Here is a 112,929-nt window from a genome sequence, read left to right on the forward strand (position 1 = left end):
GCCTTGGCGACCGGTTCGGGCGCCGGGGGCGGGGCGGCCGGCGCGACGGGCTGGGGCTTAGGCTCGATCGGTTTGAAGCGTGCGGGCTCGGCGGCGATGATTTCGGGCTTCACCGGTTCGAGCGGTTTCGCGGGTTTCGCCGGTTCGACGACGGTCGGTGCGATGTCTTCGGGTTTCGAGCGTCCGAACAGCCACCACAGCAGCACGACAGCAACGACGAGGCCGACGACCGCGATAATCCAGTTTTCCTGAAGCCAAATCATGATCTTCTCCCAATGTTGCGGATAGCCTATTCGGCCGTACGGACTTGGTCGACCTATATTTATTCGTCATTCCCGCGAAAGCGGGAACGCAGTTGCAACGTCGGCTCGCTGGGTTACCGCTTTCGCGGGAATGACGAGGTCCGTGTTCACTTCGCTTCGCGCGCGACCTCGCGCCAGCCGATATCGCGGCGGCAGAAGCCGGTCTTGAAATCGAGCTTGTCGACGGCGGCGTAGGCGTGCGCCTGCGCCTCGGTCACGGTGCGCCCCGTCGCGGTGACGCCCAGCACGCGTCCGCCCGCCGCGACGATCTGGCCGTCGTCGCGTGCCGTGCCGGCGTGGAAAACGCGCACGCCGCCCGCTTCGGCGTCGGCGATGCCGTGGATCGCGCCGCCCTTTTCGGGGGTGGCGGGATAGCCGTTCGCCGCCATCACGACGGTCAGCGCATAATCGCTGGCGAAAGCGGGCGCGGCGGCGCCGGCGAGCGCGCCGGTCGAGGCCGCGTGGAGCAGCGCGGCGAGGTCGCCGACGTAGCGCATCATCAGCACCTGGCATTCGGGATCGCCGAAGCGGGCGTTATATTCGATCAGCTTGGGGCCTTCGGTGGTGAGCATGAGGCCCGCGAACAGCACGCCAACATAGGGCGTGCCCTCGGCGGCGAGCGTCGCCACGGTCGGCCGGATGATGCGATCCATCACCTGGGCTTCGAGATCGGGGGTGAGCACGGGGGCGGGGCTGTACGCGCCCATGCCGCCGGTGTTCGGCCCGACGTCGCCGTCGCCGACGCGCTTGTGATCCTGCGCGCTGCCGAACGCCATCACGTCGGTGCCGTCGGAGAGCGCGAAGAAGCTCGCCTCCTCGCCGGTCATGAATTCCTCGATCACCACCTCGGCGCCCGCGCCGCCGAAGGCGCCGCCCATCATATCGTCGATCGCCGCTTCGGCTTCGGCCTGCGTTTCGGCGATGATCACGCCCTTGCCCGCGGCGAGGCCGTCGGCCTTGATCACGACGGGGATTGCAAAGCCTTCGAGCATCGCGCGCGCTTCGTCGGCGGAGGTAGCACGGACATAGGCGGCGGTCGGGATCGAAGCGCGGGCGCAGAGATCCTTGGTGAAGCCCTTCGAGCCTTCGAGCCGCGCCGCGGCGGCGCCGGGGCCGAAGACCGCGACGCCGAGGTCGCGCAGCCGGTCGGCGAGGCCCGCGACGAGCGGGGCTTCGGGGCCGACGACTACGAAATCGATCGCATGCGCTTTGACGAAGGCGATGAGGCCGTCGAGATCGTCGGCGGTTATCGCGACGCATTCGGCATGCGCTTCGATCCCCGGGTTACCCGGTGCGGCATAGAGCTTGGCGCAGCTTGGCGATTGTGCCAACTGCCAGCTGAGCGCATGTTCGCGGCCCCCCGATCCGACCAGCAGGATATTCATGTCAGTCCCTTTTCCCGATACGGCGTCCGACGATGGCACCGAAGCGCGGCTGTTAGCCGAGGCGGCGCCGGGGGACAATGCACCGGCACTGTCGGTCAGCCAATTGTCGGCGGCGATCAAGCGCACGGTCGAGGACGGCTTCGCGCGCGTGCGCGTGCGGGGTGAATTGTCGGGGACGAAACGCGCGGCGTCGGGGCATTTCTATGCGGCGCTGAAGGACGATAATGCGCTGATCGATATGGTGATGTGGAAGGGGCAGGCAGCGCGCCTCGCGTTCCGGCCCGAGGACGGGATCGAGGTGATCGCGACGGGCAAGCTCACCACCTATCCGGGGCGCTCCAAATATCAGCTCGTCGTCGATACGCTCGAGGTCGCGGGCGAAGGCGCGCTGATGCTGCTCTTCGAGAAATTGAAGGCGCGGCTCGGTGCCGAAGGCCTGTTCGACCGCGAGCGCAAATATGACCGGCTTCCCTATCTGCCGCGCACGATCGGGGTCGTGACCTCGCCGACCGGGGCGGTGATCCGCGACATTCTTCATCGGTTGGCCGATCGCTGCCCGACGCATGTGATCGTCTGGCCGGTGCTGGTGCAGGGCGACGGCGCGGCGGCGCAGGTGGCGAATGCGATCCGCGGATTCGATGCGATCGCGCCCGGCGGATCGGTGCCGCGTCCTGATCTGGTCATCGTCGCGCGCGGCGGCGGGTCGATCGAGGATCTGTGGGCGTTCAACGAGGAGGTGGTCGTGCGCGCGATCGCCGATTGCCGCATCCCGACGATTAGCGCGGTGGGGCACGAAACCGACGTGACGCTCGCCGATTATGCCGCCGACGTGCGCGCGCCGACCCCGACCGCGGCGGCCGAGATGGCCGTGCCGGTGCGCGCCGAACTGCAGGCGCAGCTGGCAACGTGGAACGGCCGAATCATCGGGGCGGCGAACCGACATCAGGCACTGGCTAGCGAGCGGCTGACCGCGCTCGCGCGCCACCTGCCGAAGCGCGACGCGCTCTACGCGCCGCAGCGCCAGCGGCTCGACGATGCCGGCGACCGGCTCGACCGCAGCCAGCGCCACCGGCTGACGGTGATTTCGGAGCGGCTTGCGATGCGCGGTGCCGCGCTGCGTCCCGCGCTGCTCGCGCGGCGCTGGGATCGCGACCGGGCGCTGCTCGAAGGGCTGGGGCGGTTGCTCGACAGCCTCGACCCGCGTGCGCTGTTGTCGCGCGGCTATGCGATGGTGCGCGATGATGGCGGTGCGATCGTCACGACGGCGGCGAAGGCGCGCGGCGCCGGGCATCTGCAGCTGCAGTTTGCCGACGGCGAGGTGCCGGTCGCGGTCGGCGGCGATGGTGCGTCGCCTCCTGCGACGCCGAAGCCGGCGCGCAAGGCGCCGCCCGCGGAGCCCAGGCGGGGGCAGGGCGAGCTCTTCTGAGCTTGGCCAAGGGACCGGGGGGGTGGCCGCGCGCCGCGATACTGTTATAGTTGCGCCCTGACTTGCCCGCTAAATGGATAGAGAATCATGTTGATCGCCAGCCGCAACCGCCTTGCCCGCCTGCAATATGGACCGAACGGGTTTCGCGTCCTTGCGCCCGGCGACCATGTGCTGTGCGCGGTGAGCGGCGCGCCGATCGGGCTCGACGAGCTGCGCTATTGGTCGGTCGCGCGGCAGGAGCCCTATGCCAGTGCCGAGATATCGGTGCAGGCCGAACTGGACGCCGCGCGCAAGGCATGAGGGTCGGGGGCGACGGGCTGCGGTGCGGGGCGGCGTTGGCGCTCCTGATCGTTGCCGCGGGTTGTGTTCCGGCGGCCGAGACCGAAACCAGGCCCGCGCCGCGGGCCGCCGTTCAGCCCGTCGCCACCCCGCCATCCCCGCCCGCGCCGCCGCGCGCGCCGGTGCGCGCAGACTTCGCGCTCGCCGGGCTCGCCGAACAGGGTGCGGTGATGATCGGGCAGGCGCCAAGCGACACGCGCACGCTCAGCCTCGACGGCAAGGCGGTCCCGCTCGCCAGCGACGGACGCTTCCTGATCGCGTTCGACCGCGATGCCGGGGCAAGCGCGCGGCTGGTCGCGACGCTGACCGGCGGGCGCGAGGTCGAGCGCGTCATCGCGGTCGCCGCCGGCAGCTGGCGGCTCGAGCATATCAACGCGCCCTATCGCGGCGGCGCGGCGAGCGACGCCGATTTCGAGCGCCGCCGCCCCGCCGAACTCGCTGAGATCGCGGCGGCGCGGAACATGCAGGTCGATTCGGACGGCTGGCGGCAGACGTTCCGCTGGCCGGTGATGGGGCGCCTGTCGGGTTTTTTCGGGTCGCAGCGTGTCTATCAGGGCAAGCCCGGCAGCTATCACAGCGGCACCGATGTCGCGGTGCCGGCCGGAACGCCGTTCGTCGCGCCCGCCGACGGTGTGGTCGTGCTCGCCGCGAGCGCCCCCTTCACGCTCGAGGGCAATCTGCTGATCGTCGATCATGGCATGGGGCTGTCGAGCGCCTTCCTCCATTGTCAGCGGCTCGATGTCAGGGTCGGCGACCGGGTCGTGCAGGGGCAGCGGCTGGGCACGGTGGGGCGAACCGGGCGCGCAACGGGGCCGCATATGCACTGGGGGCTGAAATGGCGTGGCGCGCGGCTCGACGCCGGCAAGCTGGCGGGGCCGATCGGCGGCTGAGCCCTGACCGGCTGCCCCGCGAATTCGTAACCAGTGAAACAATATGTCGCGGAATGCCGCGCTGCAGCATATAGTATTTCGCGGATTCCCGCGTTTGTTGCAAATACGTCACAATGGCTCGCGAAACCGCCGATTGCGCCGGGAATTCGCTTTACTCGACATGAACGAAGTTACATCCCGCACGCTATCGGGGCATCTGTGCGCGTCGGCTTTGGCCTGCCGCGGGGGCGTCCGGGTAATTCAATCCACCAGTAGCAAGGGACTGCACTGTGAAGAAAACCCAATATTCCAAGCTGAGGCTAGGCGCTGCGCCGCTCGTATTGAGTGTCGCCCTGGTTTCGGCTCCTGCCTTTGCGCAGGACGCCGCCGAAGAGACTGCCGCGCAGTCGGAAATCGTCGTCACCGGCTCGCTGATCCGTAACCCGAACCTCGAACAGTCGACCCCGGTCAACGTTACGACCTCGGACACGATCGAACTGAAGCAGTCGAACGTCGCTGAAGAAGTTCTGCGCGAAATGCCCGGCGTCGTCCCCAGCATGGGTTCGGCCGTCAACAACGGCAACACCGGCGGTTCGTACGTCGATCTTCGCGGCCTCGGCTCGACCCGTAACATCGTCCTGTTGAACGGCAACCGCGTCGCTCCGTCGGACGTGAACGGCCGCGTCGACCTTAACAACATCCCGCTGGCCCTGATCGAGCGCGTCGACGCGCTGACCGGCGCCGCCGTGACCACCTATGGTGCCGACGCCATCACCGGCGTGGTGAACTTCGTGACCAAGCGCGATTTCGCCGGTCTGGAAGTCACCGCTTCGAACCAGATCACCGAGCAGGGCGACGGCAACGTCTTCCGCGTCGACGCCACGATCGGTGCGAACTTCGACGATGGCCGCGGTAACGCCGTGCTGAGCATCGGCTATCAGTCGGCCGACGCCGTCTATCAGGGCGACCGCGACTTCTCCTTCTTCCAGGTCGACAGCTACACCGGCGGCAACGGCGGTTCGGGCACCGCGGTTCCGTCGCGCTTCTCGGGCACCCGCCCGCTGATCGCCGGCACCAACACGCCGAACCTCGATCCGACCGTTGTCAATGGCGGCGTCCGCCAGGTCAACGCCGCGGGTCAGGCCGTTGCGCCGTTCGCATCGTTCAACTTCAACCCGGACAACATCTTCCAGACGCCGTTCGAACGCTATAACATCTATGGCCAGGCGAACTACGAAGTGTCGGACGCGATCGAAGTCTACACGCGCGGCATGTTCTCGAAGAACAAGGTCTCGACGATCATCGCACCGTCGGGCTCGTTCGGCGGCACGGTCACGATCAACCTGAACAACCCGTTCCTGCCGGCAACGCTGCGCAATCAGTTCTGCGCATTCAATACCGCAACTCCGGCTTCGGGTCTTTACACCCCGCGCTTCACCCCGGGTGAATGCGCCGCGGCTGCCGCCGCGCCGGGCCGCACCAACGCCGACGGCACGACCAACGCCGACTATCGTGAAGTCACGGTCACGCTGAACCGTCGTACCCCGGAAGTCGGTCCGCGCATCAGCGATTATCAGACGACCTTCTTCGACTATCGCGTCGGCGCACGTGGCGGCATCACCGACACGATCGACTGGAACCTCGAAGGCGCCTATGGCGAATCGGAGAATATCCAGAACATCCAGGGCTATACGCTGCAGTCGCGCTGGCGGCAGGGTTCGCTGGTCAACGGCACGCTCGCCGCTCCGGTCTGCCAGGACGCGTCGAACGGCTGCGTGCCGATCAACCTGTTCGGCCCCGAAGGCTCGATCACCCCGGACATGGCTGGCTTCCTCCAGGAAAACAGCACCTCGACCAACCGCACGACGCTGTCGCAGGTTCGCGCGATCGTTTCGGGTGACGTTGGCTTCGCGTCGCCGCTCGCAGTGCAGCCGATCGGCTTCGCTCTCGGTGGCGAATATCGCAAATACACCGCGCAGCAGGCGTCGGATCTTCTCGCCAAGACCCCGGGTGAACTCGGCGGTGCTGGCGGTGCGGCTCCCGACATCGACGGCGCGTACGACGTTTATGAAGCTTATGCCGAAATCGTCGCTCCGCTGGTCGAAGACAAGCCGTTCTTCGAAAGCCTGACCCTCGAAGCCGGTATCCGTTATTCGGATTACAGCATCAAGGGCGCCGGTGGCTATGACACCTGGACCTGGAAAGCCGGCGGTAGCTGGGAACCGGGCGCGGGCGTCAAGTTCCGCGGTAACTACAGCCGTGCGGTTCGCGCCCCGAACATCGGCGAGCTGTTCACGCCGACCTCGGTCGGCCTGACCAACCTCGGTCTCGACCCCTGCGCGGGCGCCGCGCCGACGGCTAACGCCAACCTGCGCGCGATCTGTATCGCACAGGGCGCTCCGGTCGGCACGATCGGTTCGATCACCAACCCGACCGCGGCTCAGGCGAACATCACCACCGGTGGTAACCTGAACCTGCAGCCGGAAACGGCGAACACCTGGACGCTCGGTGTGGTCTTCCAGCCCGACTTCCTGCCGCGGTTCAACCTGTCGGTCGACTATTACAACATCAAGATCGACGACGTTCTGGGCGTGCCGCTTCCGGGCGACATCATCAACGCCTGCTTCGGCGCCGTCACGGCGGCGAGCGCAAGCGATCCCGCCTGTACGTCGATCCGTCGTAACCCGATCACCGGCGGTCTCGACGGCGATCCGGCGACCACCGCGGGCCTGTTCGGTACGACGAACAACCTCGGCCGCCTGTTCACCGACGGTGTCGACTTGCTGATGAACTACAACGCGGATCTGGGCTTCGCGAGCCTCGACTGGTCGTTCGTCGGTAACTGGACGCGTAGCTCGAAGTTCAACGCGAACGCGGCGGACCCCGACTCGATCAACCGCGAATGCGTCGGCTTCTACAGCGTGAACTGCTCGTTCACGGGCTCGATCCAGCCCGAGTTCCAGTTCTCGAACCGCTTCACGTTCGGCTTCGACAAGGTCGACCTGTCGCTGCTGTGGCGTTGGCAGGACAGCGTTCAGTTCGAACCGCTGCAGCTGCAGGCCGATCTCGATGCCGCTCTGGCCTCGCCGGCTGACTGCCCCGATCCGAACGGCGCCGATACCGGCGGTTGCATGGTCAATCCGGAGTTCCGCAAGATCAAGGCGGCACACTATTTCGACCTGACGGGCCGCTTCAGCGTCAGCGACAATCTGACCGTGACGCTGACGGTGCAGAACCTGCTGAACAAGAAGCCGCCGATCGTCGGCAACTCGATCGGTTCGACCACCTACAACAGCGGTAACACCTACCCGTCGTCGTACGACGCGCTGGGTCGCCGTTACGCTGTGTCGGCAAAGCTGAAGTTCTAGTCACTTCACGCTTCGGCAAGAATTGGGGGCGGGCAGCAATGTCCGCCCCTTTTTCTATGGCGTAAGAGCGCCAGATCGAATGGCGGCTTTGGGGTGGTGAGCGGACGTTATAGCAGCGAGCTGATCACCCCTCCCGCTTGCGGGAGGGGCAGCGAGGCTTGCCAGCTTGCTGGCTAGCCGCAGCGGGGAGGGTATCGCACCGTCACAGGCCCTCCCCCGACCCCTCCCGCAAGCGGGAGGGGAGAAGAAGGTCCCCTTCCGGTCGTTAGCTACCGAAAGCGCCGGCAAAAGAGATCGACCGCCAACCCGGCGGACGTCAGCGTGTCAGAAGCGGTGCGGGCAGGGCGAGCGGAATGCCGGCCTGATCGGCGACGGCTTCGGCCCAGCCGGCGACTTGCGCAATCTCTTCGCCATAGGCGGCTTCGGCCGCGGCCAGATCGCGCTGCCGTTCACCCGTCGCGAAGGGCGCGCCCGATTTGCTGTTGCGGCCGAGCGCGGGGTGATCGGCGATCGCGGTGCGATCACCGGCGAGCCCCAGATGATCCATTGCCGCCGCGATCGCAGCGACGGGGTCCTGTGTCAGCACCTCGCTGTCGAGCGAGGCAATCCGGCCCGGCGCCCATGCGAGCAGCGCCGCGAAGGCTTGTTGCTGGGCGAGCCAGCCCACCGCGGCGACCTGCAGATCCGACTGGCGGAAATAGTCGCGCGCTTCGAAACCGAGCTGCACATACCCCTCGGCCAGATAGCTCTCGAGCAGTTCGCGGCACCACAGCCGGCACCACATGCCCTTGCGCGCGACCGACAGCAGGAAATCGCGCAGCGGGGCGTGGAGCAGGATCGCACGCGCCTGCGGCCGCAGCGTCAACGCGCCGCGCGCGAGCGGATTGAAAATGTTCGACGGCTTGACGATCACCGCCTCGCTTGCGGCGAAGCCGCGACCGAGCAGCGCCAGCGCATCGTCCATCGCCGCCGCATGGTCGCGCGGGCTGGCACCGCGGCGGCGCCAGCCAACCATGTCGTTGAGCAGCACCGGCTCGGACAGGCTGGTCGCGGCCCCGGGCTGGTCGAGCGCCTGCGCGAGCATCGTCGATGCGCAATAGGCCGAATGGAACAGGAAATGGATCGGCGATCGCTGTCCTTCCATCGCTGCGCGGCAATCGGTCCGCCGCAACACGACGGGCGAATTTTCCTCGCCCAGATGAAGATCGGTGAGGAAGGGAACATCGGCGCGCGCGGCGCGATCGACGCGGCGAAAATGAAAGGCATCGTGGCCCGGATCATAACGGTGCGCGAGCCATTCGGCGTCGTCGACAATGGCGGTCACGGAAGGCGCAGCGGTCATCAATCGACCTTGCCGATTGCCCCCGTCGATGGCAAGCATGGGAGGGTCAGGACCTAGCCAGCGTGCGCTCGAGGTTTGAAGCGATTTTGTTCAGGGCAAGGAAGCGGGACGCAGGCATATGAGTATATTCCAAGGCTCGCTGACGCAGCCATGGACAAAATCGGTCAAATCCCGAAGGGACGTCGAAATGGCTTCGATATCGTCTCCGCGCGGCCTTGCAGATGGAATCACCATCCGCGGCGGCCACACGAAGCCGATATCTTCGCCATTTCGACGCCTCGAGCGCACGCTGGCTAGGTCCTGACCCTTATGACCAGCGCACCTCCGCTCGCCTCAGCCGTTGAGGCCAACCGGCTTGGGATCGTAGCCCTTCAGGGCGGCGATCCCGCGGCCGCCGCCCAACATTTTAGCGTAGCGATCGCGGGTGACCCACAATCGGGGGCCCTGCAGCGCAATCTCGCCTCCGCGTGGCGCGCGCTCGGCGACGACGAGCGCGAACTCGCGGCACTCGAGGCCGCGCTGGCGATCGATCGGCGCGATCTGATGGCGTGGATTCGCAAGGGCGAGCGGCACGAAGCACGGGGCGACAAGGGCGCCGCGCTCGCGGCATGGAGCGCGGCGATCGCGCTCGGCGGACAGCTCAATCCGGTGCCGCCGCCGCTCGAAGCGCTGCTCGCGCACGGGCGGGTTTTTGTCGCGGCGGCGACCGAGACGATGTTTACTGCGGCATCGGACGCACTCGACGGGATGCGTGGCGACCTGTCGGAAATCGAGGCGCGGCGCGGCGACGCCTTCATCGCGAGCGCGCTCGGCCGCCGCCGCATCTATCAGAATGAGTGCGCGGGCATTTATTACCCCTTCCTGCCCGCCGACGAATTTTTCGATCGCGGCCATTTCCCATGGTTCGCCGAAATCGAGGCGCAAACCGATGCGATCCGTGCCGAGCTGCAGGCATTGCTCGACGATCCGGGCGAGTCGCTGCGGCCCTATGTGAAGATGGACCCAGGGACGCCCGAATCGATCTGGTCGGGGCTCGACAACCGGCTCGACTGGGGGGCTTGCTTCCTGTGGGAATATGGCGAGCCCAACCAGGCGGTGCTCGATCGCTGCCCCGCGACGGCGGCTGCGCTCGCCGGTATCCCGGGCGCGCGCATCGCGGGGCGCGCACCGAGCGCTTTTTTCTCGATGCTAAAACCGCATACGCGCATCCCGCCGCACACCGGCGTCACCAATACCCGCGCGATCGTCCATCTGCCGCTGATCGTCCCGCCGGGCTGCGGGTTTCGCGTCGGCGGTGAAACCCGGGAATGGAAGGAAGGCACGGCGTTCGCCTTCGACGACACGATCGAGCATGAGGCGTGGAACGACAGCGACGATTTGCGTGCGGTGCTGATCTTCGACGTCTGGAATCCGCATCTGACGAGCAGCGAACATGAACTGCTGCGGCGTTATTTCGCGTCGGCCGACGGATCGGGTTATGCGGTTCCGCGCTGACCGCGCGCCGGACTGTCCTTCCTTTGCGAAATTCAGCTTTGCGAAAGCCCGTGCGACCAATATGATGCGCCATCGAGGCTGCGGGCGGGGGCCCGCGGTAGGAGGATTGCCATGAAGACCAGCTTGTCCGCTTTTGTCGCGGCCGCCCTGATCGCCGCACCCGCGGCCTTTGCTGCCGAAGCGACGCCAGCCGATCGCGCACCGCCGGAAAAGGCGCCGTCGGCGATGACGCCGACCGAGATAAAGGCGTATAATGAAGGGCTGCCGCAGACCCATCCCTATTATATCAAATGCCGCAAATCGGTCGAAATCGGCTCGCTGGTGAAGAAGAACCGCGTCTGCCACACCAATGAGCAATGGAAGGTCGCGCTCGAGAAGGGCAGCACCAGCGCGCGCGAGACCGCCGAAGCAATGCAGAGCAAGGCCGGCAACAGCTCCAACTGAACGCTGCCTGGAACCCTTTATGGGAGGATCGGATGCGTAAGATCGCGAGTTTGGGAATTCTTATAGGCCTGTCGGCGGCTTCGGCCGCGGTTGCGAGCGAGACCGAAGCGCCGTTCGCGCGCGTACCGTCGGAAATGACGGGCGAGGAGATCGACGCCTATAATATGGGGCGCGCCGCGAATGCTCCCGACTATATCCGCTGCCGCCGCATCGAGCAGATCGGCTCGCTGGTGAAGAAGCTGCGCGTCTGCAACACCAATGCCGAATGGCGGCGCATCACCGACAAGGGCAATCAGGATGCGCGCGATACGCTGGAAGCCGTTTCGCGCAGTTTCAACAACGGACAGGAACCGCGCGATCAGGCGGAGCCGCTGATCGGCCGACCGCGATAGGGAAAGGGCGGCATTTCTGCCGCCCTTTTGTTTATGCCGGCGCGAGTTTCAGCGCCCCGTCGCCCTCGTCGACCTTGATCGCCTGTCCGTCCTTGACCTCGCCCTTCAGGATCAGGTCGGCGAGCGGGTCCTGCAGATATTTCTGCACCGCGCGCTTCAGAGGCCTTGCGCCATACACCGGATCATAACCGACGCGGCCGAGCCACGCACGCGCGGCATCGGTCAGGTTTAGCGTGACTTTGCGATCGGCGAGCAGCTTCTGGACGCGCGCGACCTGGATATCGACGATGCCGCCCATATGCTGCTGCGCGAGGCGGTTGAAGAGCACGATCTCGTCGAGCCGGTTCAGGAACTCGGGCCGGAAATGTGCGCGCACGACTTCCATGACGGCGGGTTCGGCCTGTTCGACCGGCGCGTCGTCGGGGAGCGCCGCGATCGCCTGGCTGCCGAGGTTCGAGGTCAGGATGATCAGCGTGTTGGTGAAATCGACCGTGCGGCCCTGCCCGTCGGTCAGGCGCCCGTCGTCGAGCACCTGGAGCAGGATGTTGAACACGTCGGGGTGCGCTTTCTCGACCTCGTCGAACAATACGACCTGATAGGGCCGGCGGCGCACCGCTTCGGTGAGCGTGCCGCCCTCTTCATAGCCGACATAGCCCGGGGGCGCGCCGACGAGCCGCGCGACGCTGTGCTTTTCCATGAATTCGGACATGTCGATGCGGACCATCGCATTGTCGTCGTCGAACAGGAAACGCGCGAGCGCCTTGGTGAGTTCGGTCTTGCCGACACCCGTGGGGCCGAGGAAGAGGAAGCTGCCGAGCGGGCGGTTCGGATCCTGAAGCCCGGCGCGCGCGCGGCGGACAGCGGTCGACACCGCGCGGACGGCTTCGTCCTGCCCGATGACGCGCTGTTCGAGCGTGCTCTCCATGCCAAGCAATTTCTCGCGCTCGCCTTCCATCATCCGGTCGACGGGAATGCCGGTCCATTTGCTGACCACCGCGGCGATATCGTCGGCGGTGACTTCCTCGCGCAGCATCGCGTTGCCCGCGGCGGCTTCGGCGTCGGCGAGCCTCTTTTCGAGGCCGGGGATGGTGCCGTAGCTGAGCTCGCCCGCCTTCGCGAGATCGCCCGCGCGCTGCGCCTGGTCGAGCGCCGAACGCGCGGCGTCGAGCTCTTCCTTGATCTTCGCCTCGGCATGGATCTTGTCTTTTTCGGCCTGCCATTTCTGGGTGAGGCCCGCCGACTGCTGCTCGAGGTTCGCGAGTTCGGCCTGCAGGCTTGCGAGCCGGTCCTTCGACGCGGCGTCGGTTTCCTTCGAAAGCGCCGATTCCTCGATCTTCATCTGGATGATGCGGCGGTCGAGCGTCTCGATTTCCTCGGGCTTCGATTCGACCTCCATCCGGATGCGGCTCGCGGCCTCGTCCATCAGGTCGATCGCCTTGTCGGGCAGAAAGCGGTCGGAGATATAGCGGTTCGACAAGGTCGCGGCGGCGACGATCGCGCCGTCGGTGATCCGCACGCCGTGGTGCAGCTCGTATTTTTCCTTGAGGCCGCGGAGGATCGAGATCGAATCCTCGACCGTCGGTTCGCCGACGAACACCGGCTGGAAGCGCCGCTGGAGCGCGGGGTCCTTTTCGACATGCTTGCGATATTCGTCGAGCGTCGTCGCGCCGATGCAGTGAAGTTCGCCGCGCGCGAGCGCGGGCTTCAAGAGGTTCGACGCGTCCATCGCGCCCTCGCCCTTGCCCGCGCCGACGAGCGTGTGCATCTCGTCGATGAACAGGATGATCTCGCCCTCGGCGGCTTTCACATCGTCGAGCACGCCCTTCAGGCGCTCTTCGAACTCGCCGCGATATTTGGCGCCCGCGATCAGCGCGCCCATGTCGAGCGAGAGGAGGCGGCGGTCCTTCAAACTGTCGGGGACGTCGCCGTTGGTGATGCGCAGCGCAAGGCCCTCGGCGATCGCGGTCTTGCCGACGCCGGGTTCGCCGATCAGCACGGGGTTGTTCTTGGTGCGGCGCGCGAGGATCTGGATCGTGCGGCGAATTTCCTCGTCGCGGCCGATCACCGGATCGAGCTTGCCCTCGCGTGCGACTTCGGTGAGGTCGCGGGCGAATTTCTTGAGCGCTTCGTAGCGGTCTTCGCTGCTCGCAGTGTCGGCAGTGCGTCCGCCGCGCAGGTCGTTGATCGCGCTATTGAGCGCGTCGGCCTTCACGCCGGCATCGGCGAACGCCTTGCCCACCGGGGTAGTGGCCGAAAGCACCATCGCGAGGAGGAGCCGTTCGACGGTGACATAGCCGTCACCCGCCTTGGTCGCCACTTGCTCCGCCTGATCGAGCAGGCGGACCGCGTCATTATCGAGCCCCGGCGTTTGCTGCGCGCCCGATCCCGACACGGCGGGGACCTTGGCAAGCAGCGCGTCGATGCCGGCGACCGCGCGCTTTGCGTCGCCGCCGCTCTTCGCGATCAGGCCCGCGGCCATGCCTTCATTGTCTTCGAGCAGCGCCTTGGCGATATGCTCGGGCGAGATCCGCTGGTGGTTCATGCGGATCGCGATCGTCTGCGCCGCCTGCAGGAAGCCTTTGGCGCGGTCGGTAAATTTTTCGAGGTTCATTCAGAAAGCCCCTTTCTTGCCGAGCAAGATAGTGTTGCTATTTGGCAACACAAGGGGCTTGCTACCAGTTCCGTTCGCATCGAGCGAAGTCGCGATGCCCATCGTGGCACACGCCTTCACGGTGTCTCGACTTCGCTCGACACGAACGGGAATGAGGGCGTCACTCCCCGCTACGCGCAAGCTGGTCGAGCAGCCGCACGCCGAAGCCCGTCATTCCCTTGGGGACGAGCGAGGTCGCCTTTTCGGAGCGGTTGACCCCGGCGATGTCGAGATGCGCCCACGGCGTCGCCTCGTCGACGAAGAAGCCGATGAAATGCGCGCCGAGGCTCGCGCCCGGTCCCTGCCCGGTCGCGGAGTTGCGGATGTCGGCGATGTCGGACTTCATCCGCTCGGCATAATCCTTGTGGAGCGGCAGGCGCCACAATTCCTCGCCGCTCGCGGTGCCGGCGGCGATCAGGCGCGCCGCGAGCGCCTCGTCGCGCGCGAAGAGGCCCGCATAGCTGTTGTCGAGCGCGCCGACGACCGCACCGGTGAGCGTCGCGATGTTGACGATCGCGATGGGCCGATAGGCTTTGGCGACATATTCATTGGCATCGGCAAGGACGAGGCGCCCTTCGGCGTCGGCGTTGACCATCTCGATCGTCTTGCCCGACATGGTGCGGGTCACGTCGCCCGGACGCTGCGCATTGCCGTCGGGCATATTCTCGGCGAGCGCCGCGACGCCGACGACATGCACCGGTGCGCGCGATTTGGCGAGCGAGACAACCGCGCCCATCACCGATGCGGCGCCCGACATATCGCCCTTCATATTGCCCATTCCGGCGCCGGGTTTCAGCGACAGGCCGCCCGAATCGAAGGTGATGCCCTTGCCGACGAAGGCCGTCGGCGCGTCGGGCGAACCGGCGCCGCGATAGCGGATAAGCAGCAGCCGCGACCCGCGCGGGCTGCCCTGGCCGACGCCGACGAGCGTTCCCATGCCGAGTTTGCGCATCGCGGCTTCGTCGAGCACCTCGATGCTGACGCCCGGCGTGCCCGCCAGCGTTTCGCGCACGCGCGCGACGAAGCTTTCGGGATAGATGACGTTCGCGGGCTCGTTGGCGAGATCGCGCGACAGGCGCACGCCTTCGACGAGTGGTTTCCAGCGATTGGCGAACGCGGTTTCGGCGCCCGACGGATTGGCGCCGACAAACGTCACCGCGCCCGTCGGCGGTGCCTTTTTGTCGACGGTCTTGTAGCGGTCGAAGCGATATTGGCCGAGCGCGAAGCCATAGGCGACATCGGCGGCCGAGACGTCGCCGAAGGCACCCGCGATGGCCACGGGCTGCGCTTCGCTCTTGAGTTCCTGCGCGGCCTTGCCGCCCGCTTCGGCGAGCGCGAGCGAAGAGGGGGTGGCACCCGCGCCGACGAGCAGGATGCGCGGGTACGCGCCGATACCGCGCAGCGACAATGTCGTGCCCGCCTTACCGTCGAAGCTCGCTGCAGCGATCGCGGCGGTGATCGCCGTGCGCTCGGCAGCGCCCAGCGCGATTCCGTCGAGCGGCGGCAGGGCGGCGTCGGTCATCACGATGACGAGCGCAGCGCCTGCCGGAGCGTTGGGTGCGAAGCCGATCGCGCGCTCGGCACTATTGCCGACGGTTGCCGGAACGACGCCCGATCCGGCGGTAGTCTGCGCCATCGCGGCGGGCGCGAGGGTGAGCGACAGGCAAGCGGAAAGGAGCAGGCATTTCATGCGCATGGTTCGATAATCCCCGTTGTTCAATGACCTGCACCCTACATAGCCGTGTGCGGCGTGCCCGCAAATCCGCCTCGACGAACGACAGTCGCTTGCCATCGGACGACATGGCCGCCACAGATGCGCCGGACCAGGTGCGAAGAGGACCAGAGATGCTGCGACGGATTTTGCTGGGATTCCTGCTGCTGCTGGTGCTCACCGCCGCGTCGCTCGCGCTCTGGGAGCCGCTGACCGCCGAAGCGCCCGCCGCGCCCGCATTCAAGCCCGCCGACGTTCGGATTGCGCGCGACAAATTCGGTGTGCCGCATATCTTCGGCAAGACCGACGCCGACGTCGCTTATGGCGTTGCCTACGCGCACGCCGAGGATGATTTCTCGACCTTGCAGGAAGTGCTTGCGATGACGCGCGGCCGCGCGGGCGCGATGCTGGGCGAGGATGGCGCGAAGATCGACTATGCCGAAGCGCTTCTCGGCGTCCGCGCGACGACGGCGCGCGACTGGCCGCGGCTGCCCCAGGATGTAAGGGCGCTGTTCACGGCCTATGCCGCGGGGCTCAATCATTATGCAGAGAAGCATCCCGGCGAGGTGCGCCTGTCGGGGCTGTTCCCCGCGACCGGCGAGGATGTCGTTGCGGGTTTCGTGCTGCGCTCGCCCTTTTTCTTCGGGCTCGATTCGGTGCTGGGGTCGCTCGTCGAAGGCAAGGCGATCGGGCGCGAGGGCGGGCCGGCACTCGATGCGACGGGCAAGCTGGTCCCGCGCGAACTGACCCCGGTCGGCACCGATCCCGCCGACAATGGATCGAACGGCATGGCGGTTGCGCCGGCGCGCTCGACCGACGGCGCGACGCGGCTTGTGTCGAACTCGCACCAGCCGTGGACGGGCGGCGTTGCATGGTACGAATTGGTCGTCCATTCGGAGGAAGGCTGGGATTTCGCCGGCGCGAACTTCCCCGGCTCGCCCTATCCGTTCCTCGGCCACAATAAATATCTCGGCTGGACGAATACGGTGAACCGGCCCGATCTGATCGATGTCTACAAGCTGGTGCTCGACGACAGCGGCGAAAATTATCGCTTCGACGGCCAATGGCGGCCGCTCGAAAAGAAGCGCATCTGGCTGAAGGTCAAAGTCGGCCCGTTCGTGCTGCCGATCCCGCGCACCACCTGGCGCTCGGTCCACGGGCCGGTGGTGAAGAATGAAAAGGGCGCGTTCGCGATCCGCTATGCGGGGATCGATCAGGCGAATATGGTCACCCAATATTACCGGCTGAACAAGGCGAAGAGCTTCGCCGAGTGGCGCGCCGCGATGGCGGGGCAGGGCGTGCCCGCGACCAATTTCATCTACGCCGATGCGAAGGGCAATATCGGGCTTTTCTATAATGCGATGTTCCCCGACCGGCAGCCGGGGTTCAACTGGCGCGGCGTGCTGCCCGGTGACACGTCGGCGGATCTGTGGACGCAGACGCTGCCGTTCGACCGCGTGCCCGCGCTGGTCAATCCGCGCTCGGGCTATGTGATGAACGCGAACAACACGCCGTGGGTCGCGGCGGGGCCGGGCGACGAGCTCGACGCCGCGGCCTTTTCGCCACTGCTCGGCATCGAGGACGATATGACCAACCGCGCGACGCGGCTGATCGAGCTGTTCGAGGCGTCGGGGCAGATCGACGAGGCGCGGCTGAAGGCGATCAAATATGACACCGCCTATGCAAAGACGGGCTATGCGAAGGCGTGGATGAACCGCGTGCTCGCGCTCGACACGAAAGGCGACCCGGCGCTTCGCGAGGCCCAGAACCTGCTCCGCCGCTGGGACTGGAACCTCGACGGCAGGGGGAAGGGCGACGCGCTGGCGTTGATGGTTCTGCGCCCGGCGAACGGCAGCCATTACCAGCGCCGCGCCGCGCCCGATCCGCGCACGATATTGAAAGAGACGGTCGCGCATCTGCAGGATCATTTCGACGGGCTCGATCCGAAGCTCGGGACCGTATTGCGCCTCCGGCATGGCGAGGGAGCGAACCGCGTCGACCTGCCGCTCGATGGCGGCAACGACACGGTGCGCGCGTCGACCTTGTGGGATGCCGAACCCGACGGGCGGCTGAAGGTGCGCCACGGCGACAGCTTCATCATGTTCGTGACGTGGGATGCCGAGGGCCGGGTCCGGTCCGAATCGATCCAGCCTTTCGGGTCGGCGACGACGCGGCCGGGCAGCCCGCACTATAATGATCAGGCGCCGCTGTTCGTGGCGCACAAGCTCAAGCCCGTGCTGTTCGATCCGGCGGCGCTGAAAGCGAGCGGGGCGCGCTTCTATCGACCTTGAAAGCCCGATGCTGCTGTCCTAAACCATTGATACAGTGCCGTCCGGCATCCGGTCGCACGCGGGCATAGAGCCTGCGCCCGAACAAGAGGATTTTCATGCCCCGTTTCCATCGTTTCGCGCTCGCTCTGGCGGTCACCACGTCGCTTGTCGCCGCGGGCCCCGCGCTCGCCAAGGCGAAGGCCGCCAACCCCGCACCGATCGCGGATCTCGTGAAGGCGGTCGATATTCCGTACGAGGCGTTCACGCTCGACAATGGCCTGCGCGTGATCGTGCACGAGGACCGCAAGGCGCCCGTCGTCGCGGTGTCGGTGTGGTATCGCGTCGGGTCGAAGCATGAGCCGAAGGGCAAAACGGGCTTTGCGCATCTGTTCGAACATCTGATGTTCAACGGGTCGGAAAATTCGCCGGGCGACTTTTTCGAACCGCTGCAACAGGTCGGCGCGACCGACAGCAACGGCACGACCAACGTCGACCGCACCAATTATTTCGAGACGGTGCCGACCGGCGCGCTCGACCGCGCGCTGTTCCTCGAAAGCGACCGCATGGGGCATCTGCTCGGCGCGGTGACGCAGGAAAAGCTCGATAACCAGCGCGGCGTCGTCCAGAATGAGAAGCGCCAGGGCGACAACAACCCCTATGGCCTGCTGCGCTACGAGATTTTCGAGAATCTCTTCCCGACCGGACACCCCTATCACCACAGCACGATCGGTTCGATGGGCGACCTCAATTCGGCGAGCCTCGGCGACGTGAAAAAGTGGTTCACCGACAATTACGGCCCGAACAACGCCGTGCTCGTGCTCGCGGGCGACGTGAACGTCGCCACTGCAAAAGCCAAGGTGCAGGAATGGTTCGGCGACATCCCGCGCGGCCCCGAAATCGCGGCGCCCAAAACGTCGATCCCGACGCTGCCCGCGCCGCTGGCGAAAGAGGTCAAGGACCTCGTTCCCACGACGCGCATCTATCGCATGTGGGCGATCCCCGGCCTCAACGATCCCGAGGCGGTGCCGCTGCAGATGGCGATGGGGGTGCTCGGCGGCCTGTCATCGTCGCGGCTCGACAATGCGCTGGTGCGCAAGGACCCGGTCGCGGTGAGCGTTTCGGCGGCGGCGCAGCCGTTCGAAGATGCCGGCATATTGCTGGTGCAGGCCGATGTGAAGCCGGGCGTCGACCCCCAGCTCGTCGCATCGCGGCTCGACGCCGAAATCGCGAGCTTCCTCGCCAGCGGGCCGACCGCGGACGAGTTGCAGCGCACCGCGGCGAGCTATCTGGCGGGCACCATCTCCGGGCTCGAATCGGTCGGCGGTTTCGGCGGCAAGGCGGTGACGCTGGCCGAGGGCGCGCTCTATTCGAACAATCCCGCCTATTATAAGGTCGAGCTCGACCGGATGGCGAAGGCGACCCCCGAACAGGTCAAGGCAGTCGCCAACAAATGGCTTTCGCGCCCGGCTTTCTCGCTGACCTATACCCCAGGCGAGCGCACCGAGGGCGGGGAGAATCGCGGCGGCGCCGTGACGGGCGGCAAGGTGGCCGCACCGGTCCAGCCCGACCGTTACTGGAACGAGGCGCTGGGCGACGTCGGCCCCGATACGGGCGGTGTTTCGTCGTTCGCCGACCGTTCGCAGCTGCCCGCGGTCGCCGACCTCAAGGCGCTCGACTTCCCGGCGATCGAACGCACCAAGCTCAAGAACGGCGTCGAAGTCGTTTTCGCGCGGCGCACGACGGTGCCGACGGTCAATGTCGCGGTCAGCTTCGACGCGGGCTATGCCGCCGATCCGCACAATGCATTGGGCACCCAGTCGCTGATGCTCAGCCTGATGGACGAGGGCACGACGAGCCTCGATTCGATCGCCTTTGCCGAAGCGAAGGAGCGGCTGGGCGCGCAGATCGACGGAACCGCCAATGCCGACGAAACGGTGTTCAGCCTGTTCGCGCTGAAACCGAACCTCGGCGCCTCGCTGAGCCTGCTCGCCGACTATATTCGCAACCCGGCGTTCGACTCCAAGGAACTCGAGCGCGTTCGGGCGCAGCAGCTCAACCGGCTGAAGGCCGAACTCAACAATCCGAACGCAATCGCGTCGCGCATTTTGACGCCGGTGCTGTACGGCGCCGACCATCCTTATGGCATCCCGCCGTCGGGACTTGGCAACGCGAAATCGGTGGCGGCGGTGACGCAGGGCCAGCTTGCGGCGTTCCATTCGGCGTGGATCCGTCCCGACAATGCGCGCGTGTTCGTCGTTGGCGACACGACGCTCGCCGAAGTGAAGAAACAGCTCGATACGACGCTCGGCCAGTGGCAGGCGCCCGCGACCGCGAAACCGGTCAAGCATTTCGAGATCGCGATCCCGGCGCCACGCCCACGCATCCTGCTGTTCGACCGGCCGAAGTCGCCGCAGTCGGTGATCCTCGCGGGCAAGGTGCTCGACGCCAAGGGCGGCGACGATCTTGAGATTTTGCGGTCGGCGAACGATATTTTCGGCGGCAATTTCCTGTCGCGCTTCAACACCAATTTGCGCGAGACCAAGGGCTGGTCCTATGGCGTGCGCAGCCGCATTTCGGGCGATCAGGACCGGCTCACCTGGGTCGCCGCGGCGCCGGTGCAGGCCGATCGCACGGGCGATTCGATCAAGGAGCTGCAGAGCGACCTCAAGAGTTTCCTCGGCGACAAGGGCGTGACGAAGGAAGAGCTCGAACGCACGATCAACGGCAGCGTCCGCGAACTGCCCGGCAGCTTCGAAACCTCGGGCGACGTGCTCGGCGGAATCCGGCAGATCGTCAAGTTCGGCCGCCCCGACAATTATTACGAGACGCTGCCCGCCACCTATGAAGCGATGACCGCGGCCGAAATCGACGCGGCGGCGCGCAAGGCGCTCAGCACCGACGGTCTGGTCTATGTCGTCGTCGGCGATGCCGCGGTGGTAAAACCGCAGCTTGACGGATTGGGTCTGCCGGTGGAAACGGTGTCCCTCGATAACTAACATCAGTTTCAGTAAGGAGAGCCCATATGTCCCAAGTCGATGGCAGCTATGATTGCGTAACCAAGTCGCCGATGGGCGACCAGAAGTCGGTCTTTACCGTGAACAGCGACGGCGGCGGCTTCACCGGCCAGAACGCCGGCGCGATGGGCGCGCTCGACGTCGAAAATGGCAAGGTCGACGGCAACAAGCTGACCTGGACCATGAACATGAAGGTGCCGATGCCGATGACGCTCGAATGCGAAGCGACGATCGACGGCGACGCGCTGACCGGCACGATCAAGGCCGGTGCGTTCGGTTCGATGGCGATGACCGGCACCCGCCAGGGCTGAGCCACGCCTCACGAAAAGCGAAGGGCCGTCCACTCCTGCGAAGGGAGCGGGCGGCCCTTTTGCTTTGCATAGCAATGCCCTTTGGCTCTGTGGACCATTGGGGGCTATCCAAAGCGGCGGCATGGGCGCATAGGCTGCCGCCATGCACAAGCCGGCCCAATCCCCCCAACGGAGCCTGCCGGGCGACCGTGAGATGGTGGTCATGATGGCGATGGTCATGGCGCTCAACGCGCTCGCCATCGATTCGATGCTGCCCGCGCTGCCCGCGATCGGCGAGGCGCTGGGCGTCACCGTCGCCAATGATCGTCAGCATGTCATCTCGGTCTACCTGCTCGGTATCGGCTTCGGTTCGCTGCTGTACGGCCCGCTGTCGGACCGGTTCGGGCGCAAGGGCGTGCTCGTCCCCGCGCTGTTCGCCTATCTCGCACTCTCGATCGGTTGCGGCCTCGCGACCAGTTTCGCGATGCTGCTCGTGCTGCGTTTCATCCACGGGCTGGTCAGCGCGGCGCTTGGCGTCATCGTCGTCGCGGTGATCCGCGACCTGTTCGCGGGCGATGCGATGGCGAAGCGGCTGTCGCTGATCTTCCTCGTCTTCATGATCGTACCGATCATCGCGCCGACGATCGGCGCCGGGATCGCGGCGGTGGCGGGCTGGCGCGCGATCTTCGTCGTGCTGGCGGTGATGTCGATCGTCATGCTGTTTTGGCTCCGCCGGCTTCCCGAGACGCTCGACCCCGCCGATGTCCGCCCGCTCGACCTCAAGACGATGGTCGCGGGCTGGGCGACGGTGACGCGGCATCGCCGCGCCGCGGGCTATATGATCGCCTCGGGGATGATGCAGGGCGCACTCTATGGCTATCTCAACAGCAGCGAGCAGATCATTGCCGAAGTGTTCGGCGCGCAGGCGATGTTCCCGCTGATCTTCGCGTGCGTCGCGGTGGGTATTGCGATCGCCAATTTCTCGAACGCCGCGATCGTCGAGCGTTTCGGTGCGCGCCGCGTATCGCAGGCGGCGGTCTTCGCCTTCATGGCGACCTCGATCCTGCAGATCGTCGCGGCGCTGAGCGGGGTCGAGACGCTTTGGATGTTCACCGCGTTGATGATGGTCAACGTCGGCCTCGTCGGCTTTATCGGCAGCAATTTCGGGTCGATCGCGATGGAGGATTTCGGCCATATGGCCGGCGTCGCGTCGTCGTATCAGAGCTTTGCCAAGACTTTGCTCGCGGCGACCGTCGGTGCGACGATCGGCCAGCAATATGACGGATCGACACTGCCGCTGGCCTATGCCTTCCTGATCAGCGCGGTCGTCGGTCTCGCGCTCGTCTTCTGGGCCGAGCGCGGCAAGCTGTTCACCCGGCCGGGAACGGCGCCGAAAAGTCCGTACTGACGATTATGTTGGCTAGCAGCCGGCGACCGTCCGTTTTGGGGCAAAAAGCGGACGTTCAGCCGTAGTCGCGCGTTTCCGCCCTCACTCGTTCCATCAGTCCATCGTAGATACGGTTCATGAAGTTTCGGGCATCGATCGGCTCGTCGAACCAGATGGCAACCGAAAATCCGTCATGCAAGGACGGACGAATATCGTTCACGGCCCCCTCAGAAGCGTTCCAATCGCGCCATTCTTTAAGAACGGCGCGCCTATGTTCAAGTGAGCCGTCATGTAACGCCGCATTAATGGCGCCCGTCAAAGAGCCGTGGATGATGTCGAAATCTTGATTGAAATAGCAGGTCATAAGATTCGAGAGCAGCGGCCACTGCTCCTCCGCAAACTTGCGTCGTTCCTGTCTTGCCCTACCCATGAAAACGAAGTTGCCACGCTTCCATGGTGTCTGCAATCGGTCGTTTCCAGTCCTTCGTCATCCCGGACTTGATCCGGGATCCACCGCAGTGCTCAAGTCATGGACCCCGAGTCAGCCCTGTTGGAGAGTTCGTAATCGGTGGTTAGCAGCTGTGGATCTGTTCGATGCACTCGCCAAAAAAGAAAGGGGGCCGAAGCCCCCTTTCCCTTTAGGTTCGAACCGTCAGTTGAACGACGGGGCCGGAGGGACCGGCGGCGGCGGTGCGTCGGGGTCGTCCTCGTGCACCTCGATATGGCCCTGACCCACATGGCTGCGCGAGCGGCTGTAGGCGAAGTAGACGACGAGGCCGATACCCGCCCAGATCAGGAAGAGGTTGATGCTCTTCTGGTCGAGGTTGAAGAAGAGATACAGACAGCCCGCGATCGCGATCGGTGCCGTGATATAGATCAGCGGCGTCTTGAACGGACGGTGGCGGCCGGGATCGGTCCGGCGGATCACCATCACCGCGATCGACACCGCGGCAAAGGCGAAGAGCGTGCCCGAGTTCGAGATGTTCGCCAGCTGCCCGACAGGGAAGAAGGCGGCGAACAGCGCGACCGCGATGCCCGTGATGATCGTGATCACGTGCGGCGTGTTGAACTTCGGATGGATCTTAGAGAAGGCTTTCGGCAACAGGCCGTCGCGGCTCATCACGAAGAAGATGCGGGTCTGGCCGAACATCATCATCAGGATGACCGACGGCAGCGCGAGACCGGCAGCGAGGCCGATCAGATTGCCGACCTGCGGCCAGCCGATTTCACGCAGTGTCCACGCCAGCGCTTCCTTCGAACAGACCACCGCCTGATCGCCCATCGCGGCGCAGGCAGCGGCGAGTTCGCGGCTGCCTGGTTCGAGCGCATGGGCGCCTGCCGCATCGATGCCGACCGGCTGTGCGCCGACCGAGCCGATGACGCCGGCGGCGACGAGCAGGTAGAAGATGGTGCAGATCGCGAGGCTGCCGATCAGGCCGATCGGCATGTTGCGCTGTGGATTTTTGGTTTCCTCGGCGGCGGTCGAGACCGCGTCGAAGCCCACATAAGCGAAGAAGATCGACGCCGCGGCGGCGCCGATACCGCCGAAGCCGAGCGGCGCGAAGGGTTCGAAATTCTCCATATTCATCACGGGAACCGCGAGGACGACGAACAGCGTCAGCGCCGCAACCTTGATGACCACGAGAAACGCATTGACCGTCGCCGATTCGCGGGTGCCGATGACCAGAAGCATGGTGACGAGGCCGGCGATGAACATCGCGGGCAGGTTAATCATGCCGCCGTCATATGGCCCGAGCACCAAGGTAGAAGGTATGTCTATGTTGAAGGCATTTTCAATCAAGCCGACAACATAGCCCGACCAGCCGACCGAAACGGCGCCCGCGGCGACCGCATATTCGAGGATCAGCGCCCAGCCGACCATCCATGCGATCAGTTCGCCCATCACGGCGTAGCTATAGGTGTAAGCCGAGCCCGACACGGGGACCATCGAGGCCATTTCGGCGTAGCAGAGCGCCGCGAAAGCGCAGACGAAGCCGGCGATGATGAAGCTGATCATCATGCCCGGGCCGGCTTTTTGCGCGGCCTCGGCGGTCAAAACGAAAATCCCGGTCCCGATGACGGCGCCGATCCCCAGCATGGTGAGCTGAAAGGCCCCGAGCGTGCGCGTAAGCGACTTTTTCTCCGCTGTCGCCAAAATGGCATCCAACGACTTTACGCGGTCAAATAGCATAATCTTCCCCTTGGGAGCGGCTGAACTGCCGCCCGTCTCATGGCGGGGCAGACTAGCCGCTCCGCACGCCAGCGCAACTTAATTTCATGGGGTCAACGCTGCATTCGACGGGGACCAAGGCCGCTTACCGTACGGTAAAGCGCACTCGGTCAATCATTCGGCCGCCTGGATCAACCAGCGTCAGCATATGGGCGCCGGGGCGCGGCAGGATTTGCTGCCCCGCATCGGCATCACCGAGCGGTGTCTTGTCGAGGATCAGCCGGTATCCGGCGACCGATCCGCTGACGATGACCGCGAGCCGCTGACGGTCGATCGGGATGTCGGGATCGAGCGCATAAACGCTGCCGCTGACCGGGCTGGTGATGCGCGGGCGGCGCGCCGCCTGCGGCGCGGCCGCCATTTCGGTCTGCGCGGTGCCGGCGAGGAAATATTCGCGGCGCGGGGGCTCGCGCGTGCCGGGGAGGCTGATCCGGCGCGCCTCGACGCCTTCGGGCATCGCGGGCGGCTTTCCGGGGCGGCCGGCGTGGAGCGCCATCATCACGTCGCGCCACACCGGCGCGGCGCCCGAGGTGCCCGAGACGGCGCGCATCGAATCGCCCTCGAGATTGCCGACCCAGACAGCGACGGTGAAGCGGTCGGACCAGCCGATGCACCAATTGTCGCGCATGCCTTTTGACGTGCCGGTCTTGGCCGCGGCCCAGAAGGGGAGGCGAAGCGCGCTATCGGCGCCGAAAGCGTCGGTGCGGGCGGCGGCGTCGGCGAGGATGTCGCCGACGATGAAGGCGGCGGCAGGGCTGACGATCTGGCGCGCCTCTTCCGCTTTTTCGCCGCGCAGGAAATGGACGGGGGCATAGCGGCCAAGGTTGGCGAAGGTGCGGAAGGCGTTCGCTTGTTCGACGAGCGACACTTCGGCCGAGCCGAGTGCGAGGCTGAAGCCGTAATATTCGCCGTCCTCGACAAGGCCGTGGTAGCCCAAGGCCCAGAGGCGGTCGCGGAACTGCTGGACGTCGTCGATGACGAGTGCGCGGACCGCGGGGACGTTGAGTGAGCTGGCTAGGGCGTGGCGGACGCTGACTGGGCCCTTGAAGCTGTGGTCATAATTCTTGGGGACGTAGAGGCCCGAGGCGGTGTCGAGCTGGACCGGGCTGTCGTCGAGGATCGACGCGGCGGTGAGCCAGCCATGTTCGATCACCTGCGCATAGAGATGCGGCTTCAATGTCGAACCCGCTTGCCGCCGCGCATTCGCGCCGTCGACCGACGCCGCGGTCGATTTGAGCCCGACGCCGCCGACATAGGCGAGCACTTCGCCGGTGGCATTGTCGAGCACGACGACCGCGCCGTCGCGCACACGGTCCGAGCCGAGCCCCGCGAGCTGGCGGCGCAGCGCGACGATCGCGGCGGCCTGGATGCCGCGGTCGATCGTCGTGGTGACGCGCTTGCCGGGCTTGTCGAGCAGGCGGACGGCAAGATGTGGCGCGAGCGCGGGGTCGAAGCGCGCGGCATGTTCGCCCGAAACAAGCGTCGCGGCGGCGGCGCGGATTGCGGTGCAGTCCTTTGTCTGCGCGATGCGGCACGCGCGGCGACCGAGTGCTTCGGCGCTGGCGGCGGGGTTGGGGAGGAGGCCCGCGAACAAGGCGGCATCGGTGCGGTTCAGCTCGGCGGGTTTCTTGCCGAACAGGCTTTGCGCGCCCGCGCCGATACCCTGCGCCTCGCCGCGCAGGGGGAGGAGGTTGAAATAGGCCTCGAGCATCTGTTCGTGCGACCAGTTTGCCGCGAGCGCCTGCCCCGCGCGCATCTGGCGGAGCTTGGTCCCCCAGTCGCGCTTGCCGGGCTGCGCGAGGCTGGGATCGAGGAAGGCGGCGAGCTGCATCGGCAGCGTCGAGGCGCCGCGCGAGCGGTCGCCGGGGCCCCCCATCGTGAGGCGCGCGCGGGCGGCGCTGGCGATGGCGAGCCAGTCGACCCCGCCGTGCGACCAGAAGCGGCGGTCTTCGCTTTGTACGACGGCGGTGCGGACCGCGGGGCTGATCTGGTTCAGCGGCACCCATGCGAGGCGGCGGCGTTCGAAATTGACGCGCTCGCTGTCGAGCAACTGGCCGTCGCGGTCGTAAAGCCACGCTTCGCTTGGGCGCCAGTCGGCGCGGACTGCGTCGAAGGCGGGCATTGCCGGGGGACGGGTGAGGAGGTGAGCAGCGGTGACGAGGACGAGCAGGGCGAGGGCCGTCCACGCCAGAGCATCAAACCAGCGACGTTTGCGGGGCGTCATTTATCGAAAGGCCCAAAAAATCCTCCTCGTGCCGAAGGCATGGGGAGGGGGACCATCCGGAGGATGGTGGAGGGGCTGCAACGGTGCGCCAAAAGCCCCTCCGTCAGCGCTGCGCGCTGCCACCTCCCCATGCCTTCGGCACGGGGAGGATATTGTTGGTGCGCCGTCCGATCACTGCCCGACGCTCGCCACCGTGATCGGTGCGTTCGGCCACTGGCCGCGGATGGCGGGCGAATACATCGCCTCGACGCGCGTCGGCGGCAGGGTGAAGCGGCCCGATCCGTTGAGCCGCACGACATATTCGACCGCGTGGGTGCCCGCGGGCATCCAGCCGAAATAGCCGCGCCAGCTGTCCTTGCCGCGTTCGACATAGCTTGGCTGCGCGCCCGATCCGCCCGCCTGCTGGCCAAGCATTTCGGACTGGCCGCCGAGGTTGCCGACGATCGTCGCGCCGGGGGCGATCGGATCGTTGATCACGACCCAGGTCCGGCCCGCGGCCGCGACGACCTCGATCCGTACCTTGATCACATCGCCGCGCGTCAGCCGGTCCTTGTTCGCCGCCTTGACGATGCTGACCGAGCGCTTGATCCGGTAACCCGCGTTGAGCGGTTCCTTCAATGGCACCGCGGCCTTGACGCTGACGGTCGCCCATGGCGTGCCGGTGCCCTCATGCTTGAGGCTCATCGTCGCAGCGTTCAGCGCGACGCGGAGCGGCGAGACCGGCTCGGCAGGAAGCGGCCAGCTTTGCGAAGCCGTGGCGCCCGCAAGGCCGATCTTGGTGAAGCCGGTGATCGCATTCGCCGGATAGAGTTCGGCGAAGCGGCGGACGGTGACCGCGCCCCACGCGTTGGCGGGGGTGGTGTCCCAATGGCCCTTGCGCTGGCGCTGTGCGACGCCGACCATCAGCTTGCCCGCGTCATCCTCCCAGCCCTTGCGGCCGAGCACGGCTTCGAGCGCCTTGATCGCCATTTCGTCGCCGCTGGTCATCATCCACCACGGTGCTTTCGCATCGTCGACGAGGTCGAGGCGCGTGCCTTCGTAGACGAGGCGTTTGCGAAGTTCGGCTTCGGCCGCGGTGCGCAGCGCGGGTGCGCCCCGCACACCCGGCGTCTTTTCGATCGCGACGAGCCAGTCGGCGAGCGTGCCCGTCGCCATGTCGACCGGCGCGACGTCGATCGCGGCGACGAGGCTCGCGCTCGAGGCATTGTTGCGCGCGAGCGCCGCCAAGGCCGCGATGCGCACGGGGCGGATGTCCCACGGGCCATAGCCCTTGCGCGTCAGACGCCCTTCGACGACCGCCTGCAGCGCCTTGACCATCTTCGCCTTGGGCGCCTCGGGGATCGCGAAGCCGTTCGCGGCGGTCACGCTCATCACATAGGCGGTGAGTTCGATCGACCCGGTGAGACGTTCGTTGGGCCAGTAGCGCAGCAGCCCGTCATCATCGAGATAGGTCGGCATCGCCCCCGCGAGCGCCTGCCAGCGTCCGACATCGCCGAGCGCGACCGCGCGCGACGTCTGCTGTTCGAAGCAGGTGTAGGGATAGGCGCTCATATAGTCGCGCACGCCGGTGAGCGGCGGCGCAAGCGTTCCCGCGAGCGCGACATCGACATAGCCACCGGGAAGCGCGCCCGCGGGGATTGCGATCGGCAGCGTCGTCGCGGGGCCGACGCGGAAGAGGCTCGCGGCCCAGGTTTCGACCGGCACCGCGGGTTCGACACTCTGTTCGAAGACGAGCCGGTCGCGCGCCGTGCCGCCCTTGGCCACTGCCTCGACCGTCCATTCGATCGGGCCCGTGGTTTCGGGCGCGGTCATCGACCAGCTGATCGGCACCGCGCCGCCCGCGGGGATGGTGACGGTGAGCGGCGGGGCGGTCGCGACGGCGGGCGACAGCGTCGGGGTCGCAGTGACCTCCATCGGCTGATCGGTGCCGTTGCGCAGCGTGAAGCGGGCATCATAGGTGTCGCCGGTGCGCACCAGTTCGGGCATGCCGGCAAAGACGCCGAGATCCTGCACGGTGCGGACGGTGGTTTCGCCGGTGCCGAAATATTGCGACCCGTCGGTCGCGATCGCGACGAGGCGGAAGCCCGAGAGATTGTCGGACAGCGGCACGTCGACCGTCGCGCGGCCCTTCGCGTCGAGCGGGACATTGCCCTTCCACAGCAGAACCGGGCGGAAGTCCTCGCGGGTCAGGCCCGAGAGATCGCCGCCACCGCCGCCGCCGGGTTCGAGCGCCTTGCGGCCATAGTGACGCTTGCCGACGACCTGCATCTGCGCGGTCGAGGTCAGAACGTCGAGCGTGCGTTCGCCCATCATCGCGTCGATGACCTGCCAGCTTTCGTTGGGGGCGAGCTGGAGCAGCGCCTCGTCGACCGCCGCGAAAGCGACGTCGGCGTTCTTCGGCGCCTTGCCGCCCGGGGTCTTGACCTCGATCGCGACTTTCGCGGTTTCGCGGACCGAATATTTCTCCTTGTCGGCCTTCACCTTGACGCCGAGCTGATGGCCTTCCCAGCCAACCTTGATGCGCGCGATGCCCATGCGGTAGCTCGGCTTGGCGAGGTCGACGAGTGCGGTCGGCGGAGCGCCTTCGCTATTCTCGATCTTGAAGCCGACCGCGCGTTTCATCTTGCGGAACCAGCTTTCCTCGCCCGTCACGCGCCCGCGCACCGCCATCACCGAGACATAGACGTCGGGGGCGTAGGTCGCGGGCAGCTTGACCTTCACGACGGGGTTGGTGCCCTTCAGCGGCACGACGAAGCTCGACAGCACGCCTTCGCGTTCGACGGTGACGAGCGCGGTCGCTTCGCGGAACGGCATGCGAACCTGGAAGCTTGCGGTATCGCCCGCGGCGTAGCGCGGCTTTTCGGCGATCACGTCCATGCGGTCGCCATTGTCGCCGCCGAACCACCAGTCGTCGTCGCCCGCGAGCCAGACCGAGCGGACCGCGCGCGCTTCGTTGCCGTCGGCATCGAGCGTCGTCGCAACGACGGTGACCTCGCCCGAGATTCCCGGCGCCATCGCGCAGCTCGCGCGGCCGAGCTTGTCGGTCGTCGCCGAGCAGGTGGCATCGAGCTTCGTCGTGCGCATCTGGTTGTCATAGGCGTAGAAGCCGCCGATCAGCCGGCGCCGCGCGGTGATGATCTCGCGGTTATAGAGCGCGACCTGCACGCGCTGGCCGCTGATCGGCTTGCCATCGAGGTTCAGCGCGATGAAATTGAGGCGGAGGTCATTGTCGCGCATCAGCCAGCCGTCGGTCTTGAGCCCGAGGCGGACGGCCGAGGGGTAGAGGGTGATGCGGCGGCTCGACGTCAGCGTCTCGCCATTCGCATCCTCATAATCCATTTCGGCGGCCATCAGCGTCGGTTCGGTGATCGGCTGGTCGACCGTGACATTGGTTGTCGCGGCGCCATTGGCGTCGAGCTTCAAGGGCACCGAGCGTGCGAGCGGCAATTCGGCCGACGGCTCGTCGCCGCTGTCGTCGAGCTGGACGACGCCTTCCTTCACCGGCTGGCCGTCGAAATCCCAATCCTTGTAATCTTCGGGCGGAGACCAGCTCGAGCGGAAATTGGTGCGCAGTTCGACCGGGATATTCGGCGCGGGGCCGCCCGAGAGATAGCCGACAAAGAGCGACAGCGGCACCGCGGCGGGGCGCACGAGTGCGGTCTTCGGGCCGGTGATCGTCGCCTTCATCGTCGGCAGGCGATATTCGTCGACCTTGACCGACTGGCCCGACCAGATCGTCTTGTCCTCACCATCCTTGTCCTTCGTCACGAAGACGAGCTCATAATCGCCCATCGGCGCCGAGGCGGGGACATTCCACACCGTCTCGCCGCTGCCGGTCGCAGCGATGGCGAAGGGCATTTCGAATTCGGTGTCCGAGCCGCGGTGGACGAGGCGGAGCTTGCCCGACAGCGCCTCTGGGGTCCGGAAGCCAAGGCCGACCGGGCGGCGGAGCAGATGCTTCATATGCACCGTCTCGCCCGCCTGCACGAGCGCGCGGTCGAAGACGGTGTGGAGGATGTCGTTCCGATCCGACCAGCCATAGGGGAGGTCGAAGTCATAGGGGCGGATGCCGTTGCCCCAGTCGGTGAGCGTGAAGCTGAAATCGTCGCCGGAGCGCGCGCTGACCATCAATGCATGGCCTTCGCTTTTCGCCATGTCGGGGGTTTCTTCGCAACTCGAATAGGTTTCGGGCTCGGGCAGCCCGCCCGCGAAGGCGAGGCGGCCGGCCTTGTCGGCGGTGCCGCGCGCGAGCAGGCGGCCGGTGCAGCTGTCGGAGACGCGGATTTCGGCGCCCGCGACGGGAAGGCCGGTGTCGAGGGCGGTTACCCACGCGAGCGAGCCCTCGCGGCCCCATTTGAAGTGGACGGCCATATTGGTGACGAGCGCCGCGGTCGCGACGTAACGCGTCGACTTGCGGCCGAGCAGCGCGGCGCCAAGCTCGGGGCTCGCGATCTCGACGACGTGAAAGCCCTTTTCGCCGAGCGGGATGCCGACGACCTCGAATTCCTTGCCGCCCGCGGCAGGCGCGAGCTGCATGTCGCGGCGTTCGCCGCCGGCGGGGGCATCCGCGAACACCGATTTGGTGCCGGTGTAATTGACCGTGACGTCCTTGCCGGCAGCGTTCTTTTCCTCGCGATAGTCGGTGTCGTCGGCGTCATCGACACGCTTCAGCCAGCGCGCGATCGCGGCATCGTCGTCGCCGACCTTGAGCGCGGTCGCGGGCATTTTGAGATTTGCCTGGACGAGCGAGCTTTCGACCCCGCGCACGGTTACCGGCAGCACGCCGCCTTCGCCGGCTTCGAGGATGCCGAATTCGGCGGCGAATTTGACGAGCGGCGGGGCGCGGTCGATGTGGAATTTCAGCGGGAAATTCGACTGGTTCTGCAGCTTGCGGCCGCTCTGGTCGGTGACGTCGGCAGGGAGCACGAGCGTCGCGTCGACATTCTGCGGCAGCGGACCGGCGAAGCGGACGCTCGTCAGCCAGGCGTCATTCTTGTCGTCGTCATCGATCTTCGGCGTCAATTTCTTGCCGTCGGCGGTGTTCAGCGTCGCGGCGAGAACGCTCTCGCGCGATACCGGCGACGCGAAGCTGAGCGTCACATCCTTGATCGGGTTGCAGCCCGCCTGCGGATTGACGCGGCTGCACGACATTTTGGCGGTGAAGGCGGGACGCACGTCATGGTCGAAGCGCTGGTCGCGGCCGGCGGTGCGGCCCGGCACGCCCGCCTGCGAAATGCGCGAATCCCAGACAAGCGCCATCTCGCGTCCCGGGGGCAGCGGGCGGCGGCATTTGACGGGGACGATGCGGTCGAGCGCGGCCTCGCGATCGGCGCCCGCGGCGGGGAAGCGCTGCGGCAGGCCGGCGTCATAGGTGAAGGACTGGCGCGACCAGTTATTGTCGCCGAGCCCGGTCAATATCTCGGTTGCGGTCTCGCGTGGCAGGACGTCGAGCGGGATTTTCTCGCCGATGCCATCGACCGCGCAATAGCCGTAGCGGCCGACCGAGGCGCGGTCGGCGGCGACATTGGTCGCGACGAGGAAGATCTGCTGTTCCTCGATATCGCCGTCCATCCCGCCCGCGAGCACGGCGCGCGCCGAGGGGCCGCCGGTGTCGAGCGCGAAGCGGCTGTTGCCCGCGACCGACACGCCGCGTGCGGTCTTGAGCCCGTCGCGCAGCTCGACATGGCAGGCGAGCCCGCCGGGAAGCGGTTTATCGAATTCGAGCACCCAGGTGCGCGTGTCGACCCAGCGGCCGGTTGCGGGCAATTTGCAATCGTTGGTCGCCGGCGCCGGCGCGCGGGGATCGCCGAGCGGGACCATGTCTTCGGAGAAGCGCAGGGTGAAGCGGGTGATCGTGCCGTCGCCGGTGCCCGAGCTGCCCGGGGTCGCGAGTGTGACCTGCGGGACGGTGTCGGCGGCGGTTGCGGCCATCGCGAGGGTGAGGGGCAGGATCAGCGCCAGTTTTGCCTTGCCGGCCAATATAGTAGCCAGCGCGCGCCATCCCTTGCCCATCGTCAACTCCCCGTTCGGTCCGAACATCTATCCTGCTGGAAACAGGGGACAGAGTCCACCCATTGCCGCATATCGCACACGGTTAGTCGCGGTCCGGGAAATTGCTGTGACCGCCGTCATAGACGGCGCCGAAAGATCAGCGCGCGAGCATCGGCCCGAGCGGCTGTCCCGCGAAGATATGGACGTGGAGGTGCGCGATCTCCTGGTGGCTGTCGAGGCCGACGTTGGCGAGCAGGCGATAGCCGGGGGCGACGAGGCCGGCGTCGCGCGCGACCTTGCCCACCGCGCGGACAAAGCCCGCGATTTCGGCGTCGCTGCCGCGCTCGGAGAAGTCGTCCCAGCTGACATATGCCCCCTTGGGGATCACGAGGATGTGCAGCGGTGCCTGTGGGTTGATGTCGTGGAAGGCGAGGGCATACTCGTCCTCATAGACCGTCTTCGATGGCAGCTCGCCGCGCAGGATGCGCGCGAAAATATTGCTGTCGTCATAGGGAAGCGTCGCGTCGATCGGCATGCGGAGTTCCTTATTGTCGGCCGGCTTTTTCGGTGTGGCCCGAGGTGCCGTGGCGGCGGTCGAGTTCGGCGGCGATCATGTCCCAGCTGAGGCCGCGCTCGGCGAGCAGGATTGAGAGGTGGAAGACGAGGTCGCTCGCCTCGCCGATCAGTTCGGGGTCGTCCTCGCTGACCGCGGCGATGACGGCTTCGACGGCTTCCTCGCCGAGTTTCTGCGCGATCTTGCTGCGGCCTTTCGCGGCGAGGCTCGCCACGTAGGAGGCTTCGGCCTCGCCCGCCGCGAGCCGGTCGTGGATGACCGCTTCCAGCCGTCCCAGCGTGTCGCCCATTGCCTTGCTCATCGCCCGATCCTTTCACGCCCGACCTTGGCAGCGTGCCTAGCCGCGCCGCGCGGCCGCGACAAGCACGCGACGCGCCAGCGAAAACTTACCGCGACGTAAACCATATCGAAACGCCTTTTCGCGTAATTTCCGCCCTGCCGGGGGGCGAGATCAACTTTATAAATCGGACGAAGATTATGAAAATGGGCACCAACCCCTCGGTGTTTCTGACTGTGACAGCCTCGGTGATCGCGCTCGCGGCTTCGCCCGCGACGGCGCAGACGAGCGGCGACGAAATTATCGTCACCGGCTCGCGCATCGCGAAGAGCGAATTCACGAGCGCCGACCCGATCCAGGTCATCGACCCTGAGAGCGCGAAACTGCAGGGGCAGGTCCAGCTTGCCGATGTGCTGCGGTCGACGCCGGCGGCGCAGGGATCGATCCAGATCACTTCGGCGATCTCGAACCGTTTCGTTGCCAATGGCGGCAACGATGTGCAGACGGTGTCGCTGCGCGGGCTTGGTGCCGAGCGGACGCTCGTGCTGATCAACGGCCGCCGCGCGGGCCCCGCCGGCATCCGCGGCGCGGTCGCGCCGTTCGACCTCAATGTCCTGCCGCTGTCGGTGGTGCGCCAGGTCGAGGTGCTCAAGACCGGCGCCTCGTCGATCTATGGCTCGGACGCGGTCGCCGGCGTGGTCAACATCCTGACCCGTAACGATCTCGACGGGTTCGAGGGCGGCGGCTTTTCGTCGATCACAGAACATGGCGGCGGCGAGAGCTATGGCGCCGATGCGAGCTTCGGCAGAAAGTTCGATCGCGGCCACATCTTTGCGACGGTCGATGTTTTCCGCCGGCAGAATCTGACGCGCCGCGATCGCGGCTTTCTCTTCTGTTCCGAAGAATATCTGAGGCGCGAGGCCGACGGCAGCCGCGCCGATATCGTCGATTTCCGCACCGGCCGCCCGGCGTGCAGCAGCACTCAGGGCAACCAGATCGCCTTCAGCGACTTTTCGGGGGTCAACCAGAATGGCGTCCCGACCTTTGGTCCCGGGCTGATCGCGCCGAACGGGCAAGCGATCCTGTCGGGCCAATATGGCAGCGAGTTCGCGGGGGTCGGCATCCCGATCAATGCGTATAACCGGATCGGGGTGTTCGGGCCCGCCAATTTCTTCGGGGTCAATTTCGACGGCCCGTCGACTGGCGCGCTCAACCAGTTCGAGCCGGTCGAGCAGGATTCGGACGTGTTTTCGGGCGTGCGCCGGATCAGCGCCTTCGTCGAGGGCGCCTATGATGTGACCGAAGGCATCACCGCCTATGGTGAATTCCTGTTCAGCAACCGCAAGTCGCATAATAATGGCTTTCAGCGGATCGAGCTCCAGCAATTCACCGGCGCGTCGATGCTGCCCCGCTTCCTGTGCAACCCGGCGGCGAACAATTGCAGCCCTAACGACAGGGGCGACCCGTTCAACGCCGAGTTCGGCGGCAACATCATCCTGCGCCCGCGCGTGCTGGTGAAGACCGAAAGCCAGGCCGACGTCGATTATTATCGCGGCGCGTTCGGTCTGCGCGGCGAGATCGGCGGCGGGTGGAAGTGGGATGTGAGCGGCCAGCACAGCCGTTCGGATGCGCGCTATACGCAGGATGTCATCTATCAGGACGCGCTCGCGTCGCAGACTTTGCGCACGCGTTCGTGCGTCGGCACCACGACGGCGATCCGCGGTGTTCCGTGCATCGATATCGACTTTACCGACCCGCGCGTGCTGCGCGGCGATTTCACGCCCGCCGAGCGCGCCTTCCTGATGGGCCGCGAGACGGGACGCACGCTGTTCAAGCAGACCTCGGCCGAGGCGTTGCTGACGGGCAAGCTGTTCAACCTGCCCGCGGGGCCGGTCGGCGCAGCGTTCGGGGCGAATATCCGCCGCGACGAAATCAACGACACGCCGGGCGAAGCGACGCTTGCGGGCAATGTCGCCAACTTCACGACCTCGGGCATCACCGCGGGGCGCACCGTGTCGAAGGAAATCTTCGGCGAGGTCGAGGTGCCTTTGCTCGAAGGCGTGCCGATGATCGAGCGGCTGACTTTGTCGGGCGCGGCGCGCTACACGCATGTCGAGGCGACGCGCCGCGACGGGGTCGAGGACAAGTTCAGCGACACGACGTGGAAGATCGGCGCCGATTGGGCGGTGACCGACTGGCTGCGCTTCCGCGGCACCTGGGGCACCTCGTTCCGCGCGCCCGCGCTGTTCGAGCTGTTCCTCAACGACCAGACCGGCTTTCTCGGCCAGCAGACGATCGATCCGTGCGTCCAGACCGCCGCGCGGCTCGCTTCGGGTGCGATCAGCCAGCGCATCTTCGACAATTGCGCTGCCGACGGCATTGCTCCCAATTTTGCCGGCGGGATCCGCCCCGCGACGATCGTATCGGGCGGTGGTATCGGCCGACTTCGCCCGGAAACCTCGACCGCCAAGACGGTGTCGGTGATTCTGACCCCCGATTTGTCGGGCGCGCTTTGGGGCGGGCTCCGCACGCGGCTTGCGGTCGATTATTTCGACATCGAAGTGAAGGACGAGATCACGTTGCTCGGCGCCGGGAATATCCTGCGCGGATGTTATGATTCCGATGTCGCCGACGAGCCGCTGTGCGGCCTGTTCACACGCGTGACTGCCGGTCCCGACGCGCGGAGCGTCGCGACGGTGACCGACCGCTATGTCAATATCAGCCGCCAGCGGAACCGCGGTGTCGACCTGTCACTCGCGGTCGATCAGGACCTCGGCAACTTGGGCTCGCTCGCGTTCCGCGCGCAGATGACCTGGCAGGTGAAGGACAAGGTTTCGCTCTTCCCCGGCACCGAGGTCGACGACAATGGCAAGATCGGCAACCCGAAGTGGGTCGGCGATTTCAACCTTGGCTGGATGAAGGATGGCTGGACGCTCTTCTACGGGCTCGATGTCACCGGCGCGGCGTCGAATGAGGAGGATCTGCTCCGTGCGCAGGGCGGCGATGCGTGCCGTACCTCGGGCTTCCGTCCGGGCGGGCGTTTCTGCCCCGACGTCAGCGTGCCCGCGACCTTTTATCACTCGCTGTCGCTGAGCCGCGATGTTGCCGAGCGATTCCGCATCACGCTGGGGGTCGCGAACCTGTTCGACACCCCGCCGCCGCGCGTGTCGACCGTCGTTACAGCGACGCCGCCGGTGATCGGGCAGGCCCCGGCATTCGGCACGCAGTACGACTATCTCGGCCGCCGTTTCTTTCTGAGCGTGCGCGGTAGCCTGTAAGCCTCTGGACAAGCCCGCGCTCCTCTGGTGAAGCGCGGGCATGTCCGAGGTCAAACTGCATCCCGACTGGCTCGCGCGCATCGGCGGCGAGTTCGAGCAGCCCTATATGGCGGCGCTCAAGGCGTTTCTTGGCGCCGAGCGTGAGAAGGGCAAGGCCATCTATCCGCGTCCGCGCGACTGGTTCGCGGCGCTCGACGCGACGCCGCCGCAGGATGTGCGCGTCGTGATTTTGGGGCAGGATCCCTATCATGGGCCGGGACAGGCGCATGGGCTGTGCTTCTCGGTTCAGCCGGGGGTGCGCACGCCGCCGAGCCTCGTCAACATCTACAAGGAAATGCAGAGCGATCTCGGCATAGCGCGTGCCGCGCACGGCTATCTCAAGCATTGGGCCGAACAGGGCGTGCTGCTGCTCAACAATTGCCTGACCGTCGAGGCAGGGATGGCGGCGTCGCATCAGGGCAAGGGGTGGGAGAAGTTCACCGACGCCGTGGTTGCCACGGTCGCCGCCGATCCGGCGCCGAAGGTTTTCATCCTGTGGGGCAGCCATGCGCAGAAGAAGGCGGCGAATGTGCAGGGGCTGGGGGCGGGCAGCCCGCACCTGATCCTGCGCGCGCCGCATCCCTCGCCTTTGTCGGCACACAACGGCTTTTTCGGGTCGCGGCCGTTCAGCCAGGCGAATGCGTTTCTGGAAGCGCATGGGCGGGGTGCGATCGACTGGCGGCTGCCCGAAACGGCGGATATCGCCGCCGAATGAGCTTGCTTGCCGACCCGCTGACTTTGTTCGTGCTCGCCATCGCGGTGATCCTGCTCGGGCTCGCCAAGGGCGGACTGTCAGGTGTCGGGGCGCTCGCGACGCCGCTCGTCGCGCTGGTGCTGCCGCCGACGATCGCCGCCGCGCTGCTGCTCCCGATATTGATCGTGCAGGACGTCGTCAGCGTCTGGTCGTTCCGCAAGACGTGGGACGGGTGGGTCATCGCATGGATGCTTCCCGGCGCCGCGGTCGGGATCGCCGCGGGCTATGCCTATGCCGAGCGCGTCGACGAGGCGAAGCTGATGGCGGCGCTCGGCGCGATCACGCTGGCGTTCGGCCTCTACCGCCTGTGGGTCGAGCGCGGCGGACGTGTTGTCGCGGCGTCGACCTCGCCGGGCTGGGTCGGCAGCCTGTTCGGGGTCGCGACGGGCTTCACCAGCCAGATCGCGCATGCGGGCGGGCCGCCGTTCCAGATGTGGGTGACGCCGCGGCGCTTGCCGCATCTCGTCTTCGTTGGCACCAGTTCGATTCTGTTCGCCGCGATCAATTGGATGAAGGTGCCCGCCTATATCGCGCTTGGCGCCTTCCCGCACGAGGTGCTCGTCGCCGCCGCGCTGCTGATGCCGCTCGCGATCGGCTCGACCCTGCTCACCGTACGCTGGCTGAAACGCATCGATGGCGCGCGTTTCTATGTCCTCATCTATCTGCTGATGGTCCTGCTCGGCGCCAAGCTGGTCTGGGACGGGCTGGCGGGATAGGGGGCGACGCGGGGCGGCAAAGGGCGTAGACTGACCGCGGCGGGCACAGGCGTCCGCCGCCTTCCAAGGTATTGACCATGGCCAAGAGCCAGAAGAAATCGAACCGCGAAACGCGCAAACCCAAGGCAGAAAAGCCCAAAAAGCCCAATGCGAGCAATCCGTCGACCAAGGTCGGCGTGGTCGCCGGGCTCGACAATATGAAGAAATAGGCGCGATGGTTCAGGCACGGTGGAATGGCGCAGTGATCGCCGACAGCGACGATACGGTCGTCGTCGAGGGCAATCATTATTTTCCGCGCGGCGCGGTCGACGCGGCGCTCTTGTCGGACAGCGCGACGACGAGCCTGTGCCCGTGGAAGGGCGTCGCACATTATCACCATGTCACGGTGGACGGACAGGTGAACGAAGACGCCGCCTGGTATTATCCCGATCCCAAGGAAGCGGCGGCGGCGATCAAGGATCGCATCGCCTTCTGGAAGGGCGTCGCGGTCGGCTGACCGCTTTCTTCCATGTCCACGCCGGTCCAAATCCTCGTCGATGCCGACGCTTGTCCGGTGAAGGACGAGATCTACCGTGTCGCGTGGCGGCATGAGGTGCCGGTGAAGGTCGTGAGCAACAGCCGGCTGCGCGTCCCCGAACATGTGTTGATCGAACGGATTACCGTGTCGGACGGTTTCGACGCCGCCGACGACTGGATCGCCGAGGCGGCGAATGCGCGGAGCGTCGTCGTCACCGCCGACATATTGCTCGCCGACCGCGCGCTGAAGGCGGGGGCGGCCGTGCTCGGGCCGAACGGAAAGCCCTTTACTCTGGCGTCGATCGGCCCCGCGATCGCGACGCGCGCGATCATGGCCGACCTGCGTTCGGGAATGGGGGACGGAATGGGCGGGCCGCCGCCCTTCTCGAAGGCCGATCGTTCGCAATTCCTGCAGGCGCTCGATAGCGCGCTGGTACGGCTCAAGCGCCAGGCGTAAGTTTCTTCCGTTTCTTTCCAATGCTTTGTGAAATTTGTTCGGCTGAGTGATGGCGATCACGGCCGGGTGATCGGCTGTGCGTCATAAGCGGGGCATCGGGGACGACCCGAGCCCAATTCGAACCAGATCAACGAATGTGAAAAGGAAGAGACGATGACCAAGAAGACGATCCTCGCCCCCGTGCTTGCCCTCACCGTTGCCCTGTCGGCGACCCCGGCGATGGCGCAGTCGGCGCAGCCCGCACAGGGCGGCATGACGGTGACGTCGAACCCGGTGCAGATCCTGATCGGCCTGCTGCTCCCCGCGGTGCAGAAGGTCCGCGAAGCCGCGGCGCGCTAAGCCCGATACCAATTTTCGTCTCCGGGCCGGCCCACCACGCCGGTCGGGAACACAGCCCTCCCGCCCCTGCGACCCAGGCGGGAGGGCTGTCTTGATTCCGGGCGGGTTGAACCCCCTGCGTATCGCGCGTAGATTTCGGCGCGAAGGGGGAAGGGGCCATGCTTTCCATATTGCCTTTGCTTCTGGCCGCTGCGGCGCCTGAAACCGCGCTGCCCGCCGAAAAAGCTGCGTCTGCCGCGCCGACGATGACGCCGGTGACGATCGAATATTATTATCGCATCCGTTGGGGCGGGATGGATGAATTCCGCGCGCTCTATGGCAGGAACCACCAACCGATCCTCGACGAGATGAAGCGGCGCGGTTTCATCACGCGGATCGAAACGGCGACGCCGTTCACCCACATGGTCGGGGCGGCGCGCTGGGATTTGCGCGTCACCATCACCTATCGCGGCGCCGAGGATGCAGTCGGCGACGGCACGGGCTATGGCGCGGCCGCCGAAGAGGTCGGCGCGCGGCTGTTTCCCGACCTTGCAAAATTCAAGGCCGAGGAGGCGAAGCGTTTCGCACTCGTCGAGGAGCATTGGGATGTGGTCGTCGATCGCAGCGAATAGCCGCGTACCGATCAATTCCCCGCGCGCCGGTGCATGACGAAGGCGAGCAGCAGCACGACCGAGATCACGCCGACCAGCATGCCCGCGGTGGTCGTGACCATCGTGATCGAACCCGCCGGATCGTTCGAATTCCACGCCCCGCTTTGCGTCCGGTCGATCATCCACCACGCGCCGGCGACGACGATGAGGTCGAGCAGGACGAGCCCGATCAGCGCGCGCGTCGATTTTTTCATGAAATTCCCCTCCCGAAATCCCGCCAGCGTTCTTCGCTGTCAGGTCATTGCCGGGCATGGTAGCTTCGGGTCTCGCGAAATTCTACAGGAGTCGGGATCATGGCGGCGCTTCCTACGATCATCCTCGTGCACGGCTTTTGGGGCGGCGCGGCGCACTGGGCAAAAGCGATCGTCGAGCTCGACAAGCTGGGGCACAAGGGCATGCGCGCGGTCGAATTGCCGCTGACTTCGCTTGCGGGCGACGCGGCGCGAACGCGGCAGATCGCGGCGCAGGTCGATGGACCGGTGCTGCTCGTGGGGCACAGCTATGGCGGCGCGGTGATCACCGAGGCGGGGACGGCGCCGAATGTCGCGGGACTCGTCTATATCGCCGCCTTCGCACCCGATGCGGGCGAAAGCCCCGGCGCGCTGACGCAGCAGCATCCGCCCGCGGGTGCGTCGAATCTGGCGCCCGACGGCGACGGCTATCTCTGGGTCAAGCCCGACAAATTTCACGAAAGCTTTTGTCAGGATGTGAGCGCCGACGAGGCGCTGGTGATGGCGGTGACGCAAAAGGCGCCGCTCGCGTCGACCTTTGGCGAGGCGATAAGCGATCCGGCGTGGCGGGTGAAACCGAGCTGGTATCAGATTTCGAGCGAAGACCGCATGATCGACCCCGCGAACCAGAAGGCGATGTCGGATCGGCTCGGCGCGCGCAAGGTGATCGCGCTCGACGCGGGGCATGCGTCGCTCGCCTCGCGGCCGGTCGAGGTCGCGGCGCTGATCGACGAGGCGGCGCGCAGCCTCTAGGTCCTGACCCTAGTTGACCCGCGCCGCGGCGAAGGGCAGCATCGGACAATGGCGCGCCAATATACGACCTTTGCCGAATTCTGGCCCTTTTACCTGCGCGAGCATAGCAAGGCGTCGACGCGCGCGCTGCATTACGTCGGGACGAGCCTCGTCGTGCTGATCGCGGTGGTCGCGGTGGTGGCGGGACGCTGGGGCTGGTTGATTGCGCTGCCGGTCGCGGGTTATTTCTTCGCGTGGGTTGCGCATTTCGGGGTCGAGAAGAACCGGCCCGCGACCTTTACCTATCCGATGTGGAGCCTCGCCGCCGATTTCAAAATGTGGGCGCTGTGGCTGAGCGGGCGGCTGGGGGCAGAACTCGACAAGGCCGGCGTCAGGCGTTGACCCTCATTTTCGTCATCCCCGCTTTCGCGGGGATGACGAAGTTAGGGGATGGGCGCCGTGCGGGAAAATCGATCAGACTGACCGAAGCCACTCTCTGGCACTTGTTGCGAATCATTCTTAACTTGGTGCTTCGTTCCGCCGGAGATGTGCCATGCCCACCGATCTGATCAAGACCTTCACCTATCTTACGATCCACCTGACGATCGGGTTCAGCGTCGCCTATGTGATGACCGGGTCGGTCGCGCTCGCGGGCGGGATCGCGATCATCGAGCCCTGTATCAATGCTGTCGCATTCTTCTTTCATGAAAAGGCGTGGAAGCGCGTGGGCGCGCGGCGTAAGCTGCTGCCCGCCTGAGAACGCGAGTCCCGGGCTACTCCCCGACCCCACCAAGGAGATACGATCATGACCGTCAATCGCGCGTCGGCCCGCTACGAAGGCTTCGGCAAGGAGGGCAAGGGATCGATCACGACCAAATCGGGCGTGCTCGATAAGCAGCCCTATGGTTTCGGGACGCGCTTCGAAGGGCAGCCCGGGACCAACCCCGAGGAGCTGATCGCCGCGGCGCATGCGGCGTGCTTCACGATGGCGCTGTCGTTCGGTCTCGCGCGCGCGGGCTATTCGGGCGACACGCTGGAGACGAGCGCGGCGGTGACGCTGGAGCAGCAGGACGGCGGCTTTACGATCACCAAATCGGCGCTGACGCTGACCGGCAAGGTGCCGGGAATCGGCGCCGAGGAATTCGCGAAGATCGCCGAAGAGGCCGAGAAGAATTGCCCGGTGTCGAAGCTGCTCAACTGCGAAATCACATTGGAGCACAATCTGGAGGCTTAAGCAGCGCGCCGCAGCAGTGCGGGCAGTTCGTCGGCCATGAAGCCGAAGCTGCCTTGCGCCGGGGGCTCCAATGTCCAGCTTTGCAGCACGCGGTGGCGGCGATGGCCGATATGGCTTTCGATGAGCACGAGGTCCTGCGGCGCCCAGTTCCACGCGATTGGGACGGGGTCGAATTCGCATGTCCCATAGCCGAGCGTGATGTGCGGGCGGAGGCCGGATTTGCGATGCATCGGCTCGATGCGCTGCGCCCCGAGGCGCGCGACAATCGCGTCATAGGTCTGGCGGATCGCGCCGGTGCTGCCTGTGGTGATCAGTTCGGCGCCCGCGCCGCGCGACACGATGCGGCCGAAGGGGATCGGGGCGGCGGCCGGGAGACCGGGGGTGAACGCCTTGGCGACCTGACCGCGCAGGAAGGGCTGCGGCTCGATCGTCTCGGCGATCGTACAGAGCGTCAGATGGTAAAGCTGGGGCTTCAGCCCCGCAAACAGATCGCCCGAAACGGGCGGCAATTGGCGCGCGAGCCAGCCGGCGCGGTCGGCACTTACCTGAAAACCCAGGAAATAGCGGAACATCGGGTCCATCGTCCATTCCTCCGAATCGGATCAATGTTCCTATTATGTTCTCATCGAGAGTGAGAGTCGAATCCTTCTCGCTATTCGCGCTCGATCGCCATTCGCGTCACATGGATATAGGTCGCCTGCCAGCTGTCGCCGTGGCGCTTGAAAATATCGGTGAAGCGGATGCGGACGCGAAAGGGTTTGCCCGCCGAGCGGCCCGACAGGATCGTCTCGGCGCTCGCGAGACCCGCCTCTTCGCCGAGCGACAGGATCACGCGATCGCTGAGCGTGACGGGGTCATAATCATCGTCGGCGCCGGTCCAGCCGTCGATGAAAAACGCCTTTCCATACCGTTTCCCACTGCCGTCGATAAAGACGAGATCGTCGGCGACCATGCGTTCGAGCGCGGCACGATCCTGCGCGATCTGCGCCGCGTCGAAGGCGTCGGCAAAGGCGTGCAGGTCCGTGGCAGCATCGCGTGCCTGGGCCGGGGTCAGGATCAGCATCGAGGCGATGGCGACCGCGCAAGTTTTTCGCATGTTAGAACCCTTGTTGCGGCCGGCCGGCCGGCACGCCCTGACCTGTCGTCATTCCTTCGTGTTGGGAGGCGGGGTTTTGCCGCCATCCGTACGCTCCATCTCCCGTTCCATGACACGGCCAATTTCGGAGCGCTGCGACGGGGCGTAGAGATTGCTGGGGCTGGAATAAAGCCCCTTCAGAAAGCTGAAATCCCATTGGGTCAGCGTGACCGGCACTTCGCTGTCGGCCGCGGCGTCGAGCACCCGCAGGATCGTCGAAGGCGCCGACGCGTCGATCCGCGCCGGGTCGATCCGTGCCAAAGCGCGCATCGCCGCATAATCGGCGAGTTGGGTGGTCGAGAGTCCCTCGATCGCCTTGCTCTCGACGACCACGATCGCGGCCATGAACGCGGGCCGGGCCGGCGGGGTGATGCGTGATTGCGCCCGCGTCGAACGATTGATCGGGGTGCCTGCTTCGTTGAATATCGGCCTGCCGTCGCCGTTCACCATTGCCTGAATCTGCCATGCCGTCGCCGGGCCTGGCTGGGCCAAAATGCGCCTGACCTCGGCAGGGGATCGGTCGCCGAACATATAATAGCGTTTTTTGCCCAGCGCTTCCAGGAAGGCGGCTTTGTCCGGCGTGACCATGACCACCAGATTGGGTTTGCAGTTCGCCTTTGCCACTTTGAGTCCGACGCCTGCGACCACGGTCCGGATGCGTGCATCGACGGCTGCGCGTTGGGCGTCGGGCATCCCGAAGGCGCCGGGGCATACCGCCTTTTCGAACCGTGCGATCTGGCCACGCGGCGACGCCTGGGTCAGCGCGCCGACGAAGCTTTCAATCTGTTTCTCGACACCGGTGACGACGATCGGTGCATCGCCCTGCGCAGCGGCGGGAACGGCGACAAGAGCCGCGGCGAGAAGCATGAAGCGCATGGGCGTCTCCTCCGGCATGGTCGGCTGGCGGCGTCGAGCGCCGCCAGCCGACCATGACCAAAATCTTTTCGGCCGTCGCCGGCGCTTCGACAAGGTGCGGGCGCTTGGCGACGAGCGGGCGGACGGCTGGGCGCTATTGCGCCGGACGGCAGTCCTTCAACCAGATGACATGCTTATATTCGTCGAAATCCTCAACAGTGCCGGTCAGTTTGATGCTCTTGTTCGGCTTGAGCTGGAGCGAAAAAGCGGCCTGTCCCGGTGCCATGTAACAAACGATGTCGGTCTTGAACGGCGCCTGGTTCGGCAGCCGGATCGCCTGTTCATAGGGCTGGGGAATCTTGTAGCCGACGCGGAAATCCTTGCCGTCCTTGGTCACATAATCGACGAGCCCGTCGATAGTGAACTGCTTGCCCTTGTAGCGGGTGAGGATGCCCGCCGAATTGCGTTCGGTGTCTTTCGACACCTGCTGCGAGAAGCTCAGCGAGTTCATCTTCACCGGCGCGGCGGCGACGGTTGTCGCGGTCGCGCCCTTCTTGGCGGCGGCGGCGCCGGCCTTGCCGCCCTTTATCTGGTTCAGGATGCCGCACATTTCAGCCTTCGCCGCATCGCTGCCGACCGACTGGCCCGCGCGCAATTTCGCCTCCATCACCACCGTTCCGATTCCGCCCGTCTGCGTCGCGGTGATCTGGATCGGGAAGGCGCGCACGGTCCCCGTCATCGGCTGTTCGATCAGCATCGATCCATATTCGGCCTCGTCGGCCATGATGTCATAACCCTTGGCGGCGACGAGCCCGCGCATCTGGCCGATCGCGACCGCGGGGGGCAGGTCGGCAACGGTCACCGCGGCGGTGAAGCGCAGCGCAGTAATCGGATTGCCCTTTTTGACGAAGGCTTCCTCGCAGGTCGCGGCGTTGGCGGTGCCGGTGGTGAGGAGAATGGCGGCCGGCGCAATGGCGATCGCGAGGCGGGAATAAGTCGTGGTGCGCATGAGTGGCTCCCTGAGATGTTCATGTTATGCGACTTATGTTGTGAGATGCATCTGCCGCAGTGCGTGGCCGCCTGCAATGGCTAAGTTCCCAATATGATGGCGCTTTGGAACGTCGGCGGGTTTCTTCGCCGGCCGGCTTGACCTCAACTGGGCTTCAGCTTTCATAACGCTGGACAGTTGATTCGCGAATGGAGCTTTGTTCATGCTGCACTATCCCGCCGCCACGCCTGCCGACCCCGTCGATAGCGATACCGCCGCACCCGCTGCGGCTTTCCTGCCGCGTTATCTGGCGCGGATCGGCTATACCGGGCCGGTCGCGCCGACGCTCGATGTGCTCGCCGCACTGCAGGCCGCGCATATCGCCGCCATTCCCTTTGAGGCGATCGACGCGCTGACCGGCGCGGGGATCGATATCGGGGCCGACGCGATCGACGCCAAGCTGATCGGCCAGCGGCGCGGCGGCTATTGCTTCGAACAGAATGCGCTGTTTCTCCGCGCGCTGCTGGCGATCGGGTTAGACGCCGAGGGGCTGCTCGGCCGGGTGCGCTGGATGCTGCCCGACGATGCCCCGCCGACCCCGCGCACGCATATGGTGGTGCGGGTGAAGCTGGGTGGGCGGCCCTGGCTCGTCGACGCCGGCTTCGGCGCGGCGGTCCCGCCCGCCCCGCTCGCGATGGACAGCGAGGAGCCCCAGCCGACGCGGCACGAGAGCTATCGTGTCGTGCGGCATGGCGACGTGTGGCAGGTCGCGGCGCTGATCGAGGGTGAGTGGCGGACGCTGTACCGGCTCGACCATGTCTCGCCGCCGGCGATCGATTATGAAATCGGCAACTGGTACACCTCGGCGCATCCGGACTCGCATTTCCGGCACCAGCTGATCGCCGCGCGCACGACCGCCGACGCGCGTTATGGTCTGCGCGACAACCGGCTGACGACGCGGCTGACCGACGGGCGGCTCGACCGGCGCTACCTGACCGCCGACGAGATCGAGCGGACGCTGGCGGAGATTTTCCTGCTGCCGGTGCGGGCGCACTGGCGCGCGGCGATTGAGCGCGCTGCGACGGCGGAGATCGCCGGCTAGGCCCGCGCGGCTTGACTCGCCGCGGCTATCGCGTTCTTTTGACGGCGAAACAAGGGAGCGCGATTCCATGGCCGATAAAGCACCCGTGCTGCTGTCCGGCGGCAATCCGCAGATCGCCAAAGGCTATGGCGACGCGCCGGTGCAAGCCTATATCGCCGCGATGCCGGGGTGGAAGTCGCCCGTCTGGCGCCGGCTCGACAAGCTGATCGAGAAGAGCATTCCGGGGGTTGCGAAGGCGGTCAAATGGAACTCGCCTTTCTATGGTCCGCCGGGGCAGGGCGACGAGCCGACGCACTGGTTCCTGAGCATCCATTGCTTCGACAAATATATCAAGGTCGCCTTCTTTCGCGGCCAGTCGCTCGATCCGGTGCCGCCGGTCGCGTCGAAGAGCGGCGACACGCGCTATTTCCATATCCATGAAGACGAGCCGGTCGACGAGGCGGCATTCGCCGACTGGGTGAAACAGGCGGCGGCGCTGCCGGGCGAGAAGATGTGAGGAGAAGGGCATGGCGGCGGATCTGATCGATGCGAAGATCGCGGGGCTCGGCGATTGGCGCGGAGCGACGCTGACGAAGCTGCGCGCGCTGATCCATGCCGCCGACCCCGACGTCGAGGAGACGGTGAAGTGGCAGAAGCCGTCGAACCCGTCGGGCGTCCCGGTGTGGGAGCATGCGGGCATCCTGTGCACGGGCGAGACGTATAAGGACAAGGTCAAGCTGACCTTTGCCAAGGGCGCAGCGCTTGCCGATCCGAAGGGGCTGTTCAATTCGAGCCTCGACGGCAATACGCGGCGTGCGATCGATTTGTTCGAGGGCGACAGCGTCGATGAGGCGGCGTTCAAGGCGCTGGTTCGCGCCGCGGTCGAGGCGAATCTCGAGAAGCCGGCGAAAGCGAAAAAGTAGCGCGAAACAGGGGCGGCATCGGCCTGCCGCATCTCGCGCCGTCGGCTGCCGGTCGTGTCGCGGCAATGATCGCCGGCTAGGCCGCCCTGCAGAATCCGGGTTCGCCATCGGGCAAGGGCCAGCGGCCGTGCACGATATGGCGCGCCTCGCCGGTCACGCTTTCGACAAGCAGCATCTCCGCGGCGGTCCATTCGACCGGATCAATCGCTTCGGCGCCAAGCCCGTCGCCGCGATAGTTGATCGTGACGTGAAGCTCTGGCGGCAGGTTGAACCATTTGAAATCATGCCGATGCAAATATTCGGCAAGCTGCCGCTGGAATTCCCACGCGGCCGTAAGCGGTGTGGAACTTCGCAGCATCGTCGCCTTGCGGCATTCGATCCGGTCGAACCGCACAGGGAAGGCGCCGGCGCCGAAATCGTCCAGGCCGCGGATCACCAGTTCGAGGAAGCCGGCGGGGGCTTCGGCCAGATCGACGAATGTCGCGAGCGTCATATGCAGCAGATCGACCCCGCGGCGCCGGTCGTTTCGAGGCAGGGCATCGATGCGCGCTGCGATGTCGGCCGGCGGCTTGACCATCAGATAGAGGGGACGTCGTGCGAAAATCCTGCGTGGCATGATCAGTTCCTCTTAATGTCGAATCGACAGAGTGGAGAAAGATCATGCCATTAGAACAAATAGCGAACAAATTCCAGTGCGGTCGGGCGGCACGCGGTTGAAGGTTCGCGCCGGGCGGCGCGGGTCGGGCGCGACCTTCACTTCGCGGGTTCACGCGGCTTCATGTGCCACATCGCATTGACGATGACCCATCGCTCGCCGAACTTGCCCATGTGGAAATAGTCGACGAACCACGGGGTTTCGACGCGCACCGCGGCGGCGTTGCCCGCGACGTCGAGGATCCTGCACGCGCGGTCCCACTCGGCGCGCGGGGTCTTGAGTGCGCCACCTTTGGTAAGGTCGACGAGTTCCTCGCGGCTCATGCGCTGGAGGCCGAGCCGTTCGTCGGGCGTGTCGCCGAGCACGCGGCGCTTAGCGAGGTCGGGGTGGAGCGCGCGCTTGACGCGCTCGGGATCGCCCTCGAGCTGGCCGTCGACATAGTCGAAACACGTCGCCTCGATCGCCGCGAGGTCGGCGGGGGATGCGGTGGGTACGGGCGTTGCGGTCGCGGCGGCGAGGGTGAGCAGGGTCGTCAGCATGGCGGCTCCCGATTTGGAAATGGGACGCTCAGCCTAGCGCGCCTGCTGCGCCTGTCACCCTCCTTCGCGTCAGCCGTCGCGGTTAGCGGCAGCGCACATTGTCGCGGTCGATCGCGGTGCCGACCGCCGCGCCGCCGACCGCGCCAAGGATCGTGCCGAGCGTTTCGGAGCGGCCCGGTGCGATGACGTTGCCGATCACCGCGCCGGCAATGCCGCCGACGATGAGCCCGGTCGAACCGTCGTTGCGGCGGCAATAATATTTGTCGTCGCGGCCGCGATAGACGCGGTCGTTGTTCGACAGGCGGCGTTCGCGATAGCGGCGATCGGTGCGATAATATTGGTCGGCATAATAGCCGCCGTGGCGCGGGTCGGGGCGGTCGTAATCATAGCGGCCATACTGGTCGTAATAGGCGCGGTCGTAATAGCCGTAACCGCCGTCGTCGTAATTCGAGGCGTAACCGTCGCCGGTGGTGGCACAGCCCGCCAGCGCGGTCGCGGCGGCGAGGGGCAGGATCATCAGCTTGTTCATCGACATCACTCCATCAAGGTCGCGTGCCGGGCCAAGCGGGCGGGGCATGCTTTGCCCCTCTGCCGGGATAAACCCTCAGGAGGGGGGGTGGGTTCCGCCCATCCTTCCGCTCAGGGCGCGGGCTAATCGGCGGTCTTCGCGCGATCGGGCGACCAGGCGACGGGTTCGAGCGTGCGTGCCGCGACCGATTCGACATATTTGCCGTCGCGCGCTGCGGTTTCCTTCTTGATCGCGATCCATTCGGGGTCGGCGAGGAAGGCCGCCCACGCGGCGTCCATCGCGCTGACGTCGGGCCAGTCGAGGAGATAGACGAACTCGACCTTGTCTTCATGCTCGCTGCGCCAGATCGAGCGGACCGCAAAACCGTGGCGCGCCATGATGCGCAGCGCATGATCGCGGAACCGGTCGTGGAACACGCCCTCGTTGGCGCGCGGGATTTCGTAGATGCGAAGCTGTTGCAGCGGCGCGGGGTGGTCGGCGGCGAGCGCGACGGTGACCGGCGCAAGCGCGAGGATCGCGGCGATGGCGATGGCAGGAACGGGGGACGGCATAGCGGTTTCCTTGACAGGGGGGGACGGGTCAGTCGATGATCGGCGCGCCCTCGGCCTGCAACCGCGCGAGATTGTCCTTCATCGCCTGCAGTATTTCGGGCGGGTGCGGTTCCCACTCGGCCACCTCGCCGACGATGCGCAGCGGGAAACGCGAGCGATAACTGCGCGTCGGGTTTCCGGGGAATTTCTTGTCGGTGAGGTTGGGGTCGTCGAACCAGTCGCCGGTGGGTTCGACGATATAGATGCGCTCGCGCCCGTCCCCCGCCGCCAGCTCGCAGCCCCAGATCGCCGATTCGAGCGCGGCGGAGAAATAGATCCACGACATCGGCGCGGCCTGATAATTGCTGCCCCAACCCGCCGCGAGCAGGTCGCCGGTTTTGAGGTCGGCGCGGGTGCCGTGGTAGAAGGTCGCGCCGATATCGGGGCCGGTGGGTGCGGTGTCGGCCATCGGGTCAATATGCGTTGCGTTCGGTGCGGAGTGCGGCCTTGCCGTCCTTCCAGTTCACTTCGGCGGCGGGTTCGTCGGCCTTGCCGGGCGCGAACAGTTCATAGACGATCGTGCCGTCGTCCTGCGTGCTTTCGATGACGCGCGCCGGGGTGAAGGCGTCGGCCGCGGCGCCGGCGGCGGCACGCACCGGGGCGGGCGCGTCGGCCCATGCGATATCGCGCTGCATCTCGACGACGCGGTATTTTCCCGCCTCCTCGATCAGGTCGAGCTCGACCGGGCTGCCGTCGGGGCGCGTCCCCTCGACGTCATAGAAGATCTTGCCGTCCCTTTCCTTGCGCTCGGTCTCGGCGATTTTCATGCCGGGCACTTTGGCGAGCACCGCATCGCGCACGCCGGGCGGCAGGTCGGCTTCGGCGACCGTGCTGATCTCGGCCGCGGGCCCATCGGCGAGCACCGATTTTTCGGGCGCCCCGCCAGCTGCTTCAGTGGGGGCCTCTGCCTTGCCGCATCCCGCAATTGCGAGCAGCGCGCCCGCGATCAGCCACGTCCGTCCACGCATTATGCTCTCCCGTCTCTGGTAACCGATGTCAGCCTATCGGCGACGAACGCGCGAGTCGACCCGGCGCGGCGCGAAGCTCATTCGACATCGTCCGACGGATCGAGCCGCTCCACCCAGATCGGGCGTCCGTCGGGCGACAGCGCGATGTCGTGCGAGGGGACCATGTCGGCCCCGGTCTCGATCCAGCCGCGCCCGTCGCATTTGGGGCAGGGCACGCGGATCGAGCGGTGGCTGACGAGGTCTATCTGGCTGTTCCACTGGCCATGGCCGCTGCACACCGGGCAGAGCACGTCCAGATCGCCCGTGCGGTGGCGGACCGAAATGCCGTCGAGCGCGTGCGGATCGTGCGGGCCGGAACAAGTGACAATGTTCGAGGCGTGGGACATGGGGGGAGGATAGGCGGCGGGGCGGCGGTTTGGCAATGCCGGGAGATTCAGGGCCGTCGCACCTTTCGACTTCAACCGGGCATCACGCCCTTCCCGGCCGGGCCATCGGCGTCAGGACGGGCGAGGTTCCGGCCTGGATCTCGCCGATGATTTCGAAGCCGAAGCGCTGGTAGAGCGGTATGTTGCGCGGGTTCGAGCTTTCGAGATAGGCGGGGCGGCCGTCGGCGTCGATGCGCGCGATCGCCGCCTCCATCAACGCGGTGCCGAGGCCGCGGCCGCGATACGCCGGATCGGCGGCGATCAACGGCAGATACCAGTGCGGCTCCTTGAGGTGGAATTGCTCCATCTGTTCGAAGAGCGCGTCCATCTCGCCCTTGCGGCTGCCCGGCGTCTGGTCGTCCATGATCGCGGCCATAAGCGCGCCGTCGGGCGCGACGCCGGGGGGCAGCCATGTCGCGACCGCCGCGCCGTCGTCGGCGACGAAAGCGCTATCATGCTCGAACGCCGCGCCGCCGAAGGCATCGAAAAATTCGTGGCGGCGGTCGAGATAGGTCGCGGCGTCGGGCGAGGCCCAGCGCGCCATCGGGTCGCCCGAAAAGCCGAGCACCAGCGTGTGGAGCAAGCGGGCCTTGTCCGCGGGTTTGCCGATCGTGATCTTCGCCATGTCTCGCGCTTCCTTTCCTGCCGCCTCCTTCGTGCCGGGCCGCGCTCAGCCGCCGGGTGGCGTCAGGGTCCAGCGTCCGTGCTCGATATGCGTGGTCTTCCCCACAACGCTTTCGACCAGCAATATTTCCCGAACCGTCCATTCGATCGGCGGCATTTTCTGCGCGTTGAGGCGGTCGCCGTGATAGTTGATCGTGATGTGCGGTTCGGGGGTGGTGCCGTCCATGATCGGCGCCTTTTCGCGCAGCAGATGGTTCACCAGCGCCTTTTGAAACGCCCGCGCCTCGGCCAGCGGATCGCGCGTGCGCAAAGTCACCGCCTTGCGGTTCTCGATCCGGTCGAAGCGGAGCGGGAAGGGGGCCGCGGTGAAGCCGCCCAGCGCGGCGATCGTCGCGGGCAGCCACTCGGGCGGCGCATAATGGAGGTCGTAGAGCGAGATGAGCGTGACATGGAGGAGGTGCGGCCCGCGCGAAGGATCGTTGCGCGGCAGCACGGCGATCTGCGCCTGCACCTCCGGCGGCGGCTTGGCCATGACGTAGAGGGGGTTCCGGGCGCGCATGGGTGGGCGTGTAGCATGGTGTGGGGGTGAGGCCGAATAGCTGGCATCGATTGCCTTAAGTCATTCAATCATAAGTAGATGTTTGGATTTTCTCGACTTTAAATTTCTCGATTTCCTTCTTCCCATATAGGAAAGATGCGATGATTTTTTAATTCCAGCTATCAGTTCAGGAAGGCCTTGCAAATTAACTACGAAATTTTGGGTCATAAATCTTCGAGAGGCATATCCTTGACTGAACAGGTCATCGATAAATTTTACAGGGTCTCCGAAAAATCTACTAAATTTCTTCCCATCATTTTCGATGTCGTACGATATGTCTTTTACGGACGACAAAACTCCTTCCCTGTCGACGTTTGAAAAATATTGGTCGTAGTGACTCTGAAAATCTGGACCTATATTAGAATAGTATATGACGCAGCTTGATTCGTAAGATATATCTTCAATTGATTTTGACTTCTCTATTTCTGATATAGAGATATTTGATTTAAAAACCCTAATTGGGGCATTTGTGACAAGTATCTTGGTAAAAAAGATCGGGTGTCTGTCATCCTTATGCGAGTTTATCATATCCAGAACCTCCCTTTTTACCAACGGAGGTGACGCATACTTTAATTGATTGATTCCGTGGCGTATATCCTGCTCGGCTGCGCCCTTTTCAAATATCTCTACCCCCTTGTAAACAAAGGGGAATCTATTTTCATACTGATAGATTGGTGTGGAATCTAAGTGAAATGAAGAGAACTCATCTATATAGGATATAGTATGCCCAAGAGTTGGGGCAAATGATTCATCATTTGGATCTTCAAAAAAAGTAAAGTTTTTTCTCTTGATCTATATTTACACTCACAAAGAAAGGAAATTGCATATGCAATTCCTTTATTGTTCTCCTTGTAGAATTTACCGAAAAGATCGGTTGAGAACTCTTTTTCGCTTTGTTCTGATTTTCGAATAAATTCGAACTCAGATTCGACGTAAACCTGATGTTTTACGAGCTCATTTGCGACCTCATGCTCCAGCGGTATGCCAGAAGATAATAGGTATCGTTTCCAACCATTTCCTTCACTCATGTCCGCTCCGCGCAAAAGATGCTTCCGCCATAGGTCTAACAACCCAAATTATGTATCTGTCGTCACATCATCCCAGTCGGCGCGGTCGCTGTATCCAATCAGCCAGTTCAGCGCCTGATGCCGTTCCATTGTAACGCCCGGATGGAGTCCGGCGGGAGCGTCTTTGCCGTCGAGACCGGACTGTCGAACCGCCCAGTGACAGCGATAAATGAGGTCGGCTTCGTTCAAAATATCGTTGGCGGAACGCATGCCCCGCTCGGTGAGATCGCCGAACTTGTAAACCGTTTCCGAGATAAGCGGCACGTTGCAAGTGACGTTGGGCAAGCCAAGTTGGCCGTCGACATGCCGGAGAGCCCATAGAAGCACCCACGCCGCCTCGCACCGCCAGCTAAATTGCGTGCGCGCATGAAATTCGGGCCTTGGATCGTCGATGAACGCCAGTTCCTCCGGCGAAAAATAAGGGCGGAACCCGCGTTCGACGATGATGGAGTCGAGAAGTCCCTGATCGGGTTCTTCCGATGCTTTGAACGACACCATCGTCAACGCGCACAACCGTTCGGCCACTTCGCGCGGCGTGCGCAGGGTAATTTGCGCTTCGCTCTCGATCATCGGCAGATGCGGATTTATCGGAATGCCTTCAGCCCGCAAAAGGTCTTCGGCCCATTGCTTCCGTAGGGGTTGGTCGCCGAAAACCTCTTCAACTTCGTCAGCCAATGGCAACTGAACGGAAATGGGCTGGCTTTTTTCTGCTTCCCTGCTGTTTCCGAAAAGCTTTCTTATCCAGTCCATTTTGCCCCCGACTTATTGTTTGGCCTGACTTGCCACAACAACGCGGCTTGCGCCATCGTTGACCAATATGTCGAGGAGATCGAGCAAGGCATCCGCCGAAGCGGTGCCGAAGTCGATGGTGAGAAACCAGAAGGTGCCGTCGGTCTCGATCTGGGTCGCCGAATGGATGGCGCCCGATAATGGCTCGCCGCGATTATAGGCGGTGTCCCCAAGGTCGAGCCACTTGTCGAGGAAATCGCCGATCAGGCTTTCGTCGCTCAACTGACGATCAAAGCCGACCTGCACGCCGCACCAAGTGAAGGGGTGAATTTCAAGGGTCACCGGGCCGAGGTCGAAGGCCCGGCCTTGCGCATCTTCGCGGGGATCAAGCCAAAGCTCCAGCACCCGCGTCGCGCCATCGGGCGTTTCGCCTAGCACGTCGGCGCGAAAATAGCGGAAGGGGAAAGGGATTTCCTCGTTGTTCAGCGAGATCAGGATTTCGCTGACGCTATCGGGGTTTTCTGCCTTCGCTGCCTGTGCCGCGGTTTCGAAATAGGAGACGTAACGATCCCGCTCGTCAGATATTTTCGACGAAATCGACATCGTTACGCCCCCTCAATCGTCGTCAGTCGTGTTCGCGCCCACCCGCGCCCATATACAGCTCGCGGCCGGTTTCCTCATAAACCTCGCTCATTTTCGCCATGCCCTTTTCGGCTTCTTCGGCGGCGATGAAGGCGGCGCTGTCCTGATTTTGCAGCTTCGCGAACTCGCGCACTTCCTGGCTGATCTTCATCGAGCAGAATTTCGGGCCGCACATGCTGCAGAAATGTGCGGTCTTGGCGCCTTCGGCCGGGAGCGTCTGGTCGTGATATTGCTCCGCCGTGTCGGGGTCGAGCGACAGGTTGAACTGGTCGCGCCAGCGGAATTCGAAGCGCGCTTTCGATAGCGCGTCGTCGCGGACCTGCGCGGCGGGGTGACCCTTGGCGAGGTCGGCGGCGTGCGCGGCGAGCTTGTAGGTGACGACGCCGACCTTCACATCGTCGCGGTCGGGCAGGCCGAGATGCTCCTTCGGCGTGACGTAGCAAAGCATCGCGGTGCCGTACCAGCCGATCTGCGCGGCGCCGATGCCGCTGGTGATATGGTCATAGCCCGGCGCGATGTCGGTGGTGAGCGGCCCGAGCGTGTAGAAGGGCGCCTCGCCGCACGCTTCGAGCTGCTTTTCCATATTCTCCTTGATCTTGTGCATCGGGACGTGGCCCGGGCCCTCGATCATCACCTGCACATCCTGCGCCCAGGCGCGCTTGGTGAGCTCGCCCAGCGTATAGAGCTCGGCGAACTGCGCCTCGTCGTTCGCGTCGTAGATGCTGCCGGGGCGGAGGCCGTCGCCGAGGCTGTAGGCGACGTCATAGGCCTTCATGATCTCGGTAATCTCGTCGAAGCGTTCGTAGAGGAAGCTTTCCTTGTGATGCGCGAGGCACCATTTCGCCATGATGCTGCCGCCGCGCGACACGATGCCGGTCATGCGCTTGGCCGCGAGAGGGACGTAGGGCAGGCGGACGCCCGCATGGATGGTGAAATAGTCGACGCCCTGTTCGGCCTGCTCGATCAAAGTGTCGGCGAAGATTTCCCACGTCAGGTCCTCGGCGACGCCGCCGACCTTTTCGAGCGCCTGATAGATGGGGACGGTGCCGATCGGGACGGGCGAATTGCGGATGATCCATTCGCGCGTGTCGTGGATGTTGCGGCCGGTCGACAGGTCCATGACGGTGTCGGCGCCCCAGCGGATCGACCAGACCATCTTGTCGACCTCGGCCGCGACGTCGGATGCGACCGCGCTGTTGCCGATATTGGCGTTGATCTTGACGAGGAAGTTGCGGCCGATCGCCATCGGCTCGGATTCGGGATGGTTGATGTTGCTGGGGATGATCGCGCGGCCGCGGGCGACCTCGTCGCGGACGAATTCGGGGGTGACGTAATCGGGGATGCTGGCGCCGAAGCTTTCGCCGTCGCGCTTATATTCGGCGAGGCGCGCGCGGCCGAGATTTTCGCGCTCGGCGACATATTCCATCTCGGGCGTGATGATGCCGCGGCGGGCGTAGTGCATCTGGCTGACGTTCTGGCCGGGCTTGGCGCGGAGCACCTGGCGGCGGACGTTGGGGAAGGCGGGGACGCCGCCCGAGCGGTCGGGGCCGAGCTGGCCATTATCCTCGGGCTTCACCTCGCGCTGCGTGACCTCCTCGACGTCGCCGCGGCCGCGGATCCAGTCGGCGCGGATCTCGGGGAGGCCGGCGTTGATGTCGATCGTGGCATTGGCGTCGGTGTAGGGGCCGCTGGTGTCATAGACGCGGACGGGGGGCTCGCCCGAATGCGGGTCGAGGTCGATCTCGCGCATCGCGACGCGGATGCCGCTGCCGGTCTGCGTCGCGACGTGGATCTTGCGGCTGCCGCGGATCGGGCCGGTGGTGACGCCGATGGGGGTGGCGTCGCGCTTGTCGAGGCGGGAATCGATGTCGGCCATGTGCAGTCGCTCCATTTGTTCGGAGCGAAGACGGAGATTCCGCGTGTGGAATACCGACCCTCCCTCCGCCGGTATTAGCCGGATCAGGTTCAACGGGTCGCGGTTTATTCCGCTCTCAACCGGCCATCACAGACGCGGCTCCCCGGGGATGGATGGCTTATAGGCGCGGGCGATGGGAGAGGCCATCCCCAATCTCGTCATTCCCGCGAAAGCGGGGACCCAGTTCAACGACAGCTCGCTGGGTTCCCGCGTTCGCGGGAATGACGAAGAGAGGTTGGCGGCGCGTCAGCGCGGGCGTAGTGATGGCAAAGAGGGAGGTGCTTATGCGGATCATGGCAGCGGCGTTGGCGGCATTGCTGATCGCGGCGAGCCCGGCGGCGACGGTTGCGGATCTCGGTTGGCTCGCGGGCGACTGGGTGAGCGAGGCGGACGGGCGCTGGACCGAGGAAAGCTGGGCGCCCCCGCGCGGCGGGGTGATGCTCGGGCACAGCCGGTCGGGGCGCGGCGACAGCTTGCGCGAGTTCGAGTTCATCCGCATCGCGCGCGGCGGGGATGGCGCGCTTGTCTATCTGGCGCAGCCGCAAGGCGGGGCGCCGGTGGCGTTCGCGTTGGTACGCCATGACGCGACGAGCGCGACCTTCGAGAATGCGGCGCATGATTATCCGCAGCGCATCGCTTATGCCCGGTCCGGCGACACGCTGACCGCGACGATCTCGGCGATCGACGGATCGAAGCCGCGCCGCTGGACCTATCGGCGTCGCTGATGGACAAGACGGGACGGTTGTTCGCGATCATCGACAGCCTGCGCCGCCGCCGGCGGCCGGTGACCGCCGAGATACTCGCCGAGGAACAGGGCGTGTCGGTGCGCACGCTCTATCGCGACGTGCAGGCGCTGGCCGCGCTCGGCGCGCCGATCGAGGGCGAGGCGGGGGTCGGCTATGTGCTGCGCGCGGGGTTCTTCCTGCCGCCCTTGATGTTCACCCCCGACGAGCTCGAGGCGCTCGTGCTCGGCGCGCGCTGGGTCGAGGGGCGGCAGGACGGCGGCCTTTCGCGCGCGGCGGGGCTGGCGCTCGCGAAGATCGCGGCGGCGAGCCCCGACGAATTGAAGCACCGGATCGACGAGGCGGGGCTGTGGCCGGTGAGCAGCCAGTGGCGCGAGATCAACGCGCCCCTCTTGGCGACCGTGCGCGCGGCGATGCGCGCCGAAAAGACGCTGCACATCGGCTATGCCGACGCGAGCGGCGCCGCGACCGAGCGCGCGATCTGGCCCGCGGCGCTCGCCTATTATGAAGAGAAGCATATCATTGCCGCCTGGTGCCTGCTGCGCCAGGATTTCCGCAGTTTTCGTATCGATCGCGTGACCTCGGCGCGGATCGGCGATGAAGGCTTCGGGCGCCGCCGCGCGGTGCTGATGGCCGATTTCTGGCGCCACCGCGACTATTCCGAACAGCCTGCTGACATGATCTGTCAGGAGACCCGGCTAAACCCTGCTGCGTGAAGGGCGGCCGGCGATCGGCGCCCGAAAGGCCAAGGATTTTCAGCGATGACCCAGACCTATCACGGCTCGTGCCACTGCGGCGCGGTCAAGTTCGAAGCCGACATCGACCTCGCGGCGGGGACGGGTAAATGCAATTGCTCGATCTGCACCAAGAAGCGTGGCTGGAACGCGCAGATCAAGCCCGACGCCTTTCGCCTGCTGAGCGATCCCGCGGCGCTGTCCGACTATCAGTTCGGATCGAACAGCGCGCACCATGTCTTTTGCAAGACGTGCGGCGTGGCGTCGTTCGGGCATGGCTATGTCGAGGAAATCGGCGGCGCTTATTATTCGGTCGCGATCGCGTGCCTCGACGACCTTGAGCCCGCTGAGATGGCGGCGCTGCCGGTGATGTTTATGGACGGCGCGGGCAACAATTGGTGGAACCCGCCCGAGGTCACGTCGCATATGTGAGGCGCGTCGGTCGGACGCTGGTTCGGGTAATGTTGGCATTGGGGCAGGAAGCGGGCGTCGCGCCCTTTCCCTTCGTCATCCCGGACTTGATCCGGGATCCCGCTTTCTGAGGCATCGACTGGCTTTGACTTCAAGCGGGACCCCGGATCAAGTCCGGGGTGACGATGATAGCGAGGTCGGCTTCCGGCCGAAAGCTGCTGTCAACCCGTCCGCCGCGCCAGATAGACACCCGCGACCATCAGCGCGATCCCCGCGAGGCGCTTCGCGTCGATCGCCGAGCGTATCGCGCCGAACAGGCCGAAATGATCGATCGTCGCGGCGCTGATCAACTGGCCGACGAGCACGAAGAAGATCGCGTTGCCGACCCCGAAGCGCGGTGCGATGAAGGTGACCGAGATGGCGTAAAAGGCCATGAACGCCCCGCCGAAATAGAAATGCGCCGGAATGTCGGCCGACAGCCGCACCTGCCCGAGCGAACCGGTGGCGAGCGCGCCCGTGACCGCGATGAGCAGGCCGAGGGTGAAGAGGATCACCGATGCCGCCATCGGGCTTTCGAGCCGCGCGCCGAGCCCGCCGTTCAATGCGGCGAGGATCGGGATACCGACCCCGGTCAGGAACATGATCGTGGCGAAGGCGGGGGCGGCATTGTTTGCGGTCATCGCTGGGTCTCCTTGGCGGCCTCGGCAGCGCGATAGGCGAGGACGGGCAATCCGCCTAATCCCCAATTGGCGGTCCGGGCCGCGCCGATCGTCACGACGGTGGCCCCCAGCCCGGCATGGCGGGAAAGCCGGGCAGCGCGGCGATCCTATGCGTCCAGGCGTCGATTGCGGGCCAGCCGGCGAGGTCGATCCCCGCATCGCCCATCAGCGCCAGATACGGACTCGCCGCAAGGTCGGCGATCGTGAGCCGGCCACCGACGAGCCAGTCGCGGTGCGCCAGATGCGCCTCGATCACGGGCAGAAACCGCGCGGTGACCGCCGCGGCATGATCCTCGGGAATCGATATGCCGAACCGCCGCGCGAGGCGGAGCGCGGCGGGGCCGTTCGCGATCTCGTTCGCGGCGTGCGACAGCCAGAGGGCAATCTCGCCGCGTTCCTCGGGCGTCTGGCCGTCCCACACGCCCGCGCGGTGGCGCGCGGCGAGGCAGGTCAGGATCGCCTGGCTGTCGCGCAGCGTGACATCGCCTTCGATGAACAGCGGGATCTGCGCCATCGGGGTGAGCGCGCGAAAGGCGTCCGACTGGCGTGCCGCGGCGTCGGTCAACCGTTCTTCCCACGGCAGGCCGAGGAAGGCGAGCGCCATGCGAATCTTGTGGGTGTTGCCCGACAGGGGGGTGCCGTAGAGGGTGATCATTGAGGGGTGTTCCTTTTCCTTTTGTCCGACTTGCGTCGGACCCGCACCAGCCCGCTCCCCCACCCGACCTCCCCAACAGTTTATCGTCATGGGAGGTCGGGTGGGGAAGCGGGCTGGTGCGGCATTGAACGAAGCGCCGCGATTTCGGCGCGCAGCTGGTTGATCTCGGCCGCCATCGGGCGGACCGCGGCGGAAATTTCGGCTTCGGTGAAGCGCGGCGTGATGTGTTGCGAGCAATTCCATTCCCAGCCGATGACATCGATGAAGAAGGCGCGCTCGGGGGTCGCGCGATAGCCCTCGGGCATCAATGCGGTGACCGCGGCGGGATCGTCGGCGAGCTCGACACTCACCGCATGGCCGACGAGTTTGAGCCGGTCCTTGTTCGGATAGTCCATCAGGAACAACGAGACGCGGTTGTTGCCGGCAAGGTTGGCGGTGCTGATATATTGGCGGTTGCCGCGATAGTCGGCGAAACCGATGCGATTGCCCGCGATGTGGCGCAGAAAGCCCGCGGGGCCGCCGCGATGCTGCATATAGGGCCAGCCGTCGGCAGTGACGCTCGCCATGTAAAAGCTGTCGCGCAGCGCGATATAGTCGAGCTCCTTGGCGGTCAGCGCGTCGGGGGTGCCGTCGGCCCCGGCGTCCATCTTGATATAGGCGGCGCGCGAGCCATGGCGTTCCTGCACCGCCTTCACCGCGTCGCTAAACAGCGTGTGCCGATAATTTTGCGCCATGGGCCGTTTCCTTTCGGTGAGCGGTCTAGGCTGTTGCGTCGTTCGTGATAATGAGTGAAGATCGAACAAGTTAATTCCGGAAATTGGAATAATCATGGACCGGTTGCTCACGCTCGAAATGTTCGTCGCGGTCGCGACCGAGGGCGGTTTTGCCGCCGCGGCGCGCAAGCTCGGCAGCTCGCCGCCCGCGGTGACGCGCGGAATCGCGGCGCTCGAGGCGCGGCTGGGAACGAGCCTGTTCCACCGCTCGACGCGTGCGGTCGCGCTGACCGATGCGGGCGCGGCGTTTCTGGAGCAGGCGCGCCGCATCCTTGCCGATCTCGCGGGCGCCGAGCGCGAAATCCGCGGCGCCGTGGCCGAACCGCGGGGGCAGCTGCATGTGACAGCGCCGGTGATGTTCGGGCGGCTGCATGTACTGCCCGTCGTGGGCGAACTGATGGCGCTGCACCGCGAGCTGTCGGCGCGGATGATGCTGATCGACCGCAATGTGCGGATCGTCGAGGAGGGGATCGACGTCGCGGTGCGCATCGGTCCGCTGGCGGACTCCGGGTTGAAGGCGGTGCGCATCGGCTGGGTGCGCCAGATGCTTGTCGCGAGCCCCGCCTATCTGGCGCGACGCGGCGCGCCGGCGAGCGTCGCGGAGCTGGCGGGGCATGATGTGATCGCGGCGATGGGGCCGCGCGCCGCGGGCGAATGGCAATTCGTATCGGGACGCTGGCGCGTCGAACCGCGCCCGCGGCTGGTGCTCAACACCGTCGATGGCATTTTGGCGGCGGCCGAGGCGGGGCTGGGGATCGCCAATCTCTTGAGTTACCAGCTCGCCGCGGCGGTCGATGCGGGGCGGTTGATCGCGTTGCTCGCCGACGAGCAGCCGCCCGCGCTGCCCGTGCATCTGCTGTTCGAACCGTCGCGCGCCGGTTTGCCCGCGGTGCGGCTGTTCATTGCGGCGATGAAGGTACGGATGCGAATGGTGGGGCTGGTTTGAGGGTGGGGTCTGGCGGGCGGCGGCTGAGGCAGGTTATTTCGCGGCCGGCGCTGCGGGGTCGTAGGACGAAACATGGTTCATCGCGATCACCCAGCGGCCGTCGATCTTGCGAAACAGACGGGTGTTGATCCCTTCTTGCGACCGCTCGGGCCGCGCGAGATGATAGTGGCTGATGAGCAGCGCGGCGTCGGGCGCGAGGATGTCGATGCTGATGTCATAGAAATGGAGCGTGCCGCGCCGCCCGGGTGAGCCGCCATAGTCGCGGACATAATGGTCGAGCGTGCCCTGCCACCCGTCCTGAATCCTGCCGCCCGAGACGAAGGTCACCCCGGGGTTCCAGAAGCCCGCCATATAGCCGGTAAAATCGCTGCGGTTCCACGCCGCCTCCATATCGGCCACGACCTTCAGGATCGCCGCCTTCTCCGCCGTATCGTCGGCGTGCGCCTGAGTTGTGGCTCCGAACAGCAGCAGCGCCGCCAGCAGCATCCTTATCCACTTCGTCATGGGATCTCTCTCCTCAGGGTTTGCGCAGGAACAGCGGATGTTCGGGCAGGCGCGAGCAATCGACGATCTTCCCGCCCGCGATCACCGTCTCGACCTTTTCGATATTGCGAATGTCGGCGAGCGGGTCGTCCGTCAGCAGGACGAGGTCGGCGATCTTGCCGGGCTCGATCGTGCCGAGGTCGGCGCTCATGCGCGCGGCGGCGGCGCCATGTTTGGTGCCCGCGACGATCGCCTCCATCGGGGTCATGCCGAGTTCGACGAGCCCCTCGATCGCGCGGATCGTGCCGATCCCCGGCTCGGCCTCATCGCCCTTGGGCACGCGGCGGAATTCGGGAGCGTCGCCATAGAAGCTGTCGGTCGCCGGGGTGACCCGGCATCCCGCCTTGATCAGCCGTTCGGCGTTGCGGCGCTGCACGTCCTGATTGTCGTCCATCATTTCGAGCCGCCGCCAGCGTTCGGCGCTGGTTGTCGCGGGCGGCATCTTCGCGATCTTCGCCTCCAGTTCTGCGCGCTTGGCGAGATGCTTCTTTCGATAGTCGCCGGTGATGTAATTCGACCGGATCCCGCACAGCACATCCTTCTTCACGATCAGCGCGATCAGCTCATCAGGCAGGTCGCGGCTCGTCAGCTCGGGATGCTGGATCAGGTCGATCCCCGCCTCGACGGCGAGCGTCAGTCCTTCCGAACTGGTGGCGTGCGTCTCGACCGGCTTGCCGCGCTTGTGCGCTTCCTCGACGATCACCGCCTGCTGGCGCGGCGAAAAGCCGATCAGCGCGGGGCGCAGGAAATGGCTGGTGCCGCCATATTTGATGAAGTCGACCCCCTTGTCGAGATAGCGGTTCATCGCGACGCGCAGCTCGTCGGGCGTCATGTCCATGATCTCTTCGCCCATGTCCTGCGCGAGCAGGTCGTTCCATTTCTCCTGGAACAGCGACAGGTCCGAATCCTTGGTGAGCGAGAAGGTCAGCGAGAAGGGCCCGCCCCAGCCGAGGATGTTGCCCGCTGCCTTGAGCCTCGTGCCGACGACTTCGCCACGGTCGATGCGGTCGCGCACCGTCAGGATCGGCGGCAAGACGCCATAGCTGTCGCGCATCGTCGTCACGCCATAGGTCAGCGCGCGCTGCGCGAATTCGAGCGCGAGTTCCTCGCCGCGGTCGGCATATTTCAGCGACGTGTCGCGTCGCGCCGGCTGGCCATAGACCGAGACATGGACATTGCTGTCGATGAAGCCGGGCAGCAGATAGCGACCGCGGCCGTCGATGACTTGCGCCCCCGCCGTGTCGGCACCGCCCTTGGCGATCGAAACGATCCGGCCCTTTTCGACGACGACGGTCACGCCCGGCTTCGGCGGCGCGCCCGTCCCGTCGATCAGCGTGACGCCGGTGATGGCGATCCGCCCCCCGGCAGGCGCCTCCGCGCGAGTCGCCGCCGGGACGAAAAGCGCGGAAAACATCAGAAACATGCCAGCAAAAGCGGTTCTAAGACAGTTTGTTGCGGTCAAGCGACCCTCCCCGGAAACATGTGGCATTGACTCTTCGAAGATTGAGTATATCGTATTTCGTATACAGTAATAGCAAAAAGGGGTCCTGATGCTGTACCGCGAGGAATTAGCGACGCGTGGCGCCGCCGCTTTTTCGCGGATGGCCGCTCACGCGCCAAGGCTATCCTATCAGACTCAAATGCCCGGAGCCCGCAAGGGCATTCCGGCGGCCACCGATCACCGCCCCGCGCGCGATGAAGGGACGTGTTTCCCCTTCGATCCCGCTGCCAGCGAGGGCGCCCAAAGCTCCGACATGTTCACCGTTCAGCCAGCCGGGTCGCGGCGCGAAAAATCGCGCCTGTCCCGGACAAAAAATGAGGCCTGAGCGGCGTCCGGGGAAGTGTGCAGGAGAACGACGTCGCCCGCCGGTCGGCGGGCGGCACAAGCGAAATCAACGACAGGCCAAAGGCCGTACACAGGGAGCGTCCATATGTCTTACGATCGAATCAATCCGCAGGTCCGTTTTCGCCGCATACTTCTTGCCACCAGCCTGTTGTCCACCATCCTGCTGCCCGGCGTCGCATCCGCGCAGGATGTTGCGGCCGACGAAACCGCCGCTGAAGCGCCGACCGACATCATCGTGACGGGGTCGCGCCTGCAGCGCACCGACCTGACCGCGCCGAGCCCGATCACGGTCGTCGGACAGGAAGATGTCCAGCTGTCGGGCAACCTCACGCTCGAAAAGACGATGAACGAATTCCCGCAGCTCGCCTCGGGCAATACCTCGACCGTCAACAACGGCGGCGGCGCGGGCGTGCTCACCGCGAACCTGCGCGGGCTGGGCGAAACGCGCACGCTGACGCTGGTCAACGGTCGCCGCTTCATTCCGGCGAACTCGAACGGCTCGGTCGACTTGACCAGCATCCCCGACGCGCTGATCAAGCGGGTCGAGGTGATCACCGGCGGTGCGTCGGCGGTTTATGGTTCGGACGCAATCGCGGGCGCGGTGAACTTCATCCTCGACGACAGCTTCGAAGGCCTGCAGATGTCGGCGCAGGCCGGCATTTCGGACCGCGGTGACGCCGCGTCGAAAAAGATCGACATCACCTTCGGCGCCGACCTCGGCGGCGGCCGCGGCAACGTCGCGATTTCGGGCGCCTGGGCAAAACAGGATCCGATCACGCAGGCCGACCGTCCGTTCGGCCGGGTTCCGCTCGCCGAAATCAACGGCCAGCTCGTCTATTCGGGTTCGGGCAACATCCCGGGCACTCGCGTCCCGCTCAGCCAGGCGCAGCGCAATGCGCTGGTCGGCGTCAACTTGACGCCGAGCGGCCCCTGCACCTCGATCACCGGCATCCGCTTCGGCGCCGGCGGCACCCCGCTGCCCTATTGCCAGCCCGAGGACACCTATAATTACGCGCCATTCAACCTGCTCCAGCGTCCGCTCGAACGCATCAATTTCTCGGCGCTGGCGCATTATGACGTCACCGACCATATCACCGCCTATGCCGAAGCCTTCTTCGTCAACGCGCGCAACAATTCAAAGCTGGCGCCCGACAGTTTCACGCCGGTAACGCCCGGCGCGGCGTCGTCGACGCTGCTCGTGCCGAACTATGCGACCAGTGCCAGCCTGTCGCCCGCAGTGCGCGATTTCTTCATCAACAATCGCGCGCTGTTCGATGCCGATGGCGACGGCACCGCAGCTGTGGTCGGCGGCGGCCGGCGCGCCGACGAACTCGGCACGCGCGACAGCTTCTTCGAACGCCAGTCCTATGCGATCACCACCGGCCTGCGCGGCGATTTCGACGTCGGCAAGCATAGCTGGCGCTGGGATGCTTTCTATCAATATCTGCGCAACCGCACCGATACCCGGGCCGAAGGCGTGATCAACCAGACGCGCCTCAGCCTTGGGCTCGATTCGATCGTCAACGGTTCGGGCCAGGTCGTTTGCAGGTCGGGAGTTCCGGGCTGCGTCCCCGTCTCGATCTTCGGCCTCGGTTCGATTTCCCCCCAAGCCGGCGTCTATCTGACGCCGCCGCGTACGAGCCACGACATCTTCGAACGCCAGGTCGCCGGCGCCTCGCTGAGCGGCACGTTGTTCGATCTGCCTGCCGGCCCGGTCGCGGTTGCGGTCGGCGTCGAATATCGCAAGGACAGCTATCAGTCGACGCCGAGCGCGATGGACCTCAACAAGGAATATGGCGCCGCGTCGAACAACGCGCTGGCGGGTTCGTTCGACGTGAAGGAAATCTTCGGCGAAATCCGCATCCCGATCCTGTCGGACACGCCCTTCTTCGACACGCTCGCGATCGAAGGGGCGGCGCGCTATTCGGACTATTCGACCGTCGGCGGGGTCTTCACCTGGAAAGCGGGCGGCGAATGGGCGCCGGTCAGCTGGGTCCGAATTCGCGGTGCGTATAACAGCGCGATCCGCGCGCCGAACATCAACGAGCTGTTTTCGGCCGTCGGTCAGGGCTTCACCGGGGGCACCGATCCGTGTGCGCGTCCGAACCTGACCGGCACCGACCCACGCAGCCAGCAGCTGCGCGACTTCTGCGTCGCGCAGGGCGTTCCTGCGGGCGACATCGCGACCTTCACGCAGGCGACGTTGGGGCTGACGCAGGAAACGGGCGGCAATCCCAACCTGACCGAAGAAAAGTCGAAGACCTACACGATCGGTGCGGTGATCTCGCCGCCGTTCATCCCGCGCCTCAACATCACCGTCGACTATTTCAATGTCGAGGTGAAGGGCGCGATCACGACGATCAACGCGCAGCAGACGCTGAATGACTGCTACACGGGCCTCAACGCGAACAGCCCGACCTGCCGGTCGGTCTTCCGCCTCTCCAGCGGCCAGATCGACTATGTCCGCACCAACCAGAATAATATCGGTGCGCTCAAGGTCCGCGGTCTCGACGTACAGGGCGATTACACCATCCCGCTTCCCGCGGCGCTCGGTGACGATGCCCAGCTGCGCCTGACCGGTGTTGCGAGCTGGCTGTTCGAACGCTCGACGCAGGTGCTCAGCACCGTCGCCCCGCAGGATTGCGCCGGCTTCTATGGCGCGGGCTGTTCGACCGGCACCGGCGGGTTTATCGTTCCGGACTTCAAGCTGAATCTTGGCGCCGCCTACACCAGCGGTCCGCTGAGCATCCGCGGTCAGGCCCGGATGATCGGCGGCCTCAAAGTGTTCCCGACGGTCACCACCACCAATATCAAGACGGCCCCGGCCACCTGGTATTTCGACCTGACCAGCACCTTCGAGATCAACGACAACTTCACCTTCTTCGCCGGCGTCGACAATCTGCTCGACAAGATGCCGCCGATCCTCGGCACCACTTTCGTCGGCGACGCCAACGTCGACGTGTCGCTCTACGACACGCTCGGCCGGCGCTATTTCGCCGGTGTCCGGATGAAGTTCTAAAAAGTTGCTCCCGGCCGGCGGCGCGTCACTGCTCCGCCGGCCTTTCTTTTTCCGCTATGGAAGGCGCTATTTCATGACCTTCAAACCGCGTCGTATCGCCGCCCTGATGGCGGCCGCCTCTTTATTCGCCGTCCTCCCCGTCACCACCGCAGCGGCGCCCGCGCCGGCCGGACAGACGGCGGCCGACGTCATCCCCGCACGCACCGAAGGAATCGGTCCGTTCAAGCGCGTCGTGCTGCGCAACGTCACCATGATCGACGGCACGGGCGCGCCCGCGCAGGGTCCGTTCGATATCGTGATCGAGAACGACCGCATCGCGCAGATCAAGTCGATCGGTTCCCCCGGAGCGATCGATCCCGCCGAGCGCGCCGCACCCGGCGATCAGGAGATGGACCTTACCGGCTATTATGTGATGCCGGGGTTCGTCGACGCGCACGTCCACCTTCATTCGCTCAGCGATTCGCAGAAGGTGCCGTCGGACTACATCCTCAAGCTGTGGATGGCCCACGGCATCACCTCGGTCCGCGACCTTGGCAGCGGTCACCCGATCGAATGGCTGGTGGACATCAAGAAGCGCAGCGAGCGCAACGAGATCGTCGCCCCGCGGATCGACATCTATCCGATGTTCCACCAGATACGCGGGCCGGTGAACGACGCGGCGACAGCGCGCGCAGTTATCCAGGAGGCGAAGAAGCGCGGCGCCGACGGCATCAAGTTCATCGGCGGCGCGCCCGAAGATGTGCTTTACGCCGCGATCGACGAGACGAAGAAGCAGGGGCTGCACAGCACGATGCACCATGCGCAGCAGCTGGTCGCCTATGCCGATGTGGTGGACACGTCGGGCGCCGGTCTTGAAAGCATGGAGCATTGGTACGGGCTGCCCGAGGCGATGTTCACCGACAAGCGCGTCCAGTCCTTCCCGACCGACTTCATCAACAACGACGAGCAGATGCGCTTCGGCGAAGCCGGGAAGCTGTGGGCGCAAACCGCCGAGCCCGGGTCCGACGCGTGGAACAAGGTGATGGATACGTTGCTCGAGCGCAAGTTCGTGCTCGACCCGACCTTCACCGCGTACCTGACCAGCCGCGACTTCATGCGCATGAGCCGCGCGAGCTGGCACGACGAATATACGATGCCCGCGCTGTGGGACTATTACCGCCCCAGCCGCGTCAACCACGGCGCTTACTGGTTCGACTGGACCACCGAGCATGAGATGGCGTGGAAGGACAATTACCGGCGCTGGATGCGCTTCGTGAACGATTACAAGAATCGCGGCGGCCGGGTGACGATCGGCAGCGACGCCGGCTATATCTATAACCTCTACGGCTTCGGCTACATCCAGGAGATGGAGCTGATGCGCGAGGCGGGCTTCAGCTCGCTCGAGGTGATCCACGCCGCGACGCAGGAAGGCGCCCGGCTGCTCGGCCATGACGATCAGGTCGGCACGATCCGCGTCGGGCGCAAGGCCGACCTCGTCGTCGTGAAGGGGAATCCGCTCGCCAACCTCAAGCTGCTGTTCGGCACCGGATCGGTGCGGCTGAACGATGCGACGGGCAAGGTCGAACGCGTCGGCGGCATCGCCTACACGATCAAGGACGGCATCATCTATGACGCGGCGAAGCTGCGCGCCGAAATTCGCGACATGGTGGCGAAATCGAAGGCCGAGCGCGGTTTGCCGCCCGGCCCGATGGTGATCGAAAATGCAGGGACCGCGAACTGATCCGAACGGACAAAGGGAGAAGACAATGAACGGAGTTTCGGTGGCGCGGACGGTCGCGCTGGCGCTGGCGGCCTTTGCCGCGCAGGCGGCGATCGCACAGGCGCCCACGTCGGGCAGCGCGGATGCGCGATTGAAGGCGCTGTACGAGCGCGAATGGGACTGGCGTCAGCAACAGGGGCTGCGCAGCGGCCGCGGCGGCGAAGGCGACGGCCCGACGCATCTGCCCAGGGTCGACGCTGCGACGCAAAAGGCGCGGCTCGATTACTGGACCAAGGCGCTCGCCGAACTCGATGCGATCCCCGCCGATCAGCTTTCGCCCGAAGAGAAGATCAACGCCGCGGTGTTCCGCCAGTCGATCGAAACGATGGCGAACGACATCAAATACAAGACCTATGAGGCGCCGTTCAACGCCGACACCTTCTTCTGGTCGGGGCTCAATCCGCGCAGCGGCGGCTTTGCAACCGCGCAGGCGTATCGCAACTATATCGCGCGGATGCGCGACATCCCGCGCTTCTTCGACGAGCAGACCGCGAATATGCGCGCCGGGCTCGCGCGCGGTTTCAGCGTGCCGCAGATCGCGGTGCAGGGCCGCGACGTCACGATCAAACCGTACCTGCCCGCCGATCAGACCAACTCATTCTACGACGCGTTCAAGGAAATGCCCTCGACGATCCCCGCAGCCGAACAGGCCGCGCTGCGCGCCGAGGGCGAGAAGGTGATCCGCGAGACCGTCGCGCCCGCCTATGCCAAGCTCTACGCATTCATCCGCGACGACTATATGAAGAAGGCGCGCACCACGCTGGCGGGGGAGAAGCAACCCGATGGCCCGGCCTTCTATCAGGCGCAGATCAAGGGTTTCACGACTCTCGACCTGACGCCCGAGCAGATCCACCAGATGGGGCTCAAGGAGGTCGCGCGGATCAAGGCCGAGATGGAGCAGGTGAAGGCGAGCACCGGGTTCAAGGGCGACATGCCGGCGTTCCTGAAGTTCCTGCGTACCGATCCGCAATTCTATCCCAAGACGCCTTACGAGCTGCTCGCCAAATCCTCCTATGTGGCGAAGCGGATGGATGCGAAGCTGCCCGAGACGATCGGCTTCCTGCCGCGGCGGCGCTTTGCGATCCTGCCGGTGCCGCCCGCGCTGGCGCCGATCTATACCGGCGGGCGCGGCGGGCTCGAAAGCTGCCTGATGAACACCTATGATCTGCCATCGCGGCCGCTCTACACGCTGACCGCGCTCACCATCCACGAATGCAATCCGGGGCACAGCTTCCAGTCGGCGGTCGCGCAGGAAGCGACGCGCCGCCCTGCATTCCGGCGCGCCACCGGCTTTTCGGGCTATGGCGAGGGCTGGGCGCTCTATTGGGAATGGATGGGCAGCAAGCTCGGCATGTACGAGACGCCGTACGAGGATTTCGGTCGCCTCTCCTATGAAATGTGGCGCGCGTCGCGGCTCGTCATCGACACCGGCCTCCACCATTATGGCTGGAGCCGGCAGCAGGCGCAGGACTATCTGCGCGGCAACACCGCGCTGTCCGAGCATGAGATCACGACCGAGATCGATCGCTATATCGCATGGCCGGGACAGGCGCTGGCGTACAAGCTCGGCGAGATGCTGATCCGCCGCAAGCGCGCCGAAGCCGAAGCCGCGCTCGGCGACAAGTTCGACCAGCGCAACTTCCACGACGCGATCCTCGCGCTGGGTTCGGTGCCGCTGCCGGTGCTCGAAGCGCGGCTCGACCAGTTCATCGCCGACGGCGGGGTCAATCCGCCGGGCTTCAACCCCGCGCTGCCCGAGGTCGTCAGCGCGCCGTAGGAATTTCAGTGATCCTGACACTGGGGCGGCCGCAGCGATGCGGTCGCCCTCTTTGTATGCGATGACCCGGCCGGCCGCCCTTGCCGTTAATAAGCCAGGGCACACCCATCGGCGCGCATCTCGCTCGCCGCCGCATAGACGCGCGTTTTGCCGTCCATGCGATGCTCGACGCACTGATAGCGCCCGAAACCGCCATCGGATTCACCCAGCGTCCAGCCGATGTCGGCCAGCTGCCGCTGCGTCGCCGCGGGGACGCCGCTTTCGAGCCGCAGCACGCCATTGACGCCGTCATCGGGCGAATCCTCGCCCATCGTCTCGGACGATCCCTCATGGTGCCAGCGCGGCGAGTCGCCTGCCGCCTGGATCTCCAGCCCGTAATCGACACGGTTGATGATGATCTGCGCCTGCCCCTGCGGCTGCATGTCGCCGCCCATTACGCCGAAACTCATCCACGGCACGTCGCCGCGCGCCGCGAAACCCGGGATGATCGTCTGGAACGGCCGCTTGCCCGGCGCATAGATGTTCGGATGGCCGTCCTGAAGGCTGAACAACTGCCCGCGATCCTGAAACATGAAGCCCAGCCCGTCGGCGACCAGCCCCGACCCCATGCCGCGGAAGTTCGACTGGATCATCGACACCATCATGCCGTCCTTGTCGGCGCAGCTGAAATAGGTGGTATCGCCGCGGCTCGGCGCCTTCCCCGGATAGACCGGCGACAGCAGCCGGTCGGGGCGGATCAGCTTGGCACGCTCGGCGGCATAGTCCTTCGACACCAGCCATTCGACCGGCACCTTGGCGAAATGCGGATCGGCATAATAACGCGCGCGGTCCTCATAGGCGAGGCGCTTGGCCTCGGCCTGCAGATGGATCGACAGCGCCGACTGGAAGCCCGCGCCCTTCAGGTCGAAATTCTCGAGGATGTTGAGCATCTGCAACGTCGCGATGCCCTGCGTGTTCGCGCCGAGCGCATAGACGTCGGTGCCGCGATATCCGGTCTTGTGCGGTTCGATCCATTCGGACTTGTGCGCGGCGAGATCCTCGTAACGCAGCCAGCCGCCGATCCGCTTGAAATAGCTGTCGATCGTGCGCGCGATCTCTCCGGTGTAAAAGGCGTCGCGGCCCCCTTCGGCGATCAGGCGGAAGGTGCGCGCGAGGTCGGGGTTGCGGAATATCTGCCCTGCATTCGGCCCCTTGCCGTCATTGACGCCATAGGTCCTCATCGCATTGTCGATTTCCTCGATCCCGCGGCCGGGCTGGCGGAAATTGGCGAGCGCGCGGCGGATATAATAAGCGATCATGTCGGGCACCGGCGCGCCCGCCTCGGCATGCGCGATGACGGGTTCGAACAGCTCCTTCCACGGCAATTTTCCGTAACGCTGGTGCATCGTCCACCAGCCGTCGACCGCGCCCGGCACCGACACGCTGATCGCGCCATAGGCGGGCAGCGTGCCACCCTTCGCGCGGCTGCGCACCGTCGCGAGGTCGAGTCCGCGCGGGCTCTTCCCCGACCCGGCAAGCCCCGCGAGCTTCTTTGTCTTGGGGTCCCAGATCATCGCATAGACGTCGCCGCCGATGCCGTTCGCGGTCGGTTCGAGGAGGCCGAGGCACGCGTTGATCGCGATCGCCGCATCGACCGCCGACCCGCCGCGCTTCAATATGTCGATCCCCGCCTGCGTCGCGAGCGGATGCGCGGTGCCCGCCGCGCCGTGCAGGCCATAAGCCGCGGTGCGCGAGGCGAAGCTTGCACCGACCGGCCGGTCGCCGCCCTGAACGTCGGGCCGGATGAACCGGTCCGCGCCCGCCTCCCAGACCGGCGGCGCCGACCCGCTCGCCTTGGGCGCCGCCTTGGGCTGGCCGCCCTGCGCAAAGCCGGCGGTCGGCAGCAATGCGGCGGCCGGAACGGCGGCAAGGAGTGTGCGACGATGCATGGGTTCAAATCCTTGTGAAAAAAATCATTCTGCGAGATGCGGGCGCGATAGCAAGACCGGATTTGATTTACGATCGCGCAAAGGTGCGGCGCGGAAAGCGAAAATCGAAAGGGCTATGGGACATTGCTGCCCCATAGCCCTTCGATAGACCGACCGGCCGGCGATCGCCGCGCCGGGCCCTGTCAGATTCCGACGACCGCCTGATCGCGCCGTGCGAGACTACGCGCGCGGCCATAAGCGAAGTAGACGAGGACGCCGAGGATGTTCCATCCGAGGAAGCGGACCAGCGTCATGCTGGGCAGGCTGAACAGCAGATAGAGGCAGCCGAGCACCGCGAGCGTGCCGACCAGATAGGGCGCCGGGCAGCGGAACACGCGCGGCAGGTCGGGCGCCTTTTTGCGCAGCACCATCAGGCAGACGCCGACCGCGATGAAGGCGATCAGCGTGCCCGCATTGGCCAGCTCGGCGATTTCGTCGAGGCGGAAGAAGCCCGCGACGCCGGCGACGAAAACACCCGTCACGCCGGTGACGAACACCGGCGTCCCCGTGCGTTCGGACACGCGGCTCAGCGAGCGCGGCAGCAGGCCGTCGCGGCTCATCACAAAGAAGACGCGGCTCTGGCCGTACATCATCACGAGGATGACCGACGGCAAGGCGATGAGCGCCGCGAGCGCGACGAGGTGCGAGGCGACCGGGTGGCCGAGCGTGCGGAGCACGAGCGCGAGCGGCTCGGGCGAATTGCCGAGCGTCGTATAATGCATCGCGCCGACCGCGCTGACCGCGACGAGCATGTAGATGAGCGTGCAGATCGCCATCGACCCGATGATGCCGATCGTCAGGTCGCGCTTGGGATTCTTGGTCTCTTCGGCCGAGGTCGCGACCGCGTCGAAGCCATAGAAGGCGAAGAAGACGATCGCGGCAGCCGCCATCACCCCCTTGGTCGCGCCGCTCGCATCGACATGGCTGGCAAAGCCATAGGGCATGAAGGGTTGGAGATTGTTCGCGTCGAACGCGGGCGCCGCAAAGGCGACGAAGATCGACAGCGCGACGAGCTTGATGATCACGAGGATGATGTTGAGCGTCGCGCTTTCGCGCGTCCCGGCCATCAGCATGCCGGCGACACCAAGCGCGACGAGGACGGCAGGCAGGTTGACGATGCCGCCGGCGTGCGGGCCGGATAGCAGGGCGGGGGGCAGATGGATGCCCGCCGACTGGATCCAGCCGACCAGATAACCCGACCAGCCGACCGCGACGGTCGAACAGGCAAGCGAATATTCGAGGATCAGGCTCCACCCGACGATCCACGCGAGCGTCTCGCCGAGCACCGAATAGGTATAGGTATAGGCGCTGCCCGACGTGGGGATCATCGTCGCAAGTTCGGCATAGGCGAGCGCGGCGCAGGCGCAGACCGCACCGGCAATGGCAAAGGCGAGGATCACCGCGGGGCCCGCGCGCTCGGCGCCGACTCCGGTCAGCGTGTAGATACCCGTTCCGACGATCGCGCCGACCCCCAGCGCCACAAGATGCGGCCAGCTGAGCGTGGCGCGCAGGCTATGCCCCGCCTCCTGCCGCGCAACCGCGATGGGCTTTATCGGCCCGAAAAAACCTGCTGCCACCTATTGCTCCTCCCTTATCTGGAGCCGACGGCAGCCGGCCCCCCTGTTAATCGTCGACGAGCTGCTGTCGCAGATCGTCCAGCGTCTTGCGGATATGCGCATCGACCAGCACCGCAATCTTGTCCGCATCGCGCGCAAGCCACGCCTCGAGCAGCTGGTGATGTTCCTCGTTCGCGCGCTCGTCGCGCCCCAGCGGTTCGAGGTGGACGCGCACATAGCGTTCGGAGAGCACCTGCAGACGCTCGAGAATGGTGATCGTGACCGGCTGGCCGCACGGGCGGAACAGCGCGCGGTGGAAAGCGCGGTTGAAGGCGCCGACCCCGTCGCCATGCTCATCGGTGACATGGTCGAGCGTATCGAGCGTTTCGATCGCATGGGAATGATCGGCCTCGGTCGCGAGCAGCGCGGCGCGCGCGGTGGCGTCGGGTTCCAGCTTGATACGCAGCTCATAGACTTCCTGCGCCTCCGAAGCGCTGAGCGACCGCACAAAGAAGCCGCGGTTCGCCTGTGATCGGACCAGCCCTTCCTCTTCGAGGCGGGCGAGCGCTTCGCGCAGCGGAATCTTGCTGACGCCGAGTTCGGCGGCCAGCGCGTCCTGGCGGATTGCATGTTCGCTGGAAACGCCGCCCGAAAGGATGCGGTCGCGGACGAGGTCCACCAGCTGGTCGGACAGGTTTCGGATGATGAGGCTCATACAGACCTCATAGCACCGAAAATCCATTCCAGAAGCTGTCTGCTTGATCGACCCAGATCGTGTTGAATCCGGTCGCGATCGCCGATCCCTCGATCGAGGGAATAATGCCGGGCGTATCGCCGAGCATCGCATTGTCCTCGACCCGTCCGATGAAGCGGCTGCAGATATAGCTTTCGTGGACGAAACGGTCGCCAACCTGCAGCCGTCCCTTGGCGACGAGATGCGCCATCCGCGCCGACGTGCCGGTGCCGCACGGGCTGCGGTCGATCGCGCGCTCGCCATAAAAGACCGCGTTGCGGCCGTCGGCGCCTTCACCTTTGGGGCGGTCGGTCCACATGACATGGCTGACGCCCCGAATGCGGTCGTCAACGGGATGCACCGGCTCGTACGCCGCCTGCATCAGCGAGCGAATGGCGCGGCTCAGATCGACGATCCGCGCCGCGCCGAGCGCATCGAGACCGATATAGGGGCCCTGCGGCTCGATGATCGCATAATAATTGCCGCCATAGGCAACATCGACCTTGAGCCGGCCGAAGCCGGGGACGTCGATTTCGATCCCCTCGGCTGCGAGATAGGAGGGCACGTTGCGGATCCGCACCCACGAAACCCGGTCACCCTCGGTGCCATATTCGATGTCGATCGTTCCCGCGGGAACCTCGACGCGCAGCTTGCCGGGCACCCGCGGGGTAATCAGCCCATTCTCGAGCCCGAAGGTGATGAGCCCGATCGTCCCGTGGCCGCACATCGGAAGGCAGCCGCTCGTTTCGATGAACAGGATGCCGATGTCGCTGTCCGGCTGAGTGGGCGGATAAAGAAATCCGCCCGACATCATGTCGTGCCCGCGCGGTTCGAAACAAAGGCTCGTCCGGATCCAGTCGAACCGGTCGAGGAAATCCTGGCGCCGCTCGCCCATCGACCCTCCGCGGACGAGCGGCGCACCACCGGCGACCAGCCGGACCGGATTTCCGGCAGTGTGGCCGTCGATGCAGAAGAAGGTGTGGCGCATGGACTCTCCCTGGCCCGTCAGGCTGCGATCTTGCTCGGCTGCGTCGCCGCGCATTTTTCGACCATCGCGATCACATCCTTGCGGCGCTGGCCAGCGAGCGGCAGGCGCGGCATGCGGACGCGTTCAGAACCGCGCCCCATGATCTCTTCGGCGAGCTTGATCGACTGGACCAGATCGCGGTCGGCGTCGAGATGGAGAAGCGGCATGAACCAGCGATAGATCGCCAGCGCCTCGTCATGTCTGCCCTCGTTGAAGGCCGCGACAAGGCGAACCGATTCGGTCGGGAAGGCGCTCGTCAGCCCCGAGACCCAGCCACTGGCGCCGAGGAACAGGCCCTCGAGCGCGACGTCGTCGAGCCCCGCCATCACCGTATAGCGATCGCCGAAACGGTTGAAGACATCGGTGAAGCGGCGCGGATCGGGCGCGCTTTCCTTGATCGCGACGATGTTGGACACGTCGCGCAGCGCCTCGAGCGTCGCGAAATCGACGTCGACGCGGTACGCGGGCGGATTGTTATAGAGCATGACCGGCAGCGAGGTCGCCTCGGCAACGGCACGGAAATGCGCCTGCAGCTCTTCGGGGGTCGGCACATAGACCATCGCGGGCAAGAGCATGATCGCATCGGCGCCGAGCTTTTCGGCATCCTTCGCATATTGGATCGCGCGCGCGGTGGTGAGTTCGGACACGCCCGCGACGACGGGCACGCGCCCGGCAACCGCCTCGACCGCGCCTTTCAGGATATTCCGCTTTTCGTCGGGCTCGAGCGAATTATTCTCGCCGCACGTGCCGAGAATGATGAGCCCGGTCACCCCGTCATCGACAAGCGCGCTCTGCACACGCTGGGTTGCATCGAAATCGACCGACAGATCTTCGGCGAATTGAGTGGTAGCTGCGGGATATACGCCCTCCCACAGTGTCCTTATCACGCTCATTCATTACCTCCGTTGAAGCTTCAGATCGTATACGGTATATGATACAAGATGCCAAATGATTTTCCATCTCGCTCGTCCGATCCGCAGAATGCCGTCGTAATTGGCGGTGGCGTCGTCGGACTCGCCACCGCTCTCGCGCTACAAAAACGCGATATTTCAGTCACATTGATCGATTCGCCCCCGGCATCCCCTGCCGCATCATGGGGCAATGCGGGCCATATCGCCATCGAACAGGTCGAACCGCTCGCGTCGCGCGCGACGATCCGCTCGATGCCGCGCCGCCTGTTCTGGCGGGGCGGCGCGCTGTCGTTGCCGCTGCGCGATATCGGCGCGTGGCTGCCCTTCTCGCTGCGGCTCGTCGCCGCGACGAGTCCCGTGCGCTTCGCGGCCGGCCGCGCGGCGCTCGGTCAGGCGCTCGGCGATGCGATGGGTTCGTGGCGCCGGTTGCTGGGCCGAATCGGGGCGGGCGACCTCCTCGTCGAGGATGGCCATTATATCCTGTGGGAAAGCGCCGCGAGCGCCGACGCTGGCCGCGCGCACTGGGCGGCAACCGATATCGGCCAAGCGAGGATGCGTGATGCAACGTCCGCCGAGATGACGCGGTTGGCCGCGCTCACATCGGCGTCGGTCGCGGGAGCCGTCCATATTGCGGGATCGGGCCAGATCACCGACCTCGATGCGCTGGGCGCGGCGCTGCGCGCGGGCTTCGATGCGGCCGGCGGTTCGCGAATCGAAACGAGGATCGACCGGCTGGTGATCGAGGACGGCCGCGCCGTCGCCATCGCCGCGGACGGTACATGCCACACCGCGGATGCGATGGTGATCGCGGGCGGCGCCGCGTCGGGCGCGCTGATGGCGTCGATCGGCCAGCGCGTGCCGATCATCGCCGAGCGCGGCTATCATATCCAGTCGGCCGACACCGGCTGGCCGCATGATATGCCGCCGGTGGTGTTCGAGGACCGGTCGATGATCGTCACCCGCTTCCGCTCGGGGCTGCGCGCCGCGAGCTTCGTCGAATTCGGCCGCGGCGCCAGCCCAGCCGATCCGCGCAAATGGGCGCGGCTGCGAAAACATGTCGCGGCGCTCGGCCTGTCCTTTGGGCTGCCCGGCGCCGAATGGATGGGCGCGCGGCCGACGCTGCCCGACTATCTGCCCGCGATCGGGCGGAGCGGCCGCGCGGCGAACCTCTTCTATGCGTTCGGCCACCAGCATCTGGGCCTGACCCTCGCCGCGACGACGGGCGATGCCATCGCCGCGCTCGTCGCTGGCGACGCGCCGCCCTTCGACCTCGCCCCCTTCGACATCAAGCGTTTTGGAGCCTGACATGACCAACGGAATCGGCGGATCGACCGCCGCACAGGAACTCGCCGCCATTGCCCCCTGGGCCGATCGCGCCGCGCCGATCGCCGCGGCGGAGCGCGAGCAACGAATCGAAAAGGCGCGGCGGCTGATGCACGCGAACGGCGCCGACGCGCTGCTGGTCGGGGCGGGCGCGAGCCTGCGCTATTTTGCAGGCATCCCGTGGGGCGCGAGCGAGCGGCTGGTCGCGATGCTGCTGCCGCGCACGGGAAAACCCATCGTCATCGCGCCCGCGTTCGAGCTCGGCACGCTCGAGGCCGACCTCAAGATCGAGGTCGAGTTGCGATTGTGGGAGGAGGATGAGAGTCCGTCCGAACTGGTGGTCGGTGCCTTGCGCGAGATTGACGCGACCAGGCTCGCGATCGATCCGGGCATGGCGTTCCTGTTCGTCGATCGCATCCGCCGCGCCGGTCCGGCGCTCGACATCGTCGACGGCGGGCCGATTGTCGACGGCTGCCGGATGGTTAAATCCGCCACCGAACTCGCGCTGCTCCAGCAGGCGAAGTCGATGACGCTCGAAGTGCATCGCCGCGCCGCGCGCATCCTCGCTCCCGGCATCCGCGCGAGCGAGGTCACACGCTTTCTGGAGGAGGCGCACCGCGCGATCGGCGCGCCGGGCGGCAATGATTTCTGCATCGTCCAGTTCGGCCGCTCGACCGCCTTTCCGCACGGGCTTCCCGGCGACGCGCAATTGCACGAAGGCGACGTCGTGCTGATCGACGTCGGCTGCGTCGTCGAAGGCTATCATTCGGATATCACCCGCACCTATGTCTTCGGCGACGCCGATGCGGAGCAGCGGCACATCTGGGAGCTCGAAAAGGAAGCGCAGGCCGCGGCCTTCGACGCCGCGCGGCCCGGCGCGCCGTGCGAGGCGGTCGATGCCGCCGCACGCGCCGTGCTGGAGAAGGCGGGGCTCGGCCCCGACTATCGCTTGCCCGGGCTGCCGCATCGCACCGGCCACGGCATCGGGCTGTCGATCCACGAGCCCGCCTATCTGGTGCGCGGCGACACGACCCCGCTCGCACCCGGCATGTGTTTTTCGAACGAGCCGATGATCGTTATCCCCGACCGCTTTGGCATCAGGCTCGAGGATCATTTCTACATGACCGAAAGCGGCGCCAAATGGTTCACCGAACCCTCGCCCGCGATCGACCGGCCGTTCGGCTGAGCTAGCCCAGCAGCGCGCGCACGTCGTCGTAGAGCGGACGCGGCACCTGCACGCCATTCGCGAGGCTGCGCGCGCGCGCCTCGAAGCGGCGCTGCGACGGCAGGCGCGCGCCCTGCCCGGTGATCGCGTCGAATACCGCTTCGGCACGTTCGATATGCTTCGCCGCCTCGGCACCGAGGAAGCCCGCGGGATCGATCGCGAGAATGAATTCGCCGCCGATCGGCGATGAGCCGGCGCCATCGTCGAGCGCGATCGATTCGGCGCTGGTGAGATCGCCGATCAGCGGCCCCGCGATCAGTTCGACCATCGTCGCGAGCGCCGACCCCTTGTGCCCGCCGAACGTCAGCATCGCGCCGTCGAGCGCGGCTTTGGCATCGGTCGTCGGTCGCCCTTCGGCGTCGATGCCCCAGCCTTCGGGAATCGGCTTGCCGGCACGGCGATGCAGTTCGATCTCGCCGCGCGCGACCGCGCTCGTCGCGAAATCGAAGATATAGGGATAGGCGCCAGGGCGCGGCCAGCCGAACGCGATCGGGTTGGTGCCGAACAGCGGCTTGATGCCGCCGGCCGGGGCGACCCACGCGTGGCTGGGGGTGCAGGCGAAGGCGACGAGGCCCGCGGCGGCAACCGCTTCGACCTCGGGCCAGAGCGCCGCGAAATGCACGCAATTGTTGATCCCGAGCGCCGCAATTCCATTCCGCCGTGCCTTTTCGACGAGCGTCGGCAGCCCGGCGCCGAACGCGGTCTGGGCAAAGCCGCCGCCCGCATCGACCCGAACCAGCGCGGGCGCGATAGCGGACACGAGGGGGATGGCATCCTTGATCACTTTGCCTGTTTTCAGCGTGTTGACGCAAACGAGCAGGCGATAAATCCCGTGACTCGCGCATTCGTCGCGTTCGCCGGCGACGATTGTTTCGGTCACCGCCTCGACATGCTGCGGCGCGAGGCCGTGGTGCGTCAGGATTTCGCGCGACAGCGTCGCCACGTCATCCAGCGAAAGTCGGACTTTTTCGTCGCTCATCACTCATCTCACACAAATGTTCCAAGGGCCATTATAGCCGCTTGCTAAATTCGTATACTATATAATATGCTGTTGCCAAGGCGAGCGAAGTCTCAGGGGAGCATGATGCAAATATGGCACGTCGATCGCCGCACCCTGCTCGCGGGCGCCGCAGCCGCCGCGCTTGTCCCTGTTTTCGCCCGCGCCGCCCCCGTTTCGACCACGACGTTCGGGCCAGCCAAACCGCTGCCCCTGTCGGCAGTCCGCCTGCTCGAATCGCCCTGGCTTGAGGCGATCGAAGGCAATCGTCGCTATCTCCACGCACTCGAACCCGACCGCCTGCTGCATAATTTTCGCGCCAGCGCGGGACTCGAACCCAAGGGTGCGGTCTATGGCGGGTGGGAAAGCGATACCATTGCGGGGCACAGCCTCGGCCATTATCTGACCGCCTTGTCGCTGATGTATGCCCAGACGGGCGACGAAGAATGCAAGCGCCGCGCCGGGTACATCATCGATGAACTCGCCGCGGCACAGACCGCGCATGGCGACGGCTATGTCGCGGGTTTCACGCGCAAGCGCGGCGATGCCGTCGAGGATGGCAAGGCGATCTTCGCCGAGCTGAAACGCGGCGACATCCGTTCGATGGGGTTCGACCTCAACGGCTGCTGGGTGCCCTTCTATAACTGGCACAAATTGTTCGCCGGATTGTTCGACGCGCAGGAGCTTTGCGGCAATGCGAAGGCGCTACCCGTCGCGGTCGGGCTCGGCACCTATATCGATGGCGTGTTCGCAGCGTTGAACGACGATCAGGTCCAGCAGATACTCGATTGCGAGCATGGCGGAATCAACGAGAGCTTTGCCGAGCTGCACGCGCGAACGAAAGACCCGCGCTGGCTGCGCCTCGCCGAGCGGCTGCGGCACCGCAAGATACTCGACCCGCTCAGCGAGGGCACGGATTCGCTGCCGTGGATCCATGCCAACACCCAGATCCCGAAAATCATCGGCCTCGCGCGGCTGCACGAGCTGACCGGCAAGGCGGGCGACGCGGCGGCGGCGCGCTTCTTCTGGGAAACGGTGATCCGCGACTATAGCTACGTCATCGGCGGCAATGCCGACCGCGAATATTTCCCGGCGCCGCGGACGATCTCGAAACATATCACCGAGCAGACGTGCGAAAGCTGCAACAGCTATAATATGCTCAAGCTCACCCGCCACCTCTATGGCTGGCGGCCCGAGGCGCGGCTGTTCGATTATTATGAGCGCGCGCACACCAACCATATCCTCGCGCATCAGGACCCGGCGACGGGCATGTTCGCCTATATGGTGCCGCTGATGTCGGGGTCGGCGCGCGAATTTTCGAAACCCTTCGACGATTTCTGGTGCTGCGTCGGGTCGGGAATGGAAAGCCACGCCAAGCATGGCGATTCGGTGTGGTGGCAGAGCGGCGACACGCTGCTCGTGAACCTCTACATCGCCTCGACCGCGACATGGGAAAGCCAGGGCGCGAGCTTCCGGATGGAGACCGCCTACCCGTTCGGCGATCGGGTCGATCTCACACTCGAGACGCTGGGCCGCTCACGCGATTTTGCCGTCGCGCTGCGAATCCCTGGCTGGTGCGAGGGCGCGGCGCTGACGGTGAACGGCAAATCCGTGCCCGCGGGAACCTCTGGCGATTATGCGGTGATCCGCCGCCGCTGGGCGAAGGGCGACCGGATCGCGCTGACGCTGCCGATGCGGCTGCGCACCGAAGCCGCGAACGACGATCCGGCGACCGTCGCGCTGCTCCACGGCCCCGTCGTACTCGCCGCCGACCTCGGCCCCGCCGACCAGCCGTTCGAGGGGCCCGCTCCCGCGCTCGTCGCGGCCGATCTGCTCGCGGGCTTCGCGCCGGTCGATGCCGCGGCAGGTCGTTTCCGTACGACCGGCATCGCACGGCCCGCCGACCTCAGCTTCGCACCCTTTTACCAGCAGCGCGATCGCCGCACCGCGGTCTATTTCAAAAGCTTCGACGACGCCGGCTGGGCGCGCGAGCAGGTCGCCTTTGCCGCCGAGCATGCGCGCCAGCAGGATCTCGCGCGCCGGTCGGTCGATGTGATGAATTTGGGCGAGATGCAGCCCGAGCGCGACCATGGGCTGACCGCCAAGAACAGCTATGCCGTCACCTATCGCGGCCGCCACGGGCGCGATGCCCGGACCTTCGGCTTTTTCGAATATAGAGCGAAGGTGCGCCCCGGACCGCTGGTGCTGCAGGCGACCTATTGGGGCGAAGAGCGGAACAAGCTGTTCGACATCCTCATCGACGGAACGAAGATCGCGACGCAGGCACTGGATGGCGGGCACCCCGGCGAATTTTTCACGATCGATTATCCGATCCCGGCCGACCTGACCCGCGGCAAGGGCGAAGTTACCGTCCGCTTCCAGCCCGCCAACGACACCACACGCTGCGGCCCCGTTTTCGGCGTCCGCATCTTCACGCCCGCTTCAGCCCCCGAAACAGCCAAAGGGACGGTTTGACGCACGGCTAATCCGACAATGAAACAGGGGGTCGCAAAAATGGATAGACGCTATCGATTGCTGGTCACGCTCGGGCTTGTGATATTCGCGCAGCCCACGCTCGCGCAGGAACAGGGCGCGAAGCCCGCGGTCCACGCCAAGTCGGCGATGGCGTCCTCGTCGAACCCCACCGTGACCAACGCGATGGTCGAGGTGATGAAGAAAGGCGGCACCGCGCTCGACGCCGTGCTGACCGCGGTGCCGATGCAAGCGGTGATCGAACCGCAGATGACGACCCTCGCGGGCGGCGTCTCGATCCTCTATTATGACGCCAAGACCCGCGAATATCATTATCTCGACGCCGAGCTCGATCATACCAAGGACGCACAGGTCGGCGGCGGCTGGGCGCAATATACCGGCGGCGGCGGCGGCGGCGAGCGGCTGCCCGACACGTCGGGCAAGCGCATCGGTATTCCCGGCACGGTCGCGGGGATGAAGGCGGCGGCGGACCGCTTCGGCACGCTCAAATGGGGCGATTATTTCGCCCCCGCGATCAAGCTCGCCGACGATGGCTACCCGATGTATTCCTTCCTCTACGGCGAACTCGCCGAGGCCGCGCTGACGCGGCTATCGGCCTATCCGTCGGGGCGCGAGGAATATCTGCCCGACGGCTATGTCCCGCCCGTCGGCACGATCGTGAAGCATCCGCGGCTGGCGCAGGCAATGCGCCGCATTTCGGCCGAAGGACCATCATATATCTACACCGGCGAATGGGCGCAGCGCTTCGTCGCCGCGGTGCGCGCGACGGGCGGGGGGCTGACCGCCGAGGAACTGGCGGGGTACAAGGCGCGCTGGGAAACCCCGCTGCGCTCGACCTATAATGGTTACGAGGTCATCGGCGCGCCGCCGCCGTCGACCGCGGGCACGCTGATCTCGATGGTGCTCAACGTCGTCGAGAATTACGACCTCAAAGCGCGGCCGCATTATGCGCAGTCGGCCGAGGCGCTCGAACTGATCCGCCGCGCCTTCGGCTTCGCCGAGACCGCGACCGATGAGTTCGTGCGCGATCCGCTGAGCTATGATGTCCCGACCGAGATGTTGCTGTCGAAAGACAATGCGAAGCGCTTTGCGGCGCAGGTGACCGCGAGCCTGCCCAAGCCGGCCACGACATCGCCGCAAGCCGCGGCAACGCCGGGAAGCGCGCTCGAACTCGCCGCTTCCTTCGACACCCACGACCGGCATTCGACCGACACCAACCATCTCGTTGCGGTCGATGCGCAGGGGAATATGGCCTCGGTCACCCACTCGGTTTACGGCAGCACCTTCGCGACCGGCATGGTCGTCGACGGGATCGCGATGAACAGCGGCAATAATTTCCCCGGCAACACCGCGGGTCCCGGCCGCCGCGTGATCTCGCCCTTTCCGCCGACGATGGTCGCGAAGGACGGCAAGCCATGGATGACGATCGGCTCGCCCGGCCTGTCGTCACGCGCGGTGACGATCACGCTGATCAACCTGCTCGGTTATGGCATGCCGCTCGAACAGGCGGTCGACGCGCCGCGTTTCCAGGGATCGCAGGCGGGCGTGCCGATGGTGGTCGAAAGCCGCGTGACGCAGGCCGTGCGCGACGAACTTAAGACGCGCTACGGCGTCAATGTCCGCCCGACCGCCCCCTATAATTGGCACTTCGGATCGATCCAGGCGATCCAGCGCAATCCCGACGGCAGCCTGACCGGCGTCGCCGATCCTCGCCGCGCCGGCCTCGCGGCCGGTTACTGATCAACAGGAGAAATTTCGATGCGATATCTCGCTCCCGCACTGCTGGCGGTCTCGGCCATCGCCCTCGGCGCTCCCGCTTTCGCGCAAGCTCCGCAATCGGCCTCACAGTCGGCAGACGCGCGGCTGAAGGCGCTTTACGATGCCGAGTGGAAATGGCGCACGCAGGAGCTCGCGCTCGACCCGGACGGCGACCGCGACGGCAGCGACCGCTTTCCGAGCGTCGATGCCGCAAGCCAGGCGCGCCGCGCCGCCTATTGGAACAATACGCTGGCCGAGCTCAACAAGATCCCGTTCGACCAGCTGTCGCTCGAAGAGCGGATAAACGCCGAGGTGTTCAAGACCGCACTCGAAGAGTTCGGGGTCGAGCAGAAATACCGCGAATATGAGGATCCGTTCTTTTTCTGGACGTGGATCGCGCCGCGCGGCGGGCTGCCGAACGCCGACGCCTATCGCAATTATATCAAGCGGCTCGGCGATATGCCGCGTTATGTCGATCAGCAGATCGTCAACATGCGCGCAGGGCTCAAGCGCGGCTTCACCAAGCCGCAGGTCTCGCTAGCCGGCCGTGACGCGCCGATCGAACCGCTGGCGTCGGCCGATGTCGACAAGAACCCGCTGTTCACCAGCTTCGCTGCAATGCCCGGCAGCATCCCCGAAACCGAACGCACGGCTTTGGTAGCCGAGGGCCGCGCTGCGGTCGCTGCTGCGGCACCGGCGTTCGCAAAGCTGCGCGCCTTCGTCCGCGACGAATATATCCCCAAGGCGCGCACCGCGATCGCGGGCGAAGCGCTGCCCGACGGCAAGGCCTATTATGCCGCGAAGATTCGCCAATATACGACGCTCGACCTGACACCCGAGCAGATCCATGAAATCGGGATCAAGGAGGTCGCGCGGATCGACGCCGACATGCAGGCGACGATGAAGAAGTCGGGATGGACGGGCGATTTCGCCGGCTTCCTCCACTTTCTCAAGACCGATCCGCAGTTTACCGCGAAATCGCCGTACGAGCTGATGGCGAAATCGGCCTATGTCGCGAACCGGATCAACGGCCAGCTCAAATTCCTCGTCGGCCACCTGCCGCGCTATCGCTTCACGATCCGCCAGACGCCCGACAATATCGCGCCCTTCGCGACCGGGGGAAACGGGGGGCTCGAGAGCTGCCTGATGAACACCTATAACCTCCCCGCGCGGCCGCTCTATACGATCCCGCCTTTGACCGCGCACGAATGCGCACCGGGGCATAGCTTTCAGGCGGCGCTCGCGCTCGAGGCGCCCGACCGGCCGCAGATCCGTCGGACGACCTATTTCTCGGGCTATGGCGAAGGCTGGGGGCTCTACACCGAATGGCTCGGCATCCAGATGGGGCTCTACGAAACGCCCTATGACGAGTTCGGGCGCGAGACGTACGAGATGTGGCGCGCGGCGCGGCTCGTCGTCGACACCGGGCTGCATCACAAGGGCTGGACGCGCCAGCAGGCGCTCGATTTCATGAAGGCGCACACAGCGCTGTCGGATCACGAGATCACGATCGAGGTCGATCGTTACATCAACGATCCGGGCCAAGCGCTCGCGTACAAGCTCGGCGAGATGCTGATCCGCCGCAAGCGTGCCGAGGCCGAAGCGAAACTCGGTGCCAGTTTCGACCAGCGCTGGTTCCACGACACGCTGCTCGGGCTCGGGTCGGTGCCGCTGCCGACGCTCGAGCGCGTGCTCGACGAATGGATCGCGGGCGGGGGCAAGAACCCCAATCCCGAACCCGCCGCCTGATTCTTCCGACAAGGAGACGCAAATTGCTCACCCGCACGATCCTGCTTTCGACCCTCGCCCTCCTGCCGCTCGCGCCTGCGGCGGCAGAGGCACAAGCCGCGGCTGCCCCTTCGGCCGCGGCGGCCACGCCGGGAAGCGCCGACGCCCGGCTTCGCGAGCTGTACGAGGCCGAGTGGGCCTGGCGGCAGAAGGAATTCGCCCGGCGCATCGGCGACCCGCCCTTCACCGCGTCGGCCGACCATCTGCCGCGCGTCGATGCGGCGACGCAGGCGGCGCGGCAGGCCTATTGGCAAAAGATGCTCGCCGCGCTCGACACGATTCCGGTCGATCAATTGTCCGAGAATGAGAAGATCAATGCCGCGGTGCTGCGCACCAGCCTCGAGGCCTTCGTCGCCGAGGGCAAGTACCGGATGTGGGAAATGCCGTTCAACGCCGATAGCCAGTTCTGGTCGGGGCTGAGTGCGCGCGACGCCTGGCCGTCGCTTGAGGAATATCAACGCTACATCGGCCGCATGCGCGACATCCCGCGCTATTTCGACGAGCAGATCGTCAATATGCGCGCGGGGCTGAAGCGCGGCTTCAGCGTGCCGCGCGCCTCGCTCGAAGGACGCGACGCAACGATCGCCGCCTATGTCGACACCGACCCGGCGAAAAACCCCTTCTACAGCGCCTTCGCCAAGATGCCTTCGACGATCCCGGCAGCGGATCAGGAGCGGTTGCGTACCGAAGCGCAGGAGGTGATTTCGGGGACGGTGGCGCCCGCGTACGCCAAGCTGCTGACCTTCTTCAAGCAAGAGTATCTGCCCAAGGCGCGCACGACGCTGGCGGCCGAGGCGATGCCCGACGGCAAGGCCTTTTATCAGGCGCAGATCCGCGAATATACGACCACCGCGCTGACCGCCGAACAGATCCACGAAATCGGCCTCAAGGAAGTCGCGCGGATCACTGCCGAGATGGAGCAGGTGAAGGAGAAGGCGGGGTTCAAAGGCGACCTTGCGGCGTTCATCCAGTTCCTGCGCACCGACCCGCAATTTTATGCGAAGACCCCCGAGGAGCTTCTCGCCTTCTCGGCGCTTGTCGCCAAGCGCGCCGACGGCCAGCTGAAATATACGATCGGCTTCCTGCCGCGCTACCGCTTCACCATCCTGCCGGTGCCCGACGCGATCGCGCCGACCTATACGTCGGGGCGCGGCGGGCTCGATGCGTGCCTGATGAACACCTATGATCTGCCGTCGCGGCCGCTGTACCAGATCCCCGCGCTGACGCTCCACGAATGCGTTCCCGGGCACAGCTTCCAGGCCGCGGTCGCGCTCGAGACGGTGAAATGGCCCGCCTTCCGCCGCCAGACCTATTTCTCGGGCTATGGCGAGGGCTGGGGACTCTACACCGAATGGCTCGGCACCAAGATGGGCATTTATCGCACGCCCTACGAGGATTTCGGGCGGCTTTCGTTCGAAATGTGGCGCGCCTCGCGGCTCGTCGTCGACACCGGCGTCCATCATTATGGCTGGAGCCGCGAGAAGGCGATCGACTATCTCGCGAGCCACACCGCACTCGCGCAGCACGACGTCGAGACCGAGATCGACCGCTATATCAGCTGGCCCGGACAGGCGCTCGCTTACAAGCTGGGCGAGATCACGATCCGCCGGCTGCGCGCCGACGCCGAGGCAAAGCTCGGGCCGAAGTTCGACCAGCGCAAGTTCCACGACACCTTCCTCGCCCTGGGGTCGGTGCCGCTTCCGGTGCTCGAACAGCAGCTTGAAAAATTCATCGCCGATGGCGGCGAAGGTCCGACCGCCGCCGCCCCCTGATTTCCTTCCCCCCCGACAGAATATTCCCAGGAGAGATCCATGCGTATCAACCGCTATCCGATCCTTGTCGCGCTGGCCGCGGCACTCGCGCTGCCCGCCGCCGCGCAGGAAAAGAAAGCCGAAACCGGCAAGAGCGAAAGCGCCAAGGCCGACGCGAACGAACCCGAAGAGGATATCGCGCGTGCCAGTGCCGAGGAGGACGCGCAGCCGAAACGCGGCAGCGTGACCGTCAAGGGCCGGACGATCGCCTATACCGCGACCCCCGGCACACTCACCATCCGCGACGACGATGGCGAGGCGGTCGCGAGCATGTTCTACGTCGCCTATGTCGCCGACCGGCCGAAGGGTTCGGCGCCGCGCCCGGTGACCTTCACCTTCAACGGCGGGCCGGGCTCGTCGAGCATGTGGCTGCACATGGGATCGATCGGCCCCGTGCTCGTCGAAACGCCGAACGCGGGCAGCACCGCTCCCGCACCCTATCGCATCCGGAGCAATCCCGAGACGATGCTCGACAAGACCGACATCGTCTTCCTCGACGCGATCGGCACCGGCCTGTCGCGCCCGATCGGCAAATCGAAGGGCCCCGAATTCTGGGGGGTCGATCAGGATATCGACGCCTTCTCGCGCGCTATCATGCGCTACCTCACGCTCAACGACCGCTGGGACAGCCCGAAATTCCTGTTCGGCGAAAGCTATGGCACGCTGCGCGGCGCGGGGCTGGTCTATGCGCTGCAGCAACGCGGGGTGCAGATGAACGGCGTCGTGCTGCTGTCGTCGATCCTGAACTATGGCGTGCGCCAGCCGGGCTACGACCAGATCTACCTCACCTATCTGCCAAGTTATGCGGCGACCGCCTGGTATCACAACCGGCTGGCTAACAAGCCCGCGGCGCTCGAACCCTTCCTGACCGAAGTGCGGCAGTGGACGACGGGACCCTATGCGGCGGCACTCGCCAAGGGATCGGACCTCGGTGACGAGGAACGCAATGCCGTTGCGCAGCAGATGAGCGCCTATACGGGGCTGCCGGTCAAATATATCCTCGACGCCGACCTGCGCGTTGAACTGTCGCGGTTCCGCAAGGAGTTGATGCGTGACCAGAAGCGCACCGTCGGCCGGCTCGACTCGCGTTTCATCGGGATCGACGTCGATGCGGCGGGCGAAGGCCCCGAGTTCGACACCACCGACGCCGCGATCAGCGGGCCCTATGTCGGCGCGCTCAACAAATATCTGTTCGGCACGCTCGGCTATAAGACCAAGCTCGCCTATCGCCCCAATTATTACGTCAAGATCGGCGGCGGCAATTGGGACCAGCGCCACCGCGCGCCCGGCGGACGGCAGGGCGGCGCGCAGATGGCGCTTGCCAACACCGCGCTCGACCTGTCGGCCGCGATGCGCCAGAATCCCTATCTGAAAGTGCTGTCACTCAACGGCTATTACGACATGGCGACGCCCTTTTTCGGCGCCGAATATGATCTGAAGCATATGCAGATCGACCCGTCGTTGCGCGCGAACCTGACCTATCATTATTATGAATCGGGCCACATGGTTTACATCAACCCGGCAGTCATCGGGCAGTTCAAGCGCGACCTCGACGCCTTCTATGACAGCGCGGCCGTAGGCAACTGAACAGGGGGAGGCAGCGCTCGCGCCCACCGCCGGACGCGAGCGCTGCCTTATCAATCGCCCAAAACAAGCGCGCCGTCGATACGGCGCGCGATGCTCAACGGATTGGCCGGCTTCAGCGCGGCCGGGAGCAGGCTTTCGGGCAGATTCTGATAGCTGACCGGGCGCAGGAAGCGCTCGATCGCGAGCGTGCCGACCGAGGTGCTCCGCCCGTCCGAGGTCGACGGATAAGGTCCGCCATGGACCATCGCATGGCCCACCTCGACGCCCGTCGGCCAGCCATTGGCGAGAATGCGCCCGACCTTGCGCTCGATCAGCGGCAGCAGCCGTGCCGCCAGCGGCTCGTCGTCGGCATCGATCTGGAGCGTCGCGGTGAGCTGACCCTCGAGCCCGGCAATCAACGCCGCAACCTCGTCGATATCGCGGCAACGGACGATCACCGACGATGAGCCGAAGACTTCGTGGCCGAGCGCGGCGTCGGCGCGGAAACCCTCGGCGTCGGTGATGAACAGCGCACCGCGTGCCGCGCAAGCGCCCGGCCCTTCGGCCCCGCGCGCGACAAGCCGCGTCGCCGAATGACGTTCGAGGGCATCGACACCGCTCTCGAAGCTTTTGTGGATGCCCGGCGTGAGCATCGTCGCAGGGGCAATGGCCGACAGCGCAGCGCCCGCTGCCGCGGCGAAGCGGTCGAGATCGGGGCCGTCGAGCGCGATCAGCAGGCCGGGGTTGGTGCAGAATTGGCCGGCGCCCATCGTCAGCGACTGGGCGAACGCCTCGCCGAGCGCCTCCGCCCGGTTCCCGAGCGCGGCGGGGAAAAGGATGACCGGATTGATGCTGCTCATTTCGGCATAAACCGGGATCGGCTCGGTGCGTGTCGCGGCGATCTGCATCAGCGCGAGCCCGCCGCCGCGCGAACCGGTGAAACCCACGGCCTTGATCCGCGGATCGGCGACGAGCGCGCTGCCGAGCGCGTTCGACGGGCCGGGCAGATAGGAGAAGACGCCTTCGTGAAGCCCACAGCTTGCGACCGCCGCGCGGATCGCGCGTGCGACAAGCTCGCCCGTGCCGGGATGCGCGGGGTGACCCTTGACCACGACCGGGCAGCCCGCGGCGAGCGCCGACGCGGTGTCGCCGCCGGCGACCGAGAAGGCGAGCGGGAAGTTGCTCGCACCGAACACCGCGACGGGGCCGAGCGCAATGTGCCGGCGGCGGAGGTCGGGCCGCGGCAACGGCGCGCGATCGGGCAAGGCGGGATCGATCGTCGCGTGCAGCCAGTCGCCCGCGCGGACAAAGGCGGCGAACATGCGCAGCTGCCCCATCGTGCGGCCGCGCTCGCCCTCGAGCCTTGCGCGCGGCAGGCCGCTCTCGGCCATTGCGCGTTCGATCAGATCGTCGCCGATCGCGGCAATGCCGTCGGCAATGGCTTCGAGAAACGCCGCCCGCGCTTCGAGCGTGGTTTCGGAAAAGCTGGCAAAGGCGGCATCGGCGAGCGCACAGGCACGGTCGACATGGCTCGCGTCCGCGGCGCCAAACGGCGGTTCGATCGCCTGTCCGGTCGAAGGATCGACCGCGAGGAAGGTCTCGGTTGCACTGTCTTCGGCCGCGCCGACGAAAATCGAACCAGCTATCATTTTGGCGTCCTTCATTGTTCCTGGGGGAGAGTCTGCGGCCGGAAGGCCCGGGTCATTTCGTCGTTGCGCTCCGCCGATGCGGCGATGGTGTCGCCCATCAACCGGGTGAGCGTGTCGTCTTCGTCGAGAACCTCGAGGCCGGCGTGCGTCACGCCCCCCGGGCTTGCAACGCGGCGTGCCATGTCGGCGGGGTCTGCTCCGGCCTCGGCCAGCATCGCCGCCGATCCGGCCATCGTCTCGGCAATCAACCGAAGCGCTTGTTCGCGGCTTAGCCCCTGAGCCTCCGCAGCGAACGCCATCGCATCGGCGATCCGGAAGAAAAAGGCGGGAGTCGCGCCCGAAACCGTCGTCGCAATGGCGCAAAGGCGCTCGTCGCTCATCCATTCCACGATGCCGAGCGGAGCAAAAAGGGTTTCGGCCAGTGCCAGAGACGCCCCATCCACGCCGTCGCCCGCGAGCGCGGTGACCCCGCGCCCGATCGCCGCGGGGAGATTGGGCACCGCACGCACCAGCGGCCCGGCCGCCCGAAAATGATATCGCAGCGTCGCAAACTCGACCGCCGCGAGCACCGAAATCAACATGGTGCCGGGGCCCGCCTGTTCCGCGAGCGATGGTGCGATCTCTGCAAGCTTCTGCGGCTTCACGGCGAGGACCAGCACGCCGGGCGGGGCGAGCCCGGCCGGGACCGAACCGAGCAGCCGCACCCCTTCCGGCGCCGCCGCGAGCGAAGGATCGACGACCGTTATTGACGAGGCCGGCACGCCGCTCTGCAGCCAGCCGGCGAGCATCGCGCCACCCATATTGCCGCAACCGACCAGCATGACGCTGGGGGGAGCGAGCCGCGCTCCGCGCAGAATATCTTGAGAATCCGAGGGCAAGAAAGGCGTCTCCGCGACGATATTGTAGAGGAGCGCCTTAGTACATCGTATACGATTTTGGTCAAGTCATCGCGGGGCAGCCGCCTTGCCGTCGGGCTCAGAACTGGTAAGCCAAACCCCCGCCGAAGACCCACTGGTCGGCGCTGCCGGCGTCCTTCACGATTGGCGAATCGGCGAAGCGCGAGAGGAGGCGGCCATATTGCGCGCCGCCGAGCAGCACGAAGCCCTTGCGAAGGTCACCCGACAGCCCATAGGCGCCCGCCACGCCGAGCGTATATTTGCCCGCGGTCGCCTTGCGACCCGCGCCGGTATAGACGGGGAGGCCGCTCGCGGCGCTGCCCAGCGGGTCGATGTCGTAATAATAGCGGCCGAAGCCCTTGCCGTAGAAGTTCACCGACGCCGACACGCCAAGATAGGCGCGTTTCGACAGCGGCGTGCCGTAATCGATCGTCGGCGAAGCGGTCCAGCTGCCGTGTTTGCCCGATATGTCCTTCGTCGCGACGAAGCGGAAGCCGAGCTGATCATAGGCGCTGGTGATCACGCCGGTTTTGGTGACGCCCGTGAAGAAGCCGGCCTCGACCGCCATTTTGCGGTCGGGGAGCAGGTCGACCTGCGGATCCTTGACGCTGCCGGTGCGGTCGCCGCGCAGGCTGATGATCGGACCGAACTTCCAGTCGATCTTCTGGCCGCGGCGATGGCGGATCAGGTCGACCTGGAAATTGGTGCCGCGGGTCGAGAAGGAAAAGCCCTCGTACCGGCCGCGGACGTAAAAGGCCGGCAGAAAGCGGCGGTCGTCCGAGCCATTATAGTCGGCCGAGTTCAGCACGCCCGCCGCGACGGCGATATAGTTGCGCGACCATTTGCGATCCGAATCTTCGTCGTCGTCGTCGGGCCGCGCGCCGGGGAGCAGGATATTCTCGTCGATATCGGTGTTTTGGAGGTAGCGCGCGGGTTCTTCCTCGATTCCGGTCGCGAGGCCGGTGTCGGGGGGCGTGGCGGTTATCTCATAGGGCAGCGGCGCCTCTTCGGCGGCGGCGGGTGCGGCGAGCGCGCAGGCGGCAAGAAGCGGGACGATGCGCGCCGGCGGGCCGATGCGGAAGAACAGTCTCAAATCGGCGATGGTCATCCGCTCAAATATCCTATGGTCTTGCCCGTCCTTACGGGGGTGTAAGTAAACAATCCGCCATTGCAACGGCTTCGTCTTGCCGAAGGATGCATTTGATCGCATGTGCCTTTCATGAACCAACGCCTCTTCGCCGCTTTCATATTCCTCCGCATCGCCATTGGTTCCGCGGCCGATACCCGGCGGGAGCGCGTATCATGAGCCGCGTGCCGCGTTTCATCGGCTATGCTTTCATGGCCGCCGCGGCGGTGCTCGCGGCGGTGATGAAGAAGGAAGGCGTCGAAAGCGTCGGCCCGCTGCCCGCGGTTGCGGTCGCGCTTTTCCTCGGCATGGTCGGGGTGATGCTGGTGTTCACCGACCTGATGGTGCGCGGGCTTTATGCGCAGGTCGATGCCGCGAAGGCGCGCGAGGAGAGGGAGGGCGAAGATTGATCCGCCGCCCTCGCAGGGCGGAGGATCGGCCGCCGCCTCGATCCCTTTTCGTTCGACACCCCATGCGCTTGGCTTTATGACGACGACATGACCGATCGTCCGCATACGCCGCTGCTCGACACGGTGGATGTCCCCGCCGACCTCCGCAAGCTGAAGCCCGAAGACCTCCGCCAGTTCGCCGACGAGCTGCGCGCCGAGATGATCTCGGCCGTCGGCACAACGGGCGGGCATCTGGGATCAGGGCTGGGTGTCGTCGAGCTGACGACCGCGCTCCACTATGTGTTCGACACGCCGCGCGACAAGATCGTGTGGGACGTCGGGCACCAATGCTATCCGCACAAGATCATCACCGGGCGCCGCGACCGCATCCGCACCTTGCGCACCGGCGGCGGGCTGTCGGGCTTCACCAAGCGCAGCGAAAGCGAATATGATCCGTTCGGGGCGGCGCATTCGTCGACCTCGATCAGCGCCGCATTGGGCTTCGCGATCGCGAACAAGCTGAAGGACGAACCCGGCCGCGCGATCGCGGTGATCGGCGACGGGTCGATGTCGGCGGGCATGGCCTATGAGGCGATGAACAACGCCGCCGCGGCGGGCAACCGGCTGATCGTGATCCTCAACGACAACGACATGTCGATCGCGCCGCCGGTGGGCGGGCTTTCGGCCTATCTCGCCAAGCTCGTATCGTCGCGGCCGTTCATCGAGCTGCGCGAGATCGCGCGGCGCTTTGCGCGCAAGCTGCCCGAGCCGCTGCACAAGGCGGCGAAAAAGACCGACGAATATGCGCGCGGCATGGCGATGGGCGGGACGCTCTTCGAAGAGCTCGGCTTTTATTATGTCGGGCCGATCGACGGGCATAATCTCGAGCATCTGATCCCGGTGCTCGAAAATGTGCGCGACAGCGACCATGGCCCGGTGCTGATCCACGCGGTGACGATGAAGGGCAAGGGTTACGCCCCCGCCGAGGCGGCCGCCGACAAATATCATGGCGTCCAGAAATTCGACGTGATCACCGGCGAACAGGCGAAGGCGCCGCCGGGACCGCCCGCGTACCAGAATGTGTTCGGCGAGACGCTCGCGAAGCTTGCCGACACCGACAAACGCATCGTCGCGATCACCGCCGCGATGCCGTCGGGGACCGGGGTCGACAAATTCGCGAAGGCGCACCCCGACCGCACCTTCGACGTGGGCATTGCCGAGCAGCATGCGGTGACCTTTGCTGCGGGGCTCGCGGCGCAAGGGATGCGGCCGTTCGCGGCGATCTATTCGACCTTCCTCCAGCGCGCCTACGACCAGGTCGTGCACGATGTCGCGATCCAGAATCTGCCGGTGCGCTTCGCGATCGACCGCGCGGGACTCGTCGGGGCCGACGGCTCGACGCATGCGGGCTCGTTCGACGTCACCTATCTGGCGACCTTGCCGAACATGGTGGTGATGGCGGCGGCCGACGAGGCCGAACTCGTCCATATGACATACACGGCCGCCGAATATGACGATGGCCCGATCGCCTTCCGCTACCCGCGCGGCAATGGCACCGGCGTGGCGCTGCCCGCGGTTCCCGAGAAGCTCGCGATCGGCAAGGGGCGCGTCGTGCGGAGCGGCAAGACCGTCGCGATCCTGTCGCTCGGCACCCGGCTCGCCGAGGCGCTGAAGGCGGCCGACACGCTGGAGGCGCGCGGGCTGTCGACGAGCGTGATCGACCTCCGCTTCGCGAAGCCGCTCGACGAGGAGCTGATTCGCAAGACGCTCGCCGCCCATGAGGTGTGCGTGACGGTCGAGGAAGGCAGCGTCGGCGGTCTGGGCGCGCATGTGCTGACGCTCGCGAGCGACGAGGGGCTGATCGACGCGGGGCTGAAGCTGCGCACGATGCGGCTGCCCGATGTCTTCCAGGACCAGGACAAGCCCGAACTGCAATATGACGCGGCGGGGCTGAATGCGCCGCAGATCGTCGATTGCGTGCTGAAGGCGCTGCGTCACAACAGCGCGGGCGTCGAGGAAGCGGGCGCGCGCGCTTGAGCCGATAAGCAAGCCGGGGGGCACGGGGCGGCATGAACTTCTTCAACCTCCTGCAATCGCTCGACGAGCTGCTCTACGAGGTTATGTCGTGGCTGGTCTTTTATCCGATCACGCTGTGGCGGACGCTCGTCCACCCCTTGAAGATGATGGATTATTCGGACCTCGAGCAGCGCGATACCGAGGACCAGCAATATACCGACACGCTGTCGCCGCCGCTTTTCCTGCTGCTGTCGCTGATCATCGTCCACGCCGCAGAACTGGCGCTGGTCGGCACCGAAGCGGTGGTGACGAGCAAGATCGGCCTGTCGGCGCTGGTCAGCACCAACACCGACCTGATCATGCTGCGCATCGTGACCTACAGCCTGTTCGCGGTGTTGATGGCGACGCGGTTGGTTCGCGCGCGAAAGGTCGAACTCACGCGCCAAACGCTACGCGCCCCCTTCTACAGCCAATGTTATGTTATCGCGTTGCTCGCGATCCTGTTCGGCGGCGCCACGATATTGATCCGGCTGGCGCATACATGGTCGCTGGTCACCGGTGTGGTGCTGGCGCTTGCCGCGCTGCTGTGGTTCGGCACCCTGCAGACCGCGTGGTTCGTCCAGCATCTGAAGTGCAGCCGGCTGCGCGCCTTTGGCCAGGCGTCGCGCGCGATGGTCGAAAGCATTGTCGCGGTGCTGCTGCTGTCGAACCTGTTTAGCTGAGCCGGACAAGAAAACGGCCCGGTTATGCCGGGCCGTCCTCATCATCGGTCGAAAGGGCCGTTCAGGCGGTCGGGATCGCCGCCGATGCGTCGCGGCCGTCGCCTTCGGGGGCGGCGAGGATGTCGCGGACGACGAGGCCCTTGTCGACCACCTGCGTGTCGGGGCTGCCGACCTGGCTGCGGATGCCCGGATCGGCGCGCGCGCCGTCGGCGCTGCCGATGATCTGCGTTTCGCTCGCGCTACGCTGCGACGGGCCGCCGAAGAGCGCGCGCAGCGTCTGTTCGGCGGTCGTTTCGCCGCCGGGGCGCGCGGTGCCGGGGGCCGGCGGGGTCAGCGCGAAATCGGGCGGCACGACGAGCGGCGCCTGACGCGACACCATCATTTCGTCGGGACGGTCGCGGCTGAACAGGCTGTTCGACCCGCAGGCCGAAAGCGTCGTGGCAAGAATCGAGGCGGCCAGGATGGCGGTGGTCCGGTTCACTGTAATAACTCCTATGCGCCCCGTTTATTCGGCGGACGGCTGACCGTCAGCGGCTGGGGCCTTTTCGCCCAAGAGCAGCGCGCGCGCAACCAGCAAAAGCACACCGAGCGTGATGCACGCATCGGCGACGTTGAAGATCATGAAGGGGCGAAAATCGCCGAAATGCAGGTCGGCGAAGTCGACGACATAGCCGAAGCGGACGCGGTCGACGATATTGCCGAGCGCGCCGCCGAGGATCATCGCGAGCGCGATCACGTCGCCCTTCGCCTGTTCGCGCGTCATCCAGAAGGCGACCGCGGCGGCGACGAGTCCCGTCACCGCGACGAGCGTCCAGCGCGTCGTATCGGTGCAGCTGGCGAACATCGACAGCGAAATGCCGCAATTTTCGGCCCAGGTCAGGTTGAAGAAGCTCGCGAGCTCGATCTGTCCCTTCGGTTCCAGCGACAGCGGGACGGTGACGACCCATTTGGTGATCTGGTCGAGGATGAAGGCGGCCGCGGCAAAGATCAGGCCGAAGCGCAGGTGGGGCGAACGTGAGCTGCTCATGCCGCGGTCAATACCGTGTCGCAGCGATTGCACAAGCTGCCGTCGGCCTCGACCTCGGGCAGGTGGCGCCAGCAGCGGCCGCATTTGTTGTTTTCGGTGGGGGTCACGTCCACCATTGTGATGTCTGCAACTGTATCGTCGGTGAACCCGGTCGCGCTTGCCGCCGATACAATGAGGAGTTCGGCGAGTTTCTCGGCGTCCAAGCTGGCGAGAACCTCGGCCAAGGCTGCATCTTTGGTGCGAACCGAAATTTCGGCTTCCAGCGAGGAGCGAACCGTCTTCTCGCGGCGATAGGGTTCGATCGCTTCGGTGACCTGCGAACGAACTTCGCGCAACCGATCCCAGCGCTTCACCAACTCGTCATTCCCTCGAAGGCGGGAATCCCGCTCAGCGTCGGTGCCGGAAGAAGCGGGATCCCCGCCTTCGCGGGGATGACGGAGGAGGGTTTCGAGGTTGGGCCACTCCAGCAGATGGACCGAACTGGCCTCGGGATAGCGCGTGCCCCACACTTCCTCGGCGGTGAACACCAGCACCGGGGTCGCATAGCGGACGAGCGCGTGGAACAGCGTGTCGAGCACGCTACGGTAGGCGCGGCGCGTGTCGGTGCCGAGCGGCGTTGCGGGGCCGAGGTCGCAGTAGAGGACGTCCTTGCGGATGTCGAAATAGAAGGCCGACAGATCCTCGTTGCAGAAATCGGCGAGCAGGCGCGTGTAGCCGTTGAAGTCGAAATCATCGACCGCCCGATGCATCTTCGCGTCGAGGTCGGCGAGCAGGCTGAGCATGTAACGCTCAAGCTCGGGCATCGCCGAAACGTCGGTGATACGTTCCTCCTCGCTGAACCCGTCGAGCGCGCCGAGCAGGTAGCGGAAAGTGTTGCGCAGCTTGCGATACTGGTCGGCGACGCCCTTTAGGATCTCGTCACCGATGCGATGGTCCTCGGTGAAGTCGACGCTCAGCGCCCACAGGCGGATGATGTCGGCGCCGTTGGTTTCCATCACCTTGACGGGATCGGTCGTGTTGCCGAGCGACTTCGACTGTTTGAAGCCCTTGCTGTCCATCGTGAAGCCGTGCGTCAGCACCGCCTTGTACGGCGCCTGTCCGCGCGTGCCGCAGCTTTCGAGCAGCGACGACTGGAACCAGCCACGATGCTGGTCGCTGCCCTCCAGATAGAGGTCGGCGCTGTGCGTGCCGCCGTCGTGGCGGACGAGCGCGGGCCAGCGGCCGCTTTCGAGCACGAAGACGTGGGTGCAGCCCGAATCGAACCAGACGTCGAGAATGTCGACGATGCGCTCATAATCGGCGGCGTTGTACGCATCGCCGAGATATTCCTGCGCGCGCGCGTCGTTCCACGCGTCGACGCCGCCCTCGCGGACCGCCGCGACGATACGATCGTTTACTTGCGGGTCGTTGAGATACTGGCCGGTCTTGCGGTCGACGAAGAGCGTGATCGGCACGCCCCATGCGCGCTGGCGGCTGAGCACCCAGTCGGGGCGGCCCTCGACCATGCTACCGATGCGGTTGCGGCCCTTGGCGGGGACGAAGCGCGTGTCGTCGATCGCCTGCATCGCCGCCTGCCGCAAGGTCGGGGCGTCGCAGAGATCCTCCTCATGCGGGTTGATCGCGCCGCCCTCATTCTCCCAGCGCTTTTCGCGCGGGGTCTTGGGCTCGATATGCGTCATCACCCGGTCCATCGGCACGAACCATTGCGGGGTGCAGCGATAGATGACCTTGGCTTTCGAGCGCCAGCTGTGCGGGTAGCTGTGCTTGTAGTCGGCCGAGGCCGCGAGCAGCGCGCCGGCTTCGCGCAAGTCGGTGCAGATCGGGCCGTCGGGGGCATTGAACTTCGCGTTGATGACGCTGCCCTGACCGCCGAGCCAGCCCCAGTCTTCGCGATATTTGCCGTCGCCCTCGACCGCGAACACGGGGTCGATGCCGTTCGCCTTGCACAGGTCGAAGTCGTCCTCGCCATGGTCGGGCGACATATGGACAAGGCCGGTGCCGCTGTCGGTGGTAACGAAATCGCCCGCGAGGAAGGGGCGCGGGCGCGCGAAGAAGCCGCCGAGCGCGTGCATCGGGTGGCGGGCGATGGTGCCGGCGAGGTCGGAGCCTTTGTAAACGCCCAAAACGTCTTCGATGTCCGGATGATCGAGGCTCTGCTCGGGGTCGAGCCGCGAACGAAACGTTTCCAAAAGATCTGATGCGACCAAAACGCGGATTACCCGCCCGGCATCGATCCACTCCCACTGAACATGCGAATATTCGACCTCCGGCCCATAGGCCAAAGCCTGGTTGACCGGGATCGTCCACGGCGTCGTCGTCCAGATCACCGCATGCGCGCCGACCAGTTCCTTGATCGGGCTCTCGACGATCTCGAACGCGACATCGATCTGGGTCGAGACGATATCCTCATATTCGATCTCGGCCTCGGCGAGCGCGGTCTTTTCGACCGGCGACCACATCACCGGCTTCGCGCCGCGATAGAGCATGTCGTTGGCGGCGAATTTGAGCAGCTCGCGGACGATCGTGGCTTCGGCCTCATAATCCATCGTCAGATACGGATGGTCCCAGTCGCCGCCGATGCCGAGGCGCTTCAATTGCTCGCGCTGGGTGTCGACCCAATGCTGCGCATAGGCGCGGCATTCGGCGCGGAACTCCTCGACGGGAACCTCGTCCTTGTTGAGCTTCTTCTTGCGATACTGCTCCTCGACCTTCCACTCGATCGGCAGGCCGTGGCAGTCCCAGCCGGGGACGTAGGGCGCGTCCTTGCCCTTCAGCGTCTGGGTGCGGACGACCATGTCTTTCAGGATATGGTTGAGCGCATGGCCGATATGCATGTCGCCATTGGCGTAGGGCGGGCCGTCGTGGAGGATGAACTGGTCGCGGCCCTTGCGGCTTTCGCGAATCTGCCCCTCAAGACCCGCCTCGATCCATTTGGCGAGAATCTGCGGCTCCTTCTGCGGCAGACCGGCCTTCATCGGGAAGTCGGTCTTGGGCAGGAAGACGGTGTCGCGGTAGTCGCGCTGTTCGGCGGCGGGCGTGCTCTCGGTCATGGGCGGCCGCTTAGCGCAGATTCGCGTGGGAGCAAACCTTCACGATTGCGCATGGCGCACGGGGCCCCGGCTTTCGCCGGGGTTCACGGGAGGGCTGGCAATTTGTGAACCCCGGCGAAAGCCGGGGCCCAGAAAGCTAGCGCAGAAGCTCGAAATAGAGATCGCGCCATTCGGGGTTTGCCGCCTCTATCAGCTCGATCTTCCACGCGCGTTTCCATTCTTTCATCTGGACCTCGCGCCGGCGGGCGTCGTGGAGATTCTCGAAATGCTGGTACCAGACGAGCATCTTGAGGCCATATTTCTGCGTGAAACCGCCGACCTTTCCTTCGCGATGCTGCCCAATGCGATGCGGGAGGTCCCTGGTCACGCCGATGTAGAGCGTTCCGTTGCGCTTGTTGGTGAGAATGTAAATCCAGCCTTGCTTCATGGCGTGGGGTTATACTGGGCCCCGGCTTGCGCCGGGGATCACCTTCGTCCGCACTGGAGCAATCTCCTAGGCCAGCCTATTTCTGCCGCGGACGCAGCGCGGGGCCGAGATTATAGATGTCGTCGATCCACACATAGCCGGTGAAGCTGGCGGGCACCTTGGTCAGTTGACCGACCTCGGACAGCCCCATGCCGCCCTTTTCGTCGCCGCGCGGGCCGGTGAGGAGGACGCGCGTGCCATGCTTTTCCGCGCGGTCCTGCAGGCGGTCGGGCCAGCCCCAATAGGCCCATTGATAGTTCAGCGGCACCATGATCGTGCCCCCGGCGCAGCTTGGCGGATACCAGCCCGACCAGCCATATTTGATATAATCGGTCGTGCAGCGCTTGGCCGCGTCGGGGTCCATCGTCCACGCCTTGGGCGCATTGGCGCGGATCACGTCCATCAGGCGCGCGTTGCCGAAAAAGCCGAAGCGCGGATCGTCGGGGTCGATGCCGGCGCGCGCGAAGGCGGCGAGGACGAGTTCGGCCTCCTTCGGATCGCGCGACTTGAAGTTGATGAGCAGCGATGCGTGGCCGAGCGCGGCGAGCACTTCGTCGAGGCTGGGCATTAGGCCGACGCCCTTGCCGCGCAGAGGGAAGGTCCGGCCGCCGTCGGCTGTATAGCCATAGCCGATATCGAGCGCCTTCAATTCGGCCATCGTGTGGTCGCGGATCTCGCCCTTGCCGTCGGTGCGGCAATCGAGCGTCCAGTCGTGAAAGACCGCGACCTGCCCGTCCTTCGTGGCCGCGACGTCGAATTTGACCATGCCCGCGTCGCGGCCGATCGCCGCCTTCATCGAGGGCAGGCTGTTTTCGATATAGTCATGCTCGGGCGCGCGGATGCGCGCTGCGGTGCACGTCTCGTCGGTGACGCCGCTGTGATCGAACAGCTGCGATACGCCGCGATGCGCGATCAGCACGCGTTTGCCTTGCGCGTCGGGGGCGAGGAAGCTGGCATTGCTGAGGGTGAACCAGGCGACGACAAGCGCGAAGACCCAGAGCAAGATCTTTGTGCGCCGCTTCATCGGCTTTTTGGTCGGGCCTTCGAGCGCGGTCGCCCAATCGTCGCTGTTGGTCATTATTCCCCCCTGATTCCCTCTCCCCTTGCGGGAGAGGGCGTGAGACTTGCGAGCTTGCTCGCTAGTCGCAACGGGAGAGGGGGCTGCCTTATCGATAGGACGCTGCCCCCTCTCCCAGCTGCGCCTAGGCAGCAAGCTGCCAAGGCTGCACAACCCTCTCCCGCAAGGGGAGAGGGGTCAAATTTCCGCCAGCAACCGCTTCGCCTCGTCGCAATCCGCCGCGATTTGCGCCATCAGCGTGTCCATGCTGTCGAACTTCGCTTCCGGCCGGATGAAGGCGTGGAAGGCGACGTCGATTTCCTGCCCGTAGAGGTCTTCGGCGAAGTCGAAGAAATGCGGTTCGAGCAGCTCCTTGGGCGGGTCGAAGCTCGGGCGGATGCCGAGGTTTGCGGCGCCCTTGAGGATGCGACCGTCGGGGAGTTTTCCGGTGACGGCGTAGATGCCGTAACGCGGGCGCAGATACTGCCCCATTTCGAGGTTCGCGGTCGGGAAGCCGAGCAGGCGGCCGTTCTTGTCACCGTGCTGGACGACATTGCGCACGTTGAAGGGGCGGGTGAGGAGGCGCGTCGCGGCGGCGCAGTCGCCCGCCTGCAGCGCCTCGCGGATGCGGCTCGACGAGACGACTTCCTCGGCGTCGTCGACGGGCGCGACCATTTCGGTGAAGAAGCCGAGGCGGCGGGCGTGGTCGGCGAGCGTCACGACATTGCCGCCGCGGCCCTTGCCGAAGACGAAATCAGCGCCGGTCACGACCCCCGCGGCGCCGTAGCGATCGAGCAGCAGCTCGGTGATGAAATCCTCGGCGGTCGTCGCGGCGAGCGTAGCATCGAACGGCAGGACGAGCATCGCGTCGGCGCCCGCGGCGGCGAACAATTCCTGCCTTTGGTCGAGCGTGGTCAGGCGGAAGGGCGGGACGTCGGGTTTGAAGAAGCGCACCGGATGCGGATCGAAGGTCGCGACGATCGCGGGGCGGCCCTCGTCGCGCGCGTGGCGCACCGCGCGGCCGACGACCGCCTGATGCCCGGCGTGGAAGCCGTCGAAATTGCCGAGCGCGATCACCCCGTCGCGCAGGGGGGCGTCGATGCGGTGGTGGCCGTCGAGGCGGATCATGGGGCCGCTGTAATGGAAAGGGGCGGCGTCAGGGGCACGAGCCCCGCCTTGAGCACGCGGATCGCATTGCCGCCCATCGCGGCGCGGATTTCGTCGTCGCTGAAACCCGCGTCGATCAGCGCCTGCGTCACCTGGACGAGTTTCGACGTGTCGAACCGCACCGTCGTCGCGCCATCATAGTCGCTGCCAAGCGCGACGTGGCTAATGCCGACGAGGTCGCGGACATGCTTCATCGCCTTCGCGATGCTCGCGGGCGAGGTGTCGCACACCGCGGCGTCCCAATAGCCGATGCCGATCAGCCCGCCGGTCGCGGCAACGCCCTTGATCTGCTCGTCGCTGAGGTTGCGGTTGACCTTGCACGTCGCCTGCACCCCGCCATGGCTCGACACGACCGGGCGCCCCGCGATCTTCAAAATGTCGGCGACACAGGCGTTCGAGCAATGGGCGATGTCGACGATCATGCCCTTCGCTTCCATCGCCTCGACGACCTGCCGTCCGATCGGGGTGAGCCCGCCCTTTTTGAGGCCGTGCATCGATCCCGCGAGGTCATTGTCGAAGAAATGGGTGAGGCCGGCCATGCGAAAGCCGGCGGCGTAGAGCTTGTCGAGGTTCGCGAGCTTGCCTTCGAGGCCGTGCAGCCCCTCGATGCTGAGCATCGCGCCGACCGGCGGCACCCTACCGCGGCGTTCGGCGAGCAGGGCGTCGAGATTTTCCGGCGTGGTGACCGCGCGCAGCTTGCCGCTCGATGCAGCGACCGCGCGGTGGAGCTTTTCGGCGTGCCAGAGCGAGCGTTCGAGCAGCGAGTTCCATGTCCGCACCGGCTGAAGCTGCGCGATCACGAGGCTGGTGATATTGTCGGTTTCGGCGCTGTTTGCGTCGTAATTCTGGCCCTTGGGCGACTTGGTCGTGCTCGCGAGCAGCTGCAGCGCGACGTTGCCGTCCTCGAGCCGCGGCAGGTCCATATGGCCGCGGTCGGCGCGGTCGAGGAGATCGCGCTTCCACAGCAAGGTATCGCTGTGGAGGTCGACGATCGTCAGCGTCCGGTGCAGTGCCTTCGCGCGTTCGCTGACCGTCGGCAGCGGCTTGCCGTCGATCTGGTTCATCCCGCGCTCGAGCATGCCGGGGGCGAGGGCGAAGAAGGCGACCGCGGCGACCGCGACAACGAGCAATATGCCGATCAGCCAGCGAAGCATGGGCCTATTTCCTTGTCAGCGTGACGAAGCTGTACGCCGGGCGGCCGGCGTCGTCGGCCGGGTGATCCTCGCGAGCAGATTCTTTCCAGTCGGCGGCGGCGGGATAGTCGATCACGGCGTCGCCCTTGGGCTCGAGCGCGACTTCGGTCAGCTCGATGCGGTCGGCGAGGGGGAGGAAGAGGCGATAGATTTCGGCGCCGCCGATCACCATCACATGTGGCGCGTTGGCGAGCTTTAGCGCTTCCTCGATCGTTGCCACGGGCTCGGCGCCCTCGTCCTGCCATTCGAGATCGCGGGTGAGGACGATGTGGCGGCGGCCCTCGAGGATGGCGGGCAGGCTGTCGAAGGTCTTGCGCCCCATGATCATCGGGCGGCCCATCGTGACCTGCTTGAAGCGGCGAAGGTCGGCGGGCAGGTGCCAGGGCATCTTGCCATTCGCGCCGATCACGCCGTTCGATGCGCGCGCGAGGATCAGCGTGATTTCGGGATGATTCATGTGGGAGAAGTTCCAACCCAGGTTGCATGGCCGAGCTTGCGGCCGTCGCGGACCTCGGCCTTGCCATAATGATGGACATGGCAGGCGGGGTCGGTGAGCAGGTCGGGCACCGTCTCGATCCCGCCGCCGATCAGATTGTGCATTACGACCGGCAGCGCCGCGGTGGCGGTGCTGCCGAGCGGCAGGCCGGCGACGGCACGGATGTGATTTTCGAACTGGCTGACCACCGCGCCCTCGATCGTCCAATGGCCGCTGTTGTGGACGCGCGGCGCCATTTCGTTGAAGACGGGGCCGTCGGCGGTAGCGAAAAACTCGCCGGTGAGGACGCCGACATAGTCGAGGGTTTCGGCGATCTTTGCCATCAGCGCGCGCGCTTCGTCCTGCTGGTCGAGCACGGCTTGCGGCGGCGGCAGCGTCGAGGTCGCGAGGATGCCGCCTTCGTGGACATTGACGGGCGAGTCCCAGAAGTGGACCTCGCCGTCGATGCCGCGCACGAGCAGCACCGAAAATTCATGGTCGAAGTCGACGAAGCCTTCGAGCACGGCCGCGTGGCGGCCGATGCCGTCCCAGGCGGCGTCGGCGTCGGCCGCGGTCATGATGCGCGCCTGCCCCTTGCCGTCATAGCCCATGCGCACGGTCTTCAGGATCGCGGGTGCGCCGATCTGTTCGAGTGCGGCATCGAGCGATGGGCGGTCGGGCACCGCGGCGAAAGGCGCGGGGCGGCCGCCGAGCCCGGCGACGAAATTCTTTTCGGTCAGCCGGTCCTGTGCGATTTCAAGCCCGGCGGCGCCGGGGTGCACCGCGACATGGCCCGAGAGAAAGCGCACCGTGTCGACGGGTACATTTTCGAATTCATAGGTGACGACGTCGCACGCCGCGGCGAAAGCGGCGAGGCGCGGCTCGTCGTCCCACGCGGCCTGGCTGTGATGCGCGGTGACTTCGGCGGCGACGCTTGTCGCGTCGGGGGCATAGATATGGATCTTGTAGCCGAGCTGCGCCGCCGCAACGGCGAGCATGCGGCCGAGCTGGCCGCCGCCGAGAATGCCGATCGTCGAACCGGGTGGCAGCAAGCGATCAGCCCTCGCGCACGGGGGTGGGGGCGACGCTGTTCGTCTGCGCCTCGCGCCAGGCGTCGAGTTTTTGTGCCAGATTGGCATCATTATTCGCGAGCAGCGCGGCGGCGAAGAGGCCGGCGTTGGTCGCGCCTGCCTTGCCGATCGCAAAGGTCGCGACGGGAATGCCGCCGGGCATCTGGACGATCGAATAGAGGCTGTCGACGCCGCTCAATGCCGCCGACTGGACGGGGACGCCGAGCACGGGCACGCGCGTCATCGACGCGACCATGCCGGGCAGATGCGCGGCGCCGCCGGCGCCCGCAATGATCGCAGCAAGGCCGCGGTCCGCCGCGCTTTTGGCATAGTTTACAAGGCGGTCGGGGGTGCGGTGCGCGGAAACGATCTGCACCTCGTGCGCGATGCCGAACTCTTCGAGGATCTGGACCGCGTGCGCCATCGTCGGCCAGTCCGACTGGCTGCCCATGATGACGCCGACTTGCGGGGCGGTTTCGCCCATTTCAATCCCTCCTGCCCCGGCTTCATCGCGTGTGAATCGCCGCCGATCCCCCCTAGCGACTGCTTTGCGCGCGGGCAACGCCGCGCGATTGATGCCATCGCGTTTACCGATTGGTATCAAGTCGGGACTAGGGTTGCCGCTCAATATCTCGCGGCATTCGGCCGGGGATCGTGGGTTGGGTTCGGGGACGTTGAATGGATAGCGTAGGGGGGGCACGGATCGCGGTCGACCAGTTCGGCACCGTCGCCGTAGACTCCATCGAGGACCAGCTGCGTGAAATACGCCGGGAACGCGATGCATTGCGCCGCGAGAACCGCGTGTTGAAGATCGCCGTCGCCGAGCTCGAACGCGTGTCCGAGCGCGATACGCTGACGCCCTTGTTCAATCGCCGCTATTTCCTGACCGCGATTCACCACCGCATGGCGCGGTTCGAGCGGCACGCCGAACGCGCCGCGGTCGTCTTTATCGACGTCAACCAGCTCAAATATATCAACGACAATTTCGGCCACGCCGCGGGCGATTTCGCGCTGCTGGAGATCGCCAAGCGGCTCGCGGGCTCGATCCGCGCGACCGATGTCGCGGCGCGCATCGGCGGCGACGAATTCGGACTGATCCTCGACCAGTCGAGCGAGGACGGCGCGCGCGTGCAGGTCAACCGGCTCTGCGACGTGCTCACCGCAGCGCCCGCCGAATATGACGGGCACGAGATTGCGCTGTCGGCGTGCTTTGGGGTCGCGATGCTGCAGACGGGGATGACCGAATCGGACATTTTGGCCGCCGCGGACCGCGATATGTATCGCAGCAAGCAGGGGCTGGGCGGGCTGCCCGGCCACCGCTAACCGCGCGTTAACCAAAAAAGCGCATCGTATCCCATGACGACAGGGGGGTGAGATGCGAAACCAGACCGACCCATATCTCGACATCCAGAACCGGATTACCGGACAGATCGGCGCGCTCGCTGAAGCGCTGCCGCACCGTGCGCTCGCGCAGATCGTGCAGGGGATCGACGACATCCGCTGCCTCGCGCGCGACCACGGCTTTGCCGCGGTCGAGACGCTGGCGAGCCGGCTCGAATCGGCGGTCGCGGGGGGCGGTTATCGCGCCGCGATCCTGACCTATCTCGACGCGATGAGCGATGCGGCGGCGGTGCCGCAAGGGCCGCTGCCGTCCGCCGTGCAGGAAGCGTGGCTGGCGTCGGTTGCGGTGCGTTTGGGTCATTGACGCCAAACGCCTGACGATTCAGACTTAATCGATGGATGCAATCATGCTTGGGCTGGTGGCGGTGCTGCTCGCCAATGCCGACGGGCGCAGCGGGATCGCGCTGTCGCGGCTGGTGAGCGCGCGCAGCGACCGGCGCGTCACGGTCGTCATCGCTTTTGCCGCTTTCATCGTCAACGCGGTCATCGCCGCGGTCGCCGGCGCGATCGCCAACGGGATGATCGGGCAGGGGGTTGCCGCTCTGCTCGTCGCGCTCGCAATGCTCTCGGCGGCCGCCGCATTGCTGTGGCGGATGAAACCTGCGTTCGATGCGGGCGCCGACGATGCGTCGCCGGTCATGCTTGCCGGCCGGATGCTCGCAAGCCAGTTCGGCGACCGCAGCCATTTCCTGATCGGCGCGCTCGCGGCGACGAGCGGCGCGGGGCAATGGGCGGCCGCCGGCGGGCTGGTCGGCTGGACGCTGGCGATGCTGCCTTTTCTCGCCTTTGGCCCAGCGCTCGCCGAGCGGCGCGCGGCGCGGAACCTGCGTTGGGCCGCGGCCGCGATCCTGATCCTCTGGGGGCTGCGGACCGCGCTGGGGGCGTTCGGATTGATCGGCTGATACGTCCGGTTGGCTCGGTTTCATCGTTTTTGTCGATCAAGCTCACCCAAAGCTTCAATGGGAAACCTGTGCCCCGCTTCGCTATATCGGCGGGACAACAGAAAGGATGCTCCCATGTCCGACAAAAATGACAATGCCCCCGCCGTCGCGGATGCGCTCAACGCGCTGCTCGCCGACAGTTTCGCGCTCTATCTGAAGACCAAAAACTATCACTGGCACGTCCAGGGCCCGCGCTTTCGCGAACTGCACCTGCTGTTCGACGAGCAGGCGGCGCAGATTTTCGCGACGACCGACCTGATCGCCGAGCGCGTGCGCAAAAATGGCGCGCCGACCTTGCGCTCGATCGGCGACGTCAGCCGCCGCGCGTCGATCCGCGATGATGACAGCGCGGGTTCGGATGCCGAGGTGATGATCCGCACGCTGGCCGGCGACAACAAGTTCCTGCTCGGTCAGCTCAAGGCGGTGAAGGCCGCGGCTGAGGCCGACGGCGATATCGCGACGAGCGGGCTGGTCGACGGCTGGGCCGACGAGGCGCAGCAGCGGATCTGGTTTCTGGAAGCAACGCTGGGCTATTGATGGCGCAAGCCAGATTAGACGTGCCCCATTCGTCATCCCGGGCTTGACCCGGGATCCCGCTTTTTGAGTATCGACTGGCTTCGGTCGCAAGCGGGACCCCGGATCAAGTCCGGGGTGACGATGAATGAGAAGGCCGCTTGTCGCTCGAAAGCGGCGGGTCCCTCATGGCAAACAAAAAAGGGCGGCCCGAGAGCCGCCCTTTTCGTTTTCTGTCCGACCGATCAGTCCTGATGCGGCTGGATGTTCACCGCGGCGAACTTGCCGCGGTCGTCGACTTCGATGTCGAACGCGACGCGGTCGCCTTCGTCGAGGCCCGCCATGCCGGCGCGCTGGACCGCGCTGATGTGGACAAAGGCATCGGCCTGTCCGTCGTCGCGCGCGATAAAGCCGAAGCCCTTCGTCGTGTTGAAGAATTTGACGGTGCCCGAGGTGCGTTCACCGGTCAGCTGACGACGGCCGCGGGCACCGCCCGGGGCGCCGCCGGGTGCGCCGCGATCTTCGCGTGCACGCGGAGCGAATTCCTCGACCGGCATCGGCTCGCCTTCGATCTTGAGATCGATGGCCGAAACCTTGCCATTGCGTTCGACGAGCGTGAAGCCGAGCGGCTGGCCCGAAGCGAGACCCTGAAGCCCGGCCTGTTCGACTGCGCTGATATGGACGAACACGTCTTCGCCGCCATCGTCGCGGGCGACGAAACCGAAGCCCTTCGATGCGTTGAAGAATTTCACCGTGCCATTGCCTTCGCCGACGACCTGCGCGGGCATGCCGCCGCCACGTCCGCCGCCGAAGCCACCGCCGCCGCCACGATCGCCGCCGCCGAAGCCGCCGCGGTCGCCGCCGCCGAAGCCGCCGCCACGATCACCGCCGCCGAAGCCGCCGCGGTCGCCGAAGCCACCACCGCGATTGCCGCCGCCATAGCTGTCGCCGCCATAGGGTGCAGGTTCGAAGCTGTCGAAATTGCCGAAATCATCGCGCTTGCCGCGCCCCCGCTGGCCGCGGCGATCCTTGTTGAAACTCATTGTCTAATAGTCGCTTTCGGTTCGTCCATACCCCATTCGATCAGCGCCTTGCGTCGGACGGGGACGCAGTTCACCATGGGCACAGACTCGCCCCGTGCCTCTAACGGCGCAATATATAGCCTAAATGAACGCCATCTGCGAACGGAAAATTCAGGTCCCGGCCCTGGCAGAAAGCGCGCTTTGCCGCAGCCCCGCGGCGGGCGGCCTACGCCCGCGAAAACCAGTCATTGAGCGGCGAGGCCGCTTGGCCTAAGGCGACCTCTATGACTGTCTATTTCCACGAAGAAGATTTGCCCGAGGGCGTGCTGGGTCCGGGCGCGGTTGCGATCGATACCGAGACCATGGGGCTGAACCCGCTGCGCGACCGGCTGTGCCTTGTCCAGATCAGCGACGGGTCGGGCGACGAGCATCTGGTCCGCTTCAAGCCCGGCAGCACCTATGACGCGCCGGTACTGAAGGCGATATTGACCGACCCCAACCGGTTGAAATTATTCCATTTTGCGCGCTTCGACATCGCGGCGCTACAGCAGGCGCTCGGCGTCGTCACCGCGCCCGTCTATTGCACCAAGATCGCCTCGAAGCTGATCCGCACCTACACCGACCGCCATGGCCTGAAGGAACTGGTGCGCGAACTCTTGGGACAGGAAGTGTCGAAGCAGCAGCAGTCGAGCGACTGGGGTGCTGCCGAACTCAGCGACGCGCAGCGCGACTATGCCGCGAGCGATGTGCGGTTCCTGCACGCGATGAAGGAGATCCTCGACATGCGGCTGGCGCGCGAAGGGCGCACCGGCCTCGCGCAGTCCTGCTTCGATTTCCTGCCGACGCGCGCGGCGCTCGATCTCGCGGGTTGGCCCGAGGTCGATATTTTCGCGCACACCTGAAGAGGCGATTCGCAAGAGCATGTCCGAACGCGCCGATCTTGACCGCACGATGCGCCGCATGTGGGCGGCGAGCGGGTCGAGCCACGACCGCGTCGTGCGCATCCTGCGTTACGGCCTGCCGCTCGTCATCGGCGTCGTCGCGGCGGTGCTCGTCTTCTCGCCCTTCACTCAGCGCGCCGAGATCAGTTTCCTCTTGTCCAAGGACAAGGTCGAGATGGCCAAGGAGCGGATGAAGGTGACGCGCGCCGAATATCGCGGCCAGGATGCGAAGGGGCAGCCGTTCGCGCTGCTCGCGGGCAGCGCGGTCCAGAAAAGCTCGGCCGAGCCGATCGTGCGGATGACCGACCTGTCGGGGGCGATCAAGCTCACCGATGGCCCGGCGACGATCGTCGCGAAGGACAGCGCCTATAATATGGAGACCGAAAAGGTCGCGGTGCCCGGGCTGGTGCAGGTCAAGAGCGCCAATGGCTATCGCATCGATGCGAGCAATGTCGCGGTCGATTTGAAGACGCGTAGTCTCGCCGGGCAGGGCGGCGTCAACGGAAGTTTGAACATCGGCCATTTTTCGGCCAACCAGCTGTTCGCCGACCTCGACAAGCGGGTCGTTCGCCTGCAGGGCAATGCGCGGCTGCGGATCAATCAGGGAGTGCTCAAATGAACCGCGTATCGCCAATGAAGAGCGTGGCGCTTGCGGGCACCGGCTTTGCACTCGCCAGCCTTGCCTTGCTGTCATCGGGTAGCGGCGGCGACGTCGCGCAAGCGCAGGCGCTCGCCAATCACAACAGCGGGGCGCCGGTCGATTTCGCCGCGGGCAGCATCGAGGTGCAGGACCGCGCCGACCGCGTCGTTCTGGAGGGCAATGTCCGCGTCACGCAGGCGGGACTGACCGTCACCGCACCGCGGATGACCGTCGCCTACACGCGGAGCGGTGGCACCGACGTCAACCGGCTCGACGCTACTGGCGGCGTGACGGTGGTGAAAGGCGATGAGACGGCGAAGGGCAATGTCGCCATTTACGACCTCGACCGGCGGCTAATCACGATGGTCGGCAATGTCGAACTGCGCCAGCGCGGAAACAATCTGCGCGGCGGGCGGCTGGTGATCGATCTCAACAGCGGGCGCGCGACGGTCGACGGGCGCGGCGCGGCGCGCGGTCCCGACGGCAACCCGGTGCAGGGCGGCACGGGCGGACGCGTCACCGGCACCTTCACAGTACCGGAAAGAAAGCAGTAACCAACGCCTTTAACCGGGCTGCAACCACGCGCCTTCACCAAGGGTGCGGGACCAGATCATCCGCGGAGCCGGGGGGCGACGCCGCATAGTCGAAAGCAGCCCCCATGCGCTTTTCCCCGATCGTCCCGCCCCGGCGTCCGCTGTTCGGCCGCCGCCAGGAACCCCCTGTGGTGATCGTGCCCACCCCGACATCCGAAGAGCGGCGGCTGATCGACCGCATCATTCGTCACGCGGGCTATCGCGAGTCGCGGTAAGCGTTGTTAGCGCAGCATATCGCCCCTACATGGGGCGCGCATGCCGCCTGACACCTCCACTTCCGCCGACGCCTCGCGTGAGCCGCCCGTCCT

At 65.6% G+C, this 112,929-nt stretch carries 105 protein-coding genes, 1 pseudogene and 1 riboswitch (1 of these 107 only partly in view); of the genes and pseudogenes, 53 read left to right on the forward strand and 53 right to left on the reverse strand.

What is annotated here, in order from left to right; genetic code table 11:
• Both ATE70_RS08100 and purD read right to left on the reverse strand, forming a co-directional pair.
• Positions 1-263, reverse strand: a pseudogene (locus ATE70_RS08100) (hypothetical protein); the annotation flags it as partial.
• 146 nt (positions 264-409) lie between these two features.
• The gene (gene purD / locus ATE70_RS08105) at positions 410-1,687 is read right to left on the reverse strand and encodes a phosphoribosylamine--glycine ligase (protein ID WP_058537448.1); all 1,278 of its coding nucleotides are present in this window, start codon (positions 1,685-1,687) and stop codon (positions 410-412) included.
• Here purD and xseA point away from each other — a divergent pair.
• The 4 genes from xseA (at position 1,686) to ATE70_RS08125 (ending at position 7,689) form a co-directional block, all read left to right on the forward strand.
• Positions 1,686-3,113, forward strand: coding sequence for an exodeoxyribonuclease VII large subunit (gene xseA / locus ATE70_RS08110; RefSeq protein WP_058537449.1), 1,428 nt, complete (start codon positions 1,686-1,688; stop codon positions 3,111-3,113). The two genes, purD and xseA, sit on opposite strands and share 2 nt — an antisense overlap.
• A gap of 87 nt (positions 3,114-3,200) precedes the next feature.
• Positions 3,201-3,413 carry a DUF2093 domain-containing protein gene (locus ATE70_RS08115; protein ID WP_037516223.1) on the forward strand — a complete coding sequence of 71 codons (213 nt, stop codon included), beginning with the start codon at positions 3,201-3,203 and terminating at the stop codon, positions 3,411-3,413.
• The gene (locus tag ATE70_RS08120) at positions 3,410-4,342 is read left to right on the forward strand and encodes a M23 family metallopeptidase (RefSeq protein ID WP_058537450.1); all 933 of its coding nucleotides are present in this window, start codon (positions 3,410-3,412) and stop codon (positions 4,340-4,342) included. Before ATE70_RS08115 ends, ATE70_RS08120 begins: the two co-directional genes overlap by 4 nt.
• Positions 4,343-4,611: 269 nt before the next feature.
• Positions 4,612-7,689, forward strand: a complete 3,078-nt coding sequence (locus ATE70_RS08125) for a TonB-dependent receptor domain-containing protein (RefSeq protein WP_058537451.1) — start codon at positions 4,612-4,614, stop codon at positions 7,687-7,689.
• 316 nt (positions 7,690-8,005) lie between these two features.
• Here ATE70_RS08125 and ATE70_RS08130 read toward each other — a convergent pair whose 3' ends face one another.
• Positions 8,006-9,013, reverse strand: coding sequence for a hypothetical protein (locus tag ATE70_RS08130; RefSeq protein ID WP_231740062.1), 1,008 nt, complete (start codon positions 9,011-9,013; stop codon positions 8,006-8,008).
• Positions 9,014-9,340: 327 nt separating this feature from the next.
• Between ATE70_RS08130 and ATE70_RS08135 the strand changes: the two genes are divergently transcribed.
• From ATE70_RS08135 to ATE70_RS08145, 3 genes are all read left to right on the forward strand, one after another.
• A complete protein-coding gene (locus ATE70_RS08135; protein WP_058537453.1) occupies positions 9,341-10,525 on the forward strand; it encodes an aspartyl/asparaginyl beta-hydroxylase domain-containing protein in 1,185 nt (394 codons plus the stop codon).
• A 111-nt stretch (positions 10,526-10,636) separates the two neighbouring features.
• The gene (locus ATE70_RS08140; protein WP_058537454.1) at positions 10,637-10,969 is read left to right on the forward strand and encodes a hypothetical protein; all 333 of its coding nucleotides are present in this window, start codon (positions 10,637-10,639) and stop codon (positions 10,967-10,969) included.
• A gap of 32 nt (positions 10,970-11,001) precedes the next feature.
• Positions 11,002-11,361, forward strand: a complete 360-nt coding sequence (locus ATE70_RS08145; RefSeq protein ID WP_058537455.1) for a hypothetical protein — start codon at positions 11,002-11,004, stop codon at positions 11,359-11,361.
• A 31-nt stretch (positions 11,362-11,392) separates the two neighbouring features.
• Here the strand turns inward: ATE70_RS08145 and clpB are convergent, their stop codons facing one another.
• On the reverse strand, positions 11,393-13,972 hold the full coding sequence (gene clpB / locus ATE70_RS08150) for an ATP-dependent chaperone ClpB (protein WP_058537456.1): 2,580 nt from the start codon (positions 13,970-13,972) through the stop codon (positions 11,393-11,395).
• A 160-nt stretch (positions 13,973-14,132) separates the two neighbouring features.
• A complete protein-coding gene (locus ATE70_RS08155) occupies positions 14,133-15,701 on the reverse strand; it encodes a leucyl aminopeptidase (RefSeq protein ID WP_231732571.1) in 1,569 nt (522 codons plus the stop codon).
• Between the two features lie 155 nt (positions 15,702-15,856).
• On the opposite strand from ATE70_RS08155, the gene ATE70_RS08160 reads away from it, so the two are divergent.
• The 4 genes from ATE70_RS08160 to ATE70_RS08175 all read left to right on the forward strand — a co-directional run bounded on the left by ATE70_RS08160 (position 15,857) and on the right by ATE70_RS08175 (position 22,704).
• The gene (locus ATE70_RS08160; protein ID WP_197411414.1) at positions 15,857-18,013 is read left to right on the forward strand and encodes an acylase; all 2,157 of its coding nucleotides are present in this window, start codon (positions 15,857-15,859) and stop codon (positions 18,011-18,013) included.
• A gap of 95 nt (positions 18,014-18,108) precedes the next feature.
• Positions 18,109-20,988 (forward strand): M16 family metallopeptidase, encoded by a 2,880-nt coding sequence (locus ATE70_RS08165; RefSeq protein ID WP_058537458.1) that lies wholly within the window; start codon positions 18,109-18,111, stop codon positions 20,986-20,988.
• Positions 20,989-21,014: 26 nt separating this feature from the next.
• Positions 21,015-21,317 carry a hypothetical protein gene (locus ATE70_RS08170; protein ID WP_058537459.1) on the forward strand — a complete coding sequence of 101 codons (303 nt, stop codon included), beginning with the start codon at positions 21,015-21,017 and terminating at the stop codon, positions 21,315-21,317.
• Positions 21,318-21,459: 142 nt separating this feature from the next.
• Positions 21,460-22,704, forward strand: coding sequence for a multidrug effflux MFS transporter (locus tag ATE70_RS08175; RefSeq protein ID WP_058537460.1), 1,245 nt, complete (start codon positions 21,460-21,462; stop codon positions 22,702-22,704).
• 55 nt (positions 22,705-22,759) lie between these two features.
• Here the strand turns inward: ATE70_RS08175 and ATE70_RS08180 are convergent, their stop codons facing one another.
• The 6 genes from ATE70_RS08180 to ATE70_RS08205 all read right to left on the reverse strand — a co-directional run bounded on the left by ATE70_RS08180 (position 22,760) and on the right by ATE70_RS08205 (position 34,003).
• The gene (locus ATE70_RS08180) at positions 22,760-23,113 is read right to left on the reverse strand and encodes a contact-dependent growth inhibition system immunity protein (RefSeq protein WP_058537461.1); all 354 of its coding nucleotides are present in this window, start codon (positions 23,111-23,113) and stop codon (positions 22,760-22,762) included.
• A gap of 222 nt (positions 23,114-23,335) precedes the next feature.
• Complete coding sequence (locus ATE70_RS08185) at positions 23,336-24,874, reverse strand: amino acid permease (RefSeq protein ID WP_058537462.1); 1,539 nt, start codon at positions 24,872-24,874, stop codon at positions 23,336-23,338.
• Between the two features lie 124 nt (positions 24,875-24,998).
• Positions 24,999-27,137 (reverse strand): penicillin-binding protein 1C, encoded by a 2,139-nt coding sequence (gene pbpC, locus ATE70_RS08190; RefSeq protein WP_058537463.1) that lies wholly within the window; start codon positions 27,135-27,137, stop codon positions 24,999-25,001.
• A gap of 171 nt (positions 27,138-27,308) precedes the next feature.
• Positions 27,309-33,149, reverse strand: a complete 5,841-nt coding sequence (locus ATE70_RS08195) for an alpha-2-macroglobulin family protein (protein ID WP_082639493.1) — start codon at positions 33,147-33,149, stop codon at positions 27,309-27,311.
• A gap of 136 nt (positions 33,150-33,285) precedes the next feature.
• Positions 33,286-33,663 carry a histidine triad nucleotide-binding protein gene (locus tag ATE70_RS08200; RefSeq protein WP_058537464.1) on the reverse strand — a complete coding sequence of 126 codons (378 nt, stop codon included), beginning with the start codon at positions 33,661-33,663 and terminating at the stop codon, positions 33,286-33,288.
• A gap of 10 nt (positions 33,664-33,673) precedes the next feature.
• Positions 33,674-34,003, reverse strand: coding sequence for a phosphoribosyl-ATP diphosphatase (locus ATE70_RS08205; RefSeq protein WP_082639495.1), 330 nt, complete (start codon positions 34,001-34,003; stop codon positions 33,674-33,676).
• A 176-nt stretch (positions 34,004-34,179) separates the two neighbouring features.
• Here ATE70_RS08205 and ATE70_RS08210 point away from each other — a divergent pair, with 176 nt between their 5' ends.
• The 8 genes from ATE70_RS08210 to ATE70_RS08240 all read left to right on the forward strand — a co-directional run bounded on the left by ATE70_RS08210 (position 34,180) and on the right by ATE70_RS08240 (position 40,689).
• Complete coding sequence (locus ATE70_RS08210) at positions 34,180-37,257, forward strand: TonB-dependent receptor plug domain-containing protein (protein ID WP_058537465.1); 3,078 nt, start codon at positions 34,180-34,182, stop codon at positions 37,255-37,257.
• A 40-nt stretch (positions 37,258-37,297) separates the two neighbouring features.
• Positions 37,298-38,011: a uracil-DNA glycosylase gene (ung, locus tag ATE70_RS08215; RefSeq protein ID WP_058537466.1), complete on the forward strand. Its 714-nt coding sequence runs from the start codon at positions 37,298-37,300 to the stop codon at positions 38,009-38,011.
• Entirely contained in the window at positions 38,008-38,766 is a 759-nt protein-coding gene (locus ATE70_RS08220) for a sulfite exporter TauE/SafE family protein (protein ID WP_058537467.1), read from the forward strand. The genes ung and ATE70_RS08220 overlap by 4 nt, the downstream gene beginning before the upstream one ends.
• A 77-nt stretch (positions 38,767-38,843) precedes the next feature.
• On the forward strand, positions 38,844-38,975 hold the full coding sequence (locus ATE70_RS25640) for a hypothetical protein (RefSeq protein ID WP_268801259.1): 132 nt from the start codon (positions 38,844-38,846) through the stop codon (positions 38,973-38,975).
• Between the two features lie 5 nt (positions 38,976-38,980).
• Positions 38,981-39,262, forward strand: a complete 282-nt coding sequence (locus ATE70_RS08225; protein WP_058537468.1) for a DUF427 domain-containing protein — start codon at positions 38,981-38,983, stop codon at positions 39,260-39,262.
• Between the two features lie 12 nt (positions 39,263-39,274).
• Positions 39,275-39,739 (forward strand): YaiI/YqxD family protein, encoded by a 465-nt coding sequence (locus ATE70_RS08230; RefSeq protein WP_058537469.1) that lies wholly within the window; start codon positions 39,275-39,277, stop codon positions 39,737-39,739.
• A gap of 153 nt (positions 39,740-39,892) precedes the next feature.
• Positions 39,893-40,078 (forward strand): hypothetical protein, encoded by a 186-nt coding sequence (locus ATE70_RS08235; protein WP_058537470.1) that lies wholly within the window; start codon positions 39,893-39,895, stop codon positions 40,076-40,078.
• 158 nt (positions 40,079-40,236) lie between these two features.
• Positions 40,237-40,689, forward strand: coding sequence for a hypothetical protein (locus ATE70_RS08240; protein WP_058537471.1), 453 nt, complete (start codon positions 40,237-40,239; stop codon positions 40,687-40,689).
• An 11-nt stretch (positions 40,690-40,700) separates the two neighbouring features.
• Here ATE70_RS08240 and ATE70_RS08245 read toward each other — a convergent pair whose 3' ends face one another.
• Complete coding sequence (locus ATE70_RS08245; protein WP_058537472.1) at positions 40,701-40,922, reverse strand: hypothetical protein; 222 nt, start codon at positions 40,920-40,922, stop codon at positions 40,701-40,703.
• Positions 40,923-41,021: 99 nt separating this feature from the next.
• On the opposite strand from ATE70_RS08245, the gene ATE70_RS08250 reads away from it, so the two are divergent.
• From ATE70_RS08250 to ATE70_RS08265, 4 genes are all read left to right on the forward strand, one after another.
• Complete coding sequence (locus ATE70_RS08250) at positions 41,022-41,711, forward strand: alpha/beta hydrolase (protein WP_058537473.1); 690 nt, start codon at positions 41,022-41,024, stop codon at positions 41,709-41,711.
• A 48-nt stretch (positions 41,712-41,759) separates the two neighbouring features.
• Complete coding sequence (locus ATE70_RS08255; RefSeq protein ID WP_058537474.1) at positions 41,760-42,092, forward strand: DUF962 domain-containing protein; 333 nt, start codon at positions 41,760-41,762, stop codon at positions 42,090-42,092.
• A gap of 151 nt (positions 42,093-42,243) precedes the next feature.
• Entirely contained in the window at positions 42,244-42,447 is a 204-nt protein-coding gene (locus ATE70_RS08260; protein WP_037514146.1) for a DUF2061 domain-containing protein, read from the forward strand.
• 48 nt (positions 42,448-42,495) lie between these two features.
• Positions 42,496-42,924, forward strand: a complete 429-nt coding sequence (locus ATE70_RS08265) for an OsmC family protein (RefSeq protein WP_058537475.1) — start codon at positions 42,496-42,498, stop codon at positions 42,922-42,924.
• Here ATE70_RS08265 and ATE70_RS08270 read toward each other — a convergent pair.
• The 4 genes from ATE70_RS08270 to ATE70_RS08285 all read right to left on the reverse strand — a co-directional run bounded on the left by ATE70_RS08270 (position 42,921) and on the right by ATE70_RS08285 (position 45,923).
• The gene (locus ATE70_RS08270; RefSeq protein ID WP_058537476.1) at positions 42,921-43,505 is read right to left on the reverse strand and encodes a hypothetical protein; all 585 of its coding nucleotides are present in this window, start codon (positions 43,503-43,505) and stop codon (positions 42,921-42,923) included. The two genes, ATE70_RS08265 and ATE70_RS08270, sit on opposite strands and share 4 nt — an antisense overlap.
• A 71-nt stretch (positions 43,506-43,576) precedes the next feature.
• On the reverse strand, positions 43,577-44,020 hold the full coding sequence (locus tag ATE70_RS08275) for a nuclear transport factor 2 family protein (protein WP_058800980.1): 444 nt from the start codon (positions 44,018-44,020) through the stop codon (positions 43,577-43,579).
• A 48-nt stretch (positions 44,021-44,068) separates the two neighbouring features.
• On the reverse strand, positions 44,069-45,028 hold the full coding sequence (locus tag ATE70_RS08280) for a hypothetical protein (RefSeq protein ID WP_156419726.1): 960 nt from the start codon (positions 45,026-45,028) through the stop codon (positions 44,069-44,071).
• 40 nt (positions 45,029-45,068) lie between these two features.
• Positions 45,069-45,923, reverse strand: coding sequence for a hypothetical protein (locus tag ATE70_RS08285; RefSeq protein ID WP_058537479.1), 855 nt, complete (start codon positions 45,921-45,923; stop codon positions 45,069-45,071).
• A 202-nt stretch (positions 45,924-46,125) separates the two neighbouring features.
• Here ATE70_RS08285 and ATE70_RS08290 point away from each other — a divergent pair, with 202 nt between their 5' ends.
• The 3 genes from ATE70_RS08290 to ATE70_RS08300 all read left to right on the forward strand — a co-directional run bounded on the left by ATE70_RS08290 (position 46,126) and on the right by ATE70_RS08300 (position 47,906).
• Positions 46,126-47,004 carry an arylamine N-acetyltransferase family protein gene (locus tag ATE70_RS08290; RefSeq protein WP_058537809.1) on the forward strand — a complete coding sequence of 293 codons (879 nt, stop codon included), beginning with the start codon at positions 46,126-46,128 and terminating at the stop codon, positions 47,002-47,004.
• Between the two features lie 67 nt (positions 47,005-47,071).
• Entirely contained in the window at positions 47,072-47,500 is a 429-nt protein-coding gene (locus ATE70_RS08295; protein ID WP_058537480.1) for a DUF1801 domain-containing protein, read from the forward strand.
• Positions 47,501-47,510: 10 nt separating this feature from the next.
• Complete coding sequence (locus ATE70_RS08300) at positions 47,511-47,906, forward strand: DUF1801 domain-containing protein (protein WP_058537481.1); 396 nt, start codon at positions 47,511-47,513, stop codon at positions 47,904-47,906.
• 76 nt (positions 47,907-47,982) lie between these two features.
• Here the strand turns inward: ATE70_RS08300 and ATE70_RS08305 are convergent, their stop codons facing one another.
• The 12 genes from ATE70_RS08305 to thiC form a co-directional block, all read right to left on the reverse strand.
• Positions 47,983-48,522, reverse strand: a complete 540-nt coding sequence (locus ATE70_RS08305; RefSeq protein WP_058537482.1) for a 2'-5' RNA ligase family protein — start codon at positions 48,520-48,522, stop codon at positions 47,983-47,985.
• Positions 48,523-48,659: 137 nt separating this feature from the next.
• The gene (locus ATE70_RS08310; protein ID WP_156419725.1) at positions 48,660-49,100 is read right to left on the reverse strand and encodes a nuclear transport factor 2 family protein; all 441 of its coding nucleotides are present in this window, start codon (positions 49,098-49,100) and stop codon (positions 48,660-48,662) included.
• 82 nt (positions 49,101-49,182) lie between these two features.
• Positions 49,183-49,629 (reverse strand): glycine zipper 2TM domain-containing protein, encoded by a 447-nt coding sequence (locus ATE70_RS08315; protein ID WP_058537811.1) that lies wholly within the window; start codon positions 49,627-49,629, stop codon positions 49,183-49,185.
• Positions 49,630-49,751: 122 nt separating this feature from the next.
• Entirely contained in the window at positions 49,752-50,180 is a 429-nt protein-coding gene (locus tag ATE70_RS08320; RefSeq protein ID WP_058537483.1) for an NIPSNAP family protein, read from the reverse strand.
• A 28-nt stretch (positions 50,181-50,208) separates the two neighbouring features.
• The gene (arr, locus tag ATE70_RS08325; protein ID WP_058537484.1) at positions 50,209-50,628 is read right to left on the reverse strand and encodes an NAD(+)--rifampin ADP-ribosyltransferase; all 420 of its coding nucleotides are present in this window, start codon (positions 50,626-50,628) and stop codon (positions 50,209-50,211) included.
• A 4-nt stretch (positions 50,629-50,632) separates the two neighbouring features.
• A complete protein-coding gene (locus tag ATE70_RS08330; RefSeq protein WP_197411415.1) occupies positions 50,633-51,187 on the reverse strand; it encodes a hypothetical protein in 555 nt (184 codons plus the stop codon).
• 77 nt (positions 51,188-51,264) lie between these two features.
• Positions 51,265-51,573 carry a hypothetical protein gene (locus tag ATE70_RS08335; protein WP_058537485.1) on the reverse strand — a complete coding sequence of 103 codons (309 nt, stop codon included), beginning with the start codon at positions 51,571-51,573 and terminating at the stop codon, positions 51,265-51,267.
• 82 nt (positions 51,574-51,655) lie between these two features.
• Positions 51,656-52,237: a GNAT family N-acetyltransferase gene (locus tag ATE70_RS08340; RefSeq protein ID WP_058537486.1), complete on the reverse strand. Its 582-nt coding sequence runs from the start codon at positions 52,235-52,237 to the stop codon at positions 51,656-51,658.
• Positions 52,238-52,282: 45 nt separating this feature from the next.
• Positions 52,283-52,795 (reverse strand): 2'-5' RNA ligase family protein, encoded by a 513-nt coding sequence (locus ATE70_RS08345; protein ID WP_156419724.1) that lies wholly within the window; start codon positions 52,793-52,795, stop codon positions 52,283-52,285.
• 1,115 nt (positions 52,796-53,910) lie between these two features.
• The gene (locus ATE70_RS08350; RefSeq protein ID WP_082639496.1) at positions 53,911-54,651 is read right to left on the reverse strand and encodes a DUF4272 domain-containing protein; all 741 of its coding nucleotides are present in this window, start codon (positions 54,649-54,651) and stop codon (positions 53,911-53,913) included.
• A 12-nt stretch (positions 54,652-54,663) separates the two neighbouring features.
• On the reverse strand, positions 54,664-55,233 hold the full coding sequence (locus tag ATE70_RS08355) for a hypothetical protein (RefSeq protein ID WP_058537489.1): 570 nt from the start codon (positions 55,231-55,233) through the stop codon (positions 54,664-54,666).
• A 22-nt stretch (positions 55,234-55,255) separates the two neighbouring features.
• Positions 55,256-57,148 carry a phosphomethylpyrimidine synthase ThiC gene (thiC, locus tag ATE70_RS08360; RefSeq protein ID WP_058537490.1) on the reverse strand — a complete coding sequence of 631 codons (1,893 nt, stop codon included), beginning with the start codon at positions 57,146-57,148 and terminating at the stop codon, positions 55,256-55,258.
• A gap of 43 nt (positions 57,149-57,191) precedes the next feature.
• Positions 57,192-57,303: riboswitch (TPP riboswitch) on the reverse strand.
• A 168-nt stretch (positions 57,304-57,471) separates the two neighbouring features.
• Here thiC and ATE70_RS08365 point away from each other — a divergent pair.
• From ATE70_RS08365 to ATE70_RS08375, 3 genes are read left to right on the forward strand one after another with little or no spacing between them, the layout of a single operon-like run.
• Positions 57,472-57,912 (forward strand): DUF6265 family protein, encoded by a 441-nt coding sequence (locus tag ATE70_RS08365; RefSeq protein ID WP_058537491.1) that lies wholly within the window; start codon positions 57,472-57,474, stop codon positions 57,910-57,912.
• Positions 57,912-58,646: a helix-turn-helix transcriptional regulator gene (locus tag ATE70_RS08370; RefSeq protein ID WP_058537492.1), complete on the forward strand. Its 735-nt coding sequence runs from the start codon at positions 57,912-57,914 to the stop codon at positions 58,644-58,646. The genes ATE70_RS08365 and ATE70_RS08370 overlap by 1 nt, the downstream gene beginning before the upstream one ends.
• A gap of 45 nt (positions 58,647-58,691) precedes the next feature.
• Positions 58,692-59,096: a GFA family protein gene (locus ATE70_RS08375; RefSeq protein WP_058537493.1), complete on the forward strand. Its 405-nt coding sequence runs from the start codon at positions 58,692-58,694 to the stop codon at positions 59,094-59,096.
• A gap of 200 nt (positions 59,097-59,296) precedes the next feature.
• On the opposite strand, the gene ATE70_RS08380 is transcribed toward ATE70_RS08375, so the two are convergent.
• The 3 genes from ATE70_RS08380 to ATE70_RS08390 form a co-directional block, all read right to left on the reverse strand.
• On the reverse strand, positions 59,297-59,755 hold the full coding sequence (locus ATE70_RS08380; protein WP_058537494.1) for a DMT family transporter: 459 nt from the start codon (positions 59,753-59,755) through the stop codon (positions 59,297-59,299).
• Positions 59,756-59,846: 91 nt separating this feature from the next.
• Entirely contained in the window at positions 59,847-60,449 is a 603-nt protein-coding gene (locus tag ATE70_RS08385; RefSeq protein WP_058537495.1) for a glutathione S-transferase family protein, read from the reverse strand.
• Positions 60,450-60,535: 86 nt separating this feature from the next.
• Positions 60,536-61,183, reverse strand: a complete 648-nt coding sequence (locus ATE70_RS08390; protein ID WP_058537496.1) for a pyridoxamine 5'-phosphate oxidase family protein — start codon at positions 61,181-61,183, stop codon at positions 60,536-60,538.
• 94 nt (positions 61,184-61,277) lie between these two features.
• Here ATE70_RS08390 and ATE70_RS08395 point away from each other — a divergent pair, with 94 nt between their 5' ends.
• Positions 61,278-62,168, forward strand: coding sequence for a LysR family transcriptional regulator (locus tag ATE70_RS08395; RefSeq protein ID WP_058537497.1), 891 nt, complete (start codon positions 61,278-61,280; stop codon positions 62,166-62,168).
• Between the two features lie 33 nt (positions 62,169-62,201).
• Here the strand turns inward: ATE70_RS08395 and ATE70_RS08400 are convergent, their stop codons facing one another.
• Positions 62,202-62,672 carry a nuclear transport factor 2 family protein gene (locus ATE70_RS08400; protein WP_082639501.1) on the reverse strand — a complete coding sequence of 157 codons (471 nt, stop codon included), beginning with the start codon at positions 62,670-62,672 and terminating at the stop codon, positions 62,202-62,204.
• Positions 62,673-62,685: 13 nt separating this feature from the next.
• Entirely contained in the window at positions 62,686-64,125 is a 1,440-nt protein-coding gene (locus ATE70_RS08405; protein WP_231732573.1) for an amidohydrolase family protein, read from the reverse strand.
• A 136-nt stretch (positions 64,126-64,261) separates the two neighbouring features.
• On the opposite strand from ATE70_RS08405, the gene ATE70_RS08410 reads away from it, so the two are divergent.
• From ATE70_RS08410 to ATE70_RS08425, 4 genes are all read left to right on the forward strand, one after another.
• On the forward strand, positions 64,262-64,537 hold the full coding sequence (locus ATE70_RS08410) for a hypothetical protein (RefSeq protein ID WP_156419723.1): 276 nt from the start codon (positions 64,262-64,264) through the stop codon (positions 64,535-64,537).
• A 105-nt stretch (positions 64,538-64,642) separates the two neighbouring features.
• Positions 64,643-67,576, forward strand: coding sequence for a TonB-dependent receptor domain-containing protein (locus ATE70_RS08415; RefSeq protein WP_058537500.1), 2,934 nt, complete (start codon positions 64,643-64,645; stop codon positions 67,574-67,576).
• Between the two features lie 73 nt (positions 67,577-67,649).
• Positions 67,650-69,296: an amidohydrolase family protein gene (locus ATE70_RS08420; RefSeq protein ID WP_058537814.1), complete on the forward strand. Its 1,647-nt coding sequence runs from the start codon at positions 67,650-67,652 to the stop codon at positions 69,294-69,296.
• A gap of 25 nt (positions 69,297-69,321) precedes the next feature.
• Positions 69,322-71,112: a DUF885 domain-containing protein gene (locus ATE70_RS08425; protein WP_058537501.1), complete on the forward strand. Its 1,791-nt coding sequence runs from the start codon at positions 69,322-69,324 to the stop codon at positions 71,110-71,112.
• Positions 71,113-71,198: 86 nt separating this feature from the next.
• Here the strand turns inward: ATE70_RS08425 and ATE70_RS08430 are convergent, their stop codons facing one another.
• From ATE70_RS08430 to ATE70_RS08450, 5 genes are all read right to left on the reverse strand, one after another.
• Positions 71,199-73,040, reverse strand: coding sequence for a gamma-glutamyltransferase family protein (locus ATE70_RS08430; protein WP_058537502.1), 1,842 nt, complete (start codon positions 73,038-73,040; stop codon positions 71,199-71,201).
• Between the two features lie 182 nt (positions 73,041-73,222).
• On the reverse strand, positions 73,223-74,656 hold the full coding sequence (locus ATE70_RS08435) for an amino acid permease (protein ID WP_058537503.1): 1,434 nt from the start codon (positions 74,654-74,656) through the stop codon (positions 73,223-73,225).
• Between the two features lie 46 nt (positions 74,657-74,702).
• Positions 74,703-75,350 carry a GntR family transcriptional regulator gene (locus tag ATE70_RS08440; RefSeq protein WP_058537504.1) on the reverse strand — a complete coding sequence of 216 codons (648 nt, stop codon included), beginning with the start codon at positions 75,348-75,350 and terminating at the stop codon, positions 74,703-74,705.
• A gap of 7 nt (positions 75,351-75,357) precedes the next feature.
• The gene (locus tag ATE70_RS08445) at positions 75,358-76,356 is read right to left on the reverse strand and encodes a 4-hydroxyproline epimerase (protein WP_058537815.1); all 999 of its coding nucleotides are present in this window, start codon (positions 76,354-76,356) and stop codon (positions 75,358-75,360) included.
• Positions 76,357-76,373: 17 nt separating this feature from the next.
• Entirely contained in the window at positions 76,374-77,288 is a 915-nt protein-coding gene (locus tag ATE70_RS08450) for a dihydrodipicolinate synthase family protein (protein WP_058537505.1), read from the reverse strand.
• 48 nt (positions 77,289-77,336) lie between these two features.
• Here ATE70_RS08450 and ATE70_RS08455 point away from each other — a divergent pair, with 48 nt between their 5' ends.
• Both ATE70_RS08455 and ATE70_RS08460 read left to right on the forward strand, forming a co-directional pair.
• Positions 77,337-78,611 (forward strand): NAD(P)/FAD-dependent oxidoreductase, encoded by a 1,275-nt coding sequence (locus tag ATE70_RS08455; RefSeq protein ID WP_058537506.1) that lies wholly within the window; start codon positions 77,337-77,339, stop codon positions 78,609-78,611.
• Position 78,612: 1 nt separating this feature from the next.
• Complete coding sequence (locus ATE70_RS08460) at positions 78,613-79,815, forward strand: M24 family metallopeptidase (RefSeq protein WP_058537507.1); 1,203 nt, start codon at positions 78,613-78,615, stop codon at positions 79,813-79,815.
• A 1-nt stretch (position 79,816) separates the two neighbouring features.
• On the opposite strand, the gene ATE70_RS08465 is transcribed toward ATE70_RS08460, so the two are convergent.
• Positions 79,817-80,833: an Ldh family oxidoreductase gene (locus tag ATE70_RS08465; protein WP_058537508.1), complete on the reverse strand. Its 1,017-nt coding sequence runs from the start codon at positions 80,831-80,833 to the stop codon at positions 79,817-79,819.
• A 102-nt stretch (positions 80,834-80,935) separates the two neighbouring features.
• On the opposite strand from ATE70_RS08465, the gene ATE70_RS08470 reads away from it, so the two are divergent.
• Genes ATE70_RS08470 through ATE70_RS08490 form a run of 5 tightly spaced genes read left to right on the forward strand, consistent with a single transcriptional unit; the run spans position 80,936 to position 90,288 of the window.
• Positions 80,936-83,326 (forward strand): glycoside hydrolase family 127 protein, encoded by a 2,391-nt coding sequence (locus ATE70_RS08470; RefSeq protein WP_231732574.1) that lies wholly within the window; start codon positions 80,936-80,938, stop codon positions 83,324-83,326.
• A gap of 39 nt (positions 83,327-83,365) precedes the next feature.
• Complete coding sequence (locus tag ATE70_RS08475) at positions 83,366-85,084, forward strand: gamma-glutamyltransferase family protein (RefSeq protein ID WP_197411416.1); 1,719 nt, start codon at positions 83,366-83,368, stop codon at positions 85,082-85,084.
• A gap of 18 nt (positions 85,085-85,102) precedes the next feature.
• A complete protein-coding gene (locus ATE70_RS08480; RefSeq protein WP_197411417.1) occupies positions 85,103-86,851 on the forward strand; it encodes a DUF885 domain-containing protein in 1,749 nt (582 codons plus the stop codon).
• A complete protein-coding gene (locus ATE70_RS08485; protein WP_082639504.1) occupies positions 86,803-88,662 on the forward strand; it encodes a DUF885 family protein in 1,860 nt (619 codons plus the stop codon). The genes ATE70_RS08480 and ATE70_RS08485 overlap by 49 nt, the downstream gene beginning before the upstream one ends.
• 39 nt (positions 88,663-88,701) lie before the next feature.
• Positions 88,702-90,288: a S10 family peptidase gene (locus ATE70_RS08490; protein ID WP_058537512.1), complete on the forward strand. Its 1,587-nt coding sequence runs from the start codon at positions 88,702-88,704 to the stop codon at positions 90,286-90,288.
• 50 nt (positions 90,289-90,338) lie between these two features.
• Here the strand turns inward: ATE70_RS08490 and ATE70_RS08495 are convergent, their stop codons facing one another.
• The 3 genes from ATE70_RS08495 to ATE70_RS08505 all read right to left on the reverse strand — a co-directional run bounded on the left by ATE70_RS08495 (position 90,339) and on the right by ATE70_RS08505 (position 93,920).
• A complete protein-coding gene (locus ATE70_RS08495; RefSeq protein ID WP_058537817.1) occupies positions 90,339-91,916 on the reverse strand; it encodes an aldehyde dehydrogenase (NADP(+)) in 1,578 nt (525 codons plus the stop codon).
• A gap of 11 nt (positions 91,917-91,927) precedes the next feature.
• Positions 91,928-92,737, reverse strand: coding sequence for a pyrroline-5-carboxylate reductase family protein (locus ATE70_RS08500; protein ID WP_058537513.1), 810 nt, complete (start codon positions 92,735-92,737; stop codon positions 91,928-91,930).
• A 154-nt stretch (positions 92,738-92,891) separates the two neighbouring features.
• Positions 92,892-93,920 (reverse strand): MipA/OmpV family protein, encoded by a 1,029-nt coding sequence (locus ATE70_RS08505; protein ID WP_058537514.1) that lies wholly within the window; start codon positions 93,918-93,920, stop codon positions 92,892-92,894.
• Between the two features lie 194 nt (positions 93,921-94,114).
• On the opposite strand from ATE70_RS08505, the gene ATE70_RS08510 reads away from it, so the two are divergent.
• From ATE70_RS08510 to ATE70_RS08520, 3 genes are all read left to right on the forward strand, one after another.
• Positions 94,115-94,348: a hypothetical protein gene (locus ATE70_RS08510; RefSeq protein ID WP_058537515.1), complete on the forward strand. Its 234-nt coding sequence runs from the start codon at positions 94,115-94,117 to the stop codon at positions 94,346-94,348.
• Between the two features lie 87 nt (positions 94,349-94,435).
• Positions 94,436-96,364, forward strand: coding sequence for a 1-deoxy-D-xylulose-5-phosphate synthase (gene dxs, locus ATE70_RS08515; RefSeq protein ID WP_058537516.1), 1,929 nt, complete (start codon positions 94,436-94,438; stop codon positions 96,362-96,364).
• Between the two features lie 32 nt (positions 96,365-96,396).
• Positions 96,397-97,065 carry a hypothetical protein gene (locus ATE70_RS08520; RefSeq protein WP_058537517.1) on the forward strand — a complete coding sequence of 223 codons (669 nt, stop codon included), beginning with the start codon at positions 96,397-96,399 and terminating at the stop codon, positions 97,063-97,065.
• A gap of 61 nt (positions 97,066-97,126) precedes the next feature.
• Here ATE70_RS08520 and ATE70_RS08525 read toward each other — a convergent pair whose 3' ends face one another.
• From ATE70_RS08525 to purE, 10 genes are all read right to left on the reverse strand, one after another.
• Positions 97,127-97,546 (reverse strand): DUF3035 domain-containing protein, encoded by a 420-nt coding sequence (locus tag ATE70_RS08525; protein WP_058537518.1) that lies wholly within the window; start codon positions 97,544-97,546, stop codon positions 97,127-97,129.
• Between the two features lie 24 nt (positions 97,547-97,570).
• Complete coding sequence (gene lspA / locus ATE70_RS08530) at positions 97,571-98,092, reverse strand: signal peptidase II (RefSeq protein WP_058537519.1); 522 nt, start codon at positions 98,090-98,092, stop codon at positions 97,571-97,573.
• Positions 98,089-101,142 carry an isoleucine--tRNA ligase gene (gene ileS / locus ATE70_RS08535; protein WP_058537520.1) on the reverse strand — a complete coding sequence of 1,018 codons (3,054 nt, stop codon included), beginning with the start codon at positions 101,140-101,142 and terminating at the stop codon, positions 98,089-98,091. The genes lspA and ileS overlap by 4 nt, the downstream gene beginning before the upstream one ends.
• A gap of 136 nt (positions 101,143-101,278) precedes the next feature.
• On the reverse strand, positions 101,279-101,569 hold the full coding sequence (locus ATE70_RS08540; protein ID WP_058537521.1) for a GIY-YIG nuclease family protein: 291 nt from the start codon (positions 101,567-101,569) through the stop codon (positions 101,279-101,281).
• A 76-nt stretch (positions 101,570-101,645) separates the two neighbouring features.
• Entirely contained in the window at positions 101,646-102,686 is a 1,041-nt protein-coding gene (locus ATE70_RS08545) for a glycerophosphodiester phosphodiesterase family protein (protein ID WP_058537522.1), read from the reverse strand.
• A 177-nt stretch (positions 102,687-102,863) separates the two neighbouring features.
• Positions 102,864-103,793 (reverse strand): bifunctional riboflavin kinase/FAD synthetase, encoded by a 930-nt coding sequence (locus ATE70_RS08550; RefSeq protein WP_058537523.1) that lies wholly within the window; start codon positions 103,791-103,793, stop codon positions 102,864-102,866.
• Positions 103,790-104,986, reverse strand: a complete 1,197-nt coding sequence (locus tag ATE70_RS08555) for a dipeptidase (protein ID WP_058537524.1) — start codon at positions 104,984-104,986, stop codon at positions 103,790-103,792. The genes ATE70_RS08550 and ATE70_RS08555 overlap by 4 nt, the downstream gene beginning before the upstream one ends.
• Before the next feature lie 4 nt (positions 104,987-104,990).
• Complete coding sequence (locus tag ATE70_RS08560; protein WP_058537525.1) at positions 104,991-105,482, reverse strand: dihydrofolate reductase; 492 nt, start codon at positions 105,480-105,482, stop codon at positions 104,991-104,993.
• Positions 105,479-106,552, reverse strand: coding sequence for a 5-(carboxyamino)imidazole ribonucleotide synthase (locus ATE70_RS08565; protein ID WP_058537526.1), 1,074 nt, complete (start codon positions 106,550-106,552; stop codon positions 105,479-105,481). Before ATE70_RS08565 ends, ATE70_RS08560 begins: the two co-directional genes overlap by 4 nt.
• A 4-nt stretch (positions 106,553-106,556) precedes the next feature.
• Entirely contained in the window at positions 106,557-107,054 is a 498-nt protein-coding gene (gene purE, locus ATE70_RS08570; protein ID WP_058537527.1) for a 5-(carboxyamino)imidazole ribonucleotide mutase, read from the reverse strand.
• Between the two features lie 194 nt (positions 107,055-107,248).
• Between purE and ATE70_RS08575 the strand changes: the two genes are divergently transcribed.
• The 4 genes from ATE70_RS08575 to ATE70_RS08590 all read left to right on the forward strand — a co-directional run bounded on the left by ATE70_RS08575 (position 107,249) and on the right by ATE70_RS08590 (position 109,449).
• Positions 107,249-107,893 (forward strand): GGDEF domain-containing protein, encoded by a 645-nt coding sequence (locus ATE70_RS08575; RefSeq protein ID WP_058537528.1) that lies wholly within the window; start codon positions 107,249-107,251, stop codon positions 107,891-107,893.
• A 52-nt stretch (positions 107,894-107,945) separates the two neighbouring features.
• The gene (locus ATE70_RS08580) at positions 107,946-108,275 is read left to right on the forward strand and encodes a hypothetical protein (protein WP_058537529.1); all 330 of its coding nucleotides are present in this window, start codon (positions 107,946-107,948) and stop codon (positions 108,273-108,275) included.
• 31 nt (positions 108,276-108,306) lie between these two features.
• Positions 108,307-108,873, forward strand: coding sequence for a TMEM165/GDT1 family protein (locus tag ATE70_RS08585; protein WP_058537530.1), 567 nt, complete (start codon positions 108,307-108,309; stop codon positions 108,871-108,873).
• A 114-nt stretch (positions 108,874-108,987) separates the two neighbouring features.
• Complete coding sequence (locus tag ATE70_RS08590; protein WP_058537531.1) at positions 108,988-109,449, forward strand: Dps family protein; 462 nt, start codon at positions 108,988-108,990, stop codon at positions 109,447-109,449.
• Positions 109,450-109,670: 221 nt separating this feature from the next.
• Here the strand turns inward: ATE70_RS08590 and ATE70_RS25645 are convergent, their stop codons facing one another.
• Positions 109,671-110,468 carry a cold-shock protein gene (locus ATE70_RS25645; RefSeq protein WP_058537532.1) on the reverse strand — a complete coding sequence of 266 codons (798 nt, stop codon included), beginning with the start codon at positions 110,466-110,468 and terminating at the stop codon, positions 109,671-109,673.
• A gap of 263 nt (positions 110,469-110,731) precedes the next feature.
• On the opposite strand from ATE70_RS25645, the gene ATE70_RS08600 reads away from it, so the two are divergent.
• The 5 genes from ATE70_RS08600 to ATE70_RS08615 all read left to right on the forward strand — a co-directional run.
• Entirely contained in the window at positions 110,732-111,349 is a 618-nt protein-coding gene (locus ATE70_RS08600; protein WP_058537533.1) for a ribonuclease D, read from the forward strand.
• Between the two features lie 19 nt (positions 111,350-111,368).
• Positions 111,369-112,007 carry an LPS export ABC transporter periplasmic protein LptC gene (gene lptC, locus ATE70_RS08605; protein ID WP_058537534.1) on the forward strand — a complete coding sequence of 213 codons (639 nt, stop codon included), beginning with the start codon at positions 111,369-111,371 and terminating at the stop codon, positions 112,005-112,007.
• A 14-nt stretch (positions 112,008-112,021) separates the two neighbouring features.
• Entirely contained in the window at positions 112,022-112,582 is a 561-nt protein-coding gene (locus ATE70_RS08610) for an LptA/OstA family protein (RefSeq protein ID WP_058537818.1), read from the forward strand.
• A 104-nt stretch (positions 112,583-112,686) separates the two neighbouring features.
• Positions 112,687-112,836 carry a hypothetical protein gene (locus ATE70_RS24745; protein ID WP_156419591.1) on the forward strand — a complete coding sequence of 50 codons (150 nt, stop codon included), beginning with the start codon at positions 112,687-112,689 and terminating at the stop codon, positions 112,834-112,836.
• Between the two features lie 40 nt (positions 112,837-112,876).
• On the forward strand, positions 112,877-112,929 hold the 5' end (the start) of the coding sequence (locus ATE70_RS08615; RefSeq protein WP_058537535.1) for an ABCB family ABC transporter ATP-binding protein/permease. 1,762 nt of this gene lie beyond the right edge of the window; only the first 53 of its 1,815 coding nucleotides appear in the window; it begins with the start codon at positions 112,877-112,879; its stop codon lies beyond the right edge, outside the window.

It is taken from the genome of Sphingopyxis sp. H053 (genome assembly GCF_001468225.1).
In the GTDB taxonomy this organism is placed as follows: domain Bacteria; phylum Pseudomonadota; class Alphaproteobacteria; order Sphingomonadales; family Sphingomonadaceae; genus Sphingopyxis.

Bases quoted from the DNA above. Each gene is read 5' to 3' on its own strand.
- ATE70_RS08455 (WP_058537506.1), top strand. From the start codon at position 77,337: ATGCCAAATGATTTTCCATCTCGCTCGTCCGATCCGCAGAATGCCGTC.
- ATE70_RS08115 (WP_037516223.1), top strand. From the start codon at position 3,201: ATGTTGATCGCCAGCCGCAACCGCCTTGCCCGCCTGCAATATGGACCG.
- ATE70_RS08410 (WP_156419723.1), top strand. From the start codon at position 64,262: ATGCTGTACCGCGAGGAATTAGCGACGCGTGGCGCCGCCGCTTTTTCG.
- ATE70_RS08405 (WP_231732573.1), bottom strand. From the start codon at position 64,125: ATGTTTTCCGCGCTTTTCGTCCCGGCGGCGACTCGCGCGGAGGCGCCT.
- ATE70_RS08315 (WP_058537811.1), bottom strand. From the start codon at position 49,629: ATGAACAAGCTGATGATCCTGCCCCTCGCCGCCGCGACCGCGCTGGCG.
- ATE70_RS25645 (WP_058537532.1), bottom strand. From the start codon at position 110,468: ATGAGTTTCAACAAGGATCGCCGCGGCCAGCGGGGGCGCGGCAAGCGC.
- ATE70_RS08575 (WP_058537528.1), top strand. From the start codon at position 107,249: ATGGATAGCGTAGGGGGGGCACGGATCGCGGTCGACCAGTTCGGCACC.
- lptC (WP_058537534.1), top strand. From the start codon at position 111,369: ATGTCCGAACGCGCCGATCTTGACCGCACGATGCGCCGCATGTGGGCG.
- ATE70_RS08275 (WP_058800980.1), bottom strand. From the start codon at position 44,020: ATGCGAAAAACTTGCGCGGTCGCCATCGCCTCGATGCTGATCCTGACC.
- ATE70_RS08180 (WP_058537461.1), bottom strand. From the start codon at position 23,113: ATGGGTAGGGCAAGACAGGAACGACGCAAGTTTGCGGAGGAGCAGTGG.
- ATE70_RS08590 (WP_058537531.1), top strand. From the start codon at position 108,988: ATGTCCGACAAAAATGACAATGCCCCCGCCGTCGCGGATGCGCTCAAC.
- ATE70_RS08585 (WP_058537530.1), top strand. From the start codon at position 108,307: ATGGATGCAATCATGCTTGGGCTGGTGGCGGTGCTGCTCGCCAATGCC.
- ATE70_RS08450 (WP_058537505.1), bottom strand. From the start codon at position 77,288: ATGAGCGTGATAAGGACACTGTGGGAGGGCGTATATCCCGCAGCTACC.
- ung (WP_058537466.1), top strand. From the start codon at position 37,298: ATGTCCGAGGTCAAACTGCATCCCGACTGGCTCGCGCGCATCGGCGGC.
- ATE70_RS08365 (WP_058537491.1), top strand. From the start codon at position 57,472: ATGCGGATCATGGCAGCGGCGTTGGCGGCATTGCTGATCGCGGCGAGC.
- ATE70_RS08285 (WP_058537479.1), bottom strand. From the start codon at position 45,923: ATGCGCACCACGACTTATTCCCGCCTCGCGATCGCCATTGCGCCGGCC.
- ATE70_RS08465 (WP_058537508.1), bottom strand. From the start codon at position 80,833: ATGAGCGACGAAAAAGTCCGACTTTCGCTGGATGACGTGGCGACGCTG.
- ATE70_RS08350 (WP_082639496.1), bottom strand. From the start codon at position 54,651: ATGGACTGGATAAGAAAGCTTTTCGGAAACAGCAGGGAAGCAGAAAAA.
- ATE70_RS08560 (WP_058537525.1), bottom strand. From the start codon at position 105,482: ATGAATCATCCCGAAATCACGCTGATCCTCGCGCGCGCATCGAACGGC.
- ATE70_RS08260 (WP_037514146.1), top strand. From the start codon at position 42,244: ATGCCCACCGATCTGATCAAGACCTTCACCTATCTTACGATCCACCTG.
- ATE70_RS08600 (WP_058537533.1), top strand. From the start codon at position 110,732: ATGACTGTCTATTTCCACGAAGAAGATTTGCCCGAGGGCGTGCTGGGT.
- ATE70_RS08335 (WP_058537485.1), bottom strand. From the start codon at position 51,573: ATGTCCCACGCCTCGAACATTGTCACTTGTTCCGGCCCGCACGATCCG.
- lspA (WP_058537519.1), bottom strand. From the start codon at position 98,092: ATGAGCAGCTCACGTTCGCCCCACCTGCGCTTCGGCCTGATCTTTGCC.
- ATE70_RS08385 (WP_058537495.1), bottom strand. From the start codon at position 60,449: ATGATCACCCTCTACGGCACCCCCCTGTCGGGCAACACCCACAAGATT.
- ATE70_RS08610 (WP_058537818.1), top strand. From the start codon at position 112,022: ATGAAGAGCGTGGCGCTTGCGGGCACCGGCTTTGCACTCGCCAGCCTT.
- ATE70_RS24745 (WP_156419591.1), top strand. From the start codon at position 112,687: ATGCGCTTTTCCCCGATCGTCCCGCCCCGGCGTCCGCTGTTCGGCCGC.
- xseA (WP_058537449.1), top strand. From the start codon at position 1,686: ATGTCAGTCCCTTTTCCCGATACGGCGTCCGACGATGGCACCGAAGCG.
- ATE70_RS08520 (WP_058537517.1), top strand. From the start codon at position 96,397: ATGAACTTCTTCAACCTCCTGCAATCGCTCGACGAGCTGCTCTACGAG.
- ATE70_RS08425 (WP_058537501.1), top strand. From the start codon at position 69,322: ATGAACGGAGTTTCGGTGGCGCGGACGGTCGCGCTGGCGCTGGCGGCC.
- ATE70_RS08475 (WP_197411416.1), top strand. From the start codon at position 83,366: ATGGATAGACGCTATCGATTGCTGGTCACGCTCGGGCTTGTGATATTC.
- ATE70_RS08245 (WP_058537472.1), bottom strand. From the start codon at position 40,922: ATGAAAAAATCGACGCGCGCGCTGATCGGGCTCGTCCTGCTCGACCTC.
- ATE70_RS08470 (WP_231732574.1), top strand. From the start codon at position 80,936: ATGATGCAAATATGGCACGTCGATCGCCGCACCCTGCTCGCGGGCGCC.
- ATE70_RS08135 (WP_058537453.1), top strand. From the start codon at position 9,341: ATGACCAGCGCACCTCCGCTCGCCTCAGCCGTTGAGGCCAACCGGCTT.
- ileS (WP_058537520.1), bottom strand. From the start codon at position 101,142: ATGACCGAGAGCACGCCCGCCGCCGAACAGCGCGACTACCGCGACACC.
- ATE70_RS08175 (WP_058537460.1), top strand. From the start codon at position 21,460: ATGCACAAGCCGGCCCAATCCCCCCAACGGAGCCTGCCGGGCGACCGT.
- ATE70_RS08490 (WP_058537512.1), top strand. From the start codon at position 88,702: ATGCGTATCAACCGCTATCCGATCCTTGTCGCGCTGGCCGCGGCACTC.
- ATE70_RS08555 (WP_058537524.1), bottom strand. From the start codon at position 104,986: ATGCTTCGCTGGCTGATCGGCATATTGCTCGTTGTCGCGGTCGCCGCG.
- ATE70_RS08185 (WP_058537462.1), bottom strand. From the start codon at position 24,874: ATGCTATTTGACCGCGTAAAGTCGTTGGATGCCATTTTGGCGACAGCG.
- purD (WP_058537448.1), bottom strand. From the start codon at position 1,687: ATGAATATCCTGCTGGTCGGATCGGGGGGCCGCGAACATGCGCTCAGC.
- ATE70_RS08145 (WP_058537455.1), top strand. From the start codon at position 11,002: ATGCGTAAGATCGCGAGTTTGGGAATTCTTATAGGCCTGTCGGCGGCT.
- ATE70_RS08305 (WP_058537482.1), bottom strand. From the start codon at position 48,522: ATGCCACGCAGGATTTTCGCACGACGTCCCCTCTATCTGATGGTCAAG.
- ATE70_RS08265 (WP_058537475.1), top strand. From the start codon at position 42,496: ATGACCGTCAATCGCGCGTCGGCCCGCTACGAAGGCTTCGGCAAGGAG.
- ATE70_RS08310 (WP_156419725.1), bottom strand. From the start codon at position 49,100: ATGCTGACGACCCTGCTCACCCTCGCCGCCGCGACCGCAACGCCCGTA.
- ATE70_RS08300 (WP_058537481.1), top strand. From the start codon at position 47,511: ATGGCGGCGGATCTGATCGATGCGAAGATCGCGGGGCTCGGCGATTGG.
- ATE70_RS08545 (WP_058537522.1), bottom strand. From the start codon at position 102,686: ATGACCAACAGCGACGATTGGGCGACCGCGCTCGAAGGCCCGACCAAA.
- thiC (WP_058537490.1), bottom strand. From the start codon at position 57,148: ATGGCCGACATCGATTCCCGCCTCGACAAGCGCGACGCCACCCCCATC.
- ATE70_RS08415 (WP_058537500.1), top strand. From the start codon at position 64,643: ATGTCTTACGATCGAATCAATCCGCAGGTCCGTTTTCGCCGCATACTT.
- ATE70_RS08370 (WP_058537492.1), top strand. From the start codon at position 57,912: ATGGACAAGACGGGACGGTTGTTCGCGATCATCGACAGCCTGCGCCGC.
- ATE70_RS08440 (WP_058537504.1), bottom strand. From the start codon at position 75,350: ATGAGCCTCATCATCCGAAACCTGTCCGACCAGCTGGTGGACCTCGTC.
- ATE70_RS08355 (WP_058537489.1), bottom strand. From the start codon at position 55,233: ATGTCGATTTCGTCGAAAATATCTGACGAGCGGGATCGTTACGTCTCC.
- ATE70_RS08395 (WP_058537497.1), top strand. From the start codon at position 61,278: ATGGACCGGTTGCTCACGCTCGAAATGTTCGTCGCGGTCGCGACCGAG.
- ATE70_RS08170 (WP_058537459.1), top strand. From the start codon at position 21,015: ATGTCCCAAGTCGATGGCAGCTATGATTGCGTAACCAAGTCGCCGATG.
- ATE70_RS08510 (WP_058537515.1), top strand. From the start codon at position 94,115: ATGAGCCGCGTGCCGCGTTTCATCGGCTATGCTTTCATGGCCGCCGCG.
- ATE70_RS08240 (WP_058537471.1), top strand. From the start codon at position 40,237: ATGCTTTCCATATTGCCTTTGCTTCTGGCCGCTGCGGCGCCTGAAACC.
- ATE70_RS08205 (WP_082639495.1), bottom strand. From the start codon at position 34,003: ATGAGCAAGGCAATGGGCGACACGCTGGGACGGCTGGAAGCGGTCATC.
- ATE70_RS08500 (WP_058537513.1), bottom strand. From the start codon at position 92,737: ATGCTGGTCGGTTGCGGCAATATGGGTGGCGCGATGCTCGCCGGCTGG.
- dxs (WP_058537516.1), top strand. From the start codon at position 94,436: ATGACCGATCGTCCGCATACGCCGCTGCTCGACACGGTGGATGTCCCC.
- ATE70_RS08495 (WP_058537817.1), bottom strand. From the start codon at position 91,916: ATGATAGCTGGTTCGATTTTCGTCGGCGCGGCCGAAGACAGTGCAACC.
- ATE70_RS08295 (WP_058537480.1), top strand. From the start codon at position 47,072: ATGGCCGATAAAGCACCCGTGCTGCTGTCCGGCGGCAATCCGCAGATC.
- ATE70_RS08235 (WP_058537470.1), top strand. From the start codon at position 39,893: ATGACCAAGAAGACGATCCTCGCCCCCGTGCTTGCCCTCACCGTTGCC.
- ATE70_RS08200 (WP_058537464.1), bottom strand. From the start codon at position 33,663: ATGCCGATCGACGCGACGCTTCCCTATGACGACAGCAATATTTTCGCG.
- ATE70_RS08220 (WP_058537467.1), top strand. From the start codon at position 38,008: ATGAGCTTGCTTGCCGACCCGCTGACTTTGTTCGTGCTCGCCATCGCG.
- ATE70_RS08580 (WP_058537529.1), top strand. From the start codon at position 107,946: ATGCGAAACCAGACCGACCCATATCTCGACATCCAGAACCGGATTACC.
- ATE70_RS08445 (WP_058537815.1), bottom strand. From the start codon at position 76,356: ATGCGCCACACCTTCTTCTGCATCGACGGCCACACTGCCGGAAATCCG.
- ATE70_RS08255 (WP_058537474.1), top strand. From the start codon at position 41,760: ATGGCGCGCCAATATACGACCTTTGCCGAATTCTGGCCCTTTTACCTG.
- ATE70_RS08485 (WP_082639504.1), top strand. From the start codon at position 86,803: ATGGATCGCGGGCGGGGGCAAGAACCCCAATCCCGAACCCGCCGCCTG.
- ATE70_RS08505 (WP_058537514.1), bottom strand. From the start codon at position 93,920: ATGACCATCGCCGATTTGAGACTGTTCTTCCGCATCGGCCCGCCGGCG.
- ATE70_RS08165 (WP_058537458.1), top strand. From the start codon at position 18,109: ATGCCCCGTTTCCATCGTTTCGCGCTCGCTCTGGCGGTCACCACGTCG.
- ATE70_RS08380 (WP_058537494.1), bottom strand. From the start codon at position 59,755: ATGACCGCAAACAATGCCGCCCCCGCCTTCGCCACGATCATGTTCCTG.
- ATE70_RS08330 (WP_197411415.1), bottom strand. From the start codon at position 51,187: ATGCGTGGACGGACGTGGCTGATCGCGGGCGCGCTGCTCGCAATTGCG.
- purE (WP_058537527.1), bottom strand. From the start codon at position 107,054: ATGGGCGAAACCGCCCCGCAAGTCGGCGTCATCATGGGCAGCCAGTCG.
- ATE70_RS08480 (WP_197411417.1), top strand. From the start codon at position 85,103: ATGCGATATCTCGCTCCCGCACTGCTGGCGGTCTCGGCCATCGCCCTC.
- ATE70_RS08270 (WP_058537476.1), bottom strand. From the start codon at position 43,505: ATGGACCCGATGTTCCGCTATTTCCTGGGTTTTCAGGTAAGTGCCGAC.
- ATE70_RS08230 (WP_058537469.1), top strand. From the start codon at position 39,275: ATGTCCACGCCGGTCCAAATCCTCGTCGATGCCGACGCTTGTCCGGTG.
- ATE70_RS08195 (WP_082639493.1), bottom strand. From the start codon at position 33,149: ATGGGCAAGGGATGGCGCGCGCTGGCTACTATATTGGCCGGCAAGGCA.
- ATE70_RS08390 (WP_058537496.1), bottom strand. From the start codon at position 61,183: ATGGCGCAAAATTATCGGCACACGCTGTTTAGCGACGCGGTGAAGGCG.
- pbpC (WP_058537463.1), bottom strand. From the start codon at position 27,137: ATGACGCCCCGCAAACGTCGCTGGTTTGATGCTCTGGCGTGGACGGCC.
- ATE70_RS08345 (WP_156419724.1), bottom strand. From the start codon at position 52,795: ATGCGCGCCCGGAACCCCCTCTACGTCATGGCCAAGCCGCCGCCGGAG.
- ATE70_RS08225 (WP_058537468.1), top strand. From the start codon at position 38,981: ATGGTTCAGGCACGGTGGAATGGCGCAGTGATCGCCGACAGCGACGAT.
- ATE70_RS25640 (WP_268801259.1), top strand. From the start codon at position 38,844: ATGGCCAAGAGCCAGAAGAAATCGAACCGCGAAACGCGCAAACCCAAG.
- clpB (WP_058537456.1), bottom strand. From the start codon at position 13,972: ATGAACCTCGAAAAATTTACCGACCGCGCCAAAGGCTTCCTGCAGGCG.
- ATE70_RS08250 (WP_058537473.1), top strand. From the start codon at position 41,022: ATGGCGGCGCTTCCTACGATCATCCTCGTGCACGGCTTTTGGGGCGGC.
- ATE70_RS08400 (WP_082639501.1), bottom strand. From the start codon at position 62,672: ATGACGAAGTGGATAAGGATGCTGCTGGCGGCGCTGCTGCTGTTCGGA.
- ATE70_RS08540 (WP_058537521.1), bottom strand. From the start codon at position 101,569: ATGAAGCAAGGCTGGATTTACATTCTCACCAACAAGCGCAACGGAACG.
- ATE70_RS08140 (WP_058537454.1), top strand. From the start codon at position 10,637: ATGAAGACCAGCTTGTCCGCTTTTGTCGCGGCCGCCCTGATCGCCGCA.
- ATE70_RS08420 (WP_058537814.1), top strand. From the start codon at position 67,650: ATGACCTTCAAACCGCGTCGTATCGCCGCCCTGATGGCGGCCGCCTCT.
- ATE70_RS08460 (WP_058537507.1), top strand. From the start codon at position 78,613: ATGACCAACGGAATCGGCGGATCGACCGCCGCACAGGAACTCGCCGCC.
- ATE70_RS08210 (WP_058537465.1), top strand. From the start codon at position 34,180: ATGAAAATGGGCACCAACCCCTCGGTGTTTCTGACTGTGACAGCCTCG.
- ATE70_RS08550 (WP_058537523.1), bottom strand. From the start codon at position 103,793: ATGATCCGCCTCGACGGCCACCACCGCATCGACGCCCCCCTGCGCGAC.
- ATE70_RS08320 (WP_058537483.1), bottom strand. From the start codon at position 50,180: ATGCCGTCCCCCGTTCCTGCCATCGCCATCGCCGCGATCCTCGCGCTT.
- ATE70_RS08160 (WP_197411414.1), top strand. From the start codon at position 15,857: ATGCTGCGACGGATTTTGCTGGGATTCCTGCTGCTGCTGGTGCTCACC.
- arr (WP_058537484.1), bottom strand. From the start codon at position 50,628: ATGGCCGACACCGCACCCACCGGCCCCGATATCGGCGCGACCTTCTAC.
- ATE70_RS08155 (WP_231732571.1), bottom strand. From the start codon at position 15,701: ATGAAATGCCTGCTCCTTTCCGCTTGCCTGTCGCTCACCCTCGCGCCC.
- ATE70_RS08290 (WP_058537809.1), top strand. From the start codon at position 46,126: ATGCTGCACTATCCCGCCGCCACGCCTGCCGACCCCGTCGATAGCGAT.
- ATE70_RS08340 (WP_058537486.1), bottom strand. From the start codon at position 52,237: ATGGCGAAGATCACGATCGGCAAACCCGCGGACAAGGCCCGCTTGCTC.
- ATE70_RS08120 (WP_058537450.1), top strand. From the start codon at position 3,410: ATGAGGGTCGGGGGCGACGGGCTGCGGTGCGGGGCGGCGTTGGCGCTC.
- ATE70_RS08375 (WP_058537493.1), top strand. From the start codon at position 58,692: ATGACCCAGACCTATCACGGCTCGTGCCACTGCGGCGCGGTCAAGTTC.
- ATE70_RS08430 (WP_058537502.1), bottom strand. From the start codon at position 73,040: ATGCATCGTCGCACACTCCTTGCCGCCGTTCCGGCCGCCGCATTGCTG.